This is a genomic window from Streptomyces sp. NPDC001137, from assembly GCF_040298885.1.
Taxonomy (GTDB): Bacteria; Actinomycetota; Actinomycetes; order Streptomycetales; family Streptomycetaceae; genus Streptomyces.
Window position 1 is genome coordinate 1 of the sequence record NZ_JBEPBA010000030.1, and the last position, 112,880, is coordinate 112,880.

Sequence of the window (112,880 nt, forward strand, 5' to 3'; positions counted from 1 at the left end):
CCCCGCCGCCCCTACCCGTCCCGTACCGGGGGCCAGCCCCCGGACCCCCGCTCCTCAAACGCCGGAGGGGCTGATTTTTCGCCGGCCGGGGTTTGATCTTTCAGCCCGTCCGGCGTTTGAGGACGAGGCCGTTCAGGCCGAAAGCGGGGGTCTGGGGGCGGCAGCCCCCAGGGTCGGGACGGGAAGGGGCGGCGGGGGCGGAAAAAGCAAGCGCTTAGAAAATTGCGGTCAGGGTCACACGGCGACACCCGTGACCCAAGCCATACGTACGGGTAACTTCCCAACCAGCCCAGCCCAACCCCCGTAACGCCAATGGAGCCGTGATGCCCGAAGCCGTGATCGTCTCGACCGCCCGCTCCCCCATCGGCCGCGCCTTCAAGGGCTCCCTCAAGGATCTGCGCCCCGACGACCTCACCGCCACGATCATCCAGGCGGCCCTCGCCAAGATCCCCGAGCTGGACCCGCGCGACATCGACGACCTCCACCTCGGCTGCGGCCTCCCCGGCGGCGAGCAGGGCAACAACCTCGGCCGCATCGTCGCCGTACAGATGGGCATGGACCACCTCCCGGGCTGCACCATCACCCGCTACTGCTCCTCCTCCCTCCAGACGAGCCGCATGGCCCTGCACGCCATCAAGGCCGGCGAGGGCGACGTCTTCATCTCGGCCGGCGTCGAGATGGTCTCCCGGTACGTGAAGGGCAACTCCGACAGCCTTCCCGACACGCACAACCCCCTCTTCGCCGAGGCCGAGGCCCGCACCGAGGCCGTCGCCCAGCAGGAGGGCACCACCTGGCACGACCCGCGCGAGGACGGCCTGGTCCCCGACCCCTACATCGCGATGGGCCAGACCGCCGAGAACCTGGCCCGCCTCAAGGGCATCACCCGCCAGGACATGGACGAGTTCGGCGTCCGCTCCCAGAACCTCGCCGAGGAAGCCATCAAGAACGGCTTCTGGGAGCGCGAGATCACCCCGGTGACCCTCCCCGACGGCACGGTCGTCTCCAAGGACGACGGCCCGCGCCCCGGCGTCACCATGGAGGGCGTGCAGGGCCTCAAGCCGGTCTTCCGCCCGGACGGCCTGGTCACCGCCGCCAACTGCTGTCCGCTCAACGACGGCGCCGCCGCGGTCGTCATCATGTCCGACACCAAGGCCCGCGAGCTCGGCCTCACCCCGCTCGCCCGCATCGTGTCGACCGGCGTCTCCGGCCTGTCCCCCGAGATCATGGGCCTCGGCCCGGTCGAGGCCTCGCAGCGGGCGCTGCGCCTGGCCGGCCTCACCATCGACGACATCGACCTGGTCGAGATCAACGAGGCGTTCGCCGCCCAGGTGATCCCCTCCTACCGCGACCTGAACATCCCGCTGGAGAAGCTGAACGTCAACGGCGGCGCCATCGCCGTCGGCCACCCCTTCGGCATGACCGGCGCCCGCATCACCGGCACGCTCATCAACTCCCTCCAGTTCCACGACAAGCAGTTCGGTCTGGAGACGATGTGCGTCGGCGGCGGCCAGGGCATGGCGATGGTCATCGAGCGCCTCAGCTGAGGCCCTGACCGAACCTCTCGGTAGCCAACACGGCACCCACCGTGAGCAGATGGCCCGGAGTCCGGGAAACCCCGGCCCTCCGGGCCATTTTGTGATCCAATCTCCCCCAGGATGTGACCTATCTCCCTTAGAAGGGGGATTTACGCAGGTCAAGGCGGGCGCGCCACTAAACACCGGACCCAAAGTCCTGCCCGTTTCGTGACGTTACGCACTGACAGCTGGTTAGTCCGCCCTTCAAGCTGATGTAGGAAGTCGGGGGTCGACTTTGAACCGGGAGTACGTCAGTGAGCGCCATGCCGATCACCTTGCTGGTCATCACGGCCGCCACGGGCGCCGTGGGCGTCGCCGTCCTGCGGACGCTCATGGTGTTGCGCCGTGAAGTCGCGGCACTGCACACCCAGCTCGCCGAGCACCGCACCGCCCGCGGTCTGGTGCCGGCCGCCCGCCCCTCCTCGGAGGCCGACGACATACGCGCCGCGGTGGCCGAGGCGCTCGCCGAGGAGCGTGAGCGCGAGCTGGCCGAGGCGCGCGCCTTCTGGGCCGCCCAGGAGGCCCGTGACGCCTCCGACGCGCCCTCGCTGCTGGGCCTGGCGGACAGCGAGCTGTTCCTGCCCCGGCAGGCCGATTTCATGGGGCTGGAGCCGGTGAGCGAGCCGACCGCGGACGCCGACGAGTTCGCCGGGGACTCCCCCGAACTCGCCGCCGCCCGCCGCCGCCACCCCTCCCACCCGGACTTCGTCCCGGTCCAGTCACCGGTCGTGAACGACCACGAGCGCACGGTGGCCACCCTCGAGGAGCTCGCCGCCTCCCGCGTGGAACTCACCGACGTCCGCCCGGGCCCCCTGGGCACCCTCGACGTCTATGTCTTCGCCGACGGCACCACCCTGTGCATGACCCCGGGCCACCGCGAAACGGCGGAACGCCTCGCCGCGGCCCTGCGGACGGGTGAAACCCCGGTCCTCCTTGGCGGTTCGGGCATCTCGGGCGCGTACACGCTGACGTTCGAGTGCGGCGAGGAGAACGTCTACATCCTGGCGGACAGGGTCATAGCGTCCCTCTAGGGTTCACACCCCGGCGCGTTTCTGCGCCTCCTCCACCAACCGCAGAGCTTCCGCCACCTGGCCCTCGTCACTCAGCACGAGGGCCAAGTCATGCACCGCGACGGTGATTTGGTCGGCGGCGGCGAACATCCCGGCGTCCGGCATCTCCCGGGGCTCCGTGCCGGGTTCCTCCACGGCCTGGGCCCGCCGGGCCATCTCCCTCGCCAACTGCAGGGCCTCGGCGGCAGCACCCCGCTGCAGCCGACTCTGGGGCGCGGCCCTCAAACGATCGGCGAAGTGATCAACGGCACGAGTCAAGGGCGTCGTATCAACCACGGAGTGGAGCGTACGCGTCGCATCCGGACTGTTGCCAACGGGCGAACGCTCAGGCACGGTGACCTGAAGGACCGGCTTACATCCCCTTTGCGTCCGGAGGCGCCGATGTCCCAAGTCTTCTCCGAGGAGACCCATCGCAACCTGCTAGCCCGCATCCCCCACTGCACCGGCCGTGAAGTCTCCGACTGGCTGCGCGCCGTCGAGGAAGGCCCGGCTCTCTTCAACTTCGAGGAGAAGGTCAGCTGGCTGCGCCACGAGCACAATCTGGCGTACGGCCACGCCAAGGCGATCGTTCATGAGTACGACCTGAGGAGGGCCGCGCGCAAATTCCTCTAGGCGCGCACTGCACGACGGCAAAGGGCCCCGGGTAGAACCCGGGGCCCTTCGCTGCTCACGGCCTGCTCACGGCCGTCGGCGACTAGTCGTTGCTGTTGAGGATCGCGAGGATCCGCAGGAACTCCATGTAGATCCACACCAGCGTCAGCGTCAGACCGAAGGCCGCCAGCCACGCCTCGCCCTTCGGCGCGCCGTAGGCGATGCCGTCCTCGACCTGCTTGAAGTCCAGGGCGAGGAAGCAGGCGCCGAGGACGACGCCGATGACGCCGAAGAAGATGCCGAGCCCGCCGCTGCGGAAGCCGAGGCCGTCACCCCCGCCGAAGACCGCGAACAGCAGGTTCACCATCATCAGCAGCACGAAGCCGAGCGCGGCCGCCATCACGAAGCCGTAGAAGCGGCGGTTGACGCGGATCCAGCCGGCCTTGTAGGCGATCAGCACCGCGGCGAAGACCGCCATCGTGCCGATCACGGCCTGCATGGCCGCGCCGCTCGCGATGCGGTTGTCGACGATGCTGGAGACGACGCCGAGGAAGACACCCTCGAACGCCGCGTACGACAGGATCAGCGCCGGCGAGGCCGTGCGCTTGAAGGACTGGACGAACGCCAGGACCATGCCGATCAGCGCGGCGCCGATGCCGATGCCGTAGGACCGGCTGATGTTGGCGTCGTCGACCGGCAGCAGCGCCCAGGCGAGCGCGGCCGTCACGATCAGCGTGCCGAGCGTGGACGCCGTGCGCAGCACGACGTCGTCCATCGTCATCCGGCCCGTGGTGGCCGGCGCCTGCGGCGGGGCACCCTGCAGGCTCTGCTGGGCGTAGGGGTTCTGCGCGTACGGGTTGCCGGTCGGCTGGGCGTACGGGTTGCCCTGCGTACCGACGGCGGGTCCCCCGGCCTGCGGCGCGGCGTTGAAGCCCGCGTAGCCGTTGTCGCGGCTGAACCCCCGTCGCGAGAAGACCGGGTTTCTGCTCCTCATTGCACTCCTCCATGGCCGCCCTGCGCGGCCTTGAGCATCAAGGGTAATGGGTAGGCAAAGGATTGACCCCAGTGCTTGGGGAGGATCTTTCCCTCGTCGTGCTGCGCAACACGCTACGCGGATCCGTGATTCCCCTCACCGTGGGGCCCCATTCATGACCAAGCTGCGACATGGCCGGAACCCGCCGGAGATCAGCTCCTTACGCCATCCGTATGCCCGCCGCCCCTGTGTCAGTGCAGCGGGAAGCCCGTGTACCCCTCGGCGAGGTCGGTCTCGGCCGCCCGCGAGGAGGCGATGCGTTCCAGCCGGGCGAGCTGGAGCCGGTCCTCGAAGGGCGTGGCGTCGGGGGCGCGGTGCAGCAGGGTCGTCATGTCGTACGAGAACCGCTCGGCCTGCCAGACGCGGCGCAGACAGGTCTCGGAGTAGGCGTCGAGCAGCTTCGCCGAACCGGTCTCCTTCTGGTGGGTCAGCGCCCGCGCGAACGTCACGACGTCCCCCACAGCCAGGTTCAGCCCCTTCGCTCCGGTCGGCGGCACGATGTGCGCCGCGTCCCCGGCGAGGAAGAGCCGGCCGTACCGCATGGGCTCATGGACGTAGGACCGCATGGGGGTCACCGACTTCTGGGTGATCGGCCCGCGCTCCAGCCGCCAGCCGTCCTCGGTCTCGAAGCGGCGCTCCAGCTCGGCCCAGATCTCCTCGTCGCCCCATTCCTCGGCGTCCGTGCCCTCGGGCACCTGGAGGTAGAGGCGGGAGACGGACGGGGAGCGCATGGACAGCAGGGCGAAACCGCGGTCGTGGCGGGCGTAGACGAGCTCCTCGTGCGAGGGCGGGACGTCGGCGAGGATGCCGAGCCAGCCGAAGGGGTACGTCCGCTCGAAGACGCGCGAGAGCTCGGCGGGGACCGCCTGCCGGGCCACACCCCAGAAGCCGTCGCAGCCGACGACGTAGTCGCACTCCAGGACCTGCTCGCGGCCCTCGTGCCGGAACCGGACGGACGGGCTGTCGGTGTCCGCGCCCTCGACGGCCAGCGCCTCCGCCTCGAACAGCAGCGGGCCGCCCTCCTTCAGCTGGAGGGCGATGAGGTCCTTGCACACCTCGGTCTGGGCGTAGACCATCACGGACCGGCCCCCGGTGAGGGCCGGGAAGTCGACCCGGTGTCGCTGCTTCGCGTACCGCAGCTCTATGCCGTCGTGGCGCAGCCCCTCGCGGTCCATGCGCTCGGCGGCGCCGGCCGCGCGCAGTACGTCCACCGTGCCCTGCTCCAGGATCCCGGCGCGCTGGCGGTGCTCGACGTAGGCGCGGTCGCGGCTCTCCAGCACGACCGAGTCGATGCCCGCGTTGTGGAGCAGCCGGGCGAGGAGGAGGCCGGCGGGGCCGGCTCCGATGATGCCGACGGTGGTACGCATCCCTGCATCCTTTGTTCGTCCAGTGAAATTTAGTTCACCGAATTTCTGACGTGAGTTTCCGTCCGCTCAGGCCCGATGTCAACGGGTTGCGCAGTGAAGTCTTCAATGCAGGGTGCAGGGATCGTCATGCATCGACGACATGGTGGTGCCCGGAGCCGGACTTGAACCGGCACGCCCGCGTAGGGGCAGCGAGGTTTAAGCTCGCCGTGTCTGCATTCCACCATCCGGGCAGGCCATGGGCTCCGCGTCGAGGTTCCGAGCCTATCGGGATACATCCCCCGAACAGCGGAACGGCGGACCGATGTTGTCTTATTTTATTGACGTCTGAGGGTGCATCAGCCCATGGAACGGGCCATCCGCACTTGCCAATAGCCTTGCGTGCGACGGTCGGCGGTGTATGCGGAATGACGGAATTTCACCGCCCGAACGAGGGTGCTCCACCGGTTCTCGACGGGGCGTCCGCCGGGGCCGTGGGAAGGCGGGCAGTCAGGGATCCCCGTCATCCCCAGGTATGACACGGCGGATCCGGGTCCCTCCGAAGTCGCCCCCGCGAACCGGAACAGCGGCTGACTACACGGCGGTCTGCGGCCACCACGATGGAACACGTCCCCTTCAAGACGTCGTCCCACGAGGAGTTCCTGCCCGTGACCACCACACCCGTCGCCGACCGGTCCACCACCACCGTGGCCGCACGAGCCACGGATCTCTCGAAGATCTACGGACAGGGCGAGACCCAGGTGGTCGCCCTCGACCGGGTCTCCGTCGACTTCCGGCAGGCCGAGTTCACCGCGATCATGGGCCCCTCCGGGTCGGGCAAGTCCACGCTGATGCACTGTGTGGCCGGTCTCGACACCTTCTCCTCCGGCTCGGTGCGCATCGGCGAGACCGAGCTGGGCTCGCTCAAGGACAAGCAGCTCACCAAGTTGCGCCGGGACAAGATCGGCTTCATCTTCCAGGCGTTCAACCTGCTGCCGACGCTGACGGCCCTGGAGAACATCACCCTCCCGATGGACATCGCGGGCCGCAAGCCCGACCGGCAGTGGCTGGAGAGGGTCATCGAGATGGTGGGTCTGCGGGACCGCCTCGGTCACCGCCCGGCCCAGCTCTCCGGCGGCCAGCAGCAGCGCGTCGCCGTGGCCCGGGCACTCGCCTCCCGGCCGGACATCATCTTCGGCGACGAGCCGACCGGAAACCTCGACTCCCGCTCCGGCGCCGAGGTACTGGGCTTCCTGCGCAACTCCGTACGGGAGTTGGGGCAGACGGTGGTCATGGTGACCCACGACCCGGTGGCGGCGGCATACGCGGACCGCGTGGTGTTCCTGGCGGACGGCCGGATCGTCGACCACATGCTCCAGCCGACGGCGGAATCGGTCCTCGACTTCATGAAGCAGTTCGACGCGAAGGGCCGCACCAGCTGATGTTCCGCACCGCCCTGCGCAACGTACTCGCGCACAAGGCCAGGCTGCTGATGACCGTGCTCGCCGTGATGCTCGGCGTCGCGTTCGTGTCGGGAACCCTGGTCTTCACCAACACCATCTCCGATGCCTACCAGAACAGTTCGGCCAAGGGCTTCGACCGGGTCGACGTGGCCGTGCGGGCCAAGTCCCAGGAGGACAAGGGCAATACGATCAGCAGGACGCCCGAGCTGACCCAGGCCATGCTCGACAGGAGCGCGAAGGTGCCGGGGGCCGCGTCCGCGGTCGGCGTCGTGAGCGGCTTCACCGCCATCGCCGACAAGGACGGCAAGCTCATCGGCGGCGGTTTCCAGTCGCAGGGCGGCAACTACTGGGGCGACAAGGACGCCCGGTACCCGCTGAAGTCCGGCGGCGCACCGCACGGCAGGGACCAGGTCGCGATCGACTCCGAGACCGCGAAGCGCGCCGGGTACGAGGTCGGTGACAGGGTGCGGCTCTCGGTCGACGGACCGGTGCTCACCCCCACCATCACCGGCATCTTCACCACCGACGACGGCAATGTCGCCGCCGGCGGCAGCCTCGCCCTCTACGACACGGCCACCGCGCAGAAGCTGTTCGGCAAGCCGGGCACGTACGACGAGATCGATGTGAAGGCCGCCGCCGGCACCTCCCAGACCGCGCTGAAGGCCGGGCTGGACGAGGCGCTCGGGACGAAGCTCGTCGAGACCACCACCGGCAAGAAGCTCGCCGCCGACCAGGCCGAGCAGATCTCCGCGTCGATGAGCGGGCTGAAGCAGGGCCTGCTGGTGTTCGCCGGTATCGCGCTGTTCGTCGGCACGTTCATCATCGCCAACACCTTCACCATGCTGGTCGCCCAGCGCACCAAGGAACTGGCGCTGCTGCGCGCCGTCGGCGCCTCGCGCCGCCAGGTCACCCGGTCCGTGCTGATCGAGGCCTTCGTGGTCGGCGTGGTGGCGGGCGTCACCGGACTGGTCGCGGGCATCGGCATCGGCGCCGGGCTGCGCTCCCTGATGAGCACGCTGGGCGCCACCGTCCCGGACGGGCCGCTGATCGTCTCGCCCGGTACGGTCGCCACGGCCCTCGCGGTCGGCGTCCTCATCACCATGCTGGCCGCCTGGCTGCCCGGCCGCCGGGCCGCGAAGATCCCGCCGGTCGCCGCGATGAGCAGCGTGCACGCCAAGGCGACCACCAAGTCGCTGGTGCTGCGCAACACCCTGGGTGCGCTGTTCAGCGCCGCGGGCGTCGCGACCGTCCTGGCGGCCACGACGATGGACGGCTCGGACGGCCAGGCCCCGATGGGTCTCGGAGCGGTCCTGCTGATCATCGGCGTCTTCATCCTCACGCCGTTGCTGTCCCGCCCGCTGATCGCGGCCGCGGCACCGGTCCTGCGCGTCTTCGGCGTCTCGGGCAAGCTGGCCCGCCAGAACTCGGTGCGCAACCCGCGCCGTACGGCCGCCACCGCCTCCGCGCTGATGATCGGGCTCACCCTCATCACCGGTATGACGGTGATGGCGGGCAGCCTGCAGAAGTCGATCGACAAGATGGCCTCGTCCGCCATCAAGGCCGACTACGTCGTCTCCATGGCGAACGGCAACGAGCTCGCCCCGGACGTCGACAACAAGCTGGACACCACCGACGGGGTGACCGCCACCAGCCCCCTGCGCAACGTCTATTCGCGTATCGACGGCACGGGCGAGTCCCTCACCGGCGTGACCGGCCCGGCGATCGCACAGCTGACGGACCTCAAGGTCACGGGCGGCACCTTCAAGGTGGGCGGCACGCAGACCGTCGTGGACGAGGACACCGCCAAGTCCCACGGCTGGAAGGCGGGTTCGTCCTTCACCGCGCACTACGAGGACGGCAAGTCCTCCCGCCTGACGGTCTCCGGCATCTACGAGGGCAACGACCTGATCCGGGGCATCCTGCTCGACAAGAACGTCGTCACCCCGCACATGACCGACCCCGGCGACATGCGGGTCCTGGTCAAGACGGCGAACGGCGCCTCGGACGCGACCAAGGACAAGCTGGAGAAGGCCCTCGGCACCAACCCGGCCATCAAGGTCCAGAGCAAGCAGGACCTGTCGAACGACATCGCGCAGATGTTCACCCTGATGCTGAACATGCTCTACGGCCTGCTCGCCATGGCGGTGATCGTCGCGGTCCTCGGGGTCATCAACACCCTGGCGATGTCGGTCTTCGAGCGCTCGCAGGAGATCGGCATGCTCCGTGCGATCGGTCTGGACCGCAAGGGAATCAAGCGGATGGTCCGTCTGGAGTCCCTCGTCATCTCGCTCTTCGGCGGGGTGCTGGGCATCGGCCTGGGCGTGTTCTTCGGCTGGGCGGCCGGTGAACTCCTCGGCACGAAGATGGCGACGTACGAACTGGTCCTGCCCTGGGCACGGATGGCCGTCTTCCTCCTGCTGGCGGCGACGGTCGGTGTCCTGGCGGCCCTGTGGCCGGCCCGCCGGGCGGCACGGCTCAACATGCTGACGGCGATCAAGTCGGAGTAGCGGTACGACGCACGGGGCCCCGTTCGCGCGCCGAACGGGGCCCCTTCGTGCATACGGGACTCACGCCCCCCAGGTGCGGGCGCGCAACGGCATCCCGGACTCCCCGCCCTCGGGTGTCCGCACGGCCAGCACCTGGTTGACGCCGATGCGGTTGCGCTCGAAGGCGAGGGCGGAGGCGGCCATGTACAGCCGCCAGACGCGGGCGCGGCCGGGCCCGGCCAGCCGCATCGCCCGGGCCCAGTCGGCCTCCAGATTGGCCACCCAGCGGCGCAGGGTGAGCCCGTAGTGCTCGCGGAGTCCCTCCACGTCCCGCACCTCGAAACCGGCGCGCTCCAGCTGCCCGACGGTGCTGCCGAGGGGGGCGAGTTCACCGTCCGGGAAGACATAGGCGTCGATGAACTCGTCGACGCTGTACGACGATTCGTCGCGCTGCGGCCGCCGCGCGATCTGGTGGTTGAGCAGCCGTCCGCCGGGCTTCAGGAGGCGGTGCAGGTCCTCGGCGTACTCCAAGTACCTTTCCTTGCCTACGTGTTCGGCCATGCCGACGGAGGCGATGGCGTCGTAGGGCCCGTCGGGGACGTCCCGGTAGTCCTGCACCCGGATCTCGACCCGGTCGGTCAGCCCCTCGTCCGCGACGCGCTTACGGGCGTACGCGGCCTGCTCCTGCGACAGCGTGATGCCCACGACGTTCACGCCGTACTCACGGGCGGCGTGGATGGCCAGCGAGCCCCAGCCGCAGCCGACGTCGAGCAGCCGCTGACCGGCGGTCAGGTCCAGCTTGCGGCAGATGAGTTCGAGCTTGTCGCGCTGGGCCTGTTCGAGGGTGGCGTCGGGGGCGGGCCAGTAGGCGCACGAGTAGACCATCGACGGGCCGAGGACGATCTCGTAGAAGTCGTTGCCGACGTCGTAGTGGTGGCTGATGGCGCGCCGGTCGCTGCGCTTGGTGTGCAGATGGGTGCGGGCTCTGCGGACCTCCTCGCGGGGCGGGGCGGGCGGCAGCGGAAGCCCGGCGACCTTCACCAGGCCGCGGGCCGCGGCGCGCACCTCGGGGTCGCGCACCATCTGCAGCAGGCTCCGGGCGTCCTCTCCGCGCTCCCACACGAGCTCCGACATCAGATCGAGGGCGGCGTAGAGGTCCCCCTCGATGTCCAGGTCCCCGGCGACCCAGGCGCGGGCGAGCCCCAGTTCCCCCGGCTTGAACAGCAGCCGCCGTACCGCCCGCCGGTTCCGCACGACCAGCGCCGGTGCGCCCGGCGGCCCTGCCTGCGAACCGTCCCAGGCGCGGATGCGCACCGGAAGCGGAACCCCCAGCAACTGCTCGACGAGGCTCTTCAGCCGCTGCGCGGCGTCAGCCATGGCGCACACCTCCGTGACAGCACTCCCGGAATGTCCAACACCACGTATAAACAAAAAGGGGGTGCAGCGCAGTCCCCCGTTGGCGTTTGTCTTCGACGCCGAAGGGCCCCCTGCACCACGGATGGCAGGGGGCCCTTCGATTCGTTCAGCGACCAGAACCGGTCAGGAGGCCTTGGCCTCGCTCTTCTCCTTGGCCTCGGTCTTCTCCTTGGGCGCGGCAGCGACCGGGGCCGGCTTCGCAGCCTCGTAGAACTCCTCGCGCGGGTGCTCCATCGCACCGAGGGAGACGACCTCGCGCTTGAGGAACATGCCGAGGGTCCAGTCGGCGAAGACGCGGACCTTGCGGTTCCAGGTCGGCATGGCCAGACCGTGGTAGCCGCGGTGCATGTACCAGGCGAGACGGCCCTTGAGCTTGATCTTCATCTTGCCCATGACGATCATCGCGACGCCCTTGTGCAGGCCGAGACCCGCGACGGCGCCCTTGTTGCCGTGGCTGTAGTCCTTCTGCGGGAAGCCCCGCATACCGGAGATCACGTTGTCGCCGAGGACCTTGGCCTGACGCAGCGCGTGCTGGGCGTTCGGCGGGCACCAGGCGTTCTCGTTGCCCGCCTTGCGGCCGACGAGGTCCGGGACCTGGGCGTTGTCGCCGGCGGCCCAGATGTAGTCGGTGCCCTGGACCTGGAGGGTCGGGGCGCAGTCGACGTGACCGCGGGGGCCGAGCGGCAGGCCGTAGCGGGACAGGACCGGGTTCGGCTTGACGCCGGCGGTCCAGACGATGGTGTTGGAGTCGACCTCGAGGCCGTTCTTCAGGACGACGTGGCCGTCGACGCAGGAGTCCATCGAGGTGGAGAGGTAGATCTCCACACCGCGGCTCTCCAGGTGCTCCTTGCCGTAGGCGCCCAGCTTGGGGCCGACCTCGGGGAGGATCTTGTCGGCGGCGTCGACGAGGATGAAGCGCATGTCCTCGCGGGACACGTTCTTGTAGTACTTGGCCGCGTCGCGGGCCAGGTCCTCGACCTCACCGATGGTCTCGGCGCCGGCGAAGCCACCGCCGACGAAGACGAAGGTGAGCGCCTTGCGGCGGATCTCCTCGTCGTTCGTGGAGTCGGCCTTGTCGAGCTGCTCGAGGACGTGGTTGCGCAGGCCGATGGCCTCCTCGATGCCCTTCATGCCGATGCCCTGCTCGGCGAGGCCGGGGATCGGGAAGGTGCGGGAGACCGCGCCGAGCGCGATCACCAGGTAGTCGAAGGGCAGCTCGTACGCCTCGCCGACCAGCGGCGCGACGGTGGCGACCTTGCGGTCCTGGTCGATGCTGGTGACCCGGCCGGTGAGAACCTCCGCCTTCGGCAGCACGCGTCGCAGCGGGACGACGACGTGGCGAGGGGAGATGTTGCCGGCGGCGGCTTCGGGCAGGAAGGGCTGGTAGGTCATGTACGACCGGGGGTCGACGACCGTGACGGTCGCCTCTCCGTAGCGCATCTTCTTGAGGATGCGCCGAGCTGCGTACAGGCCTACGTACCCACCGCCTACTACGAGGATCCTGGGACGCTCCGTGGTGCTCATGCCATCGAGTATCCACCTGCCCCAGGGGGGTCGCTCGTGCGCCCCTTCACAAGCTCTTGCAGGGGGTGTGTTATCCTCCGCGGCTCGCTGTCGCGGGGCAGGTCACGGCGAGGACCGCGCGGGGCGGTACGTCCCGTTGTCAATGCCGCGTGAGCTGCCTCTCCGCGCCATCGGAGGTGCCGTGAGCCCTCCGCAACACCCCTTCGTGAGCACCCTCCCACACGGCCTCCCCTACCCCTTCTGAACACGTTCAAGGGCCTGTTGGGCCCCCGGAAGGCCCAACCGGCCCCTTTTCGTGCTTCCACAGGGCGGAATTCCTTGTGAAGAACTTCACGAACTTTCCTGGCGGCGTGTCGCCAGGAGGCCCCGAAAGGCCCCCCGGACACGCTCATACGCTATCCGACCTGCTCGTCCGAGAGCTACCGATCGGTAACAATCGAGACCTACGCCACGGCCCGACGGGCGCGGCGGCCGGACCGTCAGACGCCTTCCGCCACCTTGAAGGCGATCCCGTCGAGGATGTCGTGCTCGCTGACCACGACCTCCTCGGCGCCGATCCGCTCCATGATCGACAGCAGTACGAGGGCCCCCGCGGCGATCACGTCGACACGCCCCGGGTGCATCGAGGGGACGGCCGCGCGCTCGGCGTGGGTGGAGTGCAGCAGCCAGTCGGTGATCTCGCGGACCTTGTCGCGGGAGATACGGGAGTGGTGGATGCGCTCCGAGTCGTACTCGGGCAGTTCCTGAGCGATCGCCGACACGGTCGTGACCGACCCCGCAAGCCCGACCAGCGTGCGCGCCTCGCGCAGCGGGACCGTCTCCTCGGCGAGGTCCAGGGCCCGCTCGATGTCGGCCCGCATGGCCGCGATCTGCTCCCCGGTGGGCGGGTCGGTGACGGCGCCGTCCCGGACGAGATGCCGCTCGGTCATCCGCACGCACCCGACGTCGACGGAGCGCGCCGCGCGCACATGGTCGTCGCCCACGACGAACTCGGTCGAGCCGCCGCCGATGTCGACCACCAGGTAGGGACGGTCGAGGTCGTCACGCCCCTTCAGTTCCTTGGTCGCCCCGGTGAAGGAGAACTCGGCCTCCTGCTCGCCGGAGATGACCTCGGGCTCGACACCCAGGATGTCCACGACGCCCCGTACGAACTCGTCGCGGTTCGAGGCGTCCCGGGAGGCCGACGTGGCCACGAACCGCACCTTGTCGGCGCCCAGTTCACGGATCACCTCCGCGTACTCCCAGCAGGCCGCGAAGGTCCGCTCCAGCGCCTCGGGGGCCAGCCGCCCGGTCCGGTCCACGTCCTGGCCCAGCCGCACGATCGTCATGCGCCGGTCGAGCTCCAGCAGTTCACCGGTGACAGGGTTCACGTCGGCGACGAGCAGACGGATGGAGTTCGTACCGCAGTCGACGGCGGCGACCCGGCTGAACCCCTCGGCGACCACCGGCTTGTCCGCGAAGAAGCCGCTGCGGGCCTCGGCGGGGTCGGTGACCTCGCCCTCCTCGCCGGGGAGCTCGTCCGCCGGGTCGGGGGCAGCGAGCGGCTGCACGCACGGGCCCTTCAGCCACCACTCCGGCAGCATCGCGATCGCCTCGTCGCCCAGCGGGTTGACGCCGGGGCCCGCGGCCAGCGAATGGCCCACCAGCACGTGCAGGCACTTCACCCGGTCGGGCATGCCGCCCGCGCTGGGGAAGCCCTCCAGGACCTCGATGGCGTCACGGCGCGCGAGGTAGTCCTCGTGCGCGGCGCGGTAGGCGGCGGCCAGCTCCGGGTCCGTCTGGAGCCGCTCCGTCATCTCCTTCATGACGCCGTTCGCCTCCAGCGTGCCGATCGCGGAGGCGGCACGGGGGCACGTCAGGTAGTACGTCGTCGGGAAGGGCGTGCCGTCCGGCAGGCGGGGGGCCGTCTCCACGACGTCCGGCCGGCCGCAGGGGCAGCGGTGCGCGATGGCGCGCAGCCCGCGCGGCGGCCGCCCGAGCTGCTGCTTGAAGGCCTCGACGTCGGCGTCGGTGGGCTCGGTGCGCGGGGTGGGCGGCGGGGGCGTATCCATGCCTGTACTGAATTCCTCTGTCGGTTCACTGGGCGGAGGCGTCGGACTTGTCGACCCCGTCCCAGACGTTCGTGTACCAGGGGCGGTGGCCCGCGCCCTGCTCGAAGCGCGACTGCTTGGCCACGCTGGGGTCGATCACGACGTAGCTCGTCTCCCCGGGCAGCACATAGTGCAGCCGCAGCCGGATCTGCTGCTCGGCGTACTCGTCGTCCTGCCAGCGCGCCTTCAGGTCGCGCAGCTGCTCGACCCGCGCCCTGGCCTGCTCCCTCTGCCGCTGGAGATCGGCGATCTGGGAGCGCTGGGAGACGTACTGCCTTATGGGGTACGCCAGGGCCACCACCATCGAGCACAGCACCAGGGCGAGCAGCGCCGCCCGGCCGGTCAGCCGCGACCGCCGGGCCTGCCGCTTGGTCTGGGAGCGGTAGACCCGGGCCGCCGTCTGCTCGCCGAGCAGCCTGATCCTGGTCGCGGTGGAGAACCGGTCCCGGTCCTTCACGGCCATGTCGCCGCCTCCCGTCACACGTGCGTACGTCCCCGCACACGGTACGGGACCGGTACGGGGACGTACGTACGACTGGCTAAGGCTTAGCCCAGGAAGGCTCAGCCCTTGAAGCGGGGGAAGGCGCTGCGGCCCGCGTACTCCGCTGCGTCGTCGAGGATCTCCTCGATGCGCAGCAGCTGGTTGTACTTGGCGACACGGTCCGAGCGGGCCGGGGCGCCGGTCTTGATCTGGCCGCAGTTCACCGCGACGGCGAGGTCGGCGATGGTGACGTCCTCGGTCTCACCGGAGCGGTGGGACATCATGCACTTGAAGCCGTTGCGCTGGGCCATCTCGACGGCGTCCAGGGTCTCGGTCAGCGAGCCGATCTGGTTCACCTTGACGAGCAGGGCGTTGGCGGTGCCCTCCTCGATGCCGCGGGCGAGGCGCTCCGGGTTGGTGACGAAGAGGTCGTCGCCGACGATCTGGACCTTGTCGCCCAGCTTGTCGGTGATGACCTTCCAGCCCGCCCAGTCGTCCTCGAACAGCGGGTCCTCGATGGAGACGAGCGGGTAGGCCGCCACGAGCTCCTCGTAGTACTCGGTCATCTCGGCGGCCGAGCGGGACTTGCCCTCGAACTCGTACTTGCCGTCCTTGTAGAACTCGGACGCGGCGACGTCGAGCGCGAGCGCGATCTGCTGGCCGGGGACGTAGCCGGCCTGCTTGATGGCCTCGATGATGAGGTCGAGCGCGGCACGGTTGGACTCCAGGTTCGGGGCGAAGCCGCCCTCGTCGCCGAGGCCGGTGGACAGGCCCTTGGTCTTCAGCACCTTCTTGAGGGTGTGGTAGACCTCGGCGCCCCAGCGCAGGGCCTCGGAGAAGGACTCCGCGCCGATCGGGGCGATCATGAACTCCTGGATGTCCACGTTGGAGTCGGCGTGCGAGCCGCCGTTCAGGATGTTCATCATCGGCACCGGCAGCAGGTGCGCGTTCGGGCCGCCCAGGTAGCGGAAGAGCGGCAGGTCGCTGGCCTCGGAGGCGGCGTGGGCGACGGCGAGGGAGACGCCGAGGATGGCGTTGGCGCCGAGGGAGCCCTTGTTGTCGGTGGCGTCCAGGTCGAACATGGCCTGGTCGATCAGGCGCTGCTCGGTGGCGTCGTAGCCGACCAGCTCGGGGCCGATCTGCTCGATGACGGCGAGGACGGCCTTCTCGACACCCTTGCCCTGGTAGCGGTTGGGGTCACCGTCGCGGAGCTCGATGGCCTCGAAGGCGCCCGTGGAGGCGCCGGACGGGACGGCGGCACGACCCGTGCTGCCGTCGTCGAGGCCGACCTCGACCTCGACCGTGGGGTTGCCTCGGGAGTCCAGGATTTCCCGGGCTACGACGACGTCGATGGACGGCACGAGCATCTCCTTCTTGGATGTGACACGGCTACGGCAGTAGCGCGGTGGCTCTGCGGGATGAGCCTAACCGCCCAAGGCCGATCGGCCACGTTGCCGACCACCTCTTGGGCAGAACCGAGAGTAAATTGTTTCCGAACGGAACAAAGAGCGGTGCAAAAAAGAACCCCGCTCCGGTGCGTACGGGGGAACACGCACCGGAGCGGGGAGCCCGCGAGGCTGTCACTTGAGGTGCAGCTGCTGACCCGGGTAGATGAGGTTGGCGTCGGAGACGATGTCCTTGTTCAGCTTGAACAGCTTCTGCCAGCCGCCCTTGACGCCGTGCTTCTCGGCGATCGAGCTGAGGGTGTCGCCCTTGACGACCTTGTACTCGCCGTCGCCCTTCTTGACCTTCTTGCCGGTCGGGGTGGTGACGGTCTTCGTGCTCTTCTCGGTCTTCGCGGCCGGGCGCTCGGCGGAGCGGGAGGCGGCCTGCGAGTCGCTGGAGCGGTTGGTGTTCGCGCTGGGGGCGCTGCCGTTGTAGGCGGCACCGGACAGGCCCGTACCGCAGACCGGCCAGGCGCCCTTGCCCTGGGAGGCGAGGACCTTCTCGGCGACGGCTATCTGCTGCGCCTTGCTGGCCTGGTTGGCCTGCGGGGCGTAGGCGGTGCCGCCGTACGCGGCCCAGGTGGAGGCGGAGAACTGCAGGCCGCCGTAGTAGCCGTTCCCGGTGTTGATGGACCAGTTGCCGCCGGACTCGCACTGGGCGACCTTGTCCCACTCGGAGGCGGTGGCGGCGGAGGCGTTGCCGGCCGCCATCAGCGGAGCGGCGATGGCGACGCCGGTGACACCGGCCAGCGCGGCGACGCGGGTGGCCTTGGACGGACGACGGTGCTTGCCCTTGCCGGAAAACAGCATGGTTCGATCCCCTCACCGACGCCTGCGAGGTGAGCTGTCGGGTTCGGGCCGGTTGAGTTGCCCGGCCGTGCTCTCGCTCTCACGAGACACGGCTACACCCCTAGCCGCCCGTCAACTGCCCGGGACGGCACCTACCTTGGGTCCCCCGCTCCTGCCTACGGCGCTTTACGCGACGACTGTTCCCGTACGACCGCTGGCAGGATTCGGCGTTGCGGCAGCCGGGGCTCGTGTTGACGAGCGGTGACGACGGTAGACACGCGCTCCGCCGAATTTCAAAGACGATCAGGGCTTCTGAGACTCATCCCACACTTTCACTAAACCGGACATTCGGTGGCGAAGTGTGACGTGAACTCCCGTTGTTTTTCGCCCTATTCGGCACCGAGTTTCAGGGTCTGACCGGCGAAGATGTGATTCGGGTCGGTACCGATGGCCTTCTTGTTCTCGGCGTAGAGCGCACGCCACCCGCCGTCCAGGTGAAGGGAGTCGGCGATGGAGGCGAGGGTGTCGCCGGCGTGGACGGTGTACGTGTCGTGCGTGCCGCCGTCGGCCTTGGTCGCATCGGCGGCCTTGCCTGCCGTCTCGTCGGCGCTGGCGCCGCGGTGGCGGCCGGTGCCGGTCGAGCCGGTCGAGCCGGTGTCGACGAGGGTCCAAGTGGACGCCGGGGGCTCGGGATTGTCCGAGTCGTCACCCTTCGCCTTGTCTGTCGGCGAGCTGTCGGCACCCTGTGAGCCGCCTGTGGCCTTCTTGGACGCAGAGGTGGAAGGCGAGGCGGATGTGCCGGATTCGGTGGAGTTGTCCCTCGCGCTCGCGGAGGTCGAGGGGGAGGCGCTGGACGACGAGCCGGAGGACGAATCCGACGAAGAGGACCCATCGGAAGCGCTGCCCGAGGAGTTGGAGAGACCGGTCCAGTCCGAAGACCCGGAGGAATCGGACGAACCGGAACCGCCGCCCAGCACACCGGTGTCGATGTCGGCCGAACCCGAGTCCTTGGTCAGCCCGGAGGTCAGCCCGCAGGTGTGGAAGGCGCCGACGCCCTGGTCGTCCAGGAGCTTCTCGGCGACGGCTATCTGCTGGTTGCGACTGGCGAGGTCGGCCCGGGGGGCGTAGTCGAGGCCGCCGTACTTCTCCCAGTTCTCCTGGGTCAACTTGAGCCCGCCGTAGAACCCGTTGCCGCCGTTCTCGCTCCAGGAGCCGCCCGTCTCGCACTGCGCCACCTTGTCCCAGGTGGTGCCGTCCGCGGCGCTCGCGCCGCCGGCGGCGAAGAGCGGGATCGCGATGGCGGAGCCGGTCACCCCGGCCGCGACGAGGATTGCCGGAGCCTGACGGGGGCGACGGTGTCGACCGTTCCCGGAGAGCATGCGGACGCCTTTCACAAGACAGCAGTGACCGCGCGGCGCATGACACCGACAGGCGTTCGATACCACCGCGCTGGTCCGTGAACGTATCCGCTGCCGATCACTTGTCACAAGTTAATGCCGCGTAGATCACGTGAAGATCACAGACTTGAACGCACGTCATCTTTGACCGGTTCGCCGCGGCGGCGCATCCGCCGGCGGGCTGCGGCTACGGTCGTCCTGTGAACGTCCCGAACACCGCACCCGAACTCTTCACCTGGGAATTCGCCGGCGACCCGTATCCGGCCTACGCCTGGCTGCGCGAGCACTCCCCCGTCCACTGGACGAAACTTCCCAGCGGGGTCGAGGCATGGCTGGTGACCCGCTACGCCGACGCACGTCAGGCGCTCGCGGACGGGCGGCTCTCGAAGAACCCCGAGCACCACGCCGAGGACGCGCAGGGCAAGAGCAGGACCGGCATTCCGGGTGAGCGCAGCGCCAACCTCATGACGCATCTGCTCAATATCGACCCCCCGGACCACACCCGGCTGCGCCGTCTCGTCTCCAAGGCGTTCACCCCGCGCCGGGTGGCCGAATTCGCGCCGCGGGTGCAGGAGTTGACGGACGACCTCATCGACCGGTTCGCGCCGCACGGCGAGGCCGATCTGATCCACGACTTCGCCTTCCCCCTCCCCATCTACGCGATCTGCGATCTGCTCGGCGTCCCGCGCGAGGACCAGGACGACTTCCGCGACTGGGCGGGGATGATGATCCGGCACGGCGGCGGTCCGCGCGGCGGTGTCGCCCGCTCCGTGAAGAAGATCCGCGGCTATCTGGCCGAACTCATCCACCGCAAGCGCGGCGACCTCGGCGAGGACCTGATCTCGGGTCTGATCCGCGCCTCCGACCACGGCGAGCACCTCACGGAGAACGAGGCCGCCGCGATGTGCTTCGTGCTCCTCTTCGCCGGCTTCGAGACCACCATCAACCTGATCGGCAACGGCACCTACGCGCTGTTGCGCAATCCCGGGCAGCGGCAGCGGCTCCAGGAGTCGATCGGGCGCGGTGAGAGCGCACTGCTCGACACCGGTATAGAGGAGCTGCTCCGCTACGACGGTCCCGTGGAGCTGGCCACCTGGCGCTTCGCCACCGAGCCGCTGACCATCGGCGGACAGCGCATCGCCACCGGCGACCCCGTCCTGGTCGTCCTGGCCGCGGCGGACCGCGACCCGGCCCGCTTCACGGAGCCCGACACGCTCGATCTCTCCCGCCGGGACAACCAGCACCTCGGATACGGCCACGGCATCCACTACTGTCTCGGCGCCCCCCTGGCCCGGCTCGAAGGCCGTACCGCCCTGGAGACGCTGCTGCGCCGGCTGCCCGATCTCGAGCTCGCCGCCGACCCCGCCGAGCTGCGCTGGCGGGGCGGGCTCATCATGCGCGGGCTACGAGACCTGCCCGTGCGGTTCACCGCCGCCTGACCGGTCGCGGCCCTCCGTCTCCCTGATCGCGTCCCGGTAGGCCCGGGCGGCCGCCCGCAGCGCGGCCTCCGGGTCCACGCCCGCCGCCTCGGCGCGCACCGCCAGCGCGAGCAACTCGTAACCGACGCCCTCGGCTTGGGGCAGCGGCACGTCCAGGCCGGCCGTCCGCACCCGCGAAGCCAGCTTCGCCGAGAGGGCCAGGCCCGGCTGGCCCAGCGGTATGCCCTCCGTCACCGAGGTGCGCTGCTTCTCGACCGCCTTGGTGCGCAGCCAGTGCTCCTTGACCTCCTCGGGCGTGGCGGCGGTCTCGTCGCCGAAGACGTGCGGGTGGCGGTGGATGAGCTTGGTGACGATGCCGGCGGCCACGTCGTCGACGGAGAACGGGGCGTCCGCGTCCTCCTCGGCTATCCGGGCGTGGAAGACCACCTGGAGCAGGACGTCGCCCAGCTCCTCGCGCAGTTCGTCGCGGTCGCCCTCCTCGATCGCCTCGACGAGTTCGTACGCCTCCTCGATGCCGTACTTCGCCAGCCCCTTGTGGGTCTGCTGGGACGACCACGGGCACTCGGCGCGGATGCGGTCCATGACCTGGACGAGGTCCAGGAGGCGGGCGCCGGGGAGGTCGTAGGAGGCCGGGAGCAGCTCCAGCTCCGGCATCTGTATCCGTCCGGAGCCCGCCAGCCGGGCCAGCCCGTCGGTGAGGGCCGGCTCGCCCTCGCCGGTCGCGACCACCACGACCGTACGGCCGCCCGCGCACGCGTCGACCAGATCCTCGGCGGTGGGCGCGGCCTCGTCGACCCGGATGCCCGCCTCCCGCAGATACGGCAGCTGCGGGTGGGCGCCGTCCGAGCACAGCACGCGGTCGGCGGCGTGCAGGGCCTGCCAGGCGGGCCAGGACAGCAGGCCGGGCGCGACACGGTGGCTGGTGGTGAGCAGGACGATGCGGCCGGGGGCCTGTCCGGAGCTGGTTGCGTTCACGATCCGAACGTAACGCACGCCGCCGACAGCCCCGGAAGTCGTCCACAGGGCTGTGGTCGGCCGGGCCGCTGTCCACAGGGGCCGCGGCCCCGGCGGACCGTTACGCCGTCTGCTGCGTCCCGGTCGCCGTGACCTCGCGCACCCACGGGGTCTTCGCGTCGACACGGCTGCTCTTCTGGACGTCCCAGGTGCCGTAGCGCGGGTTCAGGTCGACATGGAGTTCCTTGGACGCCTTGGACAGCGCGTTCCAGAAGGCCGGCTTGCTGGTGTCGGCGCCGAGGGCCTGGGCCAGCTTCTGGGCCTCCAGCTGGAGGCGCAGGTTCTCGTCGAGGCGCTGCGGGGCGACGCCGTACTGCTGGAGCCAGGCCGTCTGGAGGGCCTTGGAGCCGCCGACCTGCTGCTCGAGGCCGGTGCGCATCTGCTGGACCTCCTTGGGCGTGACGCTCACGCCCGCGTCCTGGGCGGCGCGGTGCAGCACCCGGTCGATGACCATCCCGTGCAGGGTGTCGCGGGTGAGTCCCGCGGTCTGCGAGACGGCCTGCTTGTACTGCGCGTCGTCCTTCACGGCCGCCCGCTGCGCCGCGCGCACCTCGTTCACCCGGGTCTCCAGCTGCGCCACGGTGATCCGCTGACCGCCGACGACGGCTGCCGCACCGGGGTGCGCATCGCTTCCGCAGGCGGTCAGGACGGGGGCCGCGGCGGCGATCGCGGCGGTGAGGACGAGCGCGGTGCGACGGCGGTGCAAGGGAGCCTCCCGAGGAGATTGTGCGACGGTGCACAAAGTCTTGCGGTGATCGATGGTAGGCAGTGGGTCGGCTGTGGCCAACCCATTCGACCAACGATTCACGGCGACTTCGGGCACCGCCGCGCCTCGGAGGGCCGGTGGTCAGCCGGTGATGGCCACCGGGGCGTCCCACGCGTCGCGGTCCACGGTGATCGTGTAGCCGTTGCGCGTCTCCTTGCTGTTGACCAGGTACTGGTGGGCGCGGCTGTGGTTCGTGTACTGGGTCGCGCCGAACGGCCAGTCCGCGGTCGTGGTGTTCTGCTTGTCCCACAGGGCGTACCAGAGGTTGCCCGGCAGGTCCGTCTTGTCACTGGCGTTGGCGATGGCCTTCGCGCTGGAGCTGGTGAAGCCGTAGTAGCCGGCGCGGTAGACCTTGGCGTGCAGTTCCTTGTCGAAGGCGCGGACATAGGTGAGCACGGCGTTGTTGCACGACGTGTTCGTGATGTCGTACGACTCCATGTCCAGGTAGATCGGGCTGCCGGCCTTCATGCCGAGCGCCGATGCCTTGGCCACGGCGTCGTCCGCGTCGGTCCTGCCGAGGGAGGCGGCCGTGGTGGCGGTGATCCTCTCGGGGCTGGAGCCGGACTGGCAGGGCGGCTGGGCGCCGACGTAGAGCGGGATGAGCTTCCAGCCGACCGCGCTGACCGACTTCACCCAGGAGGCGGTCAGGTTGGGCTGGGAACAGCCGCGGTTCCTGCCGCCGACGTAGACGGCCGCGGCGCCGTAGAAGCCGGTGTGCCAGGCCTTCATCGCGGCCAGGGAGGGCGCGGCGCAGGTGTCGAAGGCACGGCCGGTGTACGTCTTCTGCGCGGGCCAGGTCGTGGCGGCCATGGAGCTCTGCGCGGCGAGGCCGGCCCCCGCGACCACGGCGGCACCGGCGGCGGCCCAGGTGATGTATCTGCGCCTCTTGGACTGCCGATGGCCGGCCATGTGTACCCCACCCCTGGTTGCGCGTCGGCTGCGTTGTGCGTCGCCTGGCGTAAAACGAACGGCACCGTATCCGGACCCGGTCAAGCGTTCGGGAAACGTAAGCCCCCGGGGATCACAAGAATCCCCCATGGCTCGGTAAAAACTAACCGCGCACCTGCCCCAACCACCCCAGGGTGCGGCGGATTTCGGCCGCGAGCGGGTGGCCGGGGCCGCGCAGCCGCTCCACGTCGAGCAGGAGCCTGGCGAGGGTGTCGTGGGCGGCGGCGCGGTCGCCGAGGGCGAGCAGGAGGTGCCCGATGCGGCGGCGGACGTCGTGGGCGAGCTCGGGGTCGCCGGCCACGTACTGGTTCTCGTAGTACGGCAGCAGCGCGCGGTACTCGGCGAGCGCGGCCGCCGGTTCACCGAGGGACTCCAGGCACTGGGCGGCCTCGTAGCGGAAGCGCAGCGACTGCGGGTCGGCCTGGCCGGCCTCGGCGGCGCGTTCGTCGGCGAGACGGCGCAGTTCGGGCAGTGCGCGCCGGTACTGGCCGTCGTCCATGAGGGTCGCCGCGTACTGCTTGCGCAGGGTGCGCACGACCGGGGAGTGCTCGCCGTGCTGTTCGGCGGCCGCGGGGAGGATCGCGCCGAGGATGTCGACGGCCTGGGTGATGCGGCCCTCGCCGAGGAGGCGCTTGACCTCGTCGACGGCGCGGGCGACGTCGGGTTTCTCCGCCTTCTCGACCGCCGGGGTGACCGGCGCGGGCTGGGGCGCGGGCGTGCGCGCGCGGTCCGGCCAGGGGGCGTGCGGGCGCAGGAAGGGGCGGGTGGGGTCGAGGGGCGCCCCGGTGGGAGTCCCGCGCGCGGGCAGGAGCAGCGACAGGTGCTCGTACACGTCCTGCGCGGAGGCCGGACGGTGCTGCGGGTCCTTGGCGAGCAGGCGCAGGACGAGGGCCTCGAGCGGTTCGGGGACCTCGGGGCGGATACGGCGCACGGGCACCGGTGGCTCGTACAGGTGCCGGTGCAGTACGCCGAGCGCTGTGGAGCCCGCGAACGGGACGTCGCCGCTGAGCAGTTCGTGCAGGAGTACACCGAGCGCGTACAGGTCGGTGTACGGGCCGACCGCGCCGCCCATGGCCTGCTCGGGCGCCATGTAGGCGGGCGAGCCTATGGGGGTGCCGGTGTGGGTGAGGCGGGTGGTGTCGGCGTCCATGACGGAGGCGACACCCAGGTCGAGGACGGTGACCGTGCCGTCCTGCTTCACCATCACATTGCGGGGCTTGAGGTCGCGGTGGACGATCGGCACGGCGTGCACGGCGCTCAGCACGGCGCACAGCTGGGCTGCGACCGCGACGGCCCACTGCCAGGGGTAGGGGTCGTGCTCGGCGAGATGGTCGGAGAGGTCCGCGCCGTCGACGTACTGCATGACGAGGAACAGCTCCTCGCCCTCGCTGCCCGCGTCGTGCACGGTGACCAGGCCGGGGTGGTCGACCTGGGCGGTCACCCGGCACTCGCGCACGAAGCGGCGGCGCAGCTCGTCGGCCTCCTGCCCGGCGACCTTGTCGGGGCGCAGCAGCTTCACCGCCACACGCCGGTCCAGCCGCTGGTCGTACGCCGTCCAGACCTGGCCCATGCCGCCCTGCCCGATGAGCGTGGACAGCGCGTAGCGGCCGGCGACGACCCTTCCTGCCGCCACGCTCACCTTCCGCCCTCGTGGTTGCCGTCAAAGTGGCCCGGGTGCTGGCGCAGATAGTCGCTGAGCTCGTCGAGTTCGGCGCGCACCTGGTCGATACGGGCGGGCGCGGGGCGCTGCGGCGGGCCGGGGACGGGCGGCTGGGGCGTGGGGGCGTGCGGCATCGGGGGCGTGGTGTACGGCGGTTGCGGTGTGCTCGGCACGGTCGTCGCGGTGAACGGCGACGCGGGCTGCGGATACCCGTAACCCGGCGTGGCGGGCGGCCCCCCGGCGTAGACCTGGTGGGGCCGGTGGAAGTGACGTATGTCCGCGTAGAGGTAGTAGCCCACGCAGGCCACGGCGTTCAGCAGCAGGATGATCATGCCCGCGTTGCCGTTCGGGGTGCTGAAGTCGTCGGTGTGGTCGGTGCTCAGGAAGGCGAAGCTGATGCCGAGGACCACCACCGAGGCCGCGAAGATCCACCAGTCGGTGGCCTTGCGGGTGACGATCGCCGCGCGGAGCGTCGCCACCCAGGCCAGGAACCCGATGCTGAGCAGCCCGACCGCCACGAAGACCACGCGTAGCAGCACCAGCACCCCGGTCGAGGGTCGACGGGGCGGAGGCGCGGCGTAGCCGTGGCCCTGCATGGCTGCTCCTGGGGACCTGATGGGACGAACACGAATGCTGAGTCCGAGCGTATAGGCCGACAAGGACAACGGGTCCCGGCTTGTACCGAACCGTTGTAGGGCTGGTCACGTCCCACGATCGGGAACGTCTCGGTCCGGTCGGTCCGGTCAGTCGGGCGCCACCGTCCCGTCCGTCAGCCCGTCGTACATCCCGCGCACGAGTTGCTCTCCGAGGCGGCCCGCGTGCCGGAGGGCGCGTTCGAAGTCGTCGAGGGCGCGGAAGCGTTCGCCGTAGCGCCGCTGTTCCTCCAGGGGCAGGCGGGGCAGTTGAAGGCGGCGCACGTCGAGGCGGGTGGCCGTGGACGCGTAGCTGCTGGCCTGGCGGTTGTTGGCGGTGCCGCGCAGGAAGCCGGCGAGGAACCAGGGGTCGAGCGCGGCGGGATCGGGGCGCAGGAGGACGAGGTTGCGCCCCAGGGCGGCGCCCGCGGTCGCGTCGTCGATCACGCGCGCCACCGAGCCGCCGCCGAGCACCGGCACGACGACGTCGCCCGGCTGCGTCAGCACGGCGTCCTCGTCGCTCTCGGGCAGGGCGCCGGAGGGGGCGGTCTGGGCGAGGACGTCGTGGTCGGTGAGGACGGGCACACGCGCGTGGCCGCCGTTTCCGCCGGTGCGCAGCACCAGGGCTCCCCCGCGCGCGAGTTCGCCGACGGTGGTGAACGGCCAGCGGGGCGCGGGCTGCGCGTGGTCCGCGGGCGGCGGGGTGAGCTCGGCGGTCAGCCGCAGGGTCTCGCCGAGGCGTTCGCGCACGGCGGTGAGCGCGCCCGCGCCGTCCGCCGCGGCCGGGGGCGGCAGATGGCGGGCCGGGGCGAGGTCGACGTCGTCGTCGAGGAGTTCGATGACGGGGAGCGAGCGGGCCAGGCCCGGGCGTTCGTCGAGCGTTCCGGCGCGGTCGAAGGCGCCCCAGGCGTCGAGCACGGCCTCGCGCACGGCCCGCCAGTCGGGGCCGCCGCGTCCCTCGGTGGCGTACTGCCCGGTGTCGGCGAGCAGCACCTCGGGCTGCGCGGGCGCCTTGTCGGGGCGGCGCAGCACCCACAGGTGGAGCGGGATGTTGTACGGGGGTGCCGCGCCGAGGGGCAGGGCGACGACGGCGCGCAGTGCGCCGCGGCGCAGCAGGTCGGCGCGGATCCGGCGGCCGGAGCGGCGGGAGGCGGCGGCGGGCGGCATGAGCAGGACGGCGGTGCCGCCCTCGCGGAGGCGGGCGAGGGCGTGCTGGGCCCAGGCCAGCTCGGATTCGTTGCGGGCCGGGAAGCCGTACTCCCAGCGGGGGTCGTAGGCGAGTTCGTCGTGGCCCCAGTTGCGTTCGTTGAACGGCGGGTGGCACAGGACGGCGTCGGCGCGCAGGTCGGGCCAGGCGTCGGCGCGCAGGGTGTCGCCCGCCGCGCCGCGCACGGTCGCCTGCGTGTGCAGGGCGAGACGCAGCGCGGTGAGCGCGGCGAGGTCGGGGGCGCTGTCCTGGGCGTAGAGCTCCTGGTCCGGGCGGGGGGTGACGGCGCGCAGGAGGGCGCCGGTCCCGCAAGCGGGGTCGAGGAAGGTGCGGGCGGGGCCTGCCAGGTCGGCCATGAGGCCGGCGAGTTCGGCGGGGGTGAGCGTGTACTGGCGGGGGTTGGCGTCGAGGTGGCGGCCGAGGAGGAACTCGAAGGTCTGGCGGGCGCCCGATGCGGCGGCGAGTTCGGCGACGCCGCGCAGGAGGGGGGCGGAGGGGAGGAGTTGGGGGCCGGAGGGGGCTTGCACGGCGGGTGGTGTGGGGGCGGCGGGGGTGCGGGCGGAGGTGTTCACAGCCGGCGGGGAGTTCACAGGCAGCGGGGAGTTCACACCCGGCGCCGTACTTCCGGTCGGTCTGCTGTGAACGCTGTGTCCTCGAACCGGCGCCCCGAAGCGTGGCACCAGGACCTCCTCCAGCGCGCCCGTCAGCATCGCCGCCAGCCGCTCGTCCGATCCCGCGCTCGCCTCCAGCCAGACCGTCGGCCGGTCATGGATGAGCAGCAGGGCGCAGCCCGCGTGGGTGAGCGCCGTGACAGGGCCCTCGGGATGTCCGACGAGCTGCTGCCAGACGCGTTCGCGGAGCGGGACCTCGGCGAGTTTGCCCTGCTTGCGCAGCCAGGCCTCGATCTCGGCGAGCGCGAAGGACGGGCTTGTCTCGGTGCCGCCGACGGGCTTGGGGAAGTCGGCGTGGCGGCGGCGCCAGTTGCTGACGGCGGCGCGGCCCACACCGGCCAGCCGGGCGATCCCGGCGGCGGTCACCTCTGTCGCGTTGTCCTGCACCCGCCGGCTCCCCTCGTTCGTCGCAGTGTGACGCCGAGCATACCGACGCACGCAAGATCCCTGCATTCACGGCCGTGTACACACCACACTCCGTGAATCGTGTTGACTCGGTTCACAGTCTCTGGTCTTATTGACCCAGCGAACACCGTGAACGGCAGCAGCCCGGCAACGGCAGTTCGCCACATCCGAACGTCCGAGGGGGGACATCGCCATGGGCATGAAAGGCAAGATCGCGCTGGGCGCCATCGTGGGGGTCGTGGTCATCGGCGTCGTCTCGGCGAACGCGGACGACAAGCCAAGCGGCACAGCCTCCGGCTCCGGCAAGAACTCTTCAGCCTCCGCGCAGCACGGCTCCGGAAGCGGGAAGGCGCAGGCCGCCGGGAAGAAGAAGGCCGCGTTCGCGGGCGACGGCGACTTCCGGGTCGGCTCGGACGTCAAGCCCGGCACCTACCGCACCACCGGCAACACCGATGGCATGTGCTACTGGGAGCGCGCCAAGGACGCCAAGGGCGAGATGGACTCGATCCTGGCCAACGACAATGTGAGCGGCACCAGTTACGTCACCGTCAAGGCGACGGACAAGCTCTTCAAGTCGAACGGCTGCAAGGACTGGGAGGCCGTCGGCACCAAGGCGAAGGGCACGCCGGCCGCCGGGATGGCCGGTGACGGCGGGATGTTCAGAGTCGGCTCCGACATCGCCCCCGGCACCTACAGGTCCACCGGCAACAAGGACGACTCCTGCTACTGGGAGCGCGCCAGGGATGCCGACCACTCGCTCCACTCGATCATCGCGAACAACAACGTGACCGGCACGGCCGTCGTCACCATCGGCCCGGGCGACGCCTACTTCAAGACGACCGGCTGCGGCGACTGGAAGAAGGCGGCCTGACCGGCTCCTCCCGTGACCACCGGGGTCCTGCCACCCCGGCCCCGACGCCCACCACTACCGCTCGCCGCTCACCGAGCCGGGTCCCACCGGCTGCCACGGGGCGGCACCTTCCCCCACACCCCCGGCCGGTTCCGGCCCTCGCGCGGCATGCCGTGCACTCCCCCGTCAACACCACCCTTTGAAGGACTGTCATGCGTCTCTCGCCTCGTGTCGCCACCCTGCTCGCCGTCGCGGCACTTCCCCTGGCCCTCACCGCCTGCTCCTCCGGTTCCTCTTCCGACCAGGGAGGCACGGCCTCCTCCGACAAGGCGGCCGCGACCAAGGCGAAGGACCCCAACGCCGGCCTGCCCACCGGTACGCAGCTGAAGAAGGCGCTGGCGCCCGCGTCGGCCTTCCCCGCCGGACTCACCATCGAGGCCGACGGCTCCTCGGACACCGGCGGCACGTTCCTGTCGCCGTCCGCCAGGAAGAGCGCGAAGCCGGACTGCACCCGGCTGGAGGCCACGTCCTGGATCCAGGTGAGCGGCTACAAGGGCGGCGTGTCGTTCGCGCAGAACGACTATGCGAGCAAGGACAAGACGCAGGAGGTCGCCCAGGAGATCGACACCTTCCAGGGCACCACGGCCACCGCGGTGATGAAGGCCCTTCAGTCCGTCGCCACCCAGTGCGCCACGTTCACCGACACCGACGCGCACGCCAAGGTGAAGATCACCGGCAAGTCCACGGCCGGGCTCGGGGACGAGGCGTACACGATGACGCTGACGAGCGGCACCTGGGAGAACGGCACCACGCTGATCGCGGCCCGGTCCGGCAACTCGGTGGTCACTGTGCTGTCCACGGCGGGCAGCGACAACGGCGCCGCGTCGGCGAAGAAGGTGACGACGACGGTCCTCGATGCGCTGAAGAAGCAGGGGTAGCGGGGGCCCCGCAAGTCCCGTCAGCCGGCCCGGAAACGGGCCGGCGCCTCGGTCGGGTTGCCGCCGGAGGGAAGTTTCTGCCCCGGGCAGGTCCTGAGGACCTTCTCCATCGCGGACTTCTCGGCGGCGGTCACCCACAGCCCGTACTTCTTCTTCACCGCGACCTGGGCGGCCACATAGGTGCACCGGTAGGCCTTGTTGGGCGGCACCCAGGTCGCGGTGTCGCCGTCGCCCTTGGACCGGTTGGCGCTCGCGTCGACGGCGAGGAGGTTGAGCGGGTCGTTGGCGAGGGCTATGCGCTTGCTCGCGTTCCAGTACTTGGCGCCCTTCTGCCAGGCGTCGGAGAGGGCGACCAGGTGGTCGATGTCGACGAGGCTGCGGCCGCGCCGGTAGGTCACCTTCTGGCCGGAGTAGGGGTCCGACTCCAGTACGCCGTAGGACACCTTGCACGTGCCGCCGGTGAACTTCACGTCGTCCAGGTCCCGTTTGAGGATGTCGTCACGGGTGTCGCAGCTGTTGGAGTCGGTGTCCGCCCAGGCGGCGCCGAACCTGTCCCGGGAGTAACCCGTCTTCGGCGCGCGCCCCTTCACGGTCAGCGACTCGGCGGCCGTGAGGGCCGCGCCCCCGCCCCCGGTCTCCTGCGGCCCGCCGGATCCCGTCTTGGTCTCCGCCTTGCACCCGGCCACGGCGAACACCAGCACCATGGCAGCCGCCGCCCCGCCCCTCAGACGCCTCATGGCGCGCCCTCCCCTTTGCCCGCGCGATCCGCCCCCGCACGGGCGGTCTCCTTTCGTACGGATTTCCCGTACGACTGTCCGCACACCGTAGCGAGAGGGCGCACGGAGGCGTTCATGAGGTCCAGACCAAAAACGTCCCCAAGTGGGCACTTGCCACATACGGGACGTATCGTCGTTCCTGGGCCACCTCGGGAAGGAGCTCTGGATGGGCATCTTCGACAGGTTCAAGAGCAACCGCCAGGCGCAGGACAAGGCCAAGGACTTGTCCGACGCGGCGGAACGCAAGGTCAACGAGAGAACGGGCAACAAGTACGAGAACCAGGTCGACGAAGCCCAGCAGCGCATCGAGGGGCAGCTCGGCATGGATCGTGACAGGCCCGAACAGCCGTAAGGCCACAGAGCAGCCGTCCGCGGAATCCGCCTCCCGCGGACGGCTTCGTCTGTCCGGCAGGGCGGCTACGACCCCAGGATCGACGCCAGGAACTCTCCCACCCAGCCCAGCAACTCCCGCCCGACCAAGGGCTTTCCGCCCACCTTCGCCGTCTTCGGGCGCGGTACCAGCACCTGGTGGACGGCCGGCTTGATGACGGTCCCCGGGTACAGGCGCTTGACCCTGAGCTCCTGGGACTCCCGGAGCTCCACCGGCGCGAAGCGGATGTTGTTGCCCTGGAGGACGATCTCGCCGACCGAGCAGGCACGGGCGAGCATCCGCAGGCCCGCGACCAGCAGCAGGTTCTCCACCGGTTCGGGCAACTTGCCGTAGCGGTCGACGAGTTCCTCGCGTACGGACTTGATGTCCTCCTCCGTGTTGGCGGAGGCGATGGCGCGGTAGGCCTGGAGGCGCAGGCGCTCGCCGGGCGCGTAGTCGTGCGGGACGTGCGCGTCCACGGGAAGCTCGATCTTGACCTCCAGGGGCGGCTCCTCCTCCACCCCGCCCTCCAGGGAGGCCCGGTAGTCCGCGACCGCCTCACCGACCATGCGGACGTACAGGTCGAAGCCGACGCCCGCGATGTGGCCGGACTGTTCGCCGCCGAGGAGGTTGCCGGCGCCGCGGATCTCCAGGTCCTTCATGGCGACGTACATGCCCGCGCCCATCTCGGTGTGCTGGGCGATCGTGGCCAGACGCTCGTGGGCGGTCTCCGTCAGGGGCTTCTCCGGCGGGTACAGGAAGTACGCGTATCCGCGCTCGCGGCCACGGCCCACCCGGCCGCGCAGCTGGTGCAGCTGCGAGAGGCCGAAGTTGTCGCCGCGCTCCACGATCAGGGTGTTGGCGTTGGAGATGTCGATGCCGGACTCGACGATCGTGGTCGAGACGAGGACGTCGTACTTCTTCTCCCAGAAGTCGACGACGACCTGTTCGAGGGTCGACTCGGACATCTGGCCGTGGGCGGTCGCGATCCGCGCCTCGGGGACGATCTCACGCAGCCGGGAGGCCGCCCGGTCGATGGACTCCACCCGGTTGTGGATGTAGAAGACCTGGCCCTCGCGCAGCAGTTCACGCCGGATGGCCGCGCCGATCTGCTTCTCCTCGTACGGCCCGACGAAGGTCAGGACGGGGTGGCGCTCCTCCGGGGGTGTCGTGATCGTCGACATCTCGCGGATGCCGGTGACCGCCATCTCCAGGGTCCTGGGGATGGGGGTCGCGGACATCGTCAGGACGTCCACGTTGGCGCGCAGCTTCTTCAGCTGCTCCTTGTGCTCGACGCCGAAGCGCTGCTCCTCGTCGACGATGACCAGACCGAGGTCCTTGAACTTGGTCTCCGAGGAGAACAGGCGGTGGGTTCCGATGACGACGTCCACCGAGCCCTCCCGCAGGCCCTCCAGGACGGCCTTCGCCTCGGTGTCGGTCTGGAAGCGGCTGAGCGCCCTTACGTTGACGGGGAATTGGGAGTAGCGCTCGGAGAACGTCCCGAAGTGCTGCTGCACGAGAAGGGTCGTGGGGACCAGGACCGCGACCTGCTTGCCGTCCTGTACGGCCTTGAAGGCGGCCCGGACCGCGATCTCCGTCTTGCCGTAGCCGACGTCGCCGCAGATCAGGCGGTCCATGGGGACCGACTTCTCCATGTCCTCCTTGACCTCGGCGATGGTGGTGAGCTGGTCGGGCGTCTCCGCGTACGGGAAGGCGTCCTCCAGTTCGCGCTGCCACGGGGTGTCCGGGCCGAAGGTGTGGCCGGGGGCCGCCATGCGCGCGCTGTACAGCCGGATGAGGTCGGCCGCGATCTCCTTGACGGCCTTCTTCGCGCGCGCCTTGGTCTTGGTCCAGTCGGCGCCGCCCAGGCGGTGCAGGGTGGGCGCCTCCCCGCCGACGTACTTGGTGATCTGCTCCAGCTGGTCGGTGGGGATGTAGAGGCGGTCGCCGGGCTGGCCGCGCTTGGCGGGGGCGTACTCGACGACGAGGTACTCGCGGGTGGCGCCCTGGACGGTGCGCTGCACCATCTCGATGTAGCGGCCGACGCCGTGCTGCTCGTGGACGATGTAGTCGCCCGCCTCCAGGGTGAGCGGGTCGATGGTCTTGCGGCGGCGGGCCGGCATCCGGGCGCCGTCCTTGCCGGCCGCCTTCTGGCCGGACAGGTCGGTCTCGGTCAGGACGGCCAGCTTGAGCGCCGGGTCGACGAAGCCGTAGTCGATCGAGCCGCACGACACGTGCACCACGGACGGAGAGATCTCCCCGAGTTCGACGTCGAGGCGGGCCGCGATGCCTTCGCCGCCCAGCACCTCGACGGTACGGGCGGCGGGTCCGTGAGCCTCTGTGACGTACACCGTGCGCCAGCCCTCGGCGAGCCAGCCCTTGGTGTCGGCGAGGGCCTTGGCGGTGTCGCCGCGGTAGGTCTCGGGGGCGTGCATGCCCAGCTTGAGGGTGTCTGCATCGAGGTCTTCGTCGGCGGCGAAGGGGGAGACCGACCACCACATCATGTCCAGCTCGCGGGCCCGGTCGCGGACGTCCGCGATGGACCACAGGGAGGCCGCGCCGACGTCGATGGGGGCCTCGCCACCGCCCGCCGTCGCCGCCCAGGACGCCTGCAGGAACTCCTGGGAGGTCGCGACCAGATCGGCGGCACGCGTGCGTACCCGCTCCGGATCGCATACGACGGCCATGGCGCCCTTGGGCAGCACGTCGATCAGCAGCTCCATGTCGTCGACCAGGACGGGGGCGAGGGACTCCATGCCCTCGACCGCGATGCCCTCGGCGATCTTGCCGAGCAGTTCGCCCAGCTCGGGGTGCTCGTCGGCGAGGGCGCGGGCACGCGCGCGTACGTCGTCCGTGAGCAGGAGTTCACGGCAGGGCGGCGCCCACAGGCCGTGCTCGGCGACCTCGAGGGAGCGCTGGTCGGCGACCTTGAAGTAGCGGATCTCCTCGACGTCGTCGCCCCAGAACTCCACGCGCAGGGGGTGTTCCTCGGTGGGCGGGAAGACGTCCAGGATGCCACCTCGTACGGCGAACTCGCCGCGCTTCTCGACGAGCTCGACGCGCGCGTACGCGGCGGCGGCGAGGGCTTCCACGACCTCGTTCAGGTCGGCGGTCTGCCCGGTCCTCAGCGCTACCGGTTCGAGGTCTCCGAGACCCTTGACCTGCGGCTGCAGCACGGATCGTACGGGGGCCACGACGACGGACACCGGGCCGGTCTCCGGGTCGTCGGGGCGGGGGTGGGCCAGGCGGCGCAGGACGGCGAGACGGCGGCCGACGGTGTCGCTGCGGGGGCTGAGCCGCTCGTGCGGGAGCGTCTCCCAGGAGGGGTAGTCCACGACGCCGTCCGGCGGCAGCAGCGAGCGCAGGGCGGCGGCCAGGTCCTCCGCCTCGCGTCCCGTCGCCGTCACCGCGAGCAGGGGGCGGCCGGTCTCGCGGGCGAGGGCGGCGATCGCGAAGGGGCGGGCGGCCGGGGGGCCGACGAGGTCGATGTGCATGCGGTTGCCGTCTGCGGCCGCCTTGACGGCTTCTGCGAGGGCGGTGTCCTTGACGACGGCGTCGAGCAGACCGTGCAGGCTCATTCGGGGCGGCTTTCGTCCGGGGGGCGGGCAACGCGAAGGGCCCGACGCGCGCGGCGGGCCGGGGGTTTTCCAGGGTACGTCGCCGGTGGCGCGAGTGCCGGAGCCTTCTCGCCCCCGCCGCCCCTGCCCGTCCCGTACCGGGGGCCAGCCCCCGGACCCCCGCTCCTCAAACGCCGGAGGGGCTGAATGTCACTGCCCGGCACCGGTGAGTCCCCCAAGACTCCCCGGTGCCGGGCGCTCCCCCGCAACCCCCGCGTGCGGTGGCTATTCGGTGGCGATCGCGTTCAGGACGTTCATCCGGCCCGCCCGGAACGCCGGGATCAGGGCGGCGAACAGGCCCACGAAGGCCGAGCCGAGGAAGACCGCGATCAGGGTGGACCACGGGATCTCGAGGACCTTCAGGCCTTCCAGGGCAAGCAACTGCTGGGCCGTCGCACCCCAGCCCATGCCGAGGCCCAGCCCCAGCAGGGCACCGAACAGGGCGATCACCACGGACTCCATGCGGATCATCCGGCGCAGCTGGCGCCGCGACAGGCCGATCGCGCGCATCAGCCCGATCTCCCTGGTCCGCTCGACCACCGACAGCGCCAGGGTGTTCACGACACCGAGGATCGCGACGATGATCGCGAGGGCCAGCAGGCCGTAGATCATGTTCAGCAGCTGGCCGATCTGGTCCTTCAGCGCCTGCTTGTAGTCGGTCTGGTCGCGCACCTTGTACTGCGGGTATTCGTGCAGCGCGGACTTCAGCGACTTGTACGCGGCGTCCTGCTGCCCGTCCTTGGCGGTGGCGAAGACCAGCTGGTCCAGGGGCATCTTGTCGGCGGGGACGTACTTGGCGAGCGTGGCGATCGCCGTGTACTTCGAGCCCGAGTCGATCAGACCGTCGCTGCTGGTGATCGCCCGGACCGTCAGATTCGCCGTCGCGCCGTTCCTGAAGGCCACCTTGATCTTCGAACCCAGGTGGATGCCGTGCGCCTTGGCGAACTTGTCGTGGACCGACATCGAGTCGGGCTGGTACGCGTCCTTGAGGTTGCCGGCGACGGTCTTCGTACGCAGGTCGGTCGCGTACGTCGGGTCGGCCGCCGTGATGTCCGTGTCCTTGAGCAGCTTGCCGTCGGGAGTGGTGTAGTCGGCCTTGGCCATCCTGTACTCGGTGACCCGCTCGAGACCCGGCGTCGACTTCACCGCCTTCACGGCCTGCGGGACGATCGGCTGCCCCTTGTCGTTCCCGATGATGAAGTCCGTGCCGACGGTCTTGTCGAGCTGGTCCGTCGCGGAGGCGACCATGGACGAGCCGACCACCGACAGACAGGCGACCAGCGCGAGCCCGATCATCAGGGCGGCACCCGTGGCGCCGGTACGGCGCGGGTTGCGCAGCGCGTTCCGCTCCGCCATCCGCCCGACGGGGCCGAACATCCGCAGCAGTACGGCGCCCAGGACACGCACCACGCCGGCCGCGAGCAGCGGGCCGACGACGACGAACCCGATGAGCGAGAGCACGACGCCGAGGCCCAGCCACGGCGTGCCGTCCTTCGCCTTGTCGACGTTCGCGGCCAGGTAGAGGCAGTAGCCGCCCGCACCGGTCAGCACCACGCCCACCAGGGCCCGTATCCGGCCCGCCTTGGCGTCGGCCGGGGTGCCCGCGTCGCGCAGTGCGGCCATCGGGGAGACCTTGCCGGCCCGGCGGGCGGGCAGGTAGGCGGCGAGGACGGTGACGACGACACCGAGGAGGAGGCCGACCACCGGGGTCGTCCAGGCGACCGTCAGGTCGGCGGTCGACAGGTGCATCCCCATCGAGCCCATGATCTTCATCAGGCCGACCGCGAGGCCGACGCCGGCACCGACACCCAGCACCGACCCGAAGACACCCAGCAGCAGCGCCTCGACCAGCACGGACCGGTTGACCTGCTTCCGGCTGGAGCCGATGGCCCGCATCAGCCCGATCTCGCGGGTCCGCTGCGCGACCAGCATCGAGAAGGTGTTGATGATCAGGAAGATGCCGACGAGGAAGGCGATCCCGGCGAAGCCGAGCATCGCGTACTTCATGACGTTCATGAAGCTCTCGACGTCCTTCTGGTTGGCTTCGGCGGTCTCCTTGGCGGTCTGCACCTTGTAGCCGGTGCCGAGGGCGGCGACCACGTTCTTCTTCAGCTGCGGGTCACTCGTGCCGGAAGCGGCGGTGACGTTGACGTTCGTGTAGACGCCGGTCTGTCCGACGAGCGTCTCCTGCGCCGTCCTGGTGTCCAGATAGAAGATCGCCGCGCCGGGGTTGGTGACCTGGAAGTCGGCGATGCCGGAGATCTTCGCGTGGTGCGTGCCGACCGCGCTGATCAGGCCGAGTCCGTCACCGAGCCTGAGGTGGTGCTTGTCGGCGGTGTCGCGGTCCACCATCACCTGGTCCGGCCCCTTGGGCGCCGTACCGGAGGTGATCTTCATGGTGCGGGCGTCGTTGGAGTTCCAGTTGCCGACGATGGTCGGGGCGCCGCTGCTCGGCGACAGGTCGTCCTTCTGGGCGTCGACGACGGTCACCGAGGTGGAGAAGACGGTCCCCTCCGCCGACTTCACGCCCCGCGCGGCGCGCACCTTGCCGACCACGGACGCCGGCATGACCGGCGGCTTGCCGTTGTCGGCGGTCGTCTCACCGCTGTCGGAGGCGCTCTTCGCACTGACGGTCACGTCGGAGGACGTGGCCGCGAACAGCTTGTCGAAGGTGGTGTTCATGGTGTCGGTGAAGACCAGCGTCCCGCAGACGAAGGCCACCGACAGCAGCACGGCTATCGCGGACAGGGCCATGCGCCCCTTGTGCGCGAAGAAGTTGCGCATCGACGTCTTCAGCACGGTCATGACGTGCGCCCCCGGGCGTCGAAGTCCTTCATGCGGTCGAGGACCGCGTCCGCGGTCGGCTTGTACATCTCGTCGACGATCCGGCCGTCGGCGAGATACAGCACCCGGTCCGCGTACGAGGCGGCCACCGGGTCGTGCGTGACCATCACGATGGTCTGCCCGAGCTCGTCGACCGAGCGGCGCAGGAAGCCCAGCACCTCGGCCCCGGCACGGGAGTCGAGGTTCCCGGTCGGCTCGTCACCGAAGATGATCTCGGGCCGAGCGGCCAGCGCCCGGGCCACGGCGACGCGCTGCTGCTGGCCGCCGGAGAGCTGGGTGGGCCGGTGCTTGAGCCGGTCGGACAGCCCGACGGTGTCCACGACCCGCGCCAGCCACTGCTTGTCGGGCTTGCGCCCGGCGATGTCCATGGGCAGCGTGATGTTCTCGAGCGCGTTCAGCGTCGGCAGCAGGTTGAACGCCTGGAAGATGAACCCGATCCGGTCCCGGCGCAGTCGCGTGAGCTTCTTGTCCTTGAGCCCGGTGATCTCGGTCTCGTCGAGGTAGATCTGCCCCGAGGAGACGGTGTCGAGCCCGGCCAGGCAGTGCATGAGCGTGGACTTGCCGGACCCCGAGGGGCCCATGATCGCGGTGAACTGCCCGCGGGCGATGTCCACGTCCACGTGGTCGAGGGCGACGACACGGGTCTCACCGGCCCCGTACGCCTTCACGACCTGCCGCGCCCGCGCGGCTACGGCCGTACGCCCTCCAGTGCCCCCGTGCCTGGGAATGGTCACGGCCGAAGTCATGGTAAATCTCCTATGTCGGTTATGAGGACGACGCACGAGTGCTGCGTCGGACCGGTCCTGCCGGACGTGCTGTGCTGGTTACGCGGATGAGTCTGGCCTCGCGGAGGGGTCCGGCGCGCTGGTGCCCGGCACCCTCTTGTGCTGGGGAAAACCCCACCCCCGCCGGTTCGGTCAACCACCCCTCACCGGCGCCCCAGCGACGTAAGACCAGGTTAAGGACGCCCTGGGCCCCGCTCCTCCTCCGGCGGTACGAACCCTCCCCGGGCCGTAGTACGGAGGAACCCCTAGGGGCAGTCCACCGACGGGTGGAGACGCTCTCGGGGTTGCGGTCCACCCTCCGGCCCAGTCAGCTTCCACCCTCCCGTCGCGTCAGGGTCAAGTGGGAAGCTGTTCGGCGGCGGATAGATGCAAGGGGAATGCAATGGGGAGGGATCCTGTGGACCAGGGGGAGGCCGGAATACGGACGGCTGCAAAGGAGCGCACGCAGGGCACGCGCGGACGCGGCGCCGTGGTCGCCGCGCTGATGCTCGCCATGGCGCTCGCCGCCCTCGACTCGACGATCGTCTCGACGGCCGTCCCGCAGATCGTCGGTGACCTGGGCGGCTTCTCGGTCTTCTCCTGGCTGTTCTCCGGCTATCTGCTCGCCGTGACGGTGACGCTCCCGGTGTACGGCAAGCTGTCGGACACCTTCGGCCGCAAGCCGGTCCTGATAGCGGGCGCCTCGGTGTTCCTGGCCGGTTCGCTGCTGTGCGCGGTGGCCTGGAACATGGGAGCGCTGATCGCCTTCCGCATCCTCCAGGGCCTGGGCGGCGGGGCCCTCCAGGGCACGGTGCAGACGCTCGCCGCCGACCTCTACCCGCTCAAGGACCGTCCGAAGATCCAGTCCAAGCTGTCCACGGTGTGGGCGGTGTCTGCGGTGGCCGGCCCGGGCGTGGGAGGCGTCCTGGCGGCCTACGCCGACTGGCGCTGGATCTTCCTGGTCAACCTCCCCATCGGCGCACTGGCGTTGTGGCTCGTGGTCCGCCATCTGCACGAGCCGCAGCGGGAGTCGGCCGAGCGTCCCCGTATCGACTGGGCGGGCGCGCTCGCGGTGTTCGCGTGCGGGGGCGTCCTGCTCACGGCCCTGGTGCAGGGCGGGGTGGCCTGGCCCTGGCTGTCGGGGCCGTCAACGGCCCTGTTCGGTACGGGACTTGCCCTGGCCGGGGTGGTGGTCCTGGTGGAACGCAGGGCGGCCGAGCCGATCATCCCCGGGTGGGTGTGGCGGCGCCGTACGATCGCGGCGGTCAATCTCGCCCTGGGCGCGCTGGGACTGCTGATGGTGGCGCCGAGCGTGTTCCTGCCGACGTACGCGCAGTCGGTGCTGGGCCTGGCCCCGGTGGCCGCCGGCTTCGTCCTGTCCGTGTGGACGCTGAGCTGGCCGGTCTCGGCGGCCCTGAGCCAGCACGTGTACCGGCGGATCGGCTTCCGCAACACCGCGATGCTCGGCATCGGGACGGCGGCGCTGATCCTGTTCGCGTTCCCGTTCCTGCCGTACCCGGGCGAGGCGTGGCAGCCGGCCCTGCTGATGCTGCTGCTGGGCGCGGCCCTGGGCCTGTTCCAGCTCCCGCTGATCGTGGGGGTGCAGTCGACGGTGGGGTGGGCGGAACGCGGCACGACCACGGCGTCGGTGCTGTTCTGCCGTCAGACCGGCCAGACGGTCGGGGCGTCGGTGTTCGGCGCCGTCGCCAACGGGGTGCTCGCCTCGCGGCTGGGCGGCGCGGGCGACCTGGACTCGGTGACCCGGGGCCTGGGCGCGGACCGGGTGCCGGAGGCGACCCGGCGGGCCATCGCCGACGCCGTCCACGCCGTGTACCTCGGGGCGTCCTGCGCGGCGGCACTGGCGTTCGTGGTGCTGCTGGTGCTGGCGCCGCGCAGGTTTCCCGTACTGACGGACTGAGGTGGTGACTCCCGCCTAGTGAGCCGGTGTTGCCGCCAGGTGGCGCTCCGTGTCCAGGGCCGCCGCGCAGCCGGTGGCCGCCGCTGTGACGGCCTGGCGGTAGAGGTGGTCGACGGCGTCGCCCGCGGCGAAGACGCCCGGGACGGAGGTGCGGGTCGTGGGGTGGTCGACCTTGATGTAACCGGCGTCGTCCAGGGCGAGCTGCCCCTTGAACAGATCGGTGCGGGGGTCGTGCCCGACGGCGACGAACAGACCGGTCGCGGGGAGGGTGCGGGGCTCGCCGGTGACGGTGTCGCGCAAGGTGAGGGAGGCGAGCCGGTCCTCGCCGTGCAGGGCGGTGACCTCGCTGTTCCAGGCGAAGCTGATCTTCGGGTCGTTGGCGGCGCGGTCCTGCATGACCTTCGAGGCCCGCAGGGTGTCGCGGCGGTGGACGATCGTCACGGACCGGGCGAAGCGGGTGAGGAAGGTGGCCTCCTCCATCGCCGTGTCGCCGCCGCCGACGACCGCGATGTCGCGGTCCTTGAAGAAGAAGCCGTCGCAGGTGGCGCAGGACGAGACGCCACGGCCGGAGAGTTCGTCCTCGCGGGGCAGGTTGAGTTTCCGGTGCTGGGAGCCGGTGGCGACGATCACGGTACGGGCGTGGTGCGGGGTGCCGGTGGAGTCGGTGACGGTCTTGACGGGGCCGGTGAGGTCGACGGCGGTGATGTCGTCGTCGACGATCTCGGCACCGAACCGCTCCGCCTGTTCGCGCATCCGGTCCATCAGATCGGGGCCCATGATCCCCTCGGGGAAGCCGGGGAAGTTCTCCACCTCGGTGGTCGTGGTCAGGGCGCCGCCGACGAGGAGGGAGCCGGCGAAGACGAGGGGGTTCAGCTGGGCGCGGGCGGTGTAGAGGGCTGCGGTGTAGCCGGCGGGGCCGGAGCCGATGATGATCGTGTCGCGTACGGCGTCGCCGGTGCGGGTGCTGGTCAAGGCGGGTCCTTCGGTCGGGGCGGGTCCGTGACGTGGTCGACGGGTCGGATCAGTCGATGGCCTGGGCGAAGGTGAAGAAACGGTGCGGGTCGTAGGCCCGTTTGACCGTCTGCAGTCGGGCGTAGTTCTTGCCGTAGTAGGCCTGGCGCCAGGTGGCGAGGGCCGGGTCCATGTAGTTCTGGTACGCCTGCTGGTTGGAGTACGGGTCCATGGTGGTGTGGGCGGCGTTCACCCAGGCCTGGGCGCGGTCTCGGTCCTGCGCGGCGGGGTCGGCGGTGGACAGGGTGACGGCGTAGCCGGCGTTGAAGGCGCAGTCGCGGTGCACGAACGCGGTGGCCGTCGGGGAGATCTCGTTGATACGGCCGCCGTAGGGGAACAGGCCGAGGAAGCGGAACTGACCGGGTACGGGGTCGGCGGTGAAGGCGCCCAGGGCGGCCTGCGCGGCGGCCGGGGTCCAGGTCTTGGCGTAGTACTGGTTGCGCTGGGCCGTGTAGGTGTCGCGGGGCAGCAGCGCCTCGGGTGAGAACCCGATGCGGTGGCATTCGCCGACCGTCTTGTCGCCGCAGCCGTAGACCTGCATCATCGCCTGGGCATAGGGGAGTTCGCTGCTGGAGCGGCTGGTTCCCGGGTGGCCGACGGCGGCGGTCAGGCTGTCGAGCAGGGCGTCGCAGTCGGCCTTGACGCCGTGGTACGCGCCGGTGAGGACGACGCTGGGCTCGGTGCCCGCGGGGGCGTCGGTGGAGAGCAGGAACATCAGCTCGCAGGCGAGCTCGCGGGGGCCCGAGGCCATCCAGTCCTGCCAGGCCAGGATCAGCTTGACGGCGTCGGAGTAGCGGAAGTTGAGGTTGAAGAGGGTCAGCACCGGGATCTGCACCGGCCGTACCTCGTAGTCGGTGACGATGCCGAAGTTGCCGCCGCCGCCTCCGCGCAGCGCCCAGTACAGGTCGGGGTGCTCGGTGGCGGAGGCGCGTACGGTGCGGCCGTCGGCGAGGACGACGCGGGCGGAGACCAGGCGGTCGGCGCCCATGCCGTACTTGCGGGCGGCGTGGCCGAGGCCGCCGCCTTGGAGCCAGCCGCCCATGGCGACGGTGGGACAGGTGCCGCCGGCGACCTGGACGCCGTACGCGGAAAGGGTGTTGACGACGTCGACGCCCTGGCTGCCGGGGCCGACGTGGACGGTGGAACCGGCGACGCGGACCGCGTTCAGCCGGGAGACGTCGATGACCAGGCCGGGGCTGGTGGAGTAGCCGGCGGCGCTGTGGCCGCCGCTGCGGACGGCGGTGGCGAGACCGTTGTCCTGGGCGAACCGGATGCAGGAGGCGACGTCGCTCTCGGTGGCGCAGTAGGCGACGGCCTGGGGGTGGACGGCGTCGAACTGGGCGAGCTGGAGCCGACGGGCGGTGTCGTAGCCGGTGTCGTCGGGCAGGACGAGACTCCCGGTGAGCATCCCCCGCAGGGTGCCCCACGGCACCGCCGTGGCGGGCGCGGCGAGGACCAGGCCGCCGGTGGTCCCGGTGAGGGCGGCCGCCGCGGTGGCACCGGCCGAGGCGCGTATGAGGGTACGTCTGCTGAACATGTGGATCGCTCTCCGTTCCGTCCGTGGGCAGGACGTGGGTGTCCCGGCGGGGGGCGGGACGGCTGGGTGGGACAGGTGCAGCATCCGCGAGTTGGGCCCGGACGCGCCGGAATCGGGGCGGAGTTCGTCATCTCCCGGAGACACGGGCGGTTCGGCCGGCGGTGGCGGCCGCGGGGAGATCGTGCAGGACCAGGGAGTGAGCGGCGATGCGGCAGCCGTCGGCCACGGTGACCGGGCCCAGCACCGAGGCGCCCGTGCCGATCAGGACGCGGTCGCCCAGCACCGGGTGCCGGCGGCTGGCGCCGTCGCTGTCGCGCAGCCAGCCGCGGGAGCCGAGGGTGACACCGTGGTACAGCGTCACATCGTCGCCGATGACCGCGGTTTCGCCGATGACGACGCCGAAGCCGTGGTCGATGAACGCCCGTCGGCCGATCCGGGCACCGGCGTGGATCTCCATGCCGGTCAGCAGCCGGGCCAGCCGGGTCAGCGCGGCGGCCCGCAGCCGGCGCCCGCGCAGGTACTGACGGTGCGCCAGCCGCTGCAGCGTCAGCCCCTGCCAGCCGGGGTGCAGCAGCGCCTCCAGCCGGCCCGAGCAGGACGGGTCGCGGTCCAGCACCGCCTGGAGGTCCTCGCGGATCAGCCGGGTCAGGGAGGCCCCGCCGTTTGCGGTCATCGGGCCGTGGCCGCGACGGGCCGGGTGTCCAGGCGGCGGATGCGGTACATCGTGCGCTGGAAGAGTTCGTCCGCGGTGAGGGTGGCGAAGCGTTGGGGGGTGGTTTCGGCGCCCGGGGCGTGCAGGGGGGTGAGGGTGGTCCAGGGGGCCGGGTGGCAGAACTGGACGATCGAGAGGCGGCCCTCCTGCTGGTCGGGGCGGGCCACCACGCGGTGGACGGCGGCTCGCGCGAGGCCGTTGGTGAGCCGGTCGAGGACCATGCCGACGTTGACGACCGCGTGCCCGGGCGGCGCCTCGACGGATGTCCACTCGCCGTCCACCAGCACCTCCAGACCCGCCGCCGTCGCCCTCGGCAGTGCGGTGATCAGGTCGAAGTCCTGGTGTTCCTCCGCCCAGACGTGGCGGTCGGAGGGCGCCTGGTCCATCGGCGGGTACCAGGTGGCCCGGTTGACTACGGGGCCGTCCTCCAGCATGTCGGCGAAGTAGTCGGGGTGGGCGCCCAGTGCATCGGCCAGGGCACGTACGACATCGTGCTGGAAGCGCAGCATCCGGGTGTGCAGCTCGCGCAGCGCGGAGCCGATGCCGGGGACCAGGTGGTCGGGGAAGTACGGGTCGGGGTAGCGGGCCGGGTAGCGCAGGCGCAGCGGGTGGTGCTCGGGCAGCGGGGCGCCCCAGTGGAACAGCTCCTTCCAGTCCGGCACCGAGCCCTTCTCCGCGTGCTCCACCAGCGGCGGGGTGTAGCCGGACTGGCCGTTGCTGCCGGGGACCCGGCACTCCTCCTTGGCGTCGGCGTCCAGCGCGAAGAAGGCGTGGAGGAAGGCGTACGCCTCGTCCAGGAGGCTTTCCGGAACGGTGTTGCGGACGAGGAAGAACCCGTCCCGCAGGGCGGCGCGCAGGTGCTCCCGGCTGCCGGGCCGTTCCAGGTCGATTTCCTTGAGCATGGTCGGTCCCTTCACGGGTGACGTGGTCTCGTTCATCGGCCGTTCCTGCGGAACGACAGCACCAGGTACTCGAGCCAGTGGCCCTGGTACTGGAAGTTCCTGTCGATCACCAGGCGGTCGGCCGGGGCGAGCCCGGCGCCGGTGTACAGATCGGTGACGGTCTGTTCGGTCAGCCACCAGTTCAGGCGGCCGTCGGCCAGGGGGAGTTCGGCGACCTCGCCGTCGGGGCTGAGGAACACGCTGACGACGAGGGCCCCGCCGGGGCGCAGCAGGCCGGCGCCGTGGGCGGCCCAGGCGGGCCAGTCGGCGCGCCGCTGGTGGTGCAGGCAGCCGTTGTCCACGACGAGGTCGAGGCCGGTGCGGGCGAACTCCAGGAAGTCGCCCTGCCGGAAGCGGACCCGGCCGCGGGCGGGCGGCGCGGCGTCCCACACGTCCAGCAGGTCCAGGCCCGTGACGTCGGCGCCGAGTCCTTCGGCGAGCTCGGTGGTCTGCCGGCCGCGCCCGCAGCCGACGTCCAGGACCCGCCGGCGCCCCGGCCCGTCGGCGGCGGGCGCCTGGGCGAGCGCGAACCGGGTCACCCGGTCATTGGTCTCGGCGCCGGTCCACGAGTCGCGCCCCTCGCCGTACCAGCTGCCGAAAGAGTCGGCGACGATCCGCCGGTAGGAGGAGTACGACGTGTCAGTGATCGGCGGCATGGGTCCACTCCTCGGCTGTTCCGCGGCCGGCGGCGACGGCCACCGCGTGGCTGCCGCGTGGGCCCTCGTCGACGATGCGGGACGCGTGGAGCCACGCGCCCGCGGCACTGCTGGAGACGGCGATCTGCTGGGTGCGGCGCAGTTGCCGCATGGCGTCCAGCGCCTCGGCGTAGCCGGTCTCGGCGAAGCTGAAGTCGTCCTCGTACGGGGCCAGCAGAGGCTGTTTCAGGCCGTGGCCGAGGCCGCCGGTGCCGCTCATGCGGCGGGCGCCGCCGGGAGCACGGCCGTCACCGTAGGGCGCCTCCGCGGGGAAGACGGCGACGGGTGTACAGCCCGGCCAGCGCGTGTGCAGGGCCTGCGTGGTGCCGACGAGCGTGCCGGCGGAGCCGACCGCCGCCGCGAGCGCGAGGGGCCGTACGCCTTCCGCGGTGAGCCGGGCGGTGATCTCGGTGCCGGTGCGCTCGCGGTGCACGGCGACCGCCTCGGGGGCACAGTGCTGGAGGAGCAGCCGGCGCTCCTCGCGGGCGGCGATGCGTACGGCCTCGTCCATCGCGCCGAGGAATCCGGCGCCCTCGGGCCCGTGGGTGACCCGCGCGCCGTGTCGGAGCAGGGCGGCGACGAGACGTTCGGTTGAGCCGTGCGGTACGGCCAGGTGGAGGTCGAGGCCGAGCACGGCGCACATCTCCGCGAGGGCGAGGGCGAGCGAACCACCCGAGTACTCCACGAGCCGTACGTCCCGGGTGCCGGCCCGGGCCACGGCCGCGCACAACAGGGCGTACGCGGTACGGGCCTTGACGGTGCCGGTCAGATTGGCGGCCTCCGTTTTCAGCCATACGGTGCCCCGGCCGCCCCGGCTGGGCACGGGCACCAGCGGAGTGGCCCCCACGACGGGCCGCAGTGCCGCCAGCCGCGGCAGCAGCCCGAGGGCCCGCCGCTCCAACGGGGCAAAGGGCGCCTCGATGTCGGCGCGGCCGGGGGCACGGACGGTCAACTCCCTTGCGATGTCGGGGAGCAGGGCAGCAGGTGGGTTTGCGATGGAGGTCTGCGTCATGACGGCCGCTCACTCGTCGCCAGCCGGAAACCCACCGGGTACAGCGGCCCGGGGAACGCACCATGGCGGCGGCGGGTGCGGGTCAGGTCGCCGAAGCGGGCGAAGCTGCCGCCGCGGGCCACCCGGTAGCTGCCCATCGACTCGACCAGGTGGTCGGCGACGTGCTCGCCGCCCGGGTAGGGGACGTACTCGTCGGCGGTGAACTCCTCCACGTTGCCGCCCATGTCGTGCGCGCCGAACGGGGCCTGGCCGGCGGGGAAGGCGCCGACGGGGGTGGTGGTGTGCACGCCGGACTCCCGGGTGTTGGCGGCCTCCGGGTCGAACGCGCCCTCCCACGGGTACGGGCGGCCCTCCGGGCCCTTGGCCGCGTACTCCCACTCCGCCTCGGTCGGCAGCCGCCACGGGTGGCCGGTGCGCTCGCTCAGCCAGCGCGCGTACGCGTCGGCGTGCTCGGCGCGGATGCCGGCGACCGGGTGGTTGGAGCGGTCCCAGGGGTAGGCGCCCAGGTACCAGGTGGTGGGGCGGTCCGCCAGGCCGGTGTCGGCCAGGAAGTCGCGCCACTCGCCGTTGGTCACCGGATAGCGGGCGATCCAGAAGTCGGCGATCTCCACGGGGTGTTCGGGCGTCTCCTTGACGATCCAGGACTCCTCGACGCCCTTGTCGGCCCAGGCCCGGGTGACATACCCGACCTCGTCGGCGGGCAGCCCGATCGGGACCGTCGCGCCGGGGACGAAGCAGGTGGCGGGTACGGGGGTGATGCGCGGGTCGCCGAGGACGGCCAGCATGCTGCCGGCGGCGAGCCGTGCCGCCAGGGACAGCGTCGGGTCCTCGACGGCGGCGGCCAGCCGCAGGGAGTCCGCGGACTCGGGGCGCACCCGCGGGCGCGGGTAGCTGTGCACCCGGTCCGGGTCGGCGAGGTCCGCCTGCTCCTTGAAGTGCGGGGAACGGGCGACGTCTTCGAGGTTCATGCGCTGGCCTCCTTCAGCAGCGCCAGGGTGTGCCCGCTCTTGGCCTTGGCGGACAGATAGCGCTCGTTGTGCGGGGTGAGGTGGACGGCGGTGGGCAGCACGGCGTCGACCCGGACGCCGAGTTCGCGCAGCTGCGCCACCTTGTCGGGGTTGTTGGTCATGAGCCGGATGCGGGTCAGGCCCAGCGCCCGCAGCATCGCGGCGGCGGCCCGGTAGTCGCGCTCGTCCTCGCCGCGCCCGATGATCCGGTTGGCGCGGAAGGTGTCGATGTCCTGGTCCTGAAGGACATAGGTGTCCAGCTTGTTGTACAGGCCGATACCGCGGCCCTCCTGCCGCAGGTACAGCAGCACACCGCCCTCGGCGGCCATCGCGGTCAGCGCCTCGTCCAGCTGGGGCCCGCAGTCGCAGCGGGCGGAGCCGAACACGTCGCCGGTCAGGCACTCGCTGTGCAGCCGCACCAGGGGCACGCTCTGCGGTGCGTACGGCAGCACGCAGGCGACGTGCTCCTGGGCGTCGGGCAGGTCGTGGAAGGTGACGAGTTCGGCGGGGCGGCCGGCCGCGCGGTCCAGGGTGATGGGCACCCGGGCGCGGACCGAGACGGGGTGCGGCAGCGTGCTCAGCGGGTTCATGCGGCCCTGCTTTCCGACGTACGGATCTCCGCCGTACGACTCGTGGTACGGGTGGTGAGCAGCTCGTTCAGGTGCAGCGAGGTCCGTATCCCGGCCCGGCCGGCGCGGTCCTGGCCGACGACGAGGACACGGCCGTCCCAGCCGGCCACGGCGACCGTGCCGTCGGTGAGCCGGAGCATGCAGGACAGGCCCTGGGCGAACTCGGCCAGCACCCGCCCGGAGGCGAGGGTGGCCGCCGAGTCGTCCCAGTCGACCTGCCAGGCGTACAGACCGAAGTCGTAGGAGCCGGCCAGCACGACGGGCCGCTCGGCGGCGCCCAGCAGCGCCACGCACTTCACGGACTCGTCGGGGCCGAGCAGGGTCTGCACGCGCTCGGCCCGCCAGCCGCCGTCGTCCTGCCGGACCAGCCGGCCGGCCTTGACCGTGTGGTCGCGCGAGGCACTGGCGGCGGCCTCGGTGCCGAGCGCGGCGACCGCGTTGACGAGGTTGCCGTGCTCCCACAGTCTGCTGCGCCCGCGCGGACCGCCCGCCTCGACGGTACGGTCCGTGGCCGCCGACAGGAACCCTCCGGCCACGGCGGTCAGCGACTTCACGGACCCGTCGTGCGCCTCGATCCGCTCACGTACGTCGAGGGTGTCGGGGTCGAGCAGGAGGAACTCGCCGTTGTAGGTGCCGGCGACGAGCGTGCCCTCGTGGACGGTGAGGGAGGGCACGGGCGCGCCGAGACCGGCGCTGGCGGTGAGCGTCGTGCCGTCGTGGCGCAGGACGTGCCCGGAGTAGGTGCCGGCGTAGACGGTGTCGCCGTCGGTGGCCAGGGAGAGGATCGGGCCGTCGGTGAAGGCGGTGGTGCGGACCGCGCCGTTGTCCTCGGCGGCGGATCCGTCGGTGCGTACGGCGACGACGAGGCCGGAGTCGGTGCCGATGAGCAGCTCGTCGCCGCGCTGGGCCAGGGCGTTGGGGCCGTGGGTGGCGCCGTCGGGCGCGGTGATCTCGCGGCCCGTGGTCAGGTCGTACAGGTGCGGGCCGTTCCAGAAACTGCCGGCCGCGACGACACCGCCGGCGACGGCCACCGAGCGCGGCCACACCCGCCGGTCCTCGACGCGGTGCAGGCGGGTGCCGACGACGTCGAACCAGTGCAGGGCGCCGTCGTAGGCGCCGACGACGAACGAGGAGTCGTCCTCGGCCCAGGCGACCGCGCGGGCCGCGGAGGTGGACACGGGCACCGTGCGGACCAGGTCGAGGTCGGCGGAGAGCAGGTCGACGGCACCGTCGTCGCGGGCGACGGCGAGCAGCCGGCCGGAGTGGGACCAGGCGCAGCCCTCGATGGAGGAGTCGTAGCGGCGGGTGACGGGCGCGGTCGTGCCGTCCGGGTCGCTGACCGCGACCAGGCCGTCCTCTCCGACGGTGGCGACCAGGCCCTGCTCGCTGACCGACACCATCATGCAGTGCGCCTCGTGCGAGCCGACCTCGGAGATGAAAGTGCCGTCGACGGCCGACCACAGGGTGGCGCGGCCGTCCTCGGAGACACAGATGAGCCGCTCGCCGTCGGGCAGCCAGGCCACCGAGTTGATGTCGTCGGTGTGCCGGGCCAGCACGGTGTGCAGGGTGCTGCGGCCCCGCGCGTCCACCCGCCAGACCGCCACCGTCTTGTCGGCGGACGCGGTGGCCAGCACCTCGGGGTCGGCCGGGTTCCAGGCGGAGGCGTTGACCAGACGGCGGTGGCGCAGCCGGGTCAGCGGAACGGGGCGGGAGGGGTCGACGGTGTCCCAGACGATCACGGTGCCGTCGTACGAACAGGTGGCCAGTCGCTGTCCGTCGGGCCTGAAGCCCACATGGGTGAGGGGGGCCGAGTGGCCTGATCCGGAGGCCGGGAGATCAATGGTTCGCACGCCGTCTCATCCTTTTCTCGGGTGGCTCGGATTGATTCGTTCGCCGAGCACCGAAATTAGGCGGGCGGATTGACGAATGGCGAGCGGACGGAACGCAATCTGGCAACTTCCGATATTCCGGCGGGCGCTCTTGACAGGCGGCCGGTGCGGGCTACTTGACCCATTCCCCCGGGACTCCTTGAGGGGAGCGGCGACCTGGCGGACGCTGATCGCAAACGCTGGACGACCGGGTCGGGGAGCTGAGGGGCGTGCACATAGTTCTGGTGGAGACGACATCCGTCCGCGGATTCGACATGGTCGCGGAGATGGCGGACTCGGGAATCGAGGTGAGTTTTGTTTCCGGGAATCTGGCCGCCTATCGCGGGAAACCGGGATTCGAGCTCGCCTCGCGTGCCGCGCGTCTCGTGGAAGTGGAGAACCTGGCCGCCGGAAACCTCGCCGAGCGGCTGCGCGGAAAGCTCGGTCCCACCCCGCCGGACGGGGTGATCGGCCGCGACGAGGTGTACCCGTTCGCCGTCGCCGAGCTCGCCCGGGACCTCGGTCTGCCGCACGAGTCCCTCGAGACGGCCCGGATCCTCGGCGACAAGGCCGCCGTACGCGCTCGCCTCGCGGAGCACTCCGTGGGCTCGCTCGACTGGCGCCTGGCCACCACCGAGGCGGAAGGGCTGGCCGCGGTGGACGAGATCGGGCTGCCCGTGGTGGTGAAACCCACGGCGGGCGGCTGGTCGGTGGGGGTGACCGTCGCCTGGACCCGGGCGGCGGCGGCCCGTGCGCTGTCCGAGGTGCTCGGGGCGCCGCCCGGCCGGGACGGGGCCCCGCCGAGGGCGCTCGTCGAGCAGTACGCGGTGGGCCGGCATGTCAGCGCGGAGCTGCTGGTGCAGGGCGACCGCGTGGTACTGCTCGGATTCGCCGAGCGGCTGCCCGCGCCGCCCGGACAGGCGGCCGAGCTGGGCGGCCACTTCCCGGCAGCCATCGACCAGGAGGCGGCGGCCCGTGCCTTCGTCCAGGACGCCGTCCGCGCACTCGGCATCCGCGCGTCCGCCGTCCACGCCGAACTGCTGCTCACCCCGACCGGCCCCGAGCTGATCGAGATCAACGCCCGGGTCGCCGGCCATGTGGTGACCCGTCAGATGTCCCTGGCACTGGGCCGCTCGCTCACCCGGGACCTGGTGGCGCTGGCCGTCGGGGAGCCGGTGCAGGAGGCTGCGCCGGCGGAGAGCGTCGTCGCCCTCCACCAGCTCTGCAGCCCCGTCGACGCGGTGGTACGCGGCGTGAAGCCCGCGGACGCGCTCACACGGGACGTGATCGAGACCCACGTGGCCGTCGGCGCGGGTGACCGCGTCCGGGCCCTGCGCACCAACCACGACCGCTTCGGATACGTCCTGGCCCGGGGCCGCACCGGTGAGGAGGCGGCGCGGGCGGCGGCACAGGCCGCGGAACGCATCGTGACGTCGCTGGAACTGGAGCCGGTGGCGGCGGGGGTGGAGCCGGAGGTGGCCACGACGCGGTCGGCGCGGCCCGGCACCGGAGAGCCGCCGGCAGGGGCCCGGCCGGCCCTGGACGGCCCCGCGACAGCGGCACGCCACGGCAGCGGCACGCCCACCGCGGCGACCCGGCCCCCCACCGCCCGGGCCGTCGCCGCCCGGTCCACAGCCGCCGAGCCCGTCCGCGCCGACGCCCCCTCCGGCGACCACCTGCTCCTCCTGCTCGGTGCCGATGACCCCGCCGAGCGGGTCCTTGCCGCCCTCGGGGCCGTGACCGCGCAGGTGAGCGTGGTGTGGACCGGGGGGCCGGAAGGCGAGGGCGCGGCGCGGGCGTTGTGGGGGCGGCAGTACCACGGGCAGTGGCACAGGGCGGCGACGGCGGCGGAGGTCAGGGCCGCCGCGCGGGTCGTGCATGCCACCCGGCCGGTCCGCGCAGCCCTCACCTTCTCCCCGGCCGCCGTCCCGGCCCAGCTGCGCGAGGACGCACCCGGCTCGACGGCCACCGCTCCCCCGCCGCCCGGCCACACCGTCCTGGTGGCAGCACACCAGGGCGATGTCCACGTCCTCGCCGTCATCGACGAGGAACCGGACACCCGCGTGTGCCCCTCGAGCCTGAGCCCGCACCAGAGGGCGTCGCTCACCGAACGCGCCGTACGCGCGGTACGCGAGGCCCGGTCGGACGGCGTGGTCCGCTGTGTCTTCCCCACCGCCGGACCGGACACCCCCGTGCTCCTCCCCGGCCTCGACACCGCCACCATCGACCTCTACGACGCCACCCACACCCGCAGCCTCGTCTGCGCCGTCGCCGACACCGCCCTCGGCCGTAGCCCGCGCGGAGCGCATCGCGGCACCGTCGCCGTGCAGAGCGAGCTGCGAGCGCCCGCCCGCCGCTTCCGGGTCGTCGAAGCCACCACCGCCGGTCAACTCGGCGCCCGACCAGGGCTGTTCAGGGCCGAGGTGTTCATGGGGGCCGGTGCCGAGCACGACGGGGCCGAGCCCCCCGTATGGCTGCGGCACACCGTCGTCGCGGACGGACACGGACCGGCGCGCAAGGCCGCCACCCGGCTGACCCGGTCCCTCGTCCTGCGCACCGCCGACCGGGACCGCACCCACGTCCTGCTCCTCGACCGGCTCGGCGCCGCCACCTGGACCTCGGCGGACGGTACGACCCCCGTACTGCCCGCCGACCGCTTCCGGACGAGTGTGCTGACCTCGGCCGCCGGCACCGGGCCCGCCGACATGACCGTGCGCACCGACCTCACCGACGACTTCTCTCTCACCGCCCTCGCCCGTGCCGTCCACACCGCGCATCCCGTGCACCGGGTGGCCGCCATGTCGGAGCGGCTGCTGGAACCCGCCGCCCGCATAAGGGAGTTGCTGGACGTTTTGGGGGAACGGCCCGAGGAGGTACGCCGGTTCATGGACAAGGCCGTCATGAAGCGGATCGCCCGGCGGCACGGGATCCGTTGCGCCGACGGGCTGCTCGCCCGGACCGCCGACGACGTGACGGAGATGTTCGACCGCCACGGGAAGGTCGTCCTCAAGCCGCGGGCCGCCTCCGGCTCCCAGGGCGTGGCCGTCGTCTCCTCCTGGCCTGCCCTGCAGGCCTGGCTGCGCGAGGAGTTCGTGCCGGGCACGCAGCTGTGCGAGGAGTTCGTCGACGCCCCCATGTGCCACATCGACGCGGTCGTACACGACGGCGAACCCGTGTGGAACGTGTCCGTCTACGAGCGGGACACCATGGCCCTGAGGAGCGGCCTGCCCCTGTCGTCGGCCACCGTCGCCGACCCGGCGGTGCGCGCCGCGGCCGGCCGGCTGCTGGCGCAGGTCGTGGACGCCTGGCGGGTGCGTTCGGGGGTGCTGCACCTGGAGGCGTTCGTCACCGGCGAGCGGCTGACGTTCTGCGAGGTGGCCGGCCGGCCCGGCGGCGGTGGGGTCACGGAGGCGTTCCTCGCCACCGACGGCATCGACCTGCGCCACGCCAAGCTCCTCGCCGACGCGGGCGAGGACCCGCTGAGCGGGCGCCGGGACCCCGTCGCCGCGTACGCCGGCTGGACCGTGCACTACAGCGGGGGCGGACGGCTGCTGGAGTACGACGACTCGGCGGTGGCGCAGTACGCCCACTTCCGGTCCGTGCCGGCACACGTCGGCGACACCGTCCCCGCCTCGACGTTCTCCGGCACCGGCGTGAGCACCCATGTCTTCGTCCACGACTCGCACAGCGAGCTGTCACGGCTGCTGGCCCGCGCCGAGCGCGAGATACGCGTGGTGACCGCCCCGGTGGACGAGGGGGTACGGCGGTGATCCTCGGCATTCTCGGCAGCGCCGCCAAGGGCTCGGTGACCCGCGAGATCCTGCTGCGGGCCGGCGAGCGCATCGACCGGGCCGGCCGCGGCTTCGAACTGGTCGACCTGGCCGTGGAGTTCCCCGAGCCGCACGCCCTCGCCGACTACGACGACCCGCCGCCGGGCAGCCAGACCGCGCTGCTGCGGGCCCGCGTCGCCCGCGCCGACGGCGCCGTGCTCGCCACACCCGTCTACCACGGCTCGTACAGCGCACTGCTGAAGAACGCGCTGGACCACCTCAAGGGCGACGCGCTGGCCGGACGGCCGGTCGGCCTGATCGCCGCGGGCGGCGGGCCGCGCAGCGCCGGTGTCGCCTGCGACCAGCTGCGCACCGTCGTCCGGGCGCTCAGCGGCTGGGCGACGCCCACCCATGTCGCCACCACCGCATCCGACCTCGTCCACCCGGACGCCCTCCGCTTCCTCGACCGGCGGCTCGACGTGCTGGTCGGCGAACTCCTGTCCTTCCGTTCGGCTCCTGCATCCTTCCCCGTCCTGACCTGAAAGGCCTCACATCATGGGCTCCCCCCACCTTCTCCTCCTCGCCGGGATCGGCGGCCACGCCCCCGACGAGGCCCTCGCATCGCTGGCCGGCGTCTCCGACACCGTCAGCGTCGTGTACGTCACCGCCTGGCGCCCCTCCGAGCAGGTACGGGCCGACTGGCAACGGCGCGGTCTCGGCGGCGAGTTCCTCGACGCCCCCGACCTGGACGCGGCGGTCGAGGCCGCGGTCGCCCTGCACGGCCGACTGCCGCTGGACGGCGTGGTGACGTACTCCGAACTGCTGCTGCGTCCGCAGGCCGAGATCGCCGAGGCGCTGGGTCTGCCCGGCAACCCGCCCGAGGCGGTGGCGGTCGCCCAGTCCAAGGCCCGCCAGCGCCTGGCCTTCGCCGAACACGGGGTGCCCTCCCCCGAGTTCGAGGTGATCACCAGCGAGCGGGACCTCGCGGCGGCCGCCGCCCGGGTCGGGCTGCCCGGGGTGTTCAAGCCCTCCCTGGGTGCCGGCAGCCAGAGCGTCCGCCTCGTGTCCACCTACGCGGAGCTCATCCACGCCTTCGCCGCCGCACGCGCCGAGAAGACCCCGTTCCTGCAGTCCGACGAGGCGTATCTGCTGGAGCAGCGGATGGCGCTGGAGACGGACGGCGACAGCGGATATGCGGCCTACTGCAGTGTGGAGTCGCTGCTGGCCGACGGCACCGCCCATCACCTGGCGGTCTCCGACCGGCTGCCGCTGGAGCACGGCTACGCCGAGGAGGGCGTCGTGCTGCCCGGCCGACTGGACGGGGCGACGCGGGCGGCCGTGATCGACGTGGCCGACCAGGCGATCCGGGCGATCGGGCTGACCGTCGGCGCGGTGCACACCGAGATCGCGCTGACGCCCGACGGCCCCCGTGTCATCGAGGTCAACGCGCGCGCGGGCGGACCGCTGCCCACCATGTTCAAGGTGGCCGCCGGGTACGACTACGCCGCCGAGATCGGCCGCAGCGCGCTCGGCCTGCCGCCGTCCGGGCTGCCCGAGTTCACCCGGGTCGCCCTGCTGCGGTTCCTGCCGATCCCGGCGGGCAACTGGCGGGTGGCCGGCCAGACCCCGGTCGCGGAGGTCCTGCGGACCTTCCCCGAACTCGTCTACGTCTCCCCCCGTTTCGAGTCCGGCCAGCGGGTCAGCCGCCAGGGCACCCTTCATCTCGCCAGCTTCATGGTGGACGCCCCCGACCGGGCCGCCGCCCGCGCCGCCGCCCGGCGAGTGGAAGAGGCCCTGGCGATCAGGCTGGTGCCGGGATACGACGCGACGACAAGGGCGGACCGTGACTGACCGGGCCGCCGTGAATCAGCCGGCGCCGCCCCGCAGGTTCTACGGAGTGGGCCTGTGCGACGCGCTCGGCCTCGGCATGTATCTGTCGTCGTCGGTGCTGTTCCTCGACCGCGCGGCCGGTCTGACGAACCAGCAGATCGGCGTGGTGCTCGGCACCTCGGGCGTGGCGTCGCTGCTGGGCGCCATGCCCATCGCCCGGGCCGCGGAACGCTTCGGCGTCCGCTCCGTGCTGAGCGCGCTGTTCGCGATCCGCTGCGCGGCCTTCCTCGCGCTCGCCTCGGTCGCCTCCTTCGGGCAGGCGCTGGTCGCGGCGGCGGTGGCCGGGGTGCTCAGCCGGGGCATCGGCCCGCTGATCGAGTCCGGGCTGATCAGCCGGGTCCCGGGCGACCGGGCCGTGGGCACGCTGGCGCGGCTGCGGACCCTGCGCAACGCCGGCATGGCGGCCGGCGCGCTGCCCGCGGGCGCCGCGATCGCCGTCGGTGAGGCCTGGGCATACCGGGCGGTGCTGGTGGCGTCCGCGGTGCTGTTCCTGTGCTGTGCGGTGGTCTGCCGCGGCTTCCCCGCCTCGGCCGCCGCGCCCGGCAAGCCGGTGGGGCGCGCCCGTGTGCTGCGCAACCGCGCCTTCCTCTCCATCACCGTGCTCTACGGGGCGCTCACGCTGTCGGCGCTGCTGCTGGGCATCGGGATGCCGCTGTGGATCGTGCAGCGCACCCAGGCGCCGCCGTGGACCGTGACGCTGATCCAGCTGCTGAACACGGCGGTCGTCGTAGCCCTGCAGGTACGGCTGAGCAGGGGCTCGGAGCGGCTCGCGCGGGCGCGGGCGCTGATGTGCGGCGGGGGTCTGCTGGCCGGGACGGGCGCGCTGGTGGTGCCGTTGACGGCGCTGGGCGGGGGAGGGTTCGACCTCGGGGTCGTGGTGGCCGCGGCGCTGCTGCTGTCGCTGGGCGAGCTGATGATCACCGCGGGCACCACCGGGGCGGCGTTGCAGCACATCCCCGAGGGCCACAGGACGAGTCATCTCGCGGCGCTGAATCTGGGTTTCGCCGTGACGACGGTCGTCGGCCCGCCGCTGATCAGCACCAGTGTCGGCTGGGACTGGGCCGGCTGGACGGGCTGGGCGGTGTTCTTCGCGACCCTCGGCGTGCTCGCCCTGCGCGTCCCCGAACCCCCGGCCCGGTTCCGACGGGAACCGGTGGATCAGGAGGAACGGAATCAGGAACACCAGGCAGCAGACGCGACCTGAGCGAAGGGCGAGGTGTGAAGGGCGACGCGCGAAGGGCCGTGCCACCGGTTGGCGGCACGGCCCTTGCGGGTCTCAGTCGAAGACCGGGCCCTTTGTGCGGGAGCGCTTGAGCTCGTAGAAGCCGGGGGCTGCGGCCAGCAGCACCAGGCCGTCCCACAGGTCGAGTGCCGCCTTGCCGCGCGGCGCGGGCGTGACGACGGGACCGAAGAAGGCCGTCGACGTCCCGTCGGGTCCGGGCAGGGCGATCACCGGGGTGCCGACCTCCTGGCCGACCCGGTCGATGCCCTCCTGGTGGGAGGCGCGCAGTTCCCGGTCGTAGGTGTCCTGGTCGGCGTACTCGATGAGCTCCGGGGCGAGGCCGGCCTCCTCCAGTGCCCCCACGATCGCCTCCCGGCTCGGCCCGAGGCCCTGCCGGTGGATGCGCTCACCCAGCGCGGTGTAGAGCCGGCCGGTCACCTCCTCGCCGTACTTCTGCTGGGCGGCGATGACCACCCGTACCGGGCCCCATCCCTCGGTCAGCAGCCGGCGGTAGCGCTCGGGCAGGTCCTCGCGGCCCTCGTTCAGCACCGCCAGGCTCATGACGTGCCAGCGGATGTCGAGGGCTCGGTGCCCGGCGACCTCCAGCAGCCAGCGGGAGGTCATCCACGCCCATGGGCACACCGGGTCGAACCAGAAGTCGACGGGAACGGGCTCAGCGGAGGTCACCGTGTTCCCCCTCCTCGTGCGCGATCCGCTCCAGCAGCAGGCGCGCACCGCTCCCGGCGCCCGTGTCCGGCGTCCGGGCGACGGCCACGGCCACCAACTGCCCGAGCAGGGACGCGAGCCGGCCCTCGCCGACGTGGTGGATGGCCATCGCGCCCTCCCAGAGCACGGTGCGCACGCGGTCGGCGGTCAGTTCGCGGTCTCCCGCCGAGGCGAGAAGCAGCCGCCGCGCGAGACTCCGCTCCAGCGGGCCGGGGCACCAGGACCCGGCGGCCAGATCCTGGGTCAGCGCTGCCGTCAGCTCCGAGAGGCGGTCTGCGGCCGGGGCATCCTGCTCGCCTCGGACAAGAGTGGTGTCGGTCATGTGAGGTGGCTTCCGCTTTCTTGTGCTGCCTGGCCGCGCCGACCGCGGATGCGGTGCCTGCGGCGCGGGTGCCGGGGATACGGCATGCGCACACGCTCGGCGGGACCGGCCAAGGCTGGACCAAGGGCCGACCAAGGCACCCTCGCGCGACGCGAGCCCCGACGGCGGCGAGGCACCGACGACGCGATACAGGCCCGCGCCGCAGCAGGACGGACCGGTACACGGACCGTGCGCCCGTGCTCGGGTCCCGGCCTCTCACCACCGAAACCGCCACCTGAAGAGCACACCTCACGGCGGCCGAGGCGTCGGCGCCCCCGGCGCCGGTGTGCCCGCGGGCCCCGGCCGAAGCAGTCGGGCCTGGCCGGGCTCATCCGTCCTCCACGTCCAGTGCGAAGTGCAGTGCCGAGATGTTCATCCGGTGGGCGTGGTAGAAGCGGTGGGCGGCGAAGTTGGTGGTGCCGGAGTCGAGTTCGATGCGTCGGCAGTCGGCCGCGCGGGCGCGTTTTGTGAGGTGGGCGAGGAGGGTCGCGCCGATGCCGGACGAGCGGCGGGCGGGGTCGGTGACGAGGTCGTCGACGAAGAGAATCCGGCCCCGGCTGGTCGCCAGGACCCGGTGCGTGGCGACCGCCGCGCAGTGGCCGTCGGTGTCGTACGCGGCGGTGAAGGTCAGGCCCTGCGCGTGCGCCTCGGCGGCGAAGTCGTCGAAGTCCGCCTCGGTGAGCGCGGGCCGCAGGGCCAGCAGGAGTGGTCGTATGTGCGCGGACATCCGGCGGTCCCCGGGTGCCACGTCGGTCGGGGTGAGAGACACGACCGGCAGGGTAGAGGCACAACGGGCTTGTCGGGAGGCGGAGTTGACACGCCGTTCGGCCGACCTGACACAGGGGGAGGCGACCTGACGGACCGTGGTGCGCAATCGCCGCCGACGCTGCCGCGCGCCGCGGGGGCGGTGCCAGACTCGGCGACCATGCGTGCCGCTTACACAACCCAACTCGGCTCCCCCGACGTCATCCGCCACGGCGAGCTGCCGCCGCCCGTGCCCGGCCCGCACGACGTGCTGGTCGACGTCGAGGTGAGCGCCGTCAACCATGTGGACACCTTTGTCCGCTCGGGTGCCTGGCGCACCCCCCTCCAGTTCCCCTTCGTCATCGGCCGCGACCTGGTCGGCACGGTGGCCGCCGCCGGCCCCGGCGCCACCGGCTTCCGGGTCGGCGACCGGGTGTGGTGCAACAGCCTGGGCCACGACGGCCGTCAGGGGGCCGCCGCCGAGCAGGCGGTGGTGCCCGTGGACCGGCTCTACCATCTGCCCGACGGGGTGGACCCGGTGGACGCCGTCGCCCTCGCCCACCCGGCCGCGACCGCGCACCTGGCGCTGTTCACCCACGGCCGGCTGCGCGCCGGCGAGACCGTCGCCGTGCTCGGCGCAGGCGGCAACGTGGGCAGCGCGGCCGTCGTGATGGCGGCCCGGGCGGGCGCCCGGGTGATCGCCGTCGCCTCCGCCCGCGACGAGCCCTATGTACGCTCCCTGGGCGCCGACCACGTCGTCGACTACCGCTCCGCCGACGTCGCCGGACAGATCCGGGCCGCCGCTCCCGACGGCGTGGACGTCCACATCGACACCTCCGGCCGCAACGACCTGGAGAGCGCGGTGGACCTGCTGGCGAGTCGCGGCCGGATCGTGCTGCTTGCCGGGCTGCGCACCCGCCCGGTGCTGCCCGTGGGACCGCTGTACCTGATGGACCGCTCCGTGCACGGCTTCGCCATCTCGCACGCCGACACCGGCCAACTCGCCGACGCCGCCCGCGGCATCAACGGGCTGCTGGCGTCCGGCCGGCTGCGCCCGCGCGCCACCGAGGTGCTGCCGCTCGCCAGGGCCGCCGAGGCACACCGCCTTCTGGAGGAGGGAAAGGTGCACGGCAAGCTCGTCCTGCGGATACGGGAAGCCGGAAAGGAATAGACCGCAATTCGACTTGACGGACCCCGGACGGCTTCATTGCCCGCGGTATCCCGGAATCGGCAGGATTACCGCCATGACAGTCATCGACGAAAACACCACCGGCGAAACCGTCGACAACGAACCCGTCAACAACGAATCCGTCATCAACAATTCCCCGCTCTTCGAACTCGACGCCCGCATTCGCGTCCTTGCGAGCCCGGCCGAGATCTACGCCGTGGTCAGCGATCTGACCCGGAGCAAGGAGTGGAGCCCCGAGTGCATGGGCGGCGAGTGGATCGAGGGTGAGCCCTCGGCGGTCGGCTCGGTCTTCCGCGGCGAGAACCTGCGCAGCGAGGACGTGGTCGGCTGGGCCCCCCTGGTGCGCGGCACCTGGTACACCGAGGCCCGTGTGGTGGCTGCCGAACCCGGCCGGACCTTCCGCTGGATGATGCTCACCCATGCCCGTGAGGACCAGGAGTCGATCTGGGGCTTCGACGTCGAGGACGCCGGCGACGGCACCTCCTGGCTGGTCCACCACTTCCGGATGGGCAAGGCCACCGCCGGCATCCACAAGATCGTCGCCGATCTCGACGAGGACGCCCGCAAGCGGTTCGTCGACGACTGGACGGCGAAGCTCGAACAGGACCTCGACGACACCCTGGCCCGTATCAAGGACGTCATCGAGAACAGCGCCGGCTGAGCGATCGGCCGAGAGATCCGCAATCCCTTCAGGAATCCGCAGCCATGGACGAGAGATCGGTTACATGTTTCTCCAGCGAATAGGAAGCAAGGGAATTCGGCTGGGCACGCTGTTCGACCGAGCGGCGGCCCGGCATCCGGCGAATTTCGTGATCCTGGATCACGACCTGGACATCGCGCCCCACCTCGGCCGGCGCATGACGCTGACCGAACTGGCCGACCTGGTGGACGACTTCGCCTCCCGGCTGTGGTCCGTCAAGGTGCGGCCCGGGGACCACGTCGTGGTGCACAAGAGCGACGGCTTCGACATCTCCCTGCTCGCCTGCGCCGTCGCCCGCACCGGAGCCATCCCGGTGCTGCTGTCGCCGAAACTGGACGGCGCGACGGTCGCCGAACTGCTGCGCCGGGTCGGGCAGCCGTTCCTCGTCACCGACCAGGACAAGCTGGACCACCACCTGCCCGCCGAGGTCTTCGACCTGTCGCGCAAGGTGCTGCTGGCCTCGGGCGAGCACGAGGGCGCAACCCCGTTCGCGTCGCTGGCCGGCGTCCAGCGCGTCCCCGCGGTGGCCATGCCCATCGACCACCCGACCCTCATCACACACACCTCCGGCACCACGGGCACCCCGAAGCTGGCCGTGCACACCGGCATGAGCTTCCAGTCCCGCTACCGCCCGCAGGCCACCGTCGTCGGCGCCGCCGTGCGCCGCAGCGAGCCCATCGCCGTACATGTGTCGTTCGTGCACTCACGGATGTTCACGGCGATGCCCATCTCGATCCTGCAGGGCCATCCGCTGATCGTCCTGCGGGACGACGACCCGAAGACCGTGGGCGACCTGTTCAGCCAGATCCCGCCGGGCTTCATCGAGGCCCACCCCAACACGTTCCTGCGCTGGGAGGTGCTGGGCGACGACCCGCGCGGGCCGCTGGCCAACGTGAAGTACTTCTCCAGCACCTTCGACGCCATCCACCCGCGCACCGTCAACACCCTGCTCAAGGCCTCCCGCCGCAAGGGCCGCCGCTTCGCCCAGGCCTACGGGCAGAGCGAGGTCGGCCCGATCGCCGCCCGTACGTACTCCCTCAAGGACGGCGCCGACTTCAACGGGCGCTGTGTCGGCGTGCCCTTCCCGGGCATGACCGGGGTGCGGGTGGTCAGCCGCAACGGAGAGCCGGTCACCAAGGACAACCCCGGCTTCATCGAGGTCAGGAGCGACGGCAGGATCGTCACCTACCTCGGTGAGCACCAGCGCTGGCAGCAGCAGGTCAACGACGGCTGGTGGCGGATGGGCGACCTCGGCTACCGCACCAGGTTCGGCTGTCTGCACCTGCTGGACCGCGAGGTCGACGAGATCCCCGGCGTCCAGTCCACCCTGGAGATCGAGGACAAGCTCTTCACCCGCCTGCCCGAACTGGTCGAGGTCATCATCATCCCCGGCCCGGACGGCCGCGCGGTGCCGGTCGTGTGCACCCGCGACGACGCCCCGCTGGACGACATCGCGTGGAAGACAGCGGTCGTCGACCTCCCGGCTCTGGCGGACCCGGTCCAGTGGCGCCTGGAGGATCTCCCCCAGACCGCCACCACCAAGATCAAGCGCCTGGAACTGGCCCGCCTCCTGGCAGCCGGCCCCGGCCGCTGACACCCCTCACCACCCGCATCCGCAACGGCGAAGCCCGTCCGGCGGCCGGTCTCCCCTTCCCGGCCGCCGGACGCCCCCTGTCCAGAAACGGAGTATCCGCATGAGCAGCACTCTCGAGGTCTGCATCATTGGTGCCGGCCCCCGCGGGCTGTCGGTACTGGAACGGCTGCTGGCCAACGAGCGCCACGCGCCCGCGCACGGCGCGGTGACGGTCCACGTCGTCGACCCCTCCGCGCCCGGCGCCGGCACGGTGTGGCGCACCGAGCAGTCACAGCATCTGCTGATGAACACCGTGGCCTCACAGATCACCGTCTTCACCGACGACAGCGCCCACATCGACGGCCCCGTCGAGCCCGGCCCCAGCCTCTACGAGTGGGCCCAGAGCCTGGCCCTGCTGGGCGACCCGGCCGAGTTCGACACGGCCGCCCTCGACGAGGCCCGCCGCCTGGGCCCCGACTCCTACCCGACGCGCGCCTTCTACGGCCGCTACCTGCAGAACTGCTTCGAGCGCATCGTCCGGTCCGCGCCCGCCCATGTCGAGGTCCGGGTGCACCGCTCCCGCGCCGTCGCCGCGGCCGACACCCAGGGTGTGCCCGGCGGCCCGCAGGGCATCCGCCTGGAGAACGGCACCCGGCTCAACGCCCTGGACGCCGTCATCATGGCGCAGGGTCACGTCCCGGCCCGGCTGTCCGCCCGCGAGGCCCGTACCGCGAGCCTGTCCCGCATCCACCACCTCACCTACGTCACCCCGGCCAACCCGGCCGACCTCGACCTGAGCGGCATCCGCCCCGGCCAGAACGTCCTGCTGCGCGGCCTCGGTCTCAACTTCTTCGACCACATGGCCCTGTTCACGCTGGGCCGCGGCGGCCGCTTCGAACGCGTCCCGGACGGCGGGCTCGTCTACCGCCCCTCCGGCCAGGAGCCGAAGCTGTACGCCTTCTCCCGGCGCGGTGTCCCCTACCACGCACGCGGCGAGAACGAGAAGGGCGCCACCGGCCGCTACTACCCCCGCCTGCTGACCGCCGAGTACATCGCGACGCTGCGCAAGCGCTCCACCACCGGGGCCCCGGTCTCCTTCGGCAGCGACCTGTGGCCGCTGATCTCGCGCGAGGTGGAGAGCGTCTACTACGGCGCCCTGCTCGCCGAGCGCGGCGACGGGGAGCGCCGTGAGGAGTTCACCGAGCGGCTGCTGGCGCTGGCTCCGGACGCCGACCCGGCCGCCCTGCTCGACGCGTACGGCATCCCGGCCGGGCAGCGCTGGGACTGGGAGCGCCTGTCGAAGCCGTACGGCGAAAGGGAGTTCACCGACCGGGAGGACTTCACCGGCTGGCTGCTCGGCCATCTGCGACACGATGTCGAGGAGTCCCGCAAGGGCAACGTGACCGGCCCCCTCAAGGCCGCCCTGGACGTCCTGCGCGACCTGCGCAACGAGATCCGGCTCGCGGTCGACCACGGCGGCCTCGACGGCAACTCGCACCGCGACGACCTGGAGGGCTGGTACACCCCGCTCAACGCGTTCCTGTCGATCGGCCCGCCGTCCTCCCGCATCGAGGAGATGATCGCGCTCGTCGAGGCGGGCGTACTGACCCTGACCGGCCCGGGCACCCAGGTCCGTATCGACACCACGGCCCAGGTGTACGTGGCGACGTCGACGGCGGTGCCGGGCGAGCCGGTGCGGGCGACGGCGCTCATCGAGGCCCGGCTGCCGGAGCCGGACCTGCGCCGCACCGACGATCCGCTGCTGCAGCACCTGCTCGACACCGACCAGGCGACCCCGTACCGGATCGCGGGCGCCGGCGGCACCAGCTACGAGACCGGCGGGCTCGCGGTCACCGAGCGCCCGTACCGGCTGCTCGACGGCCGGGGCCGTGCCCACCCGCGGCGCTTCGCCTACGGCGTCCCGACCGAGTCGGTGCACTGGGTGACCGCGGCCGGCATCCGCCCCGGCGTGGACTCCGTCACCCTCGGCGACTCCGACGCGATCGCCCGCTCGGTGCTGGCGCTGCCGCCGGTTGCCCATGTACCGGTCGGGGTACGGCCGGTGGACGCCGAGGGCGATCTGTCCGGGGTGATCGTGTGACCTCGCCGCCCGACGCCCTCGCGGACGTCGGACTGCTGTCGCCGGTGCGGGCCGGCACGCCCGTCGAGGCGGCCACCGGCGACCGGGCGTGGCTGCAGGCCATGCTGGACGCGGAGGCCGCCCTGGCCCGGGCGCAAGCCTCGCTCGGTACGGTGCCGAAGGAGGCCGCCGAGACCATCACCCGGGCGGCCGACGCGGACGGGCTCGATCTGCGGGCCCTGGCGGTGGCCGCCCGGGAGACCGCGAACCCGGTGGTCGGCCTGGTGAAGGCGTTCACCGCGGTGGTGGCCGAGAAGGACGCCCGGGCCGCCGAGTTCGTACACCGGGGCTCCACCAGCCAGGACGTCCTGGACACCGGCACCATGCTGGTCGCCCACCGCGTACTCGGGATCATCCGCGCCGACCTCGGACGCACCGCCGCCGCTCTGGCCGGCCTCGCGGCCCGGCACCGGGACACCCCGGCCGTCGCCCGCACGCTCGCCCTGCACGCCGTACCGACGACGTTCGGCCTACGGGCGGCCGGCTGGCGCCAACTGGTCCTGGACGCCGAGTCGCGACTCGCCCGCGTCCACGAGAACGGGCTCCCCGTCTCACTCGGCGGAGCGGCCGGCACCCTGGCCGGCTATCTGGAGTACGCAGCGGTCGACACCGAAGCCCGGCAGCCCGAACCAGGCAAGTACGTGGACCGGTTGGTCGACGCCTACGCCGTAGAGACCGGGCTTGCCCGTCCCGTGCTGCCCTGGCACGCGCTGCGTACACCGGTCGCCGACCTGGCGGCCGCGCTGGCCTTCACGGCCGGGGCGCTCGGCAAGATCGCCGTCGATGTGCAGTCGCTGGCCCGCACCGAGGTCGGCGAGGTCGCCGAGCCCGGTGGGGCCGGGCGCGGCAGCTCCTCCGCCATGCCGCACAAGCGCAACCCGGTCCTGGCCACGCTGTTGCGCAGCGCGGCCCTGCAGGTGCCCGCGCTGGCCGGTGCGCTCACCCAGTGTCTGGTGTCGGAGGACGAGCGGTCGGCCGGCGCCTGGCATGCGGAGTGGCAGTTGCTGCGCGAGTGCCTGCGGCTGGCCGGCGGCGCGGCCCACACGGCGGTGGAGCTCGCCGAGGGGCTTCAGGCCCGGCCCGGACGGATGCTGGCCAACCTGCAGTTGACGGCCGGTCAGACCGTGTCGGAGCGGGTCGCCGCCCGACTCGCCCCGCTGCTGGGCAAGGCCGAGGCCAAGGCTGCGCTGACCGAGGCCGCACGGACGGCGGCCGCCACCGGACGTCCGCTGGCCGAGGTGCTGGCCGACCTGCCGGTGCTGCCGTCGGAACTCTCCGCCGATCTGGCCGGGTTGTGCGACCCGGCCGCCTACACCGGCGCCGCGGGAGCCCTGGTCGACCGCGCGCTGCGGTACTGAAACCCGCGCACCCCCTTCCCACCGGTCCGCCCGGAGAAAGCCGAGGAGAAGATGACGAGCGCACGCACCGCGCGAGGGCGGTGGATCGAGAACTGGGACCCCGACGACGAGGACCTGTGGGAGCGGGGCGGCGGCCGGCGCATCGCCCGGCGCAACCTGGTGCTGTCCGTGCTCTCCGAGCACGTCGGCTTCTCCGTGTGGAGCATGTGGTCGGTCCTGGTGCTGTTCATGTCGCCGAGGATCGGACTGGCCTTCGCCCCCGACGAGAAGTTCCTCCTGGTGGTGGTGCCCACGCTGGTGGGCGCGCTGCTGAGGCTGCCGTACAGCTACGCGGTGACCCGGTTCGGGGGCCGCAACTGGACCGTGTTCGCCTCGCTGGTGCTGCTGGTCCCGGCCGCCGCGACGGTGTACTTCGTGCAGCGGCCGGGCACGCCCCTGTGGGTGTTCCTGCTGATCGGCGCCACGGCCGGGGCGGGCGGCGGCAACTTCGCCTCCTCGATGACGAACATCACCGCCTTCTACCCGCAGCGCCACCAGGGCTGGGCCCTCGGCCTGAACGCGGGCGGCGGCAACCTGGGCGTCGCCGCGGTCCAACTGCTCGGCCTGCTGGTGATCTCCACGGTCGGCGACACACATCCGGCGTACGTGGCGGCCGTCTACCTGCCGCTGATCGCGCTGGTGGCGGTGGCGGCCGCCCTCCGCATGGACAACGTGGCCGTGCTGCGCACCGAGCGCGGCGCGCAGCGCGAGGCCGCCGCGTGCGCCCACACCTGGTGGATCTCCCTGCTGTACATCGGCACGTTCGGCTCGTTCATCGGCTTCGGGTTCGCCTTCGGTCTCGTCCTGCAGAGCCAGTTCGGGTCCACTCCGCTTCAGGCCGCCTCGTTCACCTTCCTCGGGCCGCTGCTCGGTTCGGTGGCCCGCCCGCTGGGGGGCAGGATCGCCGACCGGTTCGGCGGTGCGAGGGTGACGCTGTGGGCGTTCGCCGGGATGGCGGCCGGGACCGGCATCCTGCTCCTCGCCACCCGCAGCGGCTCGTTCCCGTTGTTCGTGGCCGGGTTCACCTCGCTGTTCGTGATGAGCGGCGTCGGCAACGGGTCGACGTACAAGATGATCCCGGCGGTCTTCGCCCGGCAGGCGGAGGTGGCCGTCACCTCCGGTCATGACGCGGCCGCCGCCTTCGCCCGCTCGCGTCGGCTGTCCGGGGCGGTCATCGGCATCGCCGGTGCGGTGGGCGCGCTCGGCGGTGTCGCCATCAACCTCGTGTTCCGCTCCGCGTACGGCGGGCCGGGCGGCGGCGAGCCCGCGTTCTACGCCTTCCTCGCCTTCTACGCGCTGTGCGCGGCCGTGATCCGCGTGGTGTACCTGCGGGGCGAGCGCAGGTCCGCTCCCCTGTCGGCCGGCGAGCAGCAGCGGACCTCCCATGTCCGTTGAACCGGAGAGCGGGCGGGAGAGCACCACCCACTGCCCGTACTGCGCGCTGCAGTGCTCCACCGTGCTGTCGGGTGAGCGGGGCGCGGTGGCCGTGCGGCCCTCGGCCGGCTTCCCGGTCAACCGGGGCGGGCTGTGCCAGAAGGGGTGGACGGCGCCGGCCCTGCTCTCCACCCCCGACCGGCTGCTGACACCCCTGGTGCGCGGGGCCGATGGCCGGCTCGCGCCGGCCGGCTGGGACGAGGCGCTCGACCTGGTGGCCGGGCGGCTCAAGGAGCTCCGGGCCCGGCACGGCGCCGACGCGGTCGCGGTGTTCGGCGGCGGCGGGCTGACCAACGAGAAGGCGTACACGCTCGGCAAGTTCGCCCGCGTGGCCCTCGGCACGAGCCAGATCGACTACAACGGCCGGTTCTGCATGTCGTCGGCGGCAGCGGCGGCCACGGCGGCCTTCGGGCTCGACCGCGGGCTGCCGTTCCCGGTCACCGACCTGGCCGGGGCCGAGGTGATCCTGCTGGCCGGGGCCAACCCGGCGGAGACCATGCCGCCGCTGATGCGCCACCTGGAGGGCGCGGACCTGGTCGTCGTCGACCCGCGACGCACCCGCACCGCCCAGCAGGCCGCGCTGCACCTGCAGCCCGCGCCCGGCACGGACCTCGCCCTGGCCCTCGGCATGCTGCATCTGGCCGTCACCGAGGGCCTGGTCGACAAGGAGTACGTCGACGAGCGCACCAGCGGCTTCGACGCGGCCTGGGAGCAGTGCGTCGCCTGGTGGCCGGAGCGGGTGGAGGAGGTCACCGGGGTGCCGGCGGCCGACCTGCGGACAGCCGTCCGGATGCTCGGCGACGCCCGCCGGGCCTACGTCCTGACCGGCCGGGGCGCAGAGCAGCACAGCAAGGGCTCCGACACCGTCGCCGCGTTCATCAACCTGGCCCTCGCGCTCGGTCTGCCGGGCCGCGAGGGCAACGGCTTCGGCACGCTGACCGGGCAGGGCAACGGGCAGGGCGGCCGGGAGATGGGCCAGAAGGCCGACCAGTTGCCCGGCTACCGCTCGCTCACCGACCCGGCGGCCCGCGCGCACATGGCGTCCGTGTGGGGCGTGGCCGAGGACGCCCTGCCCGGGGCGGGCCGCAGTGCGTACGAGCTGCTGGACGCCCTCGGCCGTGCCGACGGCCCCCGAGCCCTGCTGGTCTTCGGCTCCAACCCGGTCGTCTCGGCACCCCGGGCCGCCCACGTCACCGAACGCCTGCGTGCCCTCGACCTGCTGGTGGTGGCCGACTTCGTGCCTTCGGAGACGGCGGCCCTGGCCGATGTGGTCCTGCCGGTGGCCCAGTGGGCCGAGGAGGAGGGCACGCTGACCAGCCTGGAGGGCAGGGTCCTGCGCCGCCGCGCCCATCTGACCCCGCCCCCGGGTGTACGCACGGACCTGGCAGTCCTGCACGCTCTGGCCGTCCGCCTCGGCCAGCCCGCCGCCCGGTTCCCGACCCGCCCCCGCGAGGTCTTCGACGAACTCCGCCGAGCCACCGCCGGCGCCCCGGCGGACTATTCCGGCATCACCTATGACCGCCTGGACACGGGAGAGCCACTGCACTGGCCGTGCCCCACCGAGAACGACACCCACCGGCACAACACCGCCGGAAGGGCCCGCGACACAGCCGAAGACCGCGACGACACGTGCCTAGGCCCGGGCACGGGCGAAGACCGGCACGACACGTGCCTAGGCCCGGACACGGGCGAAGGCCAGTACGACACGGGCGAAGGCCGGGACAACGCGGGCGAACGCCCGGACGACACGCGCCAAAACCCGGGCACGGGCGAAGACCGGCACGACACAGGCGAAGGCCGCGACAACACGGGCGAACGCCGGGACGGTGCGGGCGAAGACCCGGACAACACGTGCCAAGGCCCGAGCACGGGCGAAGACCGGCACGACACAGGCGGACGCCCGGACGACACGCGCCAAAACCCGGACACAGGCGAAGGCCGGGACCACGCGGGCGAAGGCCGCGGCAACACGGGAGAACGCCGGGACGGTGCGGGCCAACGCCCGGCCGACACGCGCCAAGACCCGGACACGGGCGAAGACCGGCACGACACGGGCGAAGGCCCGAACAACGCGGGCGAACGCCCGGGCGGCGCGGCTGGAAAGCAGCGTGATGCAGGCGGAAAGCGAGGCGGTCCGGTCGGCGGTGGCCGGGACGGGGGCACCGGGGGTGGCGGTACCAGTCCCCACCCCGGGACCCCCCGCCTCTTCCTCGACCGTTTCGCCCATCCCGAGGGGCGTGCCCGGTTCACCCCCGTCGATCACCGGCCGGCCGCCCAGGAGCCCGGCGGCGACTTCCCGCTGTACGGGACGACGGGCCGGGTACTGGCCCAGTACCAGTCGGGTGCTCAGACCCGGCGGGTGGCCGAGTTGCTCGCCGCCGCGCCGGAGGCCGTCGTCGAGGTGCATCCGGACACCGCACGCCGACTCGGCCTGGCCGACGGCAAGTTCGCCGAGGTCGGCTCCGTGTACGGCACCGTCCGGGCGCGGGTACGGCTCACCCGTACCGTGCGCACGGACACCGTCTTCGTGCCGTTCCACTTTCCGGGCGCCGCCCGCGCCAACCTGTTCACCGGCGACGCGCTCGACCCGCGCAGCCGTATGCCCGAGTTCAAGGTGAGCGCGGTGCGGGTGACCCCGGTGGGTGAGCAGCCGTGACCGGCGTCGTCGTCGCGGGCGGCGGGCCCGCAGCGCACCGGCTGGCCGCCCGGCTGCGGCAGTACGGGTACGCGGGCGGGGTGACGGTGGTGGGCGCCGAGCCGCGCCCCGCCTACAACCGTGCCCTGCTCGGCTCCGTCCTCGACGGCACACTCGGCGCGAGGCACCTCTCCCTGCCCGCGCTGCCCCCGGACATTCGGCAGCTGACGGGCGTACGGGTGCGGGCCCTGGACCGCGTGCGCCGCACGGTACGGCTGAGCGACGGACGCCGACTGCCGTACGGCGTCCTCGTGCTGGCCACCGGTGCACGGCCGCGGGTGCCCGCGGTGCCGGGCCTGGTCACCGCGGGCGGCCAGCTCGCCGAGGGGGTGCGCACGGTACGCACCGCGGCCGACTGCCGTCCGCTGTCCGAGGGGCCCGCCGTGGTCCTCGGCGGCGGGGTCCGCGGCGTCGAATCGGCGCTGGCGCTGCGCCGGGCGGGGCACGAGGTGGCGCTCGTCCATCCCGCCGCTTGGCTGATGGACCGTCACCTGGACGCGACGGGCGCCGCGGTGCTCGCGGACTGGCTCGCCGACCGGGGCGTCACGCTCCACCTCGGCCGCCGGGCCGAGGAGTACACACCGGGCAAGGTGGTCCTGGACGACGGCCAGGTCCTGGCGGCGGGCACGCTGCTGCTGTGCACGGGCACGACACCGGAGGTGCGGCCGGCCCGGGCGAGCGGTCTCGACGTGCGCGAGGGCGTGGTCGTCGACGACCGGCTCCGCACCAGCGACCCGCACATCCACGCGATCGGCGACTGCGCCGAGCACAAGGGCATCCCCGGCCGGACCGTGCTCGACGCGTGGGAACAGGCGGACGCGCTCGCCCGGATCCTCACCGGACAGGAGCGGCCGTACACACCCGGACGGCGCGTGCTCAGGCCGCGCACCCCGGGCAAGGACATGGTCGTCCTCCCACCGGCCGGGCCGCCGCCAGGGCGGGACCCCGCCGAGACCGTCTCGCTGCTGGACCGGACGGGCGGCCGCTACGCCCGCCTCGTGCTGCGCGACGGACGTATCCACGAGGGGATCGTCATCGGCTCGGCCTCCGCCGTCGCCGCCGTGAGCCGGCTGTACGTCCATGACATGCCCGCGCCCGCAGACCTGCTGGCGCTGCTGACCGGCGCCGACGGCGAGTACGCGGGCGACGGGCCACCGTCCGAGGAGGCCGTGGTGTGCCACTGCAACAACGTCACCCGAAAGGCCCTCATGGACGCCTGGCACTGCGGCGCGCACGACCGGTCGGCGCTGGCCCGGGCGACCAGGGCGACGACCGGGTGCGGCAGCTGCGCCCCGCTCGTCCGCGACCTGTGCGCGGCGCTCGCCGCCGGCACCACCCCCGAAGGAGGGACCCCGTGAGGACGCGCACCCTGGTGGTGGCAGGCCACGGTATGGCGGGCCACCGGCTGGTGGAGGAGGTGCTCGCGCGGGACCGGCACGGCGAGTGGCGGATCGTCGTGCTCGCCGAGGAGCCACGGCCCGCGTACGACCGGGTGGCGCTCTCCTCCCTGGTGGACGGTGCCACCCTCGACGACCTCGCGCTGGCCGGTGCGGACCTCCTGCGCGACCGTCGCCTGGATCTGCGCCTGCGCACGCCGGTGACCGGGGTCGACCGCCGGGCCAGGACGGTGACCTGCGGCGACGGAGGTGTGGTCGGCTACGACGCACTGGTGCTGGCCACCGGGTCACGGCCGTTCGTGCCGCCGGTGCCCGGGCACGATCTGCCGGGGTGCTTCGTGTACCGGACGGTGGAGGACGTCGAGGGGATCCGCGCGGCGGCCGAACCGGGCCGGGCGGCGGTGGTGGTCGGGGGCGGGCTGCTGGGCCTGGAGGCGGCGAACGCGCTCCGGATGCTCGGCATGCGCGCCCAGGTGGTGGAGATGGCCCCGTGGCTGATGGCCCAGCAGATCGACGAGGGCGGCGGCCGGGTGCTGGCCGAGGCGATCAGTGGGCTCGGCGTGCGGGTGCACTGTTCGGCGACACTGCACGCGGTCCGCGCGGGCGCCGACGGCCGCGCCGACCGGGTCCAGCTCGCCGACGGGACGGTGCTGGACGCCGGGCTCGTGGTCTTCGCCGCCGGGGTGCGACCGCGCGACGAACTCGCCGCCGCGCTCGGGCTCGAACGCGGTGAGCGGGGCGGCTTCCTGGTGGACGAGTGGTGCCGCACCGCCGACGAGCACATCTGGGCGATCGGCGAGTGCGCGGCCGTGGCGGGCCGCTGCCACGGTCTCGCGGCCCCCGGCTTCCGCATGGCCGAGACGGTGGCCCGACAACTGCTCGGCGCTCCGTCCGAGGCCTTCGCAGGAGCGGACACCTCGGCACAACTCAAGGTCCTGGGCATCGAGGTGGCCGGCTTCGGCGACGCCCACGCCCGCACCCGGGGCGCGATCGAATACATACGGAACAACCCCCGCACCGGCACCTACGCGAAGCTGGTCCTGGGCCCCGACGCCCGCACCCTCCTGGGCGGAGTCCTGGCGGGCAGCACCCGCGCGTACCCGGCGCTGCGCACCCTGACGGGCCGGCAACTACCGTCCGCTCCTGAGGAGTTGCTGGCCGAAGGCCCCTGAGGACCCTCCGCGGCGCGGAACAGCAAGACCCTGCCGAGCATCCCGGTGTGGAGGAACCGGATGCTCGGCAGGGTCTTTCTCGCGCCCCCGCAACGGGGGGTGGGTACGGGGACGCGGTTCGGGGTGGCCCGATGGGGTCCACGGCGGCACCAGGGATGGGGTGCGGCAGGGGACGGCCCGCGGGGGTGCCGCAGCCCTGGGGTGGCAGGTACGGCAGCGGGAGGTACCGGTCGGGTACGGGTTGTCAGTTGTCGTACGGCCGACGGGCCTTGGCCTCCCTCGTGGCCAACGCCCACCAGCTCAGCTTGTCCCACAGCACCTTCGCCGCGGCCTCCGCGTTCGCGCCCTCGATGAGGTTGCCCTCGGCGTCGAACTGCGACCAGGGGCCGTGGAAGCTGACGGCGTCGCGGACCGGCACGGCGTGCAGCTCGGTGAAGATGTGCTTCAGCTGCTGGACGGCGCGCAGGCCACCGGCGAGGCCGCCGTAGCCGACGAATCCGACCGGCTTGGCGTGCCACTCGTGCTGGGTCCAGTCCAGGGCGGCCTTCAGGGACGCCGGGAAGCTGTGGTTGTACTCGGGCGTCACCACCACGAAGCCGTCCGCCTCGGCCAGCCGCGCCGAGAAGGCGCCGAGCAGTTCGGCGACCTCGGGTTCCGGCTGGTCGCTCAGCCCGGTGGGCAGCGGGTAGTCCGCGAGGTCGACCAGGTCGACCTCGATGTCGTCGCGCTGGTCGGCGGTGCCGACGAACCAGTTCGCGATGGTCGGGCCGAAACGGCCCCTGCGTACGCTCGACAGGATCACGGCCACGCGGATGCGGTCACTCGACATGTCAGCCCTTTCACGGCGGTCCTTCCTCGGTCCTCCATCAGGGAACCAAACCCGCATGCCGGTTTCCAAGTCGTATCGAAGAATCCGATGGGACATGCCGCTGCCGGGCCCGCCTGGAACAGGCGGACCCGGCAGTGTGCAGGTCAGTCGACGCTCTGCAGGATGTGCGGCTCGGCGAGGTCCTCCTCGTAGCCGGCCAGGCGGATCGGCGCGGATCTCGCCCAGACCTCCAGGAAGCCCGGCTCCGGGGGCGACGAGCCACGCCCGTCGCCCCGTACCGGCTCCTCGGCCGTCCGCCGGTGGGCCGTCACCCGTGCTCCTGTGTGACTGCCTCGGCGAGCTGCCGGGCCAGCTCCAGTCGGCGGATCTTCGCGGTGGCCGTGCGCGGCAGTTCGGACAGCCGGCGCTGGACGGGCTCGCAGAGGGCGGGCTGGTCGGCGACGGCGGCCTTCCAGCGCCCCAGGTCGAGCGGCTCGTCCCCGCGGGTGCACACGACCGGCACCGGCCGCTTGTCGGGACCGGGCACGACGACCAGTTCGGTCAGCTCGTCCAGCTTGTGCAGTACGGCGTCCTCGATCTCCAGCGTGGACTCGATGCCCGGGATGACGTCGACCTCCCGGTCGAGCAGGTGCAGACAGCCCCACTTGGTGCGGTAGCCGACGTCACCGCCGCGCCACCACTCGCCGACCACCTGCTTGTCGAAGCGCTCCTGCTCGCCGTAGTACGTCAGCGCGCGGCCCGCCGTGGCCACGTCGATGTAGCCGGGGGTCTCCTTGGTCGGCTTGGCTCCGTTGCGGGACACCAGGCGGTACTTGGTCATGCCCGGGGTCGGGTAACCCTGGCAGCGGCCGTCGGCCTTCAGGGCGTTGCGGCGCCGGTAGGTGCGGGCGGCCAGCGGGCCGCACTCGCTCTGGCCGTACACCTGGAGGAAGACCGGGCTGCGGCGGTCCGATGCGTGCAGGAACTTGTGCATCGTGCTCGGGTGGATCGCGTCGAAGGTGCTGTTGAAGTACTTGACGTTGGAGACCGGCCCGCGCGGATCGTCCAGCATCGCCTCCCACTCCAGGAAGGAGTTGGGGTGCGTCTCCAGCACGCCCGGACGGTGGCGGACCAGCATGTCGGCGACGTGCGCCGGGTCGCCGTCGTCCATGAACACCATCGGCATGCCGCGCATCTGGAGCACGGCGAGGCCCAGGTACATCCGCGAGTGGACGTACGACACGTGCATGGCGGCGGTCTCGCGCTTGCGGATGAGGGAGACCACCTTGTCCTGCCAGTTGCCGCGGGCGCCGAGCGAACGCGCCGAGTGCACCACCAGCTTGGGGATGCCGGTGGTCCCGGAGGTGTGGGTCATCAGGGCCGGCTGGTCGGGGTCGAGCAGCACCGGGCGGCGCTCCGGGGCGCCCGCGAGGTCCGCCAGGGACACGGCGTCCGCGTGGGAACCGGTCACGGTGACGACGCGTGCGGTCAGCTCGGTGAGCGGCAGGTCGGCCAGCGAACCGGTCAGTTTGGCCTCGTCGGTGAGCAGGGTGGGCCGCTCCAGCCGCTGAAGCAGCTCGCCGATGGTCTCACCGTCCAGGTGCGGGGAGAGCATCGCGGGCACCGCGCCGATCCGGGCCGTGGCGCAGGCCAGCACCGTGATGTCGAAGCTGGACGTCTTGTGCACGGCCACGTGCTCGCTGGGGCGCACGCCCGCGGCCCAGAGCCGGTTCGCGGTCTCGGCCACATGGCCGGCGAACTCCGCGACGGTCAGCTTCCGGCCCGCCTCGGGGAAGGCGTCCATGTCGTGGTCGAGCGTGATGGGAGTGTCGCCGAACTTCTCGGCCGCGCGCTCGGAGACGACCCCGAGGTAGAGGAACTTCTTGCTCTTCGGCACCTTGAACATCAGGACTCTTCCTCCGAGAACCGACACATGAGATAGGGGAATTACCTCTTATAAATTCCCATGGAATTCCGACCCGGGAAAGAAAGAGGCGCCCAATATGTCATCTCACGGCGCGAGGAAATGAATGGGCCGGGTCGCGCGGCTGCACGACCCGGCCTTCTGGATTTCCCCGCCTTCCTGCGGAAAGGTTCAGCCCTTCTTCAGCCCCTGCTTGAGCGCCTCGGCCACCTGGAGGGTGCGGACGGTCTGGTAGCCGACGGCGGCGAGGTTGTCGTCGGTGACGTTCTGCGCGAGGTGCCCCGGGATGGCCTGCAGGCCGGAGGTGGCGCTCACCCCGTACGGGTTGCCGTTGCTCGGCGCGAGCAGGATGTCGTCGGTGACGCCGGGCGGCACGATGACGGCGCCCCAGTGGTAGAAGACGTTGCTCAGGGACAGGATCGTGGACTCCTGGCCGCCGTGCGGGGTGCCCGTCGAGGTGAACGCGGACATCGCCTTGTTCATCAGGCCGCGCCGGGCGTGCAGTTCGAAGGTCTGGTCGATGAAGTGCTTGAGCGGGCCGGCCAGCAGGCCGTAGCGGCCCGGCGTGCCCCAGACGATCGCGTCGGCCCAGTCGAGGTCGTCGATCGTGGCGACCTCGACCTCGCGGGCGGTGGTCCGGTGCTCGTTGTTCGCCTCGCTCCATTCCTTGTAGTTGGGCGCGAGCGGTTCGTCGGTGATTTCCGCGACCCGGCGCAGCCGCACCTCTGCTCCGGCCTTCTCCGCCGCCTCAGCGGCGGCGACAGCCAGCTTGTGGATGTTTCCGGTGGCCGAGTAGTAAACGATGGCGACATTGGTCATGGCCGTACTGCTCCCTCAATTGGGCAATTGGGTTGGGTGCTCGCGCCGTTTGCGGCTGCTGGGTGCCTTCTCATGGTGGCGCGACGCGCGCCGGGCGGCCAGCGGAAAGGATTAGTCCGTCAGGTCGGCTCCCACCTCCACTCCCGGCGGGTTGTCGATGATGTAGCGCCACAGCCCGTCGGCGCCGCGGCGGGCGACGTCGGTGGCTGTGCCCTCGATGTGCACGTGCTCGCCGTCGGGCCTGGTGCCGTCGATGACGAAGTCACCGATCAGCAGAGCGGTGTCGTCGTAGACGTAGGTGTGGCGCAGGCTGATCTCGATCGGGATGCCGAGGGCGAGGAAGCTGCTGGTCGCCTGTCGGCGGCCGTCTCCGGTCACCACCACGCCGGGCGTGAGGACCCGCACCGCCTGCGGTTCGAAGAGCCGGTCGATGGCGCCCAGGTCCTTGGCGTTGAAGGCCTCGACGAACGTCCCGGGCAACAGGGCGGGGTCGCTGACTGCCATGGTGTCTCCTCCTGTCGTCCGGTCGGTCAGGCGGCGGCCGGGACGCCGGCTGCGGCCTTGAGGGCGGCGGCGACCTGGATGGTGCGGCGGGTCTGGTAGGCGATGGCGCCGACGTTCTCCTCGTGGATGAAGCCGGCGCGGCTGCCGGCGACGGTGCTGGCGCCGTACGGGTTGCCGTTGTTCTTCTCGTAGAGCACCTTCTCGGCGGAGCCGGTGGCCACGATGACCGAGCCCCAGTGGCAGATCGCGTTGTGCAGCGCGAGGATCGTTGTCACCTGGCCGCCGTGCTCGGCGGAGCCGGAGGCGAAGGCGGAGACGGCCTTGTTGAGCAGCCGGCCCTGGATCGACAGCGGTGAGGTCGTGTTGATGAACTGCATCAACTGCGGGGCGGCCAGCCCGAAGTGGACGGGCGAGCCGAGCAGCACGGCGTCCGCCCAGTCCAGGTCGTCCGGGGTGGCCTCGGGGATCTCCGCGGCCCTGGCGGCATGCTCCTCGGAGCCGGGCCGCCCGGTGGCGGCGAGTTCGGCCACCCGGCGCAGCCGCACCTCGGCCCCCTGAGCCTCCGCGGCGTCCGCGGCGGCCTGGGCCAGCTTGTGGGTCGAGCCGGTGGACGAGTAGTAGATGACGGCGACGTTGGTCATGGTCGGGTACTCCCTGGGCGTACGGGTGTCGGGACAGGGGTGGTGGTGGAGCGCGCGGCGCTGCCCGCATCGTGGGGCGGCGGTCCGGGACGCGACAACGAAGGGTCGACAAGTGCGTCAGGTCGTACACGCCCCCGGCCGACAACAAGCGCCAGGAGCAGGTCCCGCGGGCGCGAGGTGGATACCGGGGACCCGGACGCGACAGCCAAGGGCCGACGAGCGCGTCACGTCGTACGACCACCCCCGCAGAACCCCGTCGAAGCGCCAGGACGGCCACCGCGCACGGCCCCGCCGACGGCGAGCATCAAGGCGGCCGCCGGAAGGCAGGGGTGCGCGGTGAACTGTCCGAAGAACAGCCGAAGGTTGCACGCCGGACAGGGTGCGGCAACAACGAGCCGACACCCGCCTCAGCCCGTACGGCTGCCGTCCGCGGAACAGCCGCCGGAAACAGGACCGGCAGGACGGACCGGCCGTGAAGGCGGACAGAAGTTGCGCGCCGGGCAGGGCGCGGCAGCATGAGGTCGGTGGGTGCGTCAGGTCGTGCGACCGGCGCGCACGAGTCCGCCGACGGCCAGCGTCAGTGCGGCCGCGAGGAGCAGCGCCAGTGGGGTGAATCCGCTGAAGAGGGCCGCGAGTTGGGCACCTGCTCCGGCTCCCGTGTTGAGTGTGAAGCCGTACAGGGCGATTGCCGTGGTCTGGGCCGCCGTCCCGGCGCGGGCGCCGACCGACTGGATGAGTGCGGGGCCGAGCGTGGCGAAGCCCGCCATGAAGGCGAACAGGGCGGCGCCGAGCTGGATCGCGTCGTCCCGGGCGCCGGCGGCGGCCAGCATTGCCGCGGCGGTCACCAGGAGAGCCACAGCCGCACGCCGGGGAGCCGGGAAGCGGGCCAGGGCGGGGGCGGCCAGGACGGCGCCGAGGAGCGCCGGGAGGGCGCTGGCGCGCAGAGCGAGCAGCGGTGCGCCGCCGCCCGCCACGGACGCGGGGCCGTACAGCTGGACGCCGGTGTAGACGGCCGTCAGGCTGCCGGCGCCGACCAGGATGACCAGGTACAGCGGGATCATCCGGGCGCCCAGGGCGGGCCTGAGGCCCGACAGCCCGCCGACGCCGGGGCCCCGCCGTTCCTCGGGCAGCAGCACCCGCCACGAGACGGCGGCCCCGGCCAGCAGCAGCGGCACGGTCCCCCAGAACACCCACCGCCAGCCCAGCAGCGACGCCACGAGCTGCGCCTCCACCTGGCCGATCACGACCGTGGCCCCCATGCAGGCGGAGACCACGGTCAGCGCCAGGGAGACGCGGTGCGGGGCGATGCGGGCGTGCAGATAGGCGTACGACATGGGGATGAACGAGCCGGCGAACAGGCCCTGCACGGCGCGCAGCGCGACCCCGGCGCCCAGTGAGGACGCCAGCGGCAGTACGGCGGTCAACAGGGCCATGGCCAGGACGTTGACCACCATCACGGTGCGCCGCCCCCAGCGCGTGGACAGCGGCCCGCTGACCAGCGAGCCCACCGCGTGGGCGAAGGCGAACGCGGTGGTCGAGGCCGCCGCCGACCCGGTCGGCACACCCCAGGCGCCGGCGAGTTCGGGCATCAGCGGGATGGTGACGTACATCTGGCCCACCACGAGCACGCCCATGACGGATACCGTCGCGGTGGTCGCCGCGAGCGGCGCGGGGCGCGGTGGGGCCGGGGACGACACCTCGGCAACCGATGTTTTCGACATACATCGATCCTCCGAGGGATCCTCGGCCACCGGCAATCGGCCACCTCACTATGCGTCAAGTCGGCTATGGATCAACGGCTTTGGCGGCGGGCAGGGCTTGACGGCAGACATGCCGAACCCCCGCACCAGGCGGGGGAAGGTCGATGCGGAGGTCCGGCGGTCGGGATCAGACCTGAGCTGCCTGCGGCTCCTCGCTGGCGGTGGCCGCGGCCCCGCCCTGGGCGACGGCCCGCTGCTTGCTCGGCTTCTGCAGGCCGAGGGCGACCAGCGCGGTGAGCGCGATGCCCGCCGCGGCGATGAACACCGCGGTGCGCAGGCCGTCGGTGGTGGCCGAGCGCAGCGCCTCGCCCTTGAGGCCGCCGAGCCCGGAGTTGGCGATGGCCACCAGGACCGCGAGGCCGACCGCGCCGCCGATCTGCTGCGTGGTGGAGGCCATGCCGGAGGCGATGCCCTGCTCCATCGGGTCCACGCCGACGGTGGCGGCGCCGAACATCAGCGTGTAGCCGGCGCCCTGACCGAGCCCCAGGACGAGCATCCCGGGGATCAGCGAGACGTAGGAGCCGTCGGTGGCGAGGGTGAGGCCGACGATGACCGTGCCGACCAGGCCCACGAGCAGGCTGGCGATCATGATGGCGCGCAGGCCGAACTTCGTGGCCAGACGACCGGCCGTCTGGGCGCCGACGGAGATGGCGACCATCGGGACCAGGAAGGCCAGGCCCGTCTCCAGCGCGCTGTAGCCGTGCACGCCCTGGAAGTAGACCGTCAGGAAGTAGAGCAGGGTGCCGAAGGTCGCCATGTAGAAGAAGGTGACCGCGGAGCCGGTGCTCAGGTTGCGGTTGGTGAACAGGCGCAGCGGCATCAGCGGGTCGGCGGAGCGCTTCTCGATGACGAAGAAGGAGATCAGCAGCACCACGCCGAGGACGAGGGCGCCGACCACCGTGCCCGAGCCCCAGCCCGACTCCGGGCCCTGGACCAGGGCGAAGACGACGGAGGTGGTGCCGATGGTGGAGGTCAGGGCGCCGGCCAGGTCGAACGAGCGGCGGGCGCCGCCGCCCAGCTGGTCACGGGAGATCAGCGGGAAGGCGAACGCGATCGCCAGGGCGGCCAGCGGCACGTTGACGAAGAAGACGGACTCCCAGCCGAACGCCTGGGTGAGGACGCCGCCGAGCAGCGAGCCGAGGATCATCCCGGAGCCGCCGGCCGTGCCCCACACGGCGAAGGCGCGGTTGCGCTCCTTGCCCTCGGCGAACTTGGTGGAGACCAGGGTCAGGGTGGCCGGGAAGAGGAACGCACCGCCGATGCCCTGCACCGCGCGGGCGGCGACCAGCGTCCACGGGTCGGAGGCCAGGCCGCCGAGCAGCGAGGACAGCCCGTACAGGGACAGGCCGAGGACGAAGATGCGGCGCGGCCCCCACAGGTCGCAGGCCCGGCCGCCGAGCAGCAGGAACCCGCCGAACGCGACGGCGTACGCGCTGATCACCCACTGCAGGGTCTGGGCGGAGAAGCCGAGCCCGTCACCGATCTCGGGGAGCGCGACGTAGACGATGTTGTAGTCGATGGAGATGATCAGCTGGGCGAACGCCAGCAGCGCCAGGAGGAGTCCAGGGCGCCGGCGCGGTGCCTCGGTGGCGGCGCCTGTGGCCGAAGACGGCATGACTGTGCCTTTCACTGGGGGGTCACAAGGGGAATCGGTACGCGGTACGGGTACCGGGGGTGCGCTTGCGGTCGTGCGACTTTGCGGCTGTGCGAGTTTGCGGCTGTGCGGCTTGTCCTGTCAGGCCTGGTCGAACCAGTGGCGTACCTGGTCCGGCACGGCGGGGTTGGTCCGCCGGACCTCGTCCGCCAGAGCGGCGATCGTGCGGTCCGCCAGCCTGTGCCGCCAGGCGAGCTCCGCCTGGGCGAAGGCCTGGGCGACGGTGCAGGTGGTGCGGTGGGCGTCCGGGCCGGCGATGCCGCCTGCCGGGCCCTGGTGGCGGATGCCCGTGCACAGGAAGGCCCGTGCCGAACCGTCTATGGCCGCCGCCACGTCCATCAGGGTGATCTCCTGCGGTGCGCGGCCGAGACGGAATCCGCCGCGCGGGCCGGAGCGGGACGAGACGATGCCGGCTCGTCCCAGCGCGTTCATCTGCTTGTTCAGATAAGCCGTGGGCAGGTCGTGGAACTCGGCCAGCCGGGCGGCCGGCACCGCCCTGTCAGGAAGGATCCAGGACAGGTTGATGCAGCAGTGCACTGCCCATTCCACGCCCTCTCGCAGCTTCATGTTCCTGGACATTACGCATCCGCAATGTCCGCGGACAGGGCTCGCCTCTTTTAATGTCAAGTCGCCCGGGTCGTGCCCGTTCTAGCTGGTCAGAACCTGTTTCAGCTCGGCTTCGAGGCGACCGAGGTCGGCCTCGTGGCCGTGTGCCGCGATGTGTCCGTCGGGCCGCACCAGCCAGTAGCCGGCGCTGCGGCAACCGGTGGCATGGGCGCTCTCGCGGCGGCGCAGCACGACCGTGCGCACCGCCCCGCCGTACCGGCGCGCGACATGCCCGGCCTCGGTGCGCCAGGCGTCCGAGGGCGGTGTGAGGACCAGCGTCCAGGCCTGCGGGTCGACATCCGGTCCGCTGATGCCGTACGCCAGCGCCTGCCGCCGTGGGAAGACGGCGCCGTCCTTGAGGCCGCCCGGTATCCGGCCCGTGAGCCGGCAGCCGGACAGGCCCGAGGGCCGCTGCGTGTCGCGCACGGGTGGGTAGGCCAGGCGCCGCCCGGCCATCACCGGTGTGTAGAACCGCGAGACGACACCGGTGCGGTCGAGCAGTTTGAACGCGGTGTCCCTGGCGAGCACCTTGGCCCGGCTGTTCGCCACCCAGGCCCTGGTCTGCAGGTCGGTGTCGCGCACGATCTGCCGGGTGGCCTCGGAGCGTTCGGTGCCGTAGCCGGCCAACAGCGAGGCGGGTGACCGGCCTTGGATGACGGCAGCCAGCTTCCAGCCCAGATTCTGGGCGTCCTGAAGGCCGTTGTTCATGCCCTGGCCACCGGCCGGGCTGTGCACGTGCGCGGCGTCCCCGGCGAGGAAGACGCGCCCGACGCTGAAGTCGGAGGCGTGCCGGGCGTGCACCCGGAAGACGGCCTGCCACACCGCCTCGGTCAACCGCACCCCGCGCGGCCCGCGCTCGTCGAGGATCTCCTGCATCATCTCCAGGGAGACCTCACGCCGGCCCTGCGGCATGACGGACAGGAAGCGGTACACGCCGCCGGGCATCGGCACGACGACCAGGGCGCCGCTGGGCGCCTGGTAGAACAGGCACTCGTCCGGCGGGAGCCGACCCTCGATCCGCGCGTCGATCAGCGCGAAGGCCATCTCGTAGGTGCTGCCCTGGAAGCCGATGCCGAGCTGGCCGCGGACCGCGCTGCCGGCGCCGTCGGCACCGACCACGAAGGGCGCCCTGATCCGGTCGACGCTGCCGTCGGGCAGCTCCACCACGGCGGTGACGCCGTCGCTCGCGCCGATGTCGCCGGAGTAGTCCACGCCCTCCAGGGCCAGCAGCCGCACCCCGCGCTCCACCTTGCCGCCGAGTTCGGCGAACCGCTCGGCGAGCAGGCGCTCGGTGACGTGCTGCGGGAGCACCCGGCAGGCGGTGTCCTCGGTGAGGGCGAAGGAGGCGAGGGGCTTGCGTTCGGAGAAGTAGCTGAGCCGGCCGACCCGGACGGACTCGCGCATGACGCCGTCGGCCAGTCCCGCGTCCTCGAGGATGTCGAGGGCGCGGGGCCACACGGACAGCGCTTTGGGGGTGGTCGACGGTGCCTCGGCGCGGTCGATGACACGTACCCGTATGCCGCGGCGCATCAGCTCCACGGCCGTCAGCAGTCCGGTGGGGCCGGCCCCGACGACGAGCACGTCCATGTCGGGCGCGATGTTGTCGATGGCGCTCATTCGGTGCGCACCCCGGCGGTGACGCCCCCGGCGGGCTCCTTCGGCAGCCGGTCCAGGCTGATGCCGAAGTACTCCTTGTACGCCTCCAGCGCCTCGGCCTCGTCCGCGAGGGTGCGCTTGGAGCGCTCCTCGCCGGCGACCATGCTGACCTGCTGGTTGGCCTTGAGGGTGACCAGGCCGTCCTCGGTGCGGATGGAGCAGAACAGGCCCTGCAGGAAGGAGGAGTCGGGCGAGGTGCGGTACCACCACAGGGTGGGCGCGAAGTCGGGGATGGTGACCGGCCGGTCGGCGACCCGGTAGAGGGGCTTGCCGCCGAGGTACACGTCGACGGCGCCCTCGCCCGCGTCGTGCAGCCGGTACTCGCCGTGCGGGTCCTGCTGCACCTCGCGGGAGGAGAGGTTGAGCGGGAAGCGGCTGTTGCGGCCGAAGCCGACGTCGACCAGCCAGTCCTCGCCGTCCGCCTTCACGCGCAGCGCCAGGTGGCCGAGGAAGGGGCCGAGGACGCCGCCAGGGCGGTGCACCCAGCCGGGCAGGATGTCGACCTCGTAGCCGAGCGAGGTGAGCAGGAAGTACAGCGCGGGGTTCACCTCGTAGCAGCCGCCGCCGCGGTTGCCGTACACGATCTTCTCCAGGACGCGTTCGTCCATGAAGATGTCCGTGCCCTCCATGTGGTAGTCGAGGTTCTCGAAGGGCACCGACAGGAGGTGACGCTCCATCACGTGGCGCAGTCCCTCCAGGTCCGCCCGCTCGGGCCGGGTGGCGCCGATGCGGCGCAGGTAGTCGTCCATGATGACGTTCGACATCGCCGTCTCCTCAGAGGTCGGAGGTGGTGGGTGAGGGGTGGGTGAGCTGCCAGCGCAGCAGCGACAGGCCCATGGCCATGCCGCCGCCGAAGCCGGCCAGCAGTACGAGGTCCCCGTCGCCGAGCTGCCCGGAGCGGGCCGCGTGGTCGAGGGTGACGGGGACGGAGGCGGCTCCGGTGTTGCCGAAGTCCTCGTAGGTGAAGCGGGTACGGCCGTCCTGGATGCCGACCGAGGCCGAAAGCTCCTCCAGCATCCGGCCGTTGGCCTGGTGCGGTACGAAGTGGTCGATGTCGCCGGCGGTGAAGCCGGCCTCCTCGACGAAGGCGGTGATGGCCGGGGTGACCGTGGCGTTCACGAAGTCGCGGACACCGCGGCCGTTCATGGTGAAGTAGTGGCGGCCGTCGGCGAGGGTCTCGGGGCTCGCGGGCAGCCTGCTGCCCCCGGCCGGCACCTCGATCAGATCGCGTTCGGCACCGAACCCGGCCAGCCGCCCGGCGAGCAGGCCGTGTCCGGTCCGGGCCGGGCCGAGCACCACGGCGCCGGCGCCGTCGCCGAAGAGGATCGCGGTGCGCCGGTCCTCGGGATCGAGGATGCGGGAGTAGATGTCCGCGCCGATGACCAGCGCGTACGGCGAGTCGGAGCCGGCGAGGACGTGCTGGGCGGCGTTCAGCGCGAACACGAAGCCGCTGCAGACCGCGTTGACGTCGAAGGCGGCGGTGCCGTGGCCCGCGCCGAGACCGTCGGCGACCACACTGGCGGTGGGCGGCTGAGGCTGGTCGGGAGTGGACGTGGCGACGACGATCAGAGCGAGGTCCGCGGCGCCGACACCGGCGGCCTCCATCGCCGCGCGGCCGGCGGCGACCGCCAGGTCGGAGGTGGCCTCGTCCGGTTTGGCCCGGCGCCTGGTGCGTATTCCGGTCTTGCGGACGATCCATTCGTCGGTGACCCCGGCGGCCGCTCCCACCTCGTCGTTGCCGACCACATGAGAGGGCAGACAGGATCCGGTGCCCAGGATCGCGATGCCGGTGTTCGTCCGGCCGGTCCGGGCCGTACCCGTGGTGATCATTGTGTGACCCTTCCGTCAGAGTTCGGGCCTCCCCGCGCAGCCCGATGCTCCCGAGACGGCTCGGCTGCGGGCAAAGCCCGGCCCGCGAAGCCGTCAGGTCGCCGGGGAGTACGTCAGATAGGGCGGCCGGCCCGGCGCTCGGGCCGGGCCGGCCGCGGGAGTGTCAGGCCGCGGGGGCCATCGGGAGGCCGGTCAGCAGGCCGCGTACCAGGTCGCCGATGATGGCCACGCCGTTCTGGGTGAGCACGGACTCGGGGTGGAACTGCATCGAGGCGAAGAACGCGCCGCGCAGCGCGTGCACCTCCTGGCTCCGCGGGTCGCGGGCGATCTCGACGACGCCCGCGTCGTCCGCCTCCGTCTTGTCCTCGGCGCTCACGGCCGCGAACGTGTTGTAGAAGCCGACGCGTTCGCGCCGCCCGAACAGGTCGACGTCCACCTGTACGCCCTGGTTGGGGGTGGCCCTGCGGCGCAGGTCCAGGCCGAGCCGCCGGCTGAGCACCTGATGGCTGAGGCAGATCGCGAGGAACGGTCGCCGCTCGGCCAGCAGCCGTGCGATCGCGCCGTCCAGGTGGGCGATCTTGGGGTGGGACAGATCGCGCGGATCGCCCGGCCCCGGCCCCATCACCACCAGGTCATGACCGTCGACGTCGTACGGCTCGTCGAACCGACGCACCGTCACTTCCAGTCCCAGTGAGTACAGTTGGTGCCCTATCATCGAGGTGAAGGTGTCCTCGGCGTCCACCACCAGGACCCGGCGCCCCCGCGGCAGGGCGGGCTGCCCGGCGGGTGACGCGCCCCGGGCGAGCCAGAACCCGGCGATGGTCTCGTTGCGCCGCTCCAGCGCCCGCCGCACCTCGGGATGCGCCGCGAACCGCGCCCGGCCCTCGCCCTCCAGCGCGGCGAGCAGCCCGGCGGCCTTGGCACGGGTCTCGGCCACCTCGGACAGCGGGTCGGAGTGGCGCACCAGGGTCGCCCCGACGCCGATGCGCAGGGTGCCGCCCGTGTCGATGTCGGCGGTGCGGATGCAGATCGCGGAGTCGAGGGACGAGCGGCCCTCGGGGTCCCGGCCCATCAGGGCGACGACCCCGCTGTAGTAGCCGCGGCCCTCCTGCTCGTAGCGGCCGATGACCCGGCAGGCGCTCTCCAGCGGGGAGCCGGTGACGGTCGGCGCGAACAGCGTCTCGCGCAGCACCTCGCGCGGGTCGCGGTCGGTGTGGCCCTCGATGAAGTACTCGGTGTGCGCGAGCCGGGCCATCTCCTTCAGGAACGGACCGGTCACCCGCCCGCCTCCCGGGCAGATCCGGGCCATCATCTTCAGTTCCTCATCGACGACCATGTACAGCTCGTCGGCCTCCTTGCGGTCGGCGAGGAAGTCCATCACCTCCGGGAGGGTGGGCCCGGAGGCCGGGTAGCGGTACGTCCCCGAGATCGGGTTCATCACCGCGGTGCCGCCGTGCACACTGATGTGCCGCTCGGGGGTGGCTCCGACGAGGGTCCGGTCCCCGGTGTGCACGACGAACGTCCAGTACGCGCCCTTCTCGCGCTCGACGAGGCGCTTGAAGAAGGTCAGGGCGGAGCGCGGGGTGTAGTCGGAGATGTCGACGGTGAAGGTCCGCTTGATGACGAAGTTGGCGCCCTCGCCGGTGCCGATCTCGTCGGCGATGATCCGGCGGACGGTCTCGGCGTAGGCGTCGTCGTCCACGTCGAAACGGCCACCGGTGGTCCGTATGGGCTCGTCCGGCAGGAGTTGCAGTACGGCGGCCAGCGGCACCGTCTCCTGCCCGGTGACGCTCAGCGCCAGCAGCGGGGTGCCGTCGTCGTGCCCGGTGAAGCCGCGCTCGGATATCTGCCGGTACGGGACGAGGGCGAGGACGTCGTGCCGGGGGGCGCCGGTGGCCTCGGCGGCCCCGGGCAGCGGGATGTCGGCCAGCGCCGCGTGCTCGCTCACCTCACCGACCAGCACGTCGAGCACACCGGTGCCGGTGGCCTCCGGGCGGTACAGCAGGGCGAACGGCGGCGGCGTGGGGCCGAGGATCTGGTCGAGCGGACCGCCCTGGTACGGGTGGCCGGCGCGGATGCCGGTCATGCGAAGACCTCCTTGGCGGTGGTGACGACCGCGCAGCGCGCGGCGGCGTACTCGACGGCCATCCGGTGGTGGCTCTCGTCGAAGTCGGCGACGGCGTCGGCGACCAGGAACGTCTCGATGTCGTGGCTGAACGCCTCGACGGCGGTGACCAGCACGCCGACGTGGGCGTAGACCCCGCAGACGATGAGCTGGTCGCGCTGGTGGAAACGCATCCGGGTGAGCAGATCGGTGTGGTGGAAGGCGCTGTAACGCCACTTGGTGAGCTGCCAGTCCCCGTCGCGGGGCGCCAGCGCGTCGACGACGGCCCGGTCGGCGGGCGCCGGCCGCATGCCCGGCCCCCAGAAGTCCTTGAGCAGCCCGCGCTGGTGCTCGTTCATCCCCCCGGGCTGGGCGGTATAGGCGACGGGCACCCCGAGTTCGGCGCACCGCTCCCTCAACTGCGCCGCGTTCGCTATGAGTTGACCGCGCAGAGGCTCGGGGAACGGCTTCAGGAAGTAGCGCTGCATGTCGTGCACGAGCAGCACGGCCCGCTCGGGATCGGGAATCCAGGGGGCGGTGTTCGCGGGCAGCTCGGAGGGGGTCGGCAAGGGGTACGACTCGATGGGCGGAAGTCCGGCCATGACGAACTCGGTGTCCTTTCTGGGAGTGTGGGTTGACGGAGTTGCTAGGCGCCCAAAGCCGCCCCGCCGTCGACGGTCAGGGTGTGCAGCGTGATGTGCGAGGCCTGATCGGACAGCAGGAACGCGACGGCATGCGCCACATCCCTCGGCTGCGCCAGCTTCCCCAGCGGTATCCCGACCCGGAACGCCTCGAGGTTCCCGGCGAGCGTGGCCCGCGGCCCCGCGTCGTCGTGCCACATCGAACTGAGCATCGGCGTGTCCGTGGACCCGGGCGCCACGATGTTGCACCGGATGCCGTGCCGCGCCACCTCCAGCCCGAGGCTCTTGGTGAACATCTCCGCGGCGGCCTTGGAGGCGGCGTACGCGGCCATCCCGCTGCGGGGCGTCGCCGCCGCGTTGGAGGCGACGGTGACGACGGCTCCCCGCCCGCGCGGCACCATACGGCCCACCACCGCACGCGACAGATGGAAGACGCCGGTGGTGTTGACGGCGAACGTGCTCGCCCAGTCGTCGTCGCTGAAGGTGCTGACCTCGCCGAGCCGCAGCACGCCGGCCGCGTTGACGAGGTAGTCGACGGGACCCAGCCGCTGTTCGATCTCGACGACTACGGCTTCCACCGCGGCACTGTCGGTCACGTCGGCGGGGAACGGCGCCACCGGCAGGCCGTCCGCGCCGAGCTTCTCGGTCACCTCACCGAGCTGCTCGGCGTCACGGTCGACGGCGGCCACCGCGATGCCCTGTTCGCCGAGGACCCGGGCGACGGCCGCGCCGATGCCGCCGGCGGCGCCGGTGACCAGGGCCAGTCTGCTGTCACTTGAGCTTGCGCTGTGCATGTCGCGCGTTCTCCTTCGCTTGCCGTGCGGGCGGGGACGGTCGGTCGGGGCGGCTCACGTCTGCCAGGCCGAGACCACGGAGATGGCCTGGCCGGCGTTGAGCCGCGGGTCGCAGAAGGTCTCGTAGGCGTCGCCGACCCTGTCTGCCTGGCTCACGTCGGACACGCACTCCAGGACGGCGTCGGGCGTCGTCTCCAGGTGCAGTCCGCCGGCGGTACCGCCGTGCTCGACGACCGCGTGGTGGAAGGCGGCGACCTCACGCTCGGCCGCCTCCACGTAACGGGTCTTGAAACCGCCGGGGGTGGTGACGGTGTTGGCGTGCAGGGGGTCGGTGAGCCAGATCGCCGGGTGCCCGGCCGCACGTACCGCCTCGACGAGCGGCGGCAGCGCGTCGGCCGCCTTGTCGGCGCCCATGCGCGCGATGAGGGTGAGCCGTCCCGGCTCGCGCAGCGGGTCCAGGCGTCGGCACAGCTCCAGCAGGTCGCCGGGGCTGGTGGTCGGTCCGACCTTGCAGGCCACCGGGTTGGTCACGCCGGCCAGCAGGGCGACATGCGCGCCCTCGGGCCGGCGGGTGCGCTCCCCGATCCACGGCCAGTGCGTGGAGGACAGCAGCATGCCGTCGTCCTCGCTCCGCAGCAGCGGCACCTCGTAGTCGAGCAGCAGCGCCTCATGGCTGGTCCACACGACGGGGTCGATGCGGTCGGGCCCGGCGGGCTTGTGCCAGCCGAGGTGGCGCATGATGTCGTCGGCCGCCATGTAGCCGGTGAGCAGGCGCAGCGGGTCGGGGCGGCGGCCCTCCGGGGTGGGGTCGGGGTCGTTGACCATGTGGCCGCGGTAGACGGGCAGTTCCAGGCCGCCGACCACTTCGGTGGGCCGGGAGCGCGGCTTGGTGAACTGTCCGGCGATGCGGCCCACCCGGATCACCGGCTTGCCGGTGATGAGCCGGAGCGCCCCGGCCAGCAGGTCGAGCACGGCCGTCTTGCGGGCGACGTGCCCGGCGGTGCACTCGTCGGGGTTCTCGGCGCAGTCCCCGGCCTGGACGACCAGGGCCTCGCCGGCCGCCACGAGGGCGAGCTGCCGGCGCAGGGTGCGTACGTCGTCGGCGCCCACCAGTGGGGGGCGGCTCGCCAGGTCCGAGCGGACGCGGCGCACCTGGGCCGGATCGTCCCACGCGGGCTGCTGGGGAGCGATCTTCAGTTCGATGTCGAGCAAGGATTCGTCCACAGTGGTCTCCAGACACGGACGGCGGACAGCGCGGCGTACGCCACGGCTGCGGATACGGGTGCTGACACGGGGCGGACAGGGGTGCGGGAGAAGGTCGGTGAGGGTGCGGGTCACAGGCGGGGCGCCCAGCCGACCGCGTCCCAGAAGCCCAGCTGGGCCAGCTTGGGCGTGCGGGCGACCTGCACGACCTCGGGGCCGCCGAGGACGAGGGTGCTGGGGGCGTCGGGGGTGAACGGCGTCCAGTCCGGGGTGTTCGGGGTGCGTGGGACCGACGTACGGGCGAAGGCGGCCACGGCGTCGATGAGGACGTCGGACAGCAGCCGCTCGACCGGACCGTCGCCGTGGACGGCGGCGAGTTGCGGGAGCCGGTGGGTGCCGAACAGGAAGGGCGAGGTCGCCTCGTGCGGGGTGCCGAAGTGCGGCGGACGCGCCGGGTGGGCGAACTCCATCGCGTACAGGGGGGAGTTGCCGCTTCGGGCATGGCGCTCGGCGAACCGGACGATCTGGTGCCGGAAGTAGGCGTCGCCCCAGATCTCGGTCCACAGCGTGCGCGGGTCGCGTGGCAGGCCGGTGTCGGCGGCCGCGGCCCGATAGGCGGCGAGGCAGGTCTCCACGAGCCGGTCGTCCGCGCCCGCCTCGCCCAGCAGCAGCACCTCGCGCACGGCCTGCCTCAGCTCGGCCTCGTCGCGCGGGGCGGGGGCGGGCTGCGGGGAGGCGGGGCCGGTGTAGAACGAGCCCTCGGTGCTGGTGTGGACCGACAGCACGGGCACATCGGGCGTCGGCAGCCGGTGGTCGTACGCGGGCATGGTGCGCCCGTCGACGACCGGGCCGCGGTACCAGCGACCGCTGGCGACGATGCGGTCCTCGGGGCGCGGGGCGAAGAGCTCCTCCCAGGCCCCGGCGAGCGCGGCGGCCGGCACCTCGCGCAGACCGGCGACGGTGCTGCCCAGCCGGCTCGCGACGGCCTCGTACGCGGTACGTGAGTCCTCGGGCGTCAGGGCGGTCGCGGGCGGGGTGGCATGGCTGGGGCTGATGGAGACGATACGGCGGATCAGACCGCGCAGGGCGGGCAGCAGCGCCAGCTGCCAGGCGGTGGCGCCGCCCGCGGAGGTGCCGCAGACGGTGATGTTGCCGGGGTCCCCGCCGAAGGCGGCGGCGTTGGCGTGCACCCAGCGCAGCAGCGCCTCCTGGTCCTGCAGCCCCCAGTTGGCGAAGTGCCCGGTGTCCGGGTCGGCGAGCTCCTCGTGCAGGCCGAACCCGAGAACGCCGAGCCGGTAGTTGAAGGTGACGACGACGAGATCGCCACGCTCGGCGAGCCGGGCTCCGTCGTACACGGGCATGCTGCCGGCGCCCGCCTGCCAGCCGCCGCCATGGATGTAGACCAGGACCGGGCGGCTGCCGCCGGGGCCGGGCGTCCAGACGTTGGCGTACAGCGAGTCCTCGCTGCTGGGCGGCACGGGCCGGTTGGGGATGACGCTCTGGAAGGAGACGTCGGTGAAGCGCACGGCCTCGCGCACCCCGTCCCAGGGCTCGGGCGGCCTGGGCGAGGCGAAACGCAGGGCCCCCAGCGGGGGCCTGGCGTACGGGACACCGCGGAACACGGCGCAGCGGCCGGCGCGTTCACCCGCCACGAGTCCGGCCGAGGTGCGCACCACCACCCGGGTCTCGGCGGCGCGGGGGCGGGGCGGGTCCGCGGCGACGGCGGACACACCCCGCCGCTCGGCTTCGGCCTGCGGCTGGCTGGCCATGGTGAACTCCTCGGGCACGGGGACGGCTTGGTCCGCCGATCGTGTGCCGCCGGTTCGGGGGTCGCCAAAGACCGCCCCGACAATCCGTCAGCTGCCCTGCGAAGTCCGTCAGCTCGTCGTCCGGGTGGGACGCGGAGCTGACTCAAACGCCTGGAACTCTGCCGGGTGAGCTCTCACCGCGCCGTACACTGCGCCGCGCCCCGCTCCCCCGCACCGCCGCGGGGCCGGCCTCCGCTCCGGCCCCGCGCGCTGTATCCGTCATGCCGTCGCCCTGTCGGCCTCCGGCATCCGGTCCGCCGTGCCGGAGAGGACCGCGACCGCGTGGGCGGCCGAGGCGAGGGTGGCGTGGCGGTGCCAGCCGCTGAAGGAGCGGCCGGAGAAGTCCCGGATGCCGACCCGCTCGGCGATCTCGCTGAAATCCCGGTCGACCCGCCGGGTCAGCCGACTCAGCCGCAGCAGCTGCGCCGGGTGCAGGTCGGTGATGTCGGTCAGCCACAGCTCACCGGGCCAGCGCCCGCCGTTCTCGCCGACGCCGAGCAGCACCAGCTCACGCCCTGCGGCGAGGCGGCTCGCACCGCGCCGGGGCAGCCGCACCCGGACGGCCGCGATCAGCCCCGCGTGCACGGACCTGCCGTCCGCCGCCGGCCCGCGCTGGATGACGGGCTGACGCAACGGCCGTGCCGCCAGCATGAGTTGATGTGCCGTCATCTCGGTGTCGGCGAGGGTGCGCGGCAGCCCCGGGTCGACCGCGGTCACCTGCAGGTTGGCGCTGACGCGCAGCAGCATCGGCGCGCCCGCGCCCTGCAGCCGGCGCACCAGACCCGGCACGTCGGACTCGCGCGCGTCCATCACGGCCGGGCGCACGGGCAGTCCCCAGTCCCGGGTGATGGAGCGGTAGGCCTCCACGCAGCACTGGTCCATCGTCTCGGCCGACATGTGCTCCGGGATCGACGCCTGCCGGCGCCGCGTGGCGTCCTCCAGCCAGGTCTCGGGCAGGTGCAGCCGCCAGTTGACGGGCGTGCTGTGCTCCTCGGACACCGCCCAGACCCCCACCGCCTGCTGGGCGTTGAGCATCTGGCCGCGGCTGGGATCGAAGCGGCGGTCCACCCCGACCGAGCTCTCGCCGGCCTTCGGTATCACCATCGGCCACAGCACATAGGCACGGGCCGGGGAGATCTCCTCCAGGTGGTGGGCCAGGGCCCGGCGGACGGGGCTCCAGTCCCAGGTGGAGCCGCTGATGAAGTGGTGCAGGCTCTGTTCGGCCGCCTCTCCGCCGAACAGCGAGGAGATGTTCCGTATCGACTTGCGGCCCTCGACTCCGAGCAGGCCCCGGACGTACTCCACCCCCCGGCGCCGCTGATCGCTGCGCGGCAGGGACTCGAAGAGCACCTGGCCCAACTCCCCCAGCACACTCTCCTGCGACGCCTGCTGCGCCCGGTGGAACGGCTCCCCCGGTGTGGTGCGCGTGTGCAGCCCGATCTGCATTCCATCCCACCTCGCCACTCGGTCCCGGCTCTTCGCCAAGGAGCCTCGGACCGGGCGTCCAAGGAGCCGCCAAGGCACGGGAAACGACCAGGTCAGGGCCGCGGCGACCGAGGGTGGCAGGGGTGCGGTGCGCGGACCGGTCAGAACCTGTGCGCGGCCTCGGCACCGGGCACGACGGCCGGTCCTTACGTTGGCGGGCGGTGATGGTGTCGGTGCGTTCGCTCACTGCGGCGGGGCCGGTTGCGCCCGGCCGCAGTGAGCACGCTCTTTTTCCCGCTTCTCTCGGAGGCCGTATGTCCCGCTTCGACTCCCGGTTCGCCAGGCGCCCCGGTTTCGCGCGCATGTTCCGTCCCGGCGCCCTGACGCTGGGCGTGTTCTTCCCGCTGGAGTCGTACGACGGCCCCGTGGCCCGGATGGATGTCGCGGAGCAGACCGAGCGCGCCGTGCAGGCCGAGCGCGCGGGCTTCGCGGCGCTGTGGGTGCGCGACATCCCCCTGCTGGACCCGGCATTCGGGGACGCGGGGCAGATGTACGACCCCTGGGTGTGGCTGGCCCACATCGCGTCCCGCACCTCGCGCGTGGCGCTGGCCACCGGCTCCACCGTGCTGCCGCTGCGCAACCCCATCGACACCGCGAAGTCCGCGGCCTCGCTGGACCGGCTCAGCGGAGGGCGGCTGGTGCTCGGCGCGGCCACCGGCGACCGGGGCGTGGAGTTCCCCGCGTACGGGCTCGACCGCGACGACAGCGGCGAGCTGTTCCGCACCGCGGTCTCGACGCTGCGGCGCCTGTGGACGGAGGACTTCCCCGCCGTCGACTCGCGCTACGGCGCCCTGCGCGACGCGGGTGTGCTGCCGAAGCCGGCCGGGGGCGGCGTCCCGGTCCTGGTGACCGGGCACAGCCGGCAGAGCGTGCCGTGGATCGCCGAGCACGCCGACGGCTGGCTCATGTACCCGCGGCCACTGATCCAGCAGCGTCGTACGACCGCCCTGTGGCAGAAGGCGGTGCACGAGGCGGGCGAGCCCCGAAAGCCCTTCGCCCAGTCGCTCTACCTCGACCTGGTGGACCGCCCCGACGCCCGGCCCGGCGCGATCCACCTCGGCTACCGGACCGGCCGTCGCTATCTGCGCACCCATCTGGAGGGCCTGCGGGAGGCCGGTGTCCATCACGTCGTGCTGAACCTCAAGTACGGCCGCAGGCCGGCCGCCGAGGTCCTGCAGGAGCTGGCCGAGTATGTCCTGCCGCACTTTCCCGCGCACGAGGCGGCCACGCCGGTGGCCTCGGCCGCCTGAAGCACGGGGCTGTGCCCGTACGACCCTCATCAGCCGGAGGATGCCGTCAAGCGGCCTTCTCCGGCTGATGTGCGCCGCAACGGCCGCAGACGTGGACGTGCTGCTCGCGCTCCTCACCCGGGCGAAACCGTGTCGGCCGCACGGGCCGTGCGGCCCCGCACGGCGGTTCGAGGTCGATCTCCACGCCCGCGGGCACCATCAGCCAGCGGGCCGGTACCTTCCCGTACTCCTCGTGCCGCATGCCGCCTCCTCAGCCGGAGCCATGCCGTTCGGGCGGACCCGGTCGGACCGCCACCCAGAGGGTCGGCCCGGCCGGTCCAGGCGTGGTGGAGCCCGGGTCAACGCCCCGGTCGGACAGGGCGTCGACCCGGGCTCCACCACCACCGGGCGCTCGGGCTCAACCCGCCGAGGTCAGCACCCCCGAGACGGAGCGCGCGCCCAGGTCGCGGTCGGCGCCGGGCAGGACGTGGAGTTTCGCGTCGTCCGGGGAGGGCAGCGCCAGCCGTATCAGGTCGGGCACCCGGAACGCGAGGACGGCCGGGTCGCCCTGTTGGACCGGCACCACCACATGATGGTCGAGCAGCTGACCCACCAGGGACTGGGCGAACCAGGCGTCGCCGCCGAGCAGCCGCCGGGCCCGGGGGATGTCGAAGGGCGCCTTCCCGGTCGCCGCCAGCAGCGCCAGCGCCCGGCGCAGCGAACCGGGCAGCCGGGCGACGGCACCGGCGGCCCGCGCCAGCACGTCGCAGGCCTCGTCGTGCAGTTCCGCCGCCAGCTGACCGTCGTCCACCAGGGCGCTTGCCAGGTCGGGCAGCGTCCACATCGGGCGGGCCGCGAACTTCTCGCCCACCGCCCGCAGGGTCAGCGGGAAGTTGCCCATCAGCCGCGTCACCTCGGCCAGCACACCCGGTTCGGCGGCGCTGCGCTCGGCTCCGGCGACCCGCGCGAAGAAGTCCGCCGCGTCCCGGGCGGACAGCGGGCCCAGCGACAGGGGGCGGGCGCCGGGCAGGCCGGGCAGCCGGACCCGGGAGGTCACCAGCGCGAGGCTCGCGCCGTCGGCCGGCAGCAGCGGCAGCACCTGGTCGGTGCTCGCGGCGTCGTCCAGCAGCACCAGCAGCGACCGTCCGGCGCTGAACGACCGGAAGAGACCGGCCAGTTCCCCGGTGTCCTCGGGCAGCAGGGCCGGGTCCTCGCCGCAGTCCCGCAGCAGCCCGCGCAGTACGGCGGCCGAGGGCCGGGGGCGGTCCTCGTCGTCGTGCAGCCGGGCGTGCAGCACCCCGTCCGGGAACCGGCGGGTGATCCGGTGCGCCGTGTGCACGGCGAGCGCGGTCTTGCCCACCCCGGCCGGCCCCAGCACCACGACGGTTCTCGGGCCCTGCCCGTCCGCCTCCTCCTCGGTGAGCGCGGTCAGCTCGGCCAGTTCGACGCCGCGGCCCGTGAAGTCCGGGGCGTCCAGGGGCAGTCGGCCACTGGCGCCGGGCACGGGAGGCGCGACGGGAGCCGCAACGGGCAGGGGGACGGGTACGGGTGCGGCCTCCGGCACCGGCTGGGGCAACGCCTCGCTCAGCACGTCCTGTTGCAGCTTCTGCAGCCGCTCGGAGGGCTCGATGCCCAGTTCGTCGACGAGCCGGCGGCGCAGCCGCGCGAACGCCTCCAGGGCCGTGGCGCGCTGCCCCGACCGGTGCGCGGCGAGCATCAGCTGCGCGGCGAACTCCTCGTTGAGCGGATGGTCGGCGGTGATCTGCTGCAGCTCCCCCACCAGGCCGCGGTGGCGGCCGAGTTGCAGGTCCGCGGTGACGCGCAGCTCCAGCGCGCCGAGCCGGGAGTCGGCAATCTGCGCGATCTGCGCGGCGAGCAGCGGTCCGGTCTCCAGCCCGGCGAAGGGTTCGCCCCGCCACAGCGCGAGCGCCTCGCGCAGCACGGCCGCAGCGGTCCGCGGATCGCCCTCGCCGAGCGCGCTGCGGGCGCGGACGACCTGGTGTTCGAACTCCCACAGGTCGAGTTCGCCCGGCCGGAGGTCGATCCGGTAGCCGTTGGGTCCGGTCTGCAGCCGCTCGCGGGCTTCGACCGGGCAGCGCAGCGCCTTGCGCATCTGGTAGACGTACGTCTGTACGGTCTTGCGGGCCAGGCGCGGCGGCTCGGACTCCCACAGCTCCTCTATCAGGGCCGAGGTCGACACCAGCCGGTTGGCGTTCAGCAGCAGTACGGCCAGCGCACGCCGGGCCATCGGTGCGGTGGGGGTGCGGTCCTCTCCCTGCGCGCGGATCTCCAGGGGGCCGAGCACCCCGATCCGCAGCGCACCGCCCTCGGAGGCGGCCCCTGCGGTGTCGCTCATGGCGTCTTCTCCCTTCTCCGATCGCGCTGCGCGTCCCTCGCGCAGGACGTCCGTGGCGTGCCGGTCGATACGGTCTCGCGTTTCGTACCACTGCCGCATCCGGGATCTGCGGAGCTTTCCGATACCCGTCCTCGGGATGTCCCCCGGGTCCACTGCGACGACGCGCGCGACGTGAAGACCGAGGCGGTCGGCGACCCGGGTGCGGACGGCGGTCGCCGCGTCGTGCGGTGTGGTGCCGGGGCGCGGGTGGTAGAAGACAGCGAGTTCCTCGCCGGCGCCGCCCGTGACCGGGCAGGCCACGGTGTGCGACGGGGTGACGAAGTCCAGTTCCTCCACCGCGGCCTCGATCTCGTGGCTGTGGCAGCGCACCCCGTCACACTCGACGAGGTCGTCCGCGCGGCCGGTGACGGTGAGCACCCCGTCCTCCACATAGGCCAGGTCTCCGGTGCGGAACCAGCCGTCGGCGGTGAAGGACCGGCGGGTGTGCTCGCCGTCGTCGAGGTAGCCGCGGGTGACCGAGGCGCCGCTGACCTGGAGGTGTCCGACGGTGCCGGTGGGTACGAGGGCGCCGCGGTCGTCGACGCAGCGCACGGCGGTGCCGGGCTGGGGGCGCCCGGCGGGGACGTAGCGCCCGTCCTCGGCGGGGAGGTCCGAGAGCCGGCAGTCGACGACACCGGCGGCCGTCTCGGACATGCCCCAGCCGGGGAACATCGCGTCGCCGGGCAGCCCGAACGGGGCGAGCAGCGCCATGAAGCGCCGCACCACCGAGGCGCGCACCGCCTCCCCGCCGTTCATGATGTAGCGCAGCCGGCTCAGGTCCCAGTCCTGGTCGGCCAGCCGGTGCGCCTGGTCGTTGACGAGGGAGAAGGCGAAGTTGGGCGCCCAGGTGGTGCAGGCGCGGTGCCGTTCGGCGAGGGCGAGCCAGCGCAGCGGGTCGGCGAGGACCCAGTCCGGGCGGGCGTGTACCTGGTAGGCGCCGAGGTAGACGTCGCGTACGTGGAACAGCAGCAGCCCGCCGGCGTGGTCCAGCGGCATCCAGTTGACGGTGCGGGTCGCGCTGCTGAGCCCGTTGGCGCGGGCGGTGGCGGCGCTGCGGGCGAGGATGTTGCGGTGGCTGAGCATCACCGCCTTGGGCACGCCGGTGGAGCCGGAGGTGAGCAGCAGGGCCGCGAGGTCGTCGGGGCGGGCCGGGTGCCGGTGGTGGTCGGGGGCGTCGGCGCGCAGCTGGTGGGGGTGGCCGAGCCAGGCCCGGGCCCAGTTCGGGTGGGCCCGGGTGGTCGCGAGGACGGGCTGCTGCCGCCCGGTGACGACGCGGGGACGGCCGTAGCGCTGCCAGACCCCTTCCAGCAGGCCGGGGGCGGCGGCGCGGGCGGCCGGGGTGGTGCCGGTGCCGACGAGCAGCGGTACGAATCCGCCCAGCACGCAGGCCCAGAAGACGGCGAGCAGTTCGGGTTCGTCCGCGATGTGCAGGACGACCCGCTCGCCCGGGCGCACCCCGGCCGCACGCATCCCGGCGAGCGTCCGGGCGGCTTCGTCCAGCAGTCGCGGGTATCCCCAGCACGTCTCGGCGCCGTCGGCCCCGACGAAGCACAGGCCCTGCGCGGCGGGGGTGAGGGCGGCCCGGATCAGCGCGTTGCCGAGCGTGCCGCACTCCGGACGCGGGCCGGGCCCGCCGTCCAGCACAGACGCGCCGGTGCCGCTCATGAGGCGTGCTCCCGGCGGTACTCGGTCGGGGTGATGCCGTAGCGGTCGCGGAACTGGCGGCTGAAGTGGGAGGCGCCGTACAGTCCGGCGCGCTCGCCTATCAGTGCCACGGGCAGATGGTTCAGGGCGGGGTCGGCCAGTTCGGTGCGGCAGCGGGCCAGGCGTTCGTCGCGGATCCAGCGGGCGGGGCTGATGCCGTGCTCCTGGAAGATCTTCTGCAGGTAGCGCAGGGAGACGTTGTGCTCGCGGGCGATCGACGCCGGGCTGAGGCCGGGCTCGGCCAGCCGCTCGCGGACGTGGGCCTGGATGTGCAGCATCAGTGTCTGCCGGGCGATCTGCGGGTCCTCGGCGACCTCGCGCATGCGCTCCGCGAAGAGTGCCGCGGTCAGTCCGACGACGCTGCCGCCGAGCAGGTCGACCGCGGTCTCGACCTGGCTGCCGTGCCGGCCGAGCCCCTCCAGCAGGGAGGACAGCAGGGCGGCCAGCCCCTCGGTGCCGGACCACGGCCGGGCCGTCAGGGGCTCGGCGTCGGGGGCGGTCAGACCCACCAGACGGTGCCGCACCAGGACGTCGACCAGCCGGAAGTTCTCCGGCATGAGCACCTTGTAGGGGCGGGTGCTGTCGAAGCAGATCAGCTGCGGGGCGCGTACGATGCCGTGCCGGCCGTCCTGGAAGACCCAGACCTCGCCGGTCATCGGCCGCACGACGCGCAGGCAGCCCGCCGTCGCGGTGTCGATCTGCCGGTTCGGCCGGATCAGTTCCGTGGGACCGTCGCCCTTGACCAGAGCGACCCGCACCCCCCCGAACTGGTGGGTCCTGGTGGTGCCGTCGAGCGATTCGTCGTGCTCCCGGACGATCTGCACTCCGCCGCGGCCGAGGGGAGCGGGCGCGGCCGCGGCGCGGACCGGCTCCACTGCGTCGAGAAGTGACACCGCGTCGACCTCCATCCGTGCGTCCTGCTCTTCACCCTCCCAAGAAAACATACCTGCATGCCGGTATCGCAGTCATATCGGAGAGTTCGATAGGCGCCGCAGAAGGGCGGCGGCGTGAGCAGCCGAGGCGAGCGTGATGTGGCGGTGCCAGCCGGAGTAGGAGCGGCCCTCGAAGTCGTACAGGCCGACCCGGCGGCCGACACCGGTCACGTCCTGCGCGAGCTGCGCCGGGACGGCGGCCAGCCGCACCAGGGCGGCGGTCTCCAGGGCGGTCAGGTCGGTGAGCCAGTAGGCGGTGTCCAGGGGGCTTCGCGGGTCGCGCTGCGCCAGCAGGAGCTGACTGCGCCGCGGCCCCGGGGCGTCGGCCGCCCGGCACGGCAGCCGCGCGACCTCACGCCGGCCGGCCCCGGGCCGGGGCGCGGGCACCCGGCTGAGACGGCCGCGCGGCAGGCCGTCGACCAGCTCGCGGGCGGTGGCCTCGGGGCCCGCGGCGCGGCCGTCGGCGCCGAGCGGGATGAGCAGCTGGGAGGCGCTGATGCGCAGCAGATGGGGGAAGCCTTGGGCACCGAGCAGGGCGGCGGCCCGGCCCGCAGGGGCGTTCCGGGCGTCCAGGAGGACCGGGGGGCGCGGTGCCCCCGCCGTGCGGGCGGTGTCCAGGAGCATCCCGATCCCGGCCGACACCCCGTCCAGGGCAATCGCGTCGGCGGGGATGCCGGCCTGTTCGCGCAGCTGCCGGTCGTCCAGCCAACGGCGGGTGAGCTGGAGGTGCCAGTCGACCGGACAGCCGCCCGCCGCCGAGGCGGCCCACAGTCCGAAGGCCCGCTGTGCGTTGGCGGACCGCGCCGTGCGCGGATCGGCGAAGTAGTCGACGCCCACGCCGCCGCGCCCGGTGCGGGGCATGGTCGCGGTGTGCACGACCCAGGCCCGGGGCGGCAGCAGCCGGCCCAGGTGCCCGGCGAGCGCGGCCCGTACGGGTCGCCAGTCCCAGGTCGACTCGCTGACGAGGTGATGCAGCCGCTGGGCGTCGGCCGGATGCCCGGTGTGCGAGGCGATGTTCCGGATGGTCTTGCGTCCCGTCGCCTCCAGCAGCCCGCGAATGTACAGCTCCGCGCTGCGGCGCTGGTCGCGACGGGCGAGCGGGCGCAGTACGTCACGGGCCAGGTCGGCGACGGGGTCGGGGTCGGTGGTGCCGGCGGGCCGGGCGCCCCACCGGGGTGGGGCGTGCGCGGCCGTCGGGACGGTCATCCGGACACCCGGGAGTACGCCGCTTCCAGAAGCCCGGGGTCGGGGTCCTCGATCAGGGCGGGGCGGCCCGGGGCGTCCAGGACGACGAATCGCAGGCGGGTGCCCCGGGTCCGGCCGTCGGCGGCGAACGCGGCTCGCAGGCGCTCCCAGGCGTGCCGCGGATGGGAGGTCGGCAGCCCCAGGGCCGCCAGCACGGACCGGTGCCGCTGCACCTCGGTGGCGTCCAACCGCCCTGCCTCGCGGGCGAGTTCGGCGGCGAACACCATGCCGACGGAGACGGCGTGACCGTGCCGGACCCGGTAGCGCTCGGTGTACTCGACGGCGTGGGCGAGCGTGTGGCCGTAGTCGAGGAACACGCGCGTGTCCCCGGCCGACGCGCCTGCGCCCGGCAGTTCCCCGGAGGCCACCGCGACCTGTGCCCGCAGCGCCCTCTCGATCAACTCCCCGGTCCGCTCGCCCGACGGGTCCGTCACAGCCCCCGGGTCGGACTCGATCAGGTCGAGGAGGGTGGGGTCGCCGATCAGGCCCGCCTTGACGGCCTCGGCCAGCGAACTGGTGTGGTCGGCGGGTGGCAGCCCGGTCAGGAGGTCCAGGTCGCACAGCGCGCCGAGGGGCGGGTGGGTCACGCCCGCCAGGTTCTTGCCCTGGGGGACGTTGAGGCCGGCCCGGCCGCCGACACCCGCGCGGATCATGCCCGCCGGGGTGGTGGGCGCCAGGACCAGGCCGATACCGCCCTGCCAGGTGGCGGCGAGAAAGCCGGCCAGGTCGGCCGTGGCGCCGCCACCGAGGGCGACGACGGCGTCGGAGCCGGTGAAGCCGGACTCGCCGAGCTGCGACCACAGGTAGACGAGGACGCCGGCGTCCTTGGCCGCCTCACCGGGCGGCACGACCAGCGGCAGCACCTGGCGGCCGGTGCGTTCGAGAGCACCGGCGATCCGGTGGGCGGCGCCTGCCAGTTTCGGCGGGTGCACGATCGCCACGCGCAGCGCGTGCTCGCCGAGCATGCGCCCGGCCTGCTCAGTGAGCCCCCGGCCGATGACGACGGGGTACGGTGCCGGGCCGGCCGACCTCAGGGTGGCGGACGTGGGGGACGAATAGGTCGGGAAGGACAAGGCAGGCCTCATTCGATGGTCAGGTGGTGGAGATAGGCGCGGTGGTTGCGGGCGGTCTCCGGCACGCTGTCGCCGCCGAACTTCTCCAGCGCGACGTCCGCGATCACGAGGGCGGTCACGGCCTGCGCGACCACGGCGGCGGCCGGTACCGCGCACACGTCGGAACGCTGATGGTGGGCCACGGCGGCCTCGCCGGTGGCCAGGTCGACGGTGGCCAGGGCTCGCGGCACGGTCGCGATCGGCTTCATCGCGGCCCGTACCCTGAGCGTCTCCCCCGTCGACATGCCGCCCTCGACACCGCCGGAGCGGCCGCTGGTACGGCGTACCCCCGCGTCGGTGGGGACGATCTCGTCGTGCGCGGCGGAGCCCGGGGTGGCGGCGAGCGCGAAGCCGTCGCCGAACTCGACGCCCTTGATGGCCTGGATGCCCATGAGGGCGCCGGCCAGCCGGGCGTCCAGCCGCCGGTCCCAGTGCACATGCGAGCCGAGACCCGGCGGAAGACCGTGGACCAGGACCTCGACGATCCCGCCGAGGGTGTCCCCGGCGCGCTGCGCCCGGTCGACCTCGGCGACCATGGCGGCCGACGCGGCGGCGTCGAAGCAGCGCACGGGGTCGGCGTCGAGCCGCCCGGTGTCCTCGGGGCCGGGCAGCGCGCTCGCGTCGCAGCGCTGCCCGCCGAGCGCCACGACATGGCTGACCAGCCGGATCCCGTACGCCTGCGCCAGGAAGGCCTCGGCCACGCTGCCCAGCGCGACCCGGGCGGCGGTCTCCCGGGCGCTGGCCCGCTCCAGCACCGGCCGGGCGTCGTCGAAGCCGTACTTCTGCATGCCGGCCAGGTCGGCGTGGCCGGGGCGGGGGCGGGTGAGGGGGGCGTTGCGGGCCTGGCCGGCCAGTACGGCGTCGGGCACCGGGTCGGCGGCCATCACGCTCTCCCACTTGGGCCACTCGCTGTTGCCCACGCGGACGGCGACCGGGCTGCCGAGGGTGCGGCCGTGCCGTACACCGCCGAGGAAGTCCACCTCGTCACGTTCGAACTTCATCCGGGCACCTCGCCCGTGCCCCAGCCGACGGCGGGCGAGCGCGTCGGCGACCTGTCCGGTGGAGGTCCGCACACCGGCCGGCAGCCCTTCGAGCACGGCGACCAGCGCCGGCCCGTGCGACTCGCCGGCGGTGAGCCATCGCAAAGCAGACAATGCAGTTTCCTTCGGTGGGAGCCGTTTTTCCGGTGACGTCCGGGGTGCGGGAGGGGGCAAGGCGGCCCGTGGGGGTCAGGCGGCCGTACGCGTGCCCGTCCGGTCGCGGGGTGTGGCGGGCCGGGGCGGGGTACGGGCCGGGGCCGCGGCCGCGACCCGCTGCACCCGCCAGCCGCAGTCCTTCAGGCGCCGGGCCATGCCCGGGGCCGCGGTGGGGGCGACCATCAGCTCGACCAGACCGCTGGGCTTGCCCGGCGAGTGGTCGATGGACATGTCCTCGATGTTGACGTCGAGTTCGGAGGCGGCGCCCAGCAGCCGTGCCAGCTCGCCCGGCTGGTCGCCGATGAGGATCCGTACCGGTACACAGCCGAGGTCGAAGGCGCCCTGCTTGGCCGCGATCGCCCCGCGCCCGGCCAGCCCCCGGGTGAGCAGGTCGGCCAGCAGGGTCGTGCCCTGGGCCCGTTCGTCGGCGTCGGCGGCGGCCAGACCTCGCAGCGCGGCGACCGTGACGTCCAGGTCCTCGGCGAGGTCCGCCAGCACATCGGCGACCGCCGTCGCGTTGGCCTCCAGGATGTCGCCCCACAGCCGTACGTCGCCGTCGGCGATCCGGGTCACGTCCCGCACCCCCTGCCCCGCGAGCCGTACCGCCTCGGGGGACAGGTGCTGAAGCCGGGCCGCCACCAGCGCGGCCACCACGTGCGGGGCGTGGGAGACCGCCGCGACCGCCCGGTCGTGCGCCCGGCTGTCCATGAGTACGGGGATCGCACCGCACAGCGCGACCAGTTCCAGCGCCTTGTTGAGCGTTTCGCGCGCCGTGTGCGCGGACGGGCTGAGCACCCAGGTCCGCTCCTCGAACAGCGTGGCACAGGCGGCCAGCGGTCCGGACCGTTCCCGCCCGGCCATGGGGTGGCCGCCGACGAAGGCTGCGGGGCCGGTGCCGTGCGCTGCGGCGTCCCGCTCGGGCCCGCCCTTCACGCTCGCCACGTCGGTGTAGGCGTGGGCGAGCCGGCGCGCCTGCTGCTCGGCGAACACGGCGCCGACCCGGCCCGGCGGCACGGCCAGCACCGCGATGTCGGCGGTCTCCGGCGGGGTGCCGACGAGGCCCGCGCCGAGCGCCGCGGCGGTGCGTGCCGTGGACTCGTCGGCGTCGCTCAGGTACACGGTCACGCCGTGCCGGGTCAGGGCCAGCGCGATGGAGGTGCCGATCAGGCCGGTTCCCACCACCGCGGCGGTGCGGATCACGCCGTGTCCTGTACGGCCGCGGCCAGGTCCCGGCGCAGCGCGGCGGCGCCGCCGAGGTACACGTGCCGGATCTCGGGCTTGGGCCGCTCGGTGTCGGCGTGCGCGAGGATCCTGACCACGCGGGGCAGCGCCCCTTCGATGTCGAGTTCCTGCGCGCACATCAACGGCACGTCGGCGAGCCCCAGTTCGCGCACGGCGACCGCGGGGAAGTCGCTGTGCAGATCGGGCGTGGCGGTGAAGATGACACTGACCAGGTCGTCGTGGACGAGCCCGTTCGCGTCGAGCATCTGCTGGAACAGGCTCTTCACGCTGTCGCGCAGATGAATCCGGTCGTCGCGCTCCAACTGCACCGCGCCGCGCACTGCTCGCATCGTCATGGCACCCTCCTCGGTCGGTACGGTTCGTGATGGCTCAGAGCCCGTGTTCACGGGCTCTCAGGCCGCGGAGGCGATCCGGGGCCGGTCCTGGTGGACGGGGGTGCCGCGCTCGCGGTGGAGCTCGGCGACCTGGAAGGCCAGGTCGAGGGACTGGTAGCGGTTCAGGCGCGGGTCGCAGGCCGTGCGGTAGCGCTGGTGCAGGTCGCCGACGGCCACGTGGTCGCCGCCGCCGACGCACTCGGTGACGTCCTCGCCGGTCAGCTCGATGTGGATGCCGCCGGGGTGGGTGGCCAGGGCGCGGTGCACCTCGAAGAAGCCGCGGACCTCGTCCAGGACGTCGTCGAAGCGGCGGGTCTTGTGCCCGCTGGGCGCCTCGAAGGTGTTGCCGTGCATGGGGTCGCACAGCCAGACGACCTGGGCGCCGGAGGCGGTGACCTTCTCGACGAGGTGGGGCAGCACGTCGCGCACCTTGTCCCGGCCCATGCGGGTGATGAAGGTCAGCCGTCCCGGCTCGCGTGTCGGGTCGAGGCGGTCGATGAGGGCCAGCGCCTCGTCGGCATCGGCGCCGGGGCCGAGTTTGACCCCGATCGGGTTGCGCACCCTGGCGGCGAACTCGATGTGCGCGCCGTCGAGTTGGCGGGTCCGTTCGCCGATCCAGATCATGTGCGCGGACACGTCGTACGGCAGCGCGGTGCGCGAGTCGATGCGGGTGAGCGCCGACTCGTAGTCGAGCAGCAGCGCCTCGTGGCTGGAGTAGAACTCCGCGGAGCGGAACTCGCCGGGATCGGCGCCGCAGGCCGCGAGGAAGGTCAGCGCGTCGTCGATGGCCCCGGCGAGGTCCTCGTACCGCTCACCGATCGGTGAGCTGGCGACGAAGTCCCGGTTCCACTCGTGGACCTGACGCAGATCGGCGTAGCCACCGGTGATGAAGGCGCGGATCAGGTTCAGCGTGGCGGCGGAGGCGTGGTACATCCGCTTCAGCCGCTCGGGGTCGGGCCGGCGGGCCTCGGGCGTGAACTCCAGTCCGTTGACCGAGTCGCCCCGGTAGACGGGCAGTTCGACGCCGCCCTGCACCTCGGTCGGCCTGGAGCGGGGCTTGGCGTACTGGCCGGCGATGCGGCCGATCTTCACCACCGGCACCGAGGTGGCGTAGGTGAGGACCGCGGCCATCTGCAGCAGGGTCTTGATCTTGTCGCGGACCTTCTCGGCGGTGACCTCGCCGAAGGTCTCCGCGCAGTCGCCGCCCTGCAGGACGAAGGCCTCGCCGCGGGCGACCTCGGCCAGCCGGCCGCGCAGCTGGTCGCACTCCCCGGCGAAGACCAGCGGCGGATAGGCGGACAGCTCCGCGACGACCTCGCGCAGGGCTTCGGGGTCGGGCCAGTCGGGCTGTTGGGCGGCCGGCAGCCGGCGCCAGGAGTCCGGGGACGTCACGGTGTGCTCAGCATGCATGCGGGTGCCTCAATCTCGTACGGAGGGAACGGGCCGGCCGGGCCGGGTCGCGGGCTACTCGTGGAGCAGGTCGGGCTGTTCGGCGGTGATCTCGTCCCACAGCAACTGGAAGCTGAACCAGCCCAGTTGCTCGTCGCCGAAGCCCTCCCGGGCGGCCATCGCCTGTTCGTGCGTAAAGGTCTGCGGGGTGCCGGCGGCCTGGGCGAGCAGCTGTACCTGGGCGCAGCTGTCGTAGGTGAAGAACCAGTGCACGGCCTCGTCCAGGGAACCGCCCACCGTGATCAGGCCGTGGTGGCGCAGCAGGATGGCCCGGTTGTCGCCGAGCTTCTCCGCGATGTCGCGCCCCTGGTCGAGGGAGACGGAGGGGCCCTCGTAGTCGCCGTAGAGCACCTGGCGGCCGTAGAACGCGGCGGACTCCTGGTCCATGGGCTCCAGCAGCCGTCCGAGTGCGCCGAGCGCCCGGGAGTGGGGGGTGTGGGCGTGGGCGGCGGCCGTGGCGCCGGGGTGCAGTTCGTGGATCTGCGAGTGGATGACGAAGGCGCTGGGGTTGACCGCGTGGTGCCCGCTGACGACGCGCCCGGTGGAGTCGACGCAGATCAGATCGGCGACGCGGACCCGGTTGAAGGAGACACCGAACGGATTGACCCAGAACCGGTCCTCATGCTCGGGATCACGCACGGATATGTGACCGGATATCCCTTCCCCGAAGCCGTACTTCCCGAAGAGCCGAAGGGCAGCGGCCAACCGCTGCTTGCGGTGCCGCCGGGTCTCTTCGTACGTGGCGAACCGCGGCTCGCCGGGGATGGGCAGCCCGGTGGCGGTGTCGGCGAGATGGGCGGGGCGGATCTCGGTGATGCTCGTACTCATGCGGACGGGTCCTTTTCTGGGACGGGGACAGGAAGGTGATCGCCCCGGTGGGGCGCACGGCGGTGCGGGGCCGTATCGATGTCACGCGGCAATGGGCGCACTTTCACCGAGCGCGGCGTTCACAGTCGCCGCATGCTCGAGAATCGCCCCCACGATGTCCTGACTCCGATCGACCAGCGACGGAATCCCGAAGGTGAAGAACAACGCACCCGCAGCGATGTTGCCCAGCCCGTACAACCGCGGATCCGGCCGCCCGTTGCTGGTCAACCGACTGCTCGCACGGGCCAGTTGAAGCCCGCCGTGCGGATGCCGGCTGGCCGCCCGCGCCCGGATCAACGAGGTCACCAGCGACAACGCGCTCGTGGGAATGCGCCCCTCGGACGCGTTCACCGCGCTGATCACCCGGTCGGCCCGCAGCTCCGTGCCGTCGGCCGCGAGGACCTCGAAGCCGCCCTCCTGGGCGGGGGTGATGTCGAGCAGCCCGGAGAACATCTCCAGTTGCCCCGCCTCGACCAGGTCCAGCAGGACCGCGGCGCTGCTCGGCGGCATCGGGCAGCACAGGCTCATGATGGTGCGGTAGTGGGCGCGCAGGACCTGGATCTTGTCCTCCTCGCGCAGCAGCGGCCACACGTCGGGGCCGGTCTCCGGCACGGCGCGCTGCAGGATGCGCAGCCCCAGCTGCGGTGAGTCGACCTCGTCGATCTGGCGGCGCAGCCGGTCGACCGGGTCCTCCAGATCGACGCGGATGATCTCCTGGACGACGGCGTCGAGATCGGCTCCGGCATCGCGGAACTCGGCCCGCAGCACCGCGGCGACGTCCTCGATGGCCAGTTCGCGCCGCCCCGCGGCGGCGGTGCCGATCCGCTCCGGCGTCAGATGGCGCAGCTCGAAGCGGACGGGCCGCTGCCGTACGCCGGGCAGCACGCCGCGGCGCGAGAGCAGGCTGATCGGGCCCTGATGGCCGCGCGCGGCCAGCGACAGCACGATGTCGATGGCGGTCAGACCGCTGCCGATGACGGCGACGTGCTCCGTCTCGCCGATGTCGGCGAGGGTGCCGGAGAGCGGGTAGGGGTCGCCGACGAATCCGGGGGTGCCGGCGAGCCCGTAGACGTCCTTGGGGCTGTCGCCGCCGACGCAGAGCACGACGTAGTCGAAGGTCTGGGACTGCCGGCCGGTGCTCAGCCGCACCTGGTTGGGCAGGCGGGCGGCGGAGGTGACGGCCTCGCCGATGATGTCGACGCGCCAACCGCTGCGCCGCAGTTCACCGAGGGCGGCGTAGGCGGACTCCTCCAGGTAGTCGCCGTAGACCGGGCGGGGTGCGAAGCGGGCCCCCGAGAGCCGGTCGATGCCCTGGGAGACGCCGGTGACGCGGTCGCGGGTCTGCAACCAGCGCTCGAAGTGGCCGAGGTCGCCCGCGCGCACCGACATGTCGTCGGGGGTCGCGTTCACCCGCAGCGTCTCGGTGTCCACCTGGTAGGCCCGGCCGCGCCACAGATGGGGTGAGGGCTCGAACAGGGTGAGGGTGCCCGGGTCGCCCCCGCTGCGGGCCAGCGTGTCGATCAGGCAGACGGCAGCTGCGCCGCCGCCGACGACGCCGATCGATATTCCTGAGGGCATGAGTCAGTCACCTATCGGTTATCGGTACACGGACGGCTGGTGGGCGGAGGGCGCTCATGACTGCGGGGGCTCGAAGCGGTGGAAGCCGCCCTGCAGGAAGATGAGCGGGGAGCGGGTGCGGCGCACGCCGAGCCCGACGACCTCGCCGATCACCATGACGTGGTCGCCGGCCACCATGTGGTCGCGGTAGCGGCACTCCATCCAGCCGGCGGCGTCGAAGAGCAACGTGCCGGTGTGGACGCCGAGTTCGCCGGGCCGGGTGTGCACCAGGCGGTCGCGCTCGGCGCGCGGGCGGGCGAAGAGCCGGGCGAGTTCCTCCGATTCGCCGTCGAGGATGGAGATGCCCCAGACCCGGGACTCCATCAGGTCGGTGAGGAAGCCGGAGTCGCTGCGGAAGCCGAGCGAGACCAGCGGCGGTTCGAGCGACACGGAGGTGAGGGAGTTGACGGTGACCGCGCTGTGCCGGCGGCCGTCCTGTTCCTGTCGGTGCGTGCTGACCACGCAGACCCCGGTGGCGAAGTGGCGCATGACGGCGCGCAGGTCGCTCGGGGTGTCGACGGCACCCGTCGGCTGGTCCGCTGCTGGGGCCTGGCCCATGGTTGGTCCTCTCCGGGTGTGGGGCGGGAAGAACGCGGATGTCCGAAACCGACCGGATGTGATCCGCTGTCAGCGACTGTAGGAACGAGACCGATTCCCCACTTGCCGTCCCGCGCACGGACTCTTGCGGAATAACGCGCCCCGGTTCTCACGCCGTTCGCCCGCTCCCCGTACGCAGGTGACGGCCGACCCCCGAAGGGGCCGGCCGTCACAGGTACTCGTGGCGCGAGACTCAGAGCAGGACGCGCGACGCCGTCGGACGCGCCGGACGGGCCAGGCGGCCCTGGGGACGCTTCGGCTGTACGCCGGCCCGGGCGACCTCGCGTCGGGCCGCCTCGACGAACTCGATGATCCGTTCGGCGTGCGGCAGCAGAACCTCCCCCGCCCCGGTCAGGGCCAGTTGACGCCGGCTGCGGTCGAACAGCTCGGTGCCGACGGCCTCTTCGAGGTTCTTGATCTGTGTGGTCACGGTCGACTGGGCGTAGTGGAGGTTCCTGGCGGCGCGCGTGAAACTCAGCTCCGCCGCCACCTCGCGGAAGGCCCGCAACTGCTGCAACTGCACAACACGGCCCCTTTCTGCGGCCTTGCTTCCCCCGAGAAGCTATAACATACCAGCTTGCCTGTTTATTTACGACCCGTCGTTCAGTCGGACATCGCGGCGGGAGACATCAGGTCCCGGGCGATCTGCGGCAGCACGGCGTCCAGCAACTCCCCCTCGCGCACGGCCCCTTCGGCCGTGCGCGGCACCTCGTCGACGGCCACGGCATGGGCGTACAGGGCCGGCAGATTCCGCTGGCAGGCGGCGAGTACGGCCCGCCGCCCAGCGATCTCCTGCTCCACGGCGAGCGGTACGAACGCGACGACGACCGCGCTGCCGAGTTCGGGCAACTCGGTGTGGACGAGGGCGCATTCGCGTACACAGGCCAGTTCGAGCAGCTCGGCTTCGACGGCGTAGAGGCCGCAGTCGAGGTCGATGCCGGTCATCTCCGTCCCGCCCGGGTCGTCGATGTCGTTCATGCCGGTGAGGGTCATGCGGAGATCTCCTGTTCCGCGGTCTGCTCCAGCTGGAGGTTGAGGGTGATGATCGGCATGACCGCGTCCAGCAGCTCCGCCGTACGGATCCGTCCGGTGGGGCTGTAGGGGATGTGGTCGACGGCGATCACATGGGCCGGGATCGACGGCAGGCGACGGGCGCAGGCGGTGCGCAGTGCCCGGTATCCCGTCGCCTCCCGCCCGACGGCGACGGCGATGAACGGCACGACGAGGGCGTCGCCGAGCGCGGGCAGGGCGACCCGGACCACGGCGGTGTCGCGCAGGCAGGGCAGGTTGAGCAGGTCCGCCTCCAGCCGGAACAGCGCGGCGTCGACGGCGCGGTCGCGCACGGGCCGGCTCACGGCCGAGCGGCGGCCGGTCAGCGTGAGCCGGCCCCGCTCGTCCAGGACACCCAGGTCGTCGGTGACGAAGAAGCGCTGCTCGCCCGCGCCCGTGCCGAGGTCGAGGGTGCGGAAGGCGCCCTCGCCGTCGAGGTAGCCGTCCATCACCTGGTGTCCGGCGACGGCGACGCGGCCGGGGCGTCCGGTGGGCAGCGCGGCACCGCTGTCGTCCAGCACCGCGAGCGTGGTGCCGCGCACGGCGCGTCCGGTGCGCGCCCGGGCGACCTGCGCCTCCTCCGGGGTGAGGAGCATGCTCAGTCCGGTCTCGGGTGTGCCGTAGGCCAGGTGCAGTACGGGGCCGAGCCGCTCCCAGGCGGCGTTGACCGCCCAGCGGCCCAGGTGCCGGCCCGGCGTGATCACGCACCGCAGCCGGGCGGTGTGCGCGAGCGCGCCGGAGGCGGGATGGGCCAGCAGCCGTCCCAGCGCACCCGGGGCGATCACCGCGGTGGTGACCCCTTCGCCGACGAGGAGCGCGGCGACGGTCTCCGGATCCTGCGTGGCGTCCAGCACCACGGTGGCACCGACCGCGAGCAGCGTGTGCGCCATCCGCAGCGACAGCGGCTCCCACAGCGGCGCGGTCACCAGGTGTACGTCCCCGGAATCGAACCCGAACTCATCGACGAGATCGACGAGTCCACGGCCCTCGGCGCCGGCCGTCCGCACCGCGATCCGGGGGCCCCGCGCGCCGGGCACGACGCGGTGGGTCTCCCGGTGCAGGGGGCCGGGGAGCCGGCGCGAGGGCTCGGTGTCCAGCAGATGGTGGAAGGACACGGGTGCGTCGGGGCGGGGTGCGGCCTCGCCCGCGGCCGGCCCGTCCAGCAGGATCTCGAGCGCCCCGGCCTTTTCCGGCCAGGTGTGCCCGGTCGTCGGCGGCCGGTGCTCCGCGGTGACGAACACCGCGCACGGGTCGAGCATGCCGAGAACGGCTTCGAGCCCGCCGTGCTCCTGCCGCGGGTCGAGCCCCGTGCAGGGGATGCCCAGGGTCGCGCACGCCGCCAGGGCGACCGCGAGTTCCCAGCGGGGGCCGGACAGGAACACCGCGCGGGCCGGGCGGGTCTCGGGCAGCCGGGCCACCAGCCCGGCCGCGAACCGGTCGACCGCGTCGGCGAACGCCGTCCAGGACAGGCGCGTCGCACCGTCGACGAGGGCGATCGCGTCCGGGCGGGCGGCCGCGTGCCGGCGGATGTCATCGAGCTTGATCATGTGGCTTCTCCGTGGTCGGTGAGCCCGGGCCCCGACGTCTGGCCGGAACCTGCCCCAGACAAACAAACCCGCATGCGGGTTTTCAAGAGGTATTGGAAAGTGCGATCGCAGGGGCCGGCATGTCAGGTCGGGCTCCTCGGCGCACTCGCCGGCACGCACGATCGAGTACTGCCCCGCCGCCCGGCACGAGGAGGAACCATGCCCGCCATGAAGCCGATCGCCGTTCTCGTCGGTCTGCCGGGGTCCGGCAAGTCCACGGTCGGGCGGCTGCTGGCGGAGCTTGTGGAGGTCGGGTTCCGCGACACCGACGAGGACATCGAGCGCGCCGCCGGACAGTCGATCGCGGAGATCTTCGCCGAGTACGGCGAACCCCGCTTCCGCGAGCTGGAGAAGGCAGCCGTACGCACCGCACTCGCCGAGCACGAGGGCGTACTCGCACTGGGAGGCGGCGCCGTCCTGGACCCCGTCACGCGCGGGCTGCTGACGGGCGGGCCGGTCGTCCATGTCGACGCCGGGGTCCGCGAGATTCTGGGCCGCCGCGGGGGCGTCACGGGCCGTCCGCTGCTCGCCGGCGCCCCCGCCGCCCGGCTGCGTGCTCTGGCGGCCCGGCGCGCCCCGTTGTACCGCGAGGTCGCCAGGGCGACCGTACCGACCCGGGACCGTACCGCGGCACAGGTCACGCAGGCGGCTGTGCGGGCCCTCGCCCTGCGGCCGACCCGCTGACCGGCCGTGCGCTCCGGGTCCCCCGGCCCCGGCGCACGACAGTCGCCATCACCCAGCGGCCGCCACCTCCGCGACCTGTTCCACCTTGGCCATCAACCGCTTGCCGCGGTCCGGCGCGATGTCCAGCTGGGCGAAGGTCTCCGGGGTGGCGATCGAGCGGGCCAGCTGACGGTAGAGGACTGCGGCCCGTTCCTCCAGGTCGGCGCGGTCGCTCATCACCTCCGACATCAGCTGCACCCCGCTGAACGCGCCGACGATCATCTGCGCGCAGTCGTCGATGTCCACGTCGGGCAGCAGTTCGCCGCGCTGCCGGGCCTCGGCCAGGATCGCCACATGAGCGTCGATCCAGGCCTGGTACGGCACCCGGCGGTCGATCTCGTGCACCTGGTCGACCGCCAGCCTGATGCTGCCCTGCAGCATCCGGTCGAAGGTCAGCCGGTGCGCCACGAGCAGTCCCAGGTCGAGCGCGTCCTGGAGCTTGACCGTGCGCTCGGCAGGAGGCACCTCCAGATAGCCCATCTGACCGCTGACCTGCTCATCCAGCACGGCTTGGGCGAGTTCCACCTTGGACCCGAAGTGGAAGTAGAAGGCTCCCTTCGTCACCCCGCAACGGGTGTAGACGTCGAAGATCGTGGCTCCCGCGTACCCATGCTCCGCGAAGACCTGTCCTGCCGCGTCCATGATCGCTTTCCGCGTCTTGACTGCACGCTCCTGTCGCGCCACGCGGCCTCCTCACTATGTCGAGCCGCCCGGGGGGGACGGCTCCCTCTGCGTGCTCGGGCGGGCTCGCCGTCTCAACCGTTGAAAAACAAACCCGCATGCCTGTACCTTACCGACCGCGGGGGGGGATAGGCCATACCCCACTCGGCATGCACCTTCACCGACGAAGGAAGAGGCAATGACCTTGAGTGCTATGGCTTCGACTGTCCGGGACGCCCACAAGAGCGGGCTGCACGCCGCATTCCCGGAGATCACAGCAGCAGAATCGTTCGACCCGCCGGCCCTGCCGGTGGACCGGACGCTCGTACACAGGGCACGTCTGGACGACGTGATCCCCACACAGCTCACACGTCATGACGACGCACACTTCACGGTTTCCACACGATGGCCCTCGGCTCACCGGCTCTTCGTGGCGGACGGCCAGTACACGGCCTCGCTGGTCCTCGAGTCGATCCGGCAGACCACGCTCCTGGTCTCGCACGCGGAACTCGGGGTCCCGCTGCGGCACCACTTCGTGATGTGGGACCTGTGCCACCGGCTCGACGCCGCACTGCTGACACGGGCCACGGTCCCTGAGGGGGTCACCCTGGACGTGCACGTCACCGAGCTGCGGCGACGGGGAGCCATACCGTCCAATGTGGGCATGGACATGACCATACGGACGGGGGATCGCGCGATCGGCTCGGGCTCCATCCGGTTCAACCTCACCTCGCCCGCCGCCTACGCGCGTATACGGGGGAACAAGCTCACCTCCGACGCCCCGGGCCTGACCGCCGCGCTGCCCGAACCGGTGGAACCGCCGACGGTCCATCGTTCCAGGGCCGACGTGGTCCTCGCCGCCGACCGGCCCGGCCGCTGGCAGCTGCGGGCCGACCCCGCCAACGAGCTCTTCTTCGACCGGGTCAACGACCACATCCCGGCCATGGTCCTGGTCGAGGCGGCCCAGCAGGCCGCGAACCTCCTCGTCCCCTCGGGCCGGTTCACCCCGTCCTCGTCCGAGATGAACTTCTCCCGGTACGTCGAGTGGGGCGTCCCGTGCTGGATCGAGGCCCACGTCTTCACCGCCGAGGACGGCACCACCTCGGTCAGCGTCACCGGCCACCAGGACGACCAGCTCGCCTTCGTGATCCGCTTCGCCCGGCCCGCCGGCCACTAGGGCCTCGCCGCGCGGCGAACTCCCCGGCGAGATCCGGGCGGCCGGGGGGGGGGGGCCGCCCGGGGGCCCGCCCCGGGGGGCAGAAGCGGGGCCGAGGCGGCGCTGACCCGGCCCCCGGGGGACGTACGACGACTACGGCGGAACC

The 112,880-nt window shown here is 72.2% G+C and carries 92 protein-coding genes, 1 tRNA gene, 1 pseudogene and 1 riboswitch; of the genes and pseudogenes, 26 read left to right on the forward strand and 68 right to left on the reverse strand.

The features are described from left to right. Nucleotides 1-323 precede the first annotated feature (323 nt). Together ABT254_RS39890 and ABT254_RS39895 are read left to right on the forward strand one after the other, a co-directional pair. Nucleotides 324-1,544: an acetyl-CoA C-acetyltransferase gene (locus ABT254_RS39890; RefSeq protein ID WP_351481834.1), complete on the forward strand. Its 1,221-nt coding sequence runs from the start codon at nucleotides 324-326 to the stop codon at nucleotides 1,542-1,544. Between the two features lie 284 nt (nucleotides 1,545-1,828). After that, a complete protein-coding gene (locus ABT254_RS39895; RefSeq protein ID WP_351481837.1) occupies nucleotides 1,829-2,605 on the forward strand; it encodes a hypothetical protein in 777 nt (258 codons plus the stop codon). Nucleotides 2,606-2,608: 3 nt separating this feature from the next. Here the strand turns inward: ABT254_RS39895 and ABT254_RS39900 are convergent, their stop codons facing one another. Further along, nucleotides 2,609-2,920 carry a hypothetical protein gene (locus ABT254_RS39900; RefSeq protein WP_351481840.1) on the reverse strand — a complete coding sequence of 104 codons (312 nt, stop codon included), beginning with the start codon at nucleotides 2,918-2,920 and terminating at the stop codon, nucleotides 2,609-2,611. Nucleotides 2,921-3,025: 105 nt separating this feature from the next. On the opposite strand from ABT254_RS39900, the gene ABT254_RS39905 reads away from it, so the two are divergent. Next, nucleotides 3,026-3,256, forward strand: a complete 231-nt coding sequence (locus ABT254_RS39905; RefSeq protein WP_115907750.1) for a DUF4287 domain-containing protein — start codon at nucleotides 3,026-3,028, stop codon at nucleotides 3,254-3,256. 82 nt (nucleotides 3,257-3,338) lie between these two features. Here the strand turns inward: ABT254_RS39905 and ABT254_RS39910 are convergent, their stop codons facing one another. The 3 genes from ABT254_RS39910 to ABT254_RS39920 form a co-directional block, all read right to left on the reverse strand. Further along, nucleotides 3,339-4,229, reverse strand: a complete 891-nt coding sequence (locus ABT254_RS39910; RefSeq protein WP_351481843.1) for a Bax inhibitor-1/YccA family protein — start codon at nucleotides 4,227-4,229, stop codon at nucleotides 3,339-3,341. A 230-nt stretch (nucleotides 4,230-4,459) separates the two neighbouring features. Next, nucleotides 4,460-5,635, reverse strand: coding sequence for a 4-hydroxybenzoate 3-monooxygenase (locus ABT254_RS39915; protein ID WP_351481846.1), 1,176 nt, complete (start codon nucleotides 5,633-5,635; stop codon nucleotides 4,460-4,462). 143 nt (nucleotides 5,636-5,778) lie between these two features. Further along, a tRNA-Leu gene (locus ABT254_RS39920) sits at nucleotides 5,779-5,865 on the reverse strand. 414 nt (nucleotides 5,866-6,279) lie between these two features. Between ABT254_RS39920 and ABT254_RS39925 the strand changes: the two genes are divergently transcribed. Further along, nucleotides 6,280-7,053: an ABC transporter ATP-binding protein gene (locus tag ABT254_RS39925; protein WP_351481849.1), complete on the forward strand. Its 774-nt coding sequence runs from the start codon at nucleotides 6,280-6,282 to the stop codon at nucleotides 7,051-7,053. Then, nucleotides 7,053-9,581: an ABC transporter permease gene (locus ABT254_RS39930; RefSeq protein WP_351481852.1), complete on the forward strand. Its 2,529-nt coding sequence runs from the start codon at nucleotides 7,053-7,055 to the stop codon at nucleotides 9,579-9,581. The genes ABT254_RS39925 and ABT254_RS39930 overlap by 1 nt, the downstream gene beginning before the upstream one ends. Before the next feature lie 60 nt (nucleotides 9,582-9,641). Here the strand turns inward: ABT254_RS39930 and ABT254_RS39935 are convergent, their stop codons facing one another. The 8 genes and pseudogenes from ABT254_RS39935 to ABT254_RS39970 all read right to left on the reverse strand — a co-directional run bounded on the left by ABT254_RS39935 (nucleotide 9,642) and on the right by ABT254_RS39970 (nucleotide 18,684). Continuing rightward, nucleotides 9,642-10,937: a class I SAM-dependent methyltransferase gene (locus tag ABT254_RS39935; RefSeq protein ID WP_351481855.1), complete on the reverse strand. Its 1,296-nt coding sequence runs from the start codon at nucleotides 10,935-10,937 to the stop codon at nucleotides 9,642-9,644. Between the two features lie 162 nt (nucleotides 10,938-11,099). After that, entirely contained in the window at nucleotides 11,100-12,500 is a 1,401-nt protein-coding gene (locus ABT254_RS39940) for an NAD(P)/FAD-dependent oxidoreductase (protein ID WP_351481858.1), read from the reverse strand. Nucleotides 12,501-12,979: 479 nt separating this feature from the next. Continuing rightward, nucleotides 12,980-13,945 (reverse strand): Ppx/GppA phosphatase family protein, encoded by a 966-nt coding sequence (locus ABT254_RS39945; protein WP_351482083.1) that lies wholly within the window; start codon nucleotides 13,943-13,945, stop codon nucleotides 12,980-12,982. A 204-nt stretch (nucleotides 13,946-14,149) separates the two neighbouring features. After that, nucleotides 14,150-14,551, reverse strand: a pseudogene (locus tag ABT254_RS39950) (DUF501 domain-containing protein); the annotation flags it as partial. 25 nt (nucleotides 14,552-14,576) lie between these two features. Further along, a complete protein-coding gene (locus ABT254_RS39955) occupies nucleotides 14,577-15,053 on the reverse strand; it encodes an FtsB family cell division protein (RefSeq protein WP_351481861.1) in 477 nt (158 codons plus the stop codon). Nucleotides 15,054-15,151: 98 nt separating this feature from the next. Next, entirely contained in the window at nucleotides 15,152-16,438 is a 1,287-nt protein-coding gene (gene eno / locus ABT254_RS39960) for a phosphopyruvate hydratase (protein WP_115907739.1), read from the reverse strand. A gap of 213 nt (nucleotides 16,439-16,651) precedes the next feature. Continuing rightward, the gene (locus tag ABT254_RS39965; RefSeq protein ID WP_351481864.1) at nucleotides 16,652-17,326 is read right to left on the reverse strand and encodes a transglycosylase family protein; all 675 of its coding nucleotides are present in this window, start codon (nucleotides 17,324-17,326) and stop codon (nucleotides 16,652-16,654) included. A 4-nt stretch (nucleotides 17,327-17,330) separates the two neighbouring features. Further along, nucleotides 17,331-17,499: riboswitch (cyclic di-AMP (ydaO/yuaA leader) on the reverse strand. Between the two features lie 195 nt (nucleotides 17,500-17,694). Then, nucleotides 17,695-18,684, reverse strand: a complete 990-nt coding sequence (locus tag ABT254_RS39970; protein ID WP_351481867.1) for a transglycosylase family protein — start codon at nucleotides 18,682-18,684, stop codon at nucleotides 17,695-17,697. Nucleotides 18,685-18,902: 218 nt separating this feature from the next. On the opposite strand from ABT254_RS39970, the gene ABT254_RS39975 reads away from it, so the two are divergent. After that, nucleotides 18,903-20,141 carry a cytochrome P450 family protein gene (locus ABT254_RS39975; RefSeq protein WP_351481870.1) on the forward strand — a complete coding sequence of 413 codons (1,239 nt, stop codon included), beginning with the start codon at nucleotides 18,903-18,905 and terminating at the stop codon, nucleotides 20,139-20,141. Here the strand turns inward: ABT254_RS39975 and ABT254_RS39980 are convergent. The 6 genes from ABT254_RS39980 to ABT254_RS40005 form a co-directional block, all read right to left on the reverse strand. Continuing rightward, nucleotides 20,106-21,116: a nucleoside triphosphate pyrophosphohydrolase gene (locus ABT254_RS39980; protein WP_351481873.1), complete on the reverse strand. Its 1,011-nt coding sequence runs from the start codon at nucleotides 21,114-21,116 to the stop codon at nucleotides 20,106-20,108. The two genes, ABT254_RS39975 and ABT254_RS39980, sit on opposite strands and share 36 nt — an antisense overlap. A gap of 100 nt (nucleotides 21,117-21,216) precedes the next feature. Continuing rightward, nucleotides 21,217-21,861, reverse strand: a complete 645-nt coding sequence (locus tag ABT254_RS39985; protein WP_351481875.1) for a SurA N-terminal domain-containing protein — start codon at nucleotides 21,859-21,861, stop codon at nucleotides 21,217-21,219. Nucleotides 21,862-22,002: 141 nt separating this feature from the next. Continuing rightward, complete coding sequence (locus ABT254_RS39990; RefSeq protein ID WP_351481877.1) at nucleotides 22,003-22,830, reverse strand: glycoside hydrolase domain-containing protein; 828 nt, start codon at nucleotides 22,828-22,830, stop codon at nucleotides 22,003-22,005. A 142-nt stretch (nucleotides 22,831-22,972) separates the two neighbouring features. Continuing rightward, complete coding sequence (locus ABT254_RS39995; protein WP_351482086.1) at nucleotides 22,973-24,466, reverse strand: protein kinase domain-containing protein; 1,494 nt, start codon at nucleotides 24,464-24,466, stop codon at nucleotides 22,973-22,975. Between the two features lie 38 nt (nucleotides 24,467-24,504). Further along, a complete protein-coding gene (locus tag ABT254_RS40000) occupies nucleotides 24,505-25,125 on the reverse strand; it encodes a hypothetical protein (protein WP_351481879.1) in 621 nt (206 codons plus the stop codon). Between the two features lie 147 nt (nucleotides 25,126-25,272). After that, entirely contained in the window at nucleotides 25,273-27,426 is a 2,154-nt protein-coding gene (locus ABT254_RS40005; protein WP_351481882.1) for an N-6 DNA methylase, read from the reverse strand. Between the two features lie 211 nt (nucleotides 27,427-27,637). On the opposite strand from ABT254_RS40005, the gene ABT254_RS40010 reads away from it, so the two are divergent. Together ABT254_RS40010 and ABT254_RS40015 are read left to right on the forward strand one after the other, a co-directional pair. Beyond that, nucleotides 27,638-28,315: an Rv1352/Rv1906c domain-containing protein gene (locus tag ABT254_RS40010; protein WP_351481885.1), complete on the forward strand. Its 678-nt coding sequence runs from the start codon at nucleotides 27,638-27,640 to the stop codon at nucleotides 28,313-28,315. Nucleotides 28,316-28,506: 191 nt separating this feature from the next. Beyond that, entirely contained in the window at nucleotides 28,507-29,232 is a 726-nt protein-coding gene (locus ABT254_RS40015; RefSeq protein WP_351481888.1) for a hypothetical protein, read from the forward strand. 20 nt (nucleotides 29,233-29,252) lie between these two features. Here ABT254_RS40015 and ABT254_RS40020 read toward each other — a convergent pair whose 3' ends face one another. After that, complete coding sequence (locus ABT254_RS40020; RefSeq protein ID WP_351481891.1) at nucleotides 29,253-29,969, reverse strand: HNH endonuclease family protein; 717 nt, start codon at nucleotides 29,967-29,969, stop codon at nucleotides 29,253-29,255. A 205-nt stretch (nucleotides 29,970-30,174) separates the two neighbouring features. Here ABT254_RS40020 and ABT254_RS40025 point away from each other — a divergent pair, with 205 nt between their 5' ends. Then, a complete protein-coding gene (locus tag ABT254_RS40025; protein ID WP_351481894.1) occupies nucleotides 30,175-30,360 on the forward strand; it encodes an antitoxin in 186 nt (61 codons plus the stop codon). Between the two features lie 65 nt (nucleotides 30,361-30,425). Here ABT254_RS40025 and mfd read toward each other — a convergent pair whose 3' ends face one another. The 3 genes from mfd to ABT254_RS40040 form a co-directional block, all read right to left on the reverse strand. Then, entirely contained in the window at nucleotides 30,426-33,956 is a 3,531-nt protein-coding gene (gene mfd, locus ABT254_RS40030) for a transcription-repair coupling factor (RefSeq protein WP_351481897.1), read from the reverse strand. A 264-nt stretch (nucleotides 33,957-34,220) separates the two neighbouring features. Next, nucleotides 34,221-36,800 carry an ABC transporter permease gene (locus tag ABT254_RS40035; RefSeq protein WP_351481899.1) on the reverse strand — a complete coding sequence of 860 codons (2,580 nt, stop codon included), beginning with the start codon at nucleotides 36,798-36,800 and terminating at the stop codon, nucleotides 34,221-34,223. Further along, nucleotides 36,797-37,585: an ABC transporter ATP-binding protein gene (locus tag ABT254_RS40040; protein ID WP_275773288.1), complete on the reverse strand. Its 789-nt coding sequence runs from the start codon at nucleotides 37,583-37,585 to the stop codon at nucleotides 36,797-36,799. Before ABT254_RS40040 ends, ABT254_RS40035 begins: the two co-directional genes overlap by 4 nt. A gap of 436 nt (nucleotides 37,586-38,021) precedes the next feature. Here ABT254_RS40040 and ABT254_RS40045 point away from each other — a divergent pair, with 436 nt between their 5' ends. After that, nucleotides 38,022-39,521 carry an MFS transporter gene (locus ABT254_RS40045; RefSeq protein WP_351481903.1) on the forward strand — a complete coding sequence of 500 codons (1,500 nt, stop codon included), beginning with the start codon at nucleotides 38,022-38,024 and terminating at the stop codon, nucleotides 39,519-39,521. A gap of 15 nt (nucleotides 39,522-39,536) precedes the next feature. Here ABT254_RS40045 and trxB read toward each other — a convergent pair whose 3' ends face one another. The 9 genes from trxB to ABT254_RS40090 all read right to left on the reverse strand — a co-directional run bounded on the left by trxB (nucleotide 39,537) and on the right by ABT254_RS40090 (nucleotide 48,915). Next, nucleotides 39,537-40,493 (reverse strand): thioredoxin-disulfide reductase, encoded by a 957-nt coding sequence (gene trxB / locus ABT254_RS40050; protein WP_351481906.1) that lies wholly within the window; start codon nucleotides 40,491-40,493, stop codon nucleotides 39,537-39,539. A 49-nt stretch (nucleotides 40,494-40,542) separates the two neighbouring features. Continuing rightward, nucleotides 40,543-42,069 carry an FAD-binding oxidoreductase gene (locus ABT254_RS40055; protein ID WP_351481909.1) on the reverse strand — a complete coding sequence of 509 codons (1,527 nt, stop codon included), beginning with the start codon at nucleotides 42,067-42,069 and terminating at the stop codon, nucleotides 40,543-40,545. Nucleotides 42,070-42,196: 127 nt separating this feature from the next. Beyond that, nucleotides 42,197-42,742, reverse strand: a complete 546-nt coding sequence (gene epsC / locus ABT254_RS40060; RefSeq protein WP_351481912.1) for a serine O-acetyltransferase EpsC — start codon at nucleotides 42,740-42,742, stop codon at nucleotides 42,197-42,199. After that, complete coding sequence (locus ABT254_RS40065; protein ID WP_351481915.1) at nucleotides 42,739-43,719, reverse strand: isopenicillin N synthase family dioxygenase; 981 nt, start codon at nucleotides 43,717-43,719, stop codon at nucleotides 42,739-42,741. The genes epsC and ABT254_RS40065 overlap by 4 nt, the downstream gene beginning before the upstream one ends. Beyond that, nucleotides 43,716-44,378, reverse strand: coding sequence for a class I SAM-dependent methyltransferase (locus ABT254_RS40070; RefSeq protein WP_351481918.1), 663 nt, complete (start codon nucleotides 44,376-44,378; stop codon nucleotides 43,716-43,718). Before ABT254_RS40070 ends, ABT254_RS40065 begins: the two co-directional genes overlap by 4 nt. After that, nucleotides 44,362-45,429 (reverse strand): pyridoxal-phosphate dependent enzyme, encoded by a 1,068-nt coding sequence (locus ABT254_RS40075; protein WP_351481921.1) that lies wholly within the window; start codon nucleotides 45,427-45,429, stop codon nucleotides 44,362-44,364. The genes ABT254_RS40070 and ABT254_RS40075 overlap by 17 nt, the downstream gene beginning before the upstream one ends. Continuing rightward, on the reverse strand, nucleotides 45,426-46,397 hold the full coding sequence (locus ABT254_RS40080; RefSeq protein WP_351481924.1) for a formylglycine-generating enzyme family protein: 972 nt from the start codon (nucleotides 46,395-46,397) through the stop codon (nucleotides 45,426-45,428). Before ABT254_RS40080 ends, ABT254_RS40075 begins: the two co-directional genes overlap by 4 nt. After that, a complete protein-coding gene (gene ribA, locus ABT254_RS40085) occupies nucleotides 46,394-47,026 on the reverse strand; it encodes a GTP cyclohydrolase II RibA (RefSeq protein ID WP_351481927.1) in 633 nt (210 codons plus the stop codon). The genes ABT254_RS40080 and ribA overlap by 4 nt, the downstream gene beginning before the upstream one ends. Further along, the gene (locus ABT254_RS40090; protein ID WP_351481930.1) at nucleotides 47,023-48,915 is read right to left on the reverse strand and encodes a WD40 domain-containing protein; all 1,893 of its coding nucleotides are present in this window, start codon (nucleotides 48,913-48,915) and stop codon (nucleotides 47,023-47,025) included. Before ABT254_RS40090 ends, ribA begins: the two co-directional genes overlap by 4 nt. Nucleotides 48,916-49,163: 248 nt before the next feature. Here ABT254_RS40090 and ABT254_RS40095 point away from each other — a divergent pair, with 248 nt between their 5' ends. The 4 genes from ABT254_RS40095 to ABT254_RS40110 are packed head-to-tail and all read left to right on the forward strand — an operon-like array spanning nucleotide 49,164 to nucleotide 55,797. Then, nucleotides 49,164-52,703 (forward strand): ATP-grasp domain-containing protein, encoded by a 3,540-nt coding sequence (locus ABT254_RS40095; protein WP_351481933.1) that lies wholly within the window; start codon nucleotides 49,164-49,166, stop codon nucleotides 52,701-52,703. Continuing rightward, nucleotides 52,700-53,245, forward strand: a complete 546-nt coding sequence (locus ABT254_RS40100) for an NADPH-dependent FMN reductase (RefSeq protein WP_351481936.1) — start codon at nucleotides 52,700-52,702, stop codon at nucleotides 53,243-53,245. Before ABT254_RS40095 ends, ABT254_RS40100 begins: the two co-directional genes overlap by 4 nt. 13 nt (nucleotides 53,246-53,258) lie before the next feature. Further along, nucleotides 53,259-54,554 (forward strand): ATP-grasp domain-containing protein, encoded by a 1,296-nt coding sequence (locus ABT254_RS40105; RefSeq protein WP_351481939.1) that lies wholly within the window; start codon nucleotides 53,259-53,261, stop codon nucleotides 54,552-54,554. After that, a complete protein-coding gene (locus tag ABT254_RS40110) occupies nucleotides 54,547-55,797 on the forward strand; it encodes an MFS transporter (RefSeq protein WP_351481942.1) in 1,251 nt (416 codons plus the stop codon). The genes ABT254_RS40105 and ABT254_RS40110 overlap by 8 nt, the downstream gene beginning before the upstream one ends. Nucleotides 55,798-55,869: 72 nt before the next feature. On the opposite strand, the gene ABT254_RS40115 is transcribed toward ABT254_RS40110, so the two are convergent. The 3 genes from ABT254_RS40115 to ABT254_RS40125 all read right to left on the reverse strand — a co-directional run bounded on the left by ABT254_RS40115 (nucleotide 55,870) and on the right by ABT254_RS40125 (nucleotide 57,671). Beyond that, nucleotides 55,870-56,502 (reverse strand): mycothiol-dependent nitroreductase Rv2466c family protein, encoded by a 633-nt coding sequence (locus ABT254_RS40115; protein ID WP_351481945.1) that lies wholly within the window; start codon nucleotides 56,500-56,502, stop codon nucleotides 55,870-55,872. Beyond that, nucleotides 56,489-56,863, reverse strand: a complete 375-nt coding sequence (locus tag ABT254_RS40120; RefSeq protein ID WP_351481948.1) for a hypothetical protein — start codon at nucleotides 56,861-56,863, stop codon at nucleotides 56,489-56,491. Before ABT254_RS40120 ends, ABT254_RS40115 begins: the two co-directional genes overlap by 14 nt. Nucleotides 56,864-57,230: 367 nt before the next feature. After that, complete coding sequence (locus tag ABT254_RS40125) at nucleotides 57,231-57,671, reverse strand: GNAT family N-acetyltransferase (protein ID WP_351481951.1); 441 nt, start codon at nucleotides 57,669-57,671, stop codon at nucleotides 57,231-57,233. A gap of 156 nt (nucleotides 57,672-57,827) precedes the next feature. Between ABT254_RS40125 and ABT254_RS40130 the strand changes: the two genes are divergently transcribed. The 9 genes from ABT254_RS40130 to ABT254_RS40170 all read left to right on the forward strand — a co-directional run bounded on the left by ABT254_RS40130 (nucleotide 57,828) and on the right by ABT254_RS40170 (nucleotide 71,343). Next, nucleotides 57,828-58,817 carry an NADPH:quinone reductase gene (locus ABT254_RS40130; RefSeq protein WP_351481954.1) on the forward strand — a complete coding sequence of 330 codons (990 nt, stop codon included), beginning with the start codon at nucleotides 57,828-57,830 and terminating at the stop codon, nucleotides 58,815-58,817. A gap of 73 nt (nucleotides 58,818-58,890) precedes the next feature. Continuing rightward, nucleotides 58,891-59,496 carry an SRPBCC family protein gene (locus tag ABT254_RS40135; protein ID WP_351481957.1) on the forward strand — a complete coding sequence of 202 codons (606 nt, stop codon included), beginning with the start codon at nucleotides 58,891-58,893 and terminating at the stop codon, nucleotides 59,494-59,496. A 64-nt stretch (nucleotides 59,497-59,560) separates the two neighbouring features. Further along, nucleotides 59,561-61,129 carry a class I adenylate-forming enzyme family protein gene (locus tag ABT254_RS40140; RefSeq protein ID WP_351481960.1) on the forward strand — a complete coding sequence of 523 codons (1,569 nt, stop codon included), beginning with the start codon at nucleotides 59,561-59,563 and terminating at the stop codon, nucleotides 61,127-61,129. 100 nt (nucleotides 61,130-61,229) lie between these two features. Beyond that, nucleotides 61,230-63,209, forward strand: coding sequence for an FAD/NAD(P)-binding protein (locus tag ABT254_RS40145; protein WP_351481963.1), 1,980 nt, complete (start codon nucleotides 61,230-61,232; stop codon nucleotides 63,207-63,209). After that, on the forward strand, nucleotides 63,206-64,606 hold the full coding sequence (locus tag ABT254_RS40150) for a nitrosuccinate lyase (protein WP_351481966.1): 1,401 nt from the start codon (nucleotides 63,206-63,208) through the stop codon (nucleotides 64,604-64,606). The genes ABT254_RS40145 and ABT254_RS40150 overlap by 4 nt, the downstream gene beginning before the upstream one ends. Nucleotides 64,607-64,657: 51 nt before the next feature. Beyond that, entirely contained in the window at nucleotides 64,658-66,040 is a 1,383-nt protein-coding gene (locus tag ABT254_RS40155; RefSeq protein ID WP_351481969.1) for a nitrate/nitrite transporter, read from the forward strand. Next, entirely contained in the window at nucleotides 66,030-68,735 is a 2,706-nt protein-coding gene (locus ABT254_RS40160) for a molybdopterin-dependent oxidoreductase (RefSeq protein ID WP_351481975.1), read from the forward strand. Before ABT254_RS40155 ends, ABT254_RS40160 begins: the two co-directional genes overlap by 11 nt. Continuing rightward, nucleotides 68,732-70,132, forward strand: a complete 1,401-nt coding sequence (locus ABT254_RS40165; protein ID WP_351481978.1) for an FAD-dependent oxidoreductase — start codon at nucleotides 68,732-68,734, stop codon at nucleotides 70,130-70,132. The genes ABT254_RS40160 and ABT254_RS40165 overlap by 4 nt, the downstream gene beginning before the upstream one ends. Continuing rightward, complete coding sequence (locus ABT254_RS40170) at nucleotides 70,129-71,343, forward strand: FAD-dependent oxidoreductase (RefSeq protein ID WP_351481980.1); 1,215 nt, start codon at nucleotides 70,129-70,131, stop codon at nucleotides 71,341-71,343. Before ABT254_RS40165 ends, ABT254_RS40170 begins: the two co-directional genes overlap by 4 nt. Nucleotides 71,344-71,587: 244 nt before the next feature. Here the strand turns inward: ABT254_RS40170 and ABT254_RS40175 are convergent, their stop codons facing one another. From ABT254_RS40175 to ABT254_RS40260, 18 genes are all read right to left on the reverse strand, one after another. Then, nucleotides 71,588-72,172: an NADPH-dependent FMN reductase gene (locus ABT254_RS40175; protein WP_351481983.1), complete on the reverse strand. Its 585-nt coding sequence runs from the start codon at nucleotides 72,170-72,172 to the stop codon at nucleotides 71,588-71,590. Nucleotides 72,173-72,315: 143 nt separating this feature from the next. Then, nucleotides 72,316-72,483: a hypothetical protein gene (locus ABT254_RS40180; RefSeq protein ID WP_351481986.1), complete on the reverse strand. Its 168-nt coding sequence runs from the start codon at nucleotides 72,481-72,483 to the stop codon at nucleotides 72,316-72,318. Next, entirely contained in the window at nucleotides 72,480-74,057 is a 1,578-nt protein-coding gene (locus ABT254_RS40185) for a class I adenylate-forming enzyme family protein (protein WP_351481989.1), read from the reverse strand. The genes ABT254_RS40180 and ABT254_RS40185 overlap by 4 nt, the downstream gene beginning before the upstream one ends. Nucleotides 74,058-74,246: 189 nt before the next feature. Beyond that, nucleotides 74,247-74,894, reverse strand: a complete 648-nt coding sequence (locus ABT254_RS40190) for an NAD(P)H-dependent oxidoreductase (RefSeq protein ID WP_351481992.1) — start codon at nucleotides 74,892-74,894, stop codon at nucleotides 74,247-74,249. 111 nt (nucleotides 74,895-75,005) lie between these two features. Next, the gene (locus tag ABT254_RS40195; RefSeq protein WP_351481995.1) at nucleotides 75,006-75,398 is read right to left on the reverse strand and encodes a YybH family protein; all 393 of its coding nucleotides are present in this window, start codon (nucleotides 75,396-75,398) and stop codon (nucleotides 75,006-75,008) included. Nucleotides 75,399-75,424: 26 nt separating this feature from the next. After that, nucleotides 75,425-76,039 carry an NAD(P)H-dependent oxidoreductase gene (locus ABT254_RS40200; protein WP_351481997.1) on the reverse strand — a complete coding sequence of 205 codons (615 nt, stop codon included), beginning with the start codon at nucleotides 76,037-76,039 and terminating at the stop codon, nucleotides 75,425-75,427. A 533-nt stretch (nucleotides 76,040-76,572) separates the two neighbouring features. After that, nucleotides 76,573-77,760 carry an MFS transporter gene (locus ABT254_RS40205; protein ID WP_351481999.1) on the reverse strand — a complete coding sequence of 396 codons (1,188 nt, stop codon included), beginning with the start codon at nucleotides 77,758-77,760 and terminating at the stop codon, nucleotides 76,573-76,575. Nucleotides 77,761-77,926: 166 nt separating this feature from the next. Continuing rightward, nucleotides 77,927-79,414, reverse strand: a complete 1,488-nt coding sequence (locus ABT254_RS40210) for an MFS transporter (protein ID WP_351482001.1) — start codon at nucleotides 79,412-79,414, stop codon at nucleotides 77,927-77,929. Between the two features lie 120 nt (nucleotides 79,415-79,534). Beyond that, complete coding sequence (locus ABT254_RS40215; protein WP_351482004.1) at nucleotides 79,535-80,020, reverse strand: RrF2 family transcriptional regulator; 486 nt, start codon at nucleotides 80,018-80,020, stop codon at nucleotides 79,535-79,537. Between the two features lie 81 nt (nucleotides 80,021-80,101). Continuing rightward, nucleotides 80,102-81,676 carry an FAD-dependent oxidoreductase gene (locus ABT254_RS40220; protein ID WP_351482008.1) on the reverse strand — a complete coding sequence of 525 codons (1,575 nt, stop codon included), beginning with the start codon at nucleotides 81,674-81,676 and terminating at the stop codon, nucleotides 80,102-80,104. Then, complete coding sequence (locus ABT254_RS40225) at nucleotides 81,673-82,479, reverse strand: arylamine N-acetyltransferase family protein (RefSeq protein ID WP_351482011.1); 807 nt, start codon at nucleotides 82,477-82,479, stop codon at nucleotides 81,673-81,675. Before ABT254_RS40225 ends, ABT254_RS40220 begins: the two co-directional genes overlap by 4 nt. A 10-nt stretch (nucleotides 82,480-82,489) precedes the next feature. Continuing rightward, the gene (locus ABT254_RS40230; protein ID WP_351482013.1) at nucleotides 82,490-83,545 is read right to left on the reverse strand and encodes a 3-oxoacyl-ACP synthase III family protein; all 1,056 of its coding nucleotides are present in this window, start codon (nucleotides 83,543-83,545) and stop codon (nucleotides 82,490-82,492) included. Between the two features lie 163 nt (nucleotides 83,546-83,708). Further along, nucleotides 83,709-85,631, reverse strand: coding sequence for an anthranilate synthase family protein (locus ABT254_RS40235; RefSeq protein ID WP_351482016.1), 1,923 nt, complete (start codon nucleotides 85,629-85,631; stop codon nucleotides 83,709-83,711). Continuing rightward, on the reverse strand, nucleotides 85,628-86,251 hold the full coding sequence (locus tag ABT254_RS40240) for an isochorismatase family protein (RefSeq protein ID WP_351482019.1): 624 nt from the start codon (nucleotides 86,249-86,251) through the stop codon (nucleotides 85,628-85,630). Before ABT254_RS40240 ends, ABT254_RS40235 begins: the two co-directional genes overlap by 4 nt. A gap of 44 nt (nucleotides 86,252-86,295) precedes the next feature. Beyond that, a complete protein-coding gene (locus ABT254_RS40245) occupies nucleotides 86,296-87,084 on the reverse strand; it encodes a 2,3-dihydro-2,3-dihydroxybenzoate dehydrogenase (RefSeq protein WP_351482022.1) in 789 nt (262 codons plus the stop codon). 54 nt (nucleotides 87,085-87,138) lie between these two features. Beyond that, the gene (locus ABT254_RS40250) at nucleotides 87,139-88,308 is read right to left on the reverse strand and encodes a 3-deoxy-7-phosphoheptulonate synthase (RefSeq protein ID WP_351482025.1); all 1,170 of its coding nucleotides are present in this window, start codon (nucleotides 88,306-88,308) and stop codon (nucleotides 87,139-87,141) included. A 110-nt stretch (nucleotides 88,309-88,418) separates the two neighbouring features. Then, nucleotides 88,419-90,056 (reverse strand): carboxylesterase/lipase family protein, encoded by a 1,638-nt coding sequence (locus ABT254_RS40255; RefSeq protein WP_351482028.1) that lies wholly within the window; start codon nucleotides 90,054-90,056, stop codon nucleotides 88,419-88,421. A gap of 258 nt (nucleotides 90,057-90,314) precedes the next feature. Continuing rightward, complete coding sequence (locus tag ABT254_RS40260; RefSeq protein ID WP_351482031.1) at nucleotides 90,315-91,541, reverse strand: IS701 family transposase; 1,227 nt, start codon at nucleotides 91,539-91,541, stop codon at nucleotides 90,315-90,317. Nucleotides 91,542-91,834: 293 nt separating this feature from the next. Between ABT254_RS40260 and ABT254_RS40265 the strand changes: the two genes are divergently transcribed. After that, entirely contained in the window at nucleotides 91,835-92,830 is a 996-nt protein-coding gene (locus ABT254_RS40265; RefSeq protein ID WP_351482034.1) for an LLM class oxidoreductase, read from the forward strand. A gap of 46 nt (nucleotides 92,831-92,876) precedes the next feature. Here ABT254_RS40265 and ABT254_RS40270 read toward each other — a convergent pair whose 3' ends face one another. The 15 genes from ABT254_RS40270 to ABT254_RS40340 form a co-directional block, all read right to left on the reverse strand. Beyond that, nucleotides 92,877-93,071, reverse strand: a complete 195-nt coding sequence (locus tag ABT254_RS40270; protein WP_351482037.1) for a hypothetical protein — start codon at nucleotides 93,069-93,071, stop codon at nucleotides 92,877-92,879. Nucleotides 93,072-93,227: 156 nt separating this feature from the next. Then, nucleotides 93,228-96,869: an AMP-binding protein gene (locus ABT254_RS40275; protein WP_351482040.1), complete on the reverse strand. Its 3,642-nt coding sequence runs from the start codon at nucleotides 96,867-96,869 to the stop codon at nucleotides 93,228-93,230. Then, complete coding sequence (locus ABT254_RS40280; protein WP_351482043.1) at nucleotides 96,866-97,816, reverse strand: helix-turn-helix domain-containing protein; 951 nt, start codon at nucleotides 97,814-97,816, stop codon at nucleotides 96,866-96,868. Before ABT254_RS40280 ends, ABT254_RS40275 begins: the two co-directional genes overlap by 4 nt. A 57-nt stretch (nucleotides 97,817-97,873) precedes the next feature. Then, nucleotides 97,874-99,046 (reverse strand): IS701 family transposase, encoded by a 1,173-nt coding sequence (locus ABT254_RS40285; RefSeq protein WP_351482046.1) that lies wholly within the window; start codon nucleotides 99,044-99,046, stop codon nucleotides 97,874-97,876. Then, nucleotides 99,043-100,158, reverse strand: coding sequence for a 3-dehydroquinate synthase family protein (locus ABT254_RS40290; protein ID WP_351482048.1), 1,116 nt, complete (start codon nucleotides 100,156-100,158; stop codon nucleotides 99,043-99,045). Before ABT254_RS40290 ends, ABT254_RS40285 begins: the two co-directional genes overlap by 4 nt. 8 nt (nucleotides 100,159-100,166) lie before the next feature. Continuing rightward, on the reverse strand, nucleotides 100,167-101,351 hold the full coding sequence (aroC, locus tag ABT254_RS40295) for a chorismate synthase (RefSeq protein ID WP_351482051.1): 1,185 nt from the start codon (nucleotides 101,349-101,351) through the stop codon (nucleotides 100,167-100,169). 75 nt (nucleotides 101,352-101,426) lie between these two features. Beyond that, on the reverse strand, nucleotides 101,427-102,590 hold the full coding sequence (locus ABT254_RS40300) for a prephenate dehydrogenase (protein WP_351482089.1): 1,164 nt from the start codon (nucleotides 102,588-102,590) through the stop codon (nucleotides 101,427-101,429). Beyond that, nucleotides 102,590-102,970, reverse strand: a complete 381-nt coding sequence (gene aroH / locus ABT254_RS40305; protein ID WP_351482053.1) for a chorismate mutase — start codon at nucleotides 102,968-102,970, stop codon at nucleotides 102,590-102,592. Before aroH ends, ABT254_RS40300 begins: the two co-directional genes overlap by 1 nt. 57 nt (nucleotides 102,971-103,027) lie before the next feature. Then, nucleotides 103,028-104,419, reverse strand: coding sequence for a class II 3-deoxy-7-phosphoheptulonate synthase (locus tag ABT254_RS40310; RefSeq protein WP_351482055.1), 1,392 nt, complete (start codon nucleotides 104,417-104,419; stop codon nucleotides 103,028-103,030). Nucleotides 104,420-104,473: 54 nt separating this feature from the next. Continuing rightward, nucleotides 104,474-105,286, reverse strand: a complete 813-nt coding sequence (locus tag ABT254_RS40315; RefSeq protein ID WP_351482058.1) for a class II aldolase/adducin family protein — start codon at nucleotides 105,284-105,286, stop codon at nucleotides 104,474-104,476. 81 nt (nucleotides 105,287-105,367) lie between these two features. Continuing rightward, on the reverse strand, nucleotides 105,368-106,903 hold the full coding sequence (locus tag ABT254_RS40320) for an FAD/NAD(P)-binding protein (protein ID WP_351482060.1): 1,536 nt from the start codon (nucleotides 106,901-106,903) through the stop codon (nucleotides 105,368-105,370). Between the two features lie 54 nt (nucleotides 106,904-106,957). Beyond that, entirely contained in the window at nucleotides 106,958-107,500 is a 543-nt protein-coding gene (locus ABT254_RS40325; protein ID WP_351482063.1) for a flavin reductase family protein, read from the reverse strand. A gap of 232 nt (nucleotides 107,501-107,732) precedes the next feature. Next, nucleotides 107,733-108,062 (reverse strand): LysR family transcriptional regulator, encoded by a 330-nt coding sequence (locus ABT254_RS40330; protein ID WP_351482066.1) that lies wholly within the window; start codon nucleotides 108,060-108,062, stop codon nucleotides 107,733-107,735. An 80-nt stretch (nucleotides 108,063-108,142) separates the two neighbouring features. Then, the gene (locus tag ABT254_RS40335) at nucleotides 108,143-108,532 is read right to left on the reverse strand and encodes an acyl-CoA synthetase family protein (protein ID WP_351482069.1); all 390 of its coding nucleotides are present in this window, start codon (nucleotides 108,530-108,532) and stop codon (nucleotides 108,143-108,145) included. After that, entirely contained in the window at nucleotides 108,529-110,136 is a 1,608-nt protein-coding gene (locus tag ABT254_RS40340; protein ID WP_351482072.1) for a class I adenylate-forming enzyme family protein, read from the reverse strand. Before ABT254_RS40340 ends, ABT254_RS40335 begins: the two co-directional genes overlap by 4 nt. Before the next feature lie 198 nt (nucleotides 110,137-110,334). Between ABT254_RS40340 and ABT254_RS40345 the strand changes: the two genes are divergently transcribed. Then, the gene (locus ABT254_RS40345) at nucleotides 110,335-110,859 is read left to right on the forward strand and encodes a shikimate kinase (RefSeq protein WP_351482075.1); all 525 of its coding nucleotides are present in this window, start codon (nucleotides 110,335-110,337) and stop codon (nucleotides 110,857-110,859) included. Nucleotides 110,860-110,907: 48 nt separating this feature from the next. Here the strand turns inward: ABT254_RS40345 and ABT254_RS40350 are convergent, their stop codons facing one another. After that, nucleotides 110,908-111,582 (reverse strand): ScbR family autoregulator-binding transcription factor, encoded by a 675-nt coding sequence (locus ABT254_RS40350; protein WP_351482077.1) that lies wholly within the window; start codon nucleotides 111,580-111,582, stop codon nucleotides 110,908-110,910. A 190-nt stretch (nucleotides 111,583-111,772) separates the two neighbouring features. Between ABT254_RS40350 and ABT254_RS40355 the strand changes: the two genes are divergently transcribed. Beyond that, entirely contained in the window at nucleotides 111,773-112,735 is a 963-nt protein-coding gene (locus tag ABT254_RS40355) for a ScbA/BarX family gamma-butyrolactone biosynthesis protein (RefSeq protein WP_351482080.1), read from the forward strand. Nucleotides 112,736-112,880: the final 145 nt, after the last annotated feature.

What these genes read in the sequence shown, in the direction of transcription:
- epsC (WP_351481912.1), bottom strand. Translation starts at nt 42,742, where the DNA reads ATGACCGCAAACGGCGGGGCCTCCCTGACCCGGCTGATCCGCGAGGAC.
- ABT254_RS39910 (WP_351481843.1), bottom strand. Translation starts at nt 4,229, where the DNA reads ATGAGGAGCAGAAACCCGGTCTTCTCGCGACGGGGGTTCAGCCGCGAC.
- ABT254_RS39990 (WP_351481877.1), bottom strand. Translation starts at nt 22,830, where the DNA reads ATGGCCGGCCATCGGCAGTCCAAGAGGCGCAGATACATCACCTGGGCC.
- ABT254_RS40075 (WP_351481921.1), bottom strand. Translation starts at nt 45,429, where the DNA reads ATGACGCAGACCTCCATCGCAAACCCACCTGCTGCCCTGCTCCCCGAC.
- ABT254_RS40140 (WP_351481960.1), top strand. Translation starts at nt 59,561, where the DNA reads ATGTTTCTCCAGCGAATAGGAAGCAAGGGAATTCGGCTGGGCACGCTG.
- ABT254_RS40175 (WP_351481983.1), bottom strand. Translation starts at nt 72,172, where the DNA reads ATGTCGAGTGACCGCATCCGCGTGGCCGTGATCCTGTCGAGCGTACGC.
- ABT254_RS40195 (WP_351481995.1), bottom strand. Translation starts at nt 75,398, where the DNA reads ATGGCAGTCAGCGACCCCGCCCTGTTGCCCGGGACGTTCGTCGAGGCC.
- ABT254_RS40025 (WP_351481894.1), top strand. Translation starts at nt 30,175, where the DNA reads ATGGGCATCTTCGACAGGTTCAAGAGCAACCGCCAGGCGCAGGACAAG.
- ABT254_RS39905 (WP_115907750.1), top strand. Translation starts at nt 3,026, where the DNA reads ATGTCCCAAGTCTTCTCCGAGGAGACCCATCGCAACCTGCTAGCCCGC.
- ABT254_RS40265 (WP_351482034.1), top strand. Translation starts at nt 91,835, where the DNA reads ATGTCCCGCTTCGACTCCCGGTTCGCCAGGCGCCCCGGTTTCGCGCGC.
- ABT254_RS39935 (WP_351481855.1), bottom strand. Translation starts at nt 10,937, where the DNA reads ATGGCTGACGCCGCGCAGCGGCTGAAGAGCCTCGTCGAGCAGTTGCTG.
- ABT254_RS40015 (WP_351481888.1), top strand. Translation starts at nt 28,507, where the DNA reads ATGCGTCTCTCGCCTCGTGTCGCCACCCTGCTCGCCGTCGCGGCACTT.
- ABT254_RS40245 (WP_351482022.1), bottom strand. Translation starts at nt 87,084, where the DNA reads ATGCACAGCGCAAGCTCAAGTGACAGCAGACTGGCCCTGGTCACCGGC.
- ABT254_RS40200 (WP_351481997.1), bottom strand. Translation starts at nt 76,039, where the DNA reads ATGACCAACGTCGCCGTCATCTACTACTCGTCCACCGGCTCGACCCAC.
- ABT254_RS40135 (WP_351481957.1), top strand. Translation starts at nt 58,891, where the DNA reads ATGACAGTCATCGACGAAAACACCACCGGCGAAACCGTCGACAACGAA.
- ABT254_RS40320 (WP_351482060.1), bottom strand. Translation starts at nt 106,903, where the DNA reads ATGCCCTCAGGAATATCGATCGGCGTCGTCGGCGGCGGCGCAGCTGCC.
- ABT254_RS40285 (WP_351482046.1), bottom strand. Translation starts at nt 99,046, where the DNA reads ATGACCGTCCCGACGGCCGCGCACGCCCCACCCCGGTGGGGCGCCCGG.
- ABT254_RS40070 (WP_351481918.1), bottom strand. Translation starts at nt 44,378, where the DNA reads ATGCCGCCGATCACTGACACGTCGTACTCCTCCTACCGGCGGATCGTC.
- ABT254_RS40335 (WP_351482069.1), bottom strand. Translation starts at nt 108,532, where the DNA reads ATGACCCTCACCGGCATGAACGACATCGACGACCCGGGCGGGACGGAG.
- eno (WP_115907739.1), bottom strand. Translation starts at nt 16,438, where the DNA reads ATGCTCGTGCCGTCCATCGACGTCGTCGTAGCCCGGGAAATCCTGGAC.
- ABT254_RS40120 (WP_351481948.1), bottom strand. Translation starts at nt 56,863, where the DNA reads ATGACCGACACCACTCTTGTCCGAGGCGAGCAGGATGCCCCGGCCGCA.
- ABT254_RS39965 (WP_351481864.1), bottom strand. Translation starts at nt 17,326, where the DNA reads ATGCTGTTTTCCGGCAAGGGCAAGCACCGTCGTCCGTCCAAGGCCACC.
- ABT254_RS40340 (WP_351482072.1), bottom strand. Translation starts at nt 110,136, where the DNA reads ATGATCAAGCTCGATGACATCCGCCGGCACGCGGCCGCCCGCCCGGAC.
- ABT254_RS40275 (WP_351482040.1), bottom strand. Translation starts at nt 96,869, where the DNA reads ATGAGCGGCACCGGCGCGTCTGTGCTGGACGGCGGGCCCGGCCCGCGT.
- ABT254_RS40225 (WP_351482011.1), bottom strand. Translation starts at nt 82,479, where the DNA reads ATGTCGAACGTCATCATGGACGACTACCTGCGCCGCATCGGCGCCACC.
- ABT254_RS40155 (WP_351481969.1), top strand. Translation starts at nt 64,658, where the DNA reads ATGACGAGCGCACGCACCGCGCGAGGGCGGTGGATCGAGAACTGGGAC.
- ABT254_RS39970 (WP_351481867.1), bottom strand. Translation starts at nt 18,684, where the DNA reads ATGCTCTCCGGGAACGGTCGACACCGTCGCCCCCGTCAGGCTCCGGCA.
- ABT254_RS40215 (WP_351482004.1), bottom strand. Translation starts at nt 80,020, where the DNA reads ATGAAGCTGCGAGAGGGCGTGGAATGGGCAGTGCACTGCTGCATCAAC.
- ABT254_RS40145 (WP_351481963.1), top strand. Translation starts at nt 61,230, where the DNA reads ATGAGCAGCACTCTCGAGGTCTGCATCATTGGTGCCGGCCCCCGCGGG.
- ABT254_RS40065 (WP_351481915.1), bottom strand. Translation starts at nt 43,719, where the DNA reads ATGAACGAGACCACGTCACCCGTGAAGGGACCGACCATGCTCAAGGAA.
- ABT254_RS40020 (WP_351481891.1), bottom strand. Translation starts at nt 29,969, where the DNA reads ATGAGGCGTCTGAGGGGCGGGGCGGCGGCTGCCATGGTGCTGGTGTTC.
- aroH (WP_351482053.1), bottom strand. Translation starts at nt 102,970, where the DNA reads ATGACGATGCGAGCAGTGCGCGGCGCGGTGCAGTTGGAGCGCGACGAC.
- ABT254_RS40260 (WP_351482031.1), bottom strand. Translation starts at nt 91,541, where the DNA reads ATGCAGATCGGGCTGCACACGCGCACCACACCGGGGGAGCCGTTCCAC.
- ABT254_RS40240 (WP_351482019.1), bottom strand. Translation starts at nt 86,251, where the DNA reads ATGGCCGGACTTCCGCCCATCGAGTCGTACCCCTTGCCGACCCCCTCC.
- ABT254_RS40315 (WP_351482058.1), bottom strand. Translation starts at nt 105,286, where the DNA reads ATGAGTACGAGCATCACCGAGATCCGCCCCGCCCATCTCGCCGACACC.
- ABT254_RS40345 (WP_351482075.1), top strand. Translation starts at nt 110,335, where the DNA reads ATGCCCGCCATGAAGCCGATCGCCGTTCTCGTCGGTCTGCCGGGGTCC.
- ABT254_RS40055 (WP_351481909.1), bottom strand. Translation starts at nt 42,069, where the DNA reads ATGTTCAGCAGACGTACCCTCATACGCGCCTCGGCCGGTGCCACCGCG.
- ABT254_RS40185 (WP_351481989.1), bottom strand. Translation starts at nt 74,057, where the DNA reads ATGTTCAAGGTGCCGAAGAGCAAGAAGTTCCTCTACCTCGGGGTCGTC.
- ABT254_RS39915 (WP_351481846.1), bottom strand. Translation starts at nt 5,635, where the DNA reads ATGCGTACCACCGTCGGCATCATCGGAGCCGGCCCCGCCGGCCTCCTC.
- ABT254_RS40280 (WP_351482043.1), bottom strand. Translation starts at nt 97,816, where the DNA reads ATGGAGGTCGACGCGGTGTCACTTCTCGACGCAGTGGAGCCGGTCCGC.
- ABT254_RS40160 (WP_351481975.1), top strand. Translation starts at nt 66,030, where the DNA reads ATGTCCGTTGAACCGGAGAGCGGGCGGGAGAGCACCACCCACTGCCCG.
- ABT254_RS40270 (WP_351482037.1), bottom strand. Translation starts at nt 93,071, where the DNA reads ATGCGGCACGAGGAGTACGGGAAGGTACCGGCCCGCTGGCTGATGGTG.
- ABT254_RS40355 (WP_351482080.1), top strand. Translation starts at nt 111,773, where the DNA reads ATGGCTTCGACTGTCCGGGACGCCCACAAGAGCGGGCTGCACGCCGCA.
- ABT254_RS40000 (WP_351481879.1), bottom strand. Translation starts at nt 25,125, where the DNA reads ATGCAGGGCCACGGCTACGCCGCGCCTCCGCCCCGTCGACCCTCGACC.
- ABT254_RS39890 (WP_351481834.1), top strand. Translation starts at nt 324, where the DNA reads ATGCCCGAAGCCGTGATCGTCTCGACCGCCCGCTCCCCCATCGGCCGC.
- ABT254_RS40220 (WP_351482008.1), bottom strand. Translation starts at nt 81,676, where the DNA reads ATGAGCGCCATCGACAACATCGCGCCCGACATGGACGTGCTCGTCGTC.
- ABT254_RS40325 (WP_351482063.1), bottom strand. Translation starts at nt 107,500, where the DNA reads ATGGGCCAGGCCCCAGCAGCGGACCAGCCGACGGGTGCCGTCGACACC.
- mfd (WP_351481897.1), bottom strand. Translation starts at nt 33,956, where the DNA reads ATGAGCCTGCACGGTCTGCTCGACGCCGTCGTCAAGGACACCGCCCTC.
- ABT254_RS40310 (WP_351482055.1), bottom strand. Translation starts at nt 104,419, where the DNA reads ATGCATGCTGAGCACACCGTGACGTCCCCGGACTCCTGGCGCCGGCTG.
- ABT254_RS40230 (WP_351482013.1), bottom strand. Translation starts at nt 83,545, where the DNA reads ATGATCACCACGGGTACGGCCCGGACCGGCCGGACGAACACCGGCATC.
- ABT254_RS40255 (WP_351482028.1), bottom strand. Translation starts at nt 90,056, where the DNA reads ATGGCCAGCCAGCCGCAGGCCGAAGCCGAGCGGCGGGGTGTGTCCGCC.
- ABT254_RS40210 (WP_351482001.1), bottom strand. Translation starts at nt 79,414, where the DNA reads ATGCCGTCTTCGGCCACAGGCGCCGCCACCGAGGCACCGCGCCGGCGC.
- ribA (WP_351481927.1), bottom strand. Translation starts at nt 47,026, where the DNA reads ATGAACCCGCTGAGCACGCTGCCGCACCCCGTCTCGGTCCGCGCCCGG.
- ABT254_RS40105 (WP_351481939.1), top strand. Translation starts at nt 53,259, where the DNA reads ATGGGCTCCCCCCACCTTCTCCTCCTCGCCGGGATCGGCGGCCACGCC.
- ABT254_RS39940 (WP_351481858.1), bottom strand. Translation starts at nt 12,500, where the DNA reads ATGAGCACCACGGAGCGTCCCAGGATCCTCGTAGTAGGCGGTGGGTAC.
- ABT254_RS39930 (WP_351481852.1), top strand. Translation starts at nt 7,053, where the DNA reads ATGTTCCGCACCGCCCTGCGCAACGTACTCGCGCACAAGGCCAGGCTG.
- ABT254_RS39955 (WP_351481861.1), bottom strand. Translation starts at nt 15,053, where the DNA reads ATGGCCGTGAAGGACCGGGACCGGTTCTCCACCGCGACCAGGATCAGG.
- ABT254_RS40235 (WP_351482016.1), bottom strand. Translation starts at nt 85,631, where the DNA reads ATGACCGGCATCCGCGCCGGCCACCCGTACCAGGGCGGTCCGCTCGAC.
- ABT254_RS40205 (WP_351481999.1), bottom strand. Translation starts at nt 77,760, where the DNA reads ATGTCGAAAACATCGGTTGCCGAGGTGTCGTCCCCGGCCCCACCGCGC.
- ABT254_RS40130 (WP_351481954.1), top strand. Translation starts at nt 57,828, where the DNA reads ATGCGTGCCGCTTACACAACCCAACTCGGCTCCCCCGACGTCATCCGC.
- ABT254_RS40035 (WP_351481899.1), bottom strand. Translation starts at nt 36,800, where the DNA reads ATGACCGTGCTGAAGACGTCGATGCGCAACTTCTTCGCGCACAAGGGG.
- ABT254_RS40040 (WP_275773288.1), bottom strand. Translation starts at nt 37,585, where the DNA reads ATGACTTCGGCCGTGACCATTCCCAGGCACGGGGGCACTGGAGGGCGT.
- ABT254_RS40080 (WP_351481924.1), bottom strand. Translation starts at nt 46,397, where the DNA reads ATGAACCTCGAAGACGTCGCCCGTTCCCCGCACTTCAAGGAGCAGGCG.
- ABT254_RS40010 (WP_351481885.1), top strand. Translation starts at nt 27,638, where the DNA reads ATGGGCATGAAAGGCAAGATCGCGCTGGGCGCCATCGTGGGGGTCGTG.
- ABT254_RS40190 (WP_351481992.1), bottom strand. Translation starts at nt 74,894, where the DNA reads ATGACCAATGTCGCCATCGTTTACTACTCGGCCACCGGAAACATCCAC.